96 protein-coding genes, 1 pseudogene and 1 riboswitch (2 of these 98 cut by a window edge) are annotated in these 115,343 nt (G+C 57.0%); of the genes and pseudogenes, 59 read left to right on the top strand and 38 right to left on the bottom strand.

The features are described 5' to 3' along the window. On the top strand, positions 1 to 1,157 hold the 3' portion of the coding sequence (gene cirA, locus ACWHWP_RS15715) for a catecholate siderophore receptor CirA (protein ID WP_059311497.1). It extends 814 nt beyond the left edge of the window; only the last 1,157 of its 1,971 coding nucleotides appear in the window; its start codon lies beyond the left edge, outside the window; the stop codon is at positions 1,155 to 1,157. Positions 1,158 to 1,256: 99 nt separating this feature from the next. On the opposite strand, the gene fghA is transcribed toward cirA, so the two are convergent. After that, positions 1,257 to 2,084, bottom strand: a complete 828-nt coding sequence (gene fghA / locus ACWHWP_RS15710; protein WP_447855974.1) for an S-formylglutathione hydrolase — start codon at positions 2,082 to 2,084, stop codon at positions 1,257 to 1,259. Positions 2,085 to 2,222: 138 nt separating this feature from the next. Between fghA and ACWHWP_RS15705 the strand changes: the two genes are divergently transcribed. The 7 genes from ACWHWP_RS15705 to mglC all read left to right on the top strand — a co-directional run bounded on the left by ACWHWP_RS15705 (position 2,223) and on the right by mglC (position 10,417). Further along, complete coding sequence (locus tag ACWHWP_RS15705) at positions 2,223 to 3,371, top strand: YbfB/YjiJ family MFS transporter (protein ID WP_063428784.1); 1,149 nt, start codon at positions 2,223 to 2,225, stop codon at positions 3,369 to 3,371. A gap of 102 nt (positions 3,372 to 3,473) precedes the next feature. Continuing rightward, positions 3,474 to 4,142 (top strand): GTP cyclohydrolase I FolE, encoded by a 669-nt coding sequence (gene folE, locus ACWHWP_RS15700; protein ID WP_023312471.1) that lies wholly within the window; start codon positions 3,474 to 3,476, stop codon positions 4,140 to 4,142. 19 nt (positions 4,143 to 4,161) lie between these two features. Next, positions 4,162 to 5,319, top strand: coding sequence for a DUF418 domain-containing protein YeiB (gene yeiB, locus ACWHWP_RS15695; RefSeq protein ID WP_447855973.1), 1,158 nt, complete (start codon positions 4,162 to 4,164; stop codon positions 5,317 to 5,319). A gap of 155 nt (positions 5,320 to 5,474) precedes the next feature. Next, positions 5,475 to 6,497, top strand: a complete 1,023-nt coding sequence (gene galS, locus ACWHWP_RS15690) for an HTH-type transcriptional regulator GalS (RefSeq protein WP_063957675.1) — start codon at positions 5,475 to 5,477, stop codon at positions 6,495 to 6,497. Positions 6,498 to 6,792: 295 nt separating this feature from the next. After that, positions 6,793 to 7,791, top strand: coding sequence for a galactose/glucose ABC transporter substrate-binding protein MglB (gene mglB / locus ACWHWP_RS15685; protein ID WP_023312468.1), 999 nt, complete (start codon positions 6,793 to 6,795; stop codon positions 7,789 to 7,791). A 79-nt stretch (positions 7,792 to 7,870) separates the two neighbouring features. Beyond that, a complete protein-coding gene (gene mglA, locus ACWHWP_RS15680; RefSeq protein WP_047174129.1) occupies positions 7,871 to 9,391 on the top strand; it encodes a galactose/methyl galactoside ABC transporter ATP-binding protein MglA in 1,521 nt (506 codons plus the stop codon). A 15-nt stretch (positions 9,392 to 9,406) separates the two neighbouring features. Then, entirely contained in the window at positions 9,407 to 10,417 is a 1,011-nt protein-coding gene (gene mglC / locus ACWHWP_RS15675) for a galactose/methyl galactoside ABC transporter permease MglC (protein ID WP_029740401.1), read from the top strand. A gap of 50 nt (positions 10,418 to 10,467) precedes the next feature. Here mglC and ACWHWP_RS15670 read toward each other — a convergent pair whose 3' ends face one another. From ACWHWP_RS15670 to ACWHWP_RS15645, 6 genes are all read right to left on the bottom strand, one after another. Continuing rightward, the gene (locus tag ACWHWP_RS15670) at positions 10,468 to 11,856 is read right to left on the bottom strand and encodes a glutamine synthetase family protein (RefSeq protein WP_447856695.1); all 1,389 of its coding nucleotides are present in this window, start codon (positions 11,854 to 11,856) and stop codon (positions 10,468 to 10,470) included. A 121-nt stretch (positions 11,857 to 11,977) separates the two neighbouring features. After that, entirely contained in the window at positions 11,978 to 12,697 is a 720-nt protein-coding gene (gene sanA / locus ACWHWP_RS15665; protein WP_047346560.1) for an outer membrane permeability protein SanA, read from the bottom strand. Between the two features lie 127 nt (positions 12,698 to 12,824). Next, positions 12,825 to 13,709 (bottom strand): cytidine deaminase, encoded by an 885-nt coding sequence (gene cdd, locus ACWHWP_RS15660; RefSeq protein WP_059311492.1) that lies wholly within the window; start codon positions 13,707 to 13,709, stop codon positions 12,825 to 12,827. 129 nt (positions 13,710 to 13,838) lie between these two features. Beyond that, positions 13,839 to 14,534 carry a CidB/LrgB family autolysis modulator gene (locus ACWHWP_RS15655; protein ID WP_063428779.1) on the bottom strand — a complete coding sequence of 232 codons (696 nt, stop codon included), beginning with the start codon at positions 14,532 to 14,534 and terminating at the stop codon, positions 13,839 to 13,841. Then, positions 14,531 to 14,926: a CidA/LrgA family protein gene (locus tag ACWHWP_RS15650; RefSeq protein WP_014884558.1), complete on the bottom strand. Its 396-nt coding sequence runs from the start codon at positions 14,924 to 14,926 to the stop codon at positions 14,531 to 14,533. The genes ACWHWP_RS15655 and ACWHWP_RS15650 overlap by 4 nt, the downstream gene beginning before the upstream one ends. Before the next feature lie 184 nt (positions 14,927 to 15,110). After that, a complete protein-coding gene (locus ACWHWP_RS15645) occupies positions 15,111 to 15,821 on the bottom strand; it encodes a type 1 glutamine amidotransferase (RefSeq protein WP_059311491.1) in 711 nt (236 codons plus the stop codon). 59 nt (positions 15,822 to 15,880) lie between these two features. On the opposite strand from ACWHWP_RS15645, the gene ACWHWP_RS15640 reads away from it, so the two are divergent. The 6 genes and pseudogenes from ACWHWP_RS15640 (at position 15,881) to ACWHWP_RS15615 (ending at position 23,698) form a co-directional block, all read left to right on the top strand. Next, positions 15,881 to 16,678: an AraC family transcriptional regulator gene (locus ACWHWP_RS15640; protein WP_063957672.1), complete on the top strand. Its 798-nt coding sequence runs from the start codon at positions 15,881 to 15,883 to the stop codon at positions 16,676 to 16,678. Positions 16,679 to 16,719: 41 nt separating this feature from the next. Further along, positions 16,720 to 17,652 (top strand): tRNA dihydrouridine(16) synthase DusC, encoded by a 933-nt coding sequence (dusC, locus tag ACWHWP_RS15635; protein ID WP_447855972.1) that lies wholly within the window; start codon positions 16,720 to 16,722, stop codon positions 17,650 to 17,652. A 359-nt stretch (positions 17,653 to 18,011) separates the two neighbouring features. After that, positions 18,012 to 19,301 (top strand): carbohydrate porin, encoded by a 1,290-nt coding sequence (locus ACWHWP_RS15630; RefSeq protein WP_447856694.1) that lies wholly within the window; start codon positions 18,012 to 18,014, stop codon positions 19,299 to 19,301. A 166-nt stretch (positions 19,302 to 19,467) separates the two neighbouring features. Beyond that, positions 19,468 to 20,301, top strand: a complete 834-nt coding sequence (gene licT / locus ACWHWP_RS15625; RefSeq protein ID WP_447855971.1) for a BglG family transcription antiterminator LicT — start codon at positions 19,468 to 19,470, stop codon at positions 20,299 to 20,301. Between the two features lie 24 nt (positions 20,302 to 20,325). Continuing rightward, positions 20,326 to 22,291: pseudogene (gene bglF / locus ACWHWP_RS15620) on the top strand (PTS beta-glucoside transporter subunit IIABC). 12 nt (positions 22,292 to 22,303) lie between these two features. Beyond that, the gene (locus ACWHWP_RS15615) at positions 22,304 to 23,698 is read left to right on the top strand and encodes a glycoside hydrolase family 1 protein (RefSeq protein WP_447855970.1); all 1,395 of its coding nucleotides are present in this window, start codon (positions 22,304 to 22,306) and stop codon (positions 23,696 to 23,698) included. A gap of 38 nt (positions 23,699 to 23,736) precedes the next feature. Here the strand turns inward: ACWHWP_RS15615 and yohP are convergent, their stop codons facing one another. Next, positions 23,737 to 23,820 carry a small membrane protein YohP gene (gene yohP / locus ACWHWP_RS15610; protein WP_015572324.1) on the bottom strand — a complete coding sequence of 28 codons (84 nt, stop codon included), beginning with the start codon at positions 23,818 to 23,820 and terminating at the stop codon, positions 23,737 to 23,739. A gap of 203 nt (positions 23,821 to 24,023) precedes the next feature. On the opposite strand from yohP, the gene mdtQ reads away from it, so the two are divergent. After that, positions 24,024 to 25,442: a multidrug resistance outer membrane protein MdtQ gene (gene mdtQ / locus ACWHWP_RS15605; protein WP_447855969.1), complete on the top strand. Its 1,419-nt coding sequence runs from the start codon at positions 24,024 to 24,026 to the stop codon at positions 25,440 to 25,442. A gap of 50 nt (positions 25,443 to 25,492) precedes the next feature. Then, positions 25,493 to 26,257 (top strand): SDR family oxidoreductase, encoded by a 765-nt coding sequence (locus tag ACWHWP_RS15600; RefSeq protein WP_023615867.1) that lies wholly within the window; start codon positions 25,493 to 25,495, stop codon positions 26,255 to 26,257. A 94-nt stretch (positions 26,258 to 26,351) separates the two neighbouring features. Here the strand turns inward: ACWHWP_RS15600 and ACWHWP_RS15595 are convergent, their stop codons facing one another. After that, positions 26,352 to 26,924 carry a DedA family protein gene (locus ACWHWP_RS15595; protein ID WP_447855968.1) on the bottom strand — a complete coding sequence of 191 codons (573 nt, stop codon included), beginning with the start codon at positions 26,922 to 26,924 and terminating at the stop codon, positions 26,352 to 26,354. 157 nt (positions 26,925 to 27,081) lie between these two features. Between ACWHWP_RS15595 and ACWHWP_RS15590 the strand changes: the two genes are divergently transcribed. Both ACWHWP_RS15590 and pbpG read left to right on the top strand, forming a co-directional pair. Further along, positions 27,082 to 27,669: a Yip1 family protein gene (locus ACWHWP_RS15590; protein WP_047346547.1), complete on the top strand. Its 588-nt coding sequence runs from the start codon at positions 27,082 to 27,084 to the stop codon at positions 27,667 to 27,669. Positions 27,670 to 27,836: 167 nt separating this feature from the next. Continuing rightward, on the top strand, positions 27,837 to 28,760 hold the full coding sequence (pbpG, locus tag ACWHWP_RS15585) for a D-alanyl-D-alanine endopeptidase (RefSeq protein ID WP_447855967.1): 924 nt from the start codon (positions 27,837 to 27,839) through the stop codon (positions 28,758 to 28,760). Positions 28,761 to 28,856: 96 nt separating this feature from the next. Here the strand turns inward: pbpG and ACWHWP_RS15580 are convergent, their stop codons facing one another. Then, on the bottom strand, positions 28,857 to 29,411 hold the full coding sequence (locus tag ACWHWP_RS15580; protein WP_063432222.1) for a GNAT family N-acetyltransferase: 555 nt from the start codon (positions 29,409 to 29,411) through the stop codon (positions 28,857 to 28,859). A gap of 112 nt (positions 29,412 to 29,523) precedes the next feature. Beyond that, entirely contained in the window at positions 29,524 to 31,272 is a 1,749-nt protein-coding gene (dld, locus tag ACWHWP_RS15575) for a D-lactate dehydrogenase (RefSeq protein WP_059311482.1), read from the bottom strand. 189 nt (positions 31,273 to 31,461) lie between these two features. Between dld and bglX the strand changes: the two genes are divergently transcribed. The 5 genes from bglX (at position 31,462) to ACWHWP_RS15550 (ending at position 37,656) form a co-directional block, all read left to right on the top strand. Next, complete coding sequence (gene bglX, locus ACWHWP_RS15570; RefSeq protein ID WP_059311481.1) at positions 31,462 to 33,759, top strand: beta-glucosidase BglX; 2,298 nt, start codon at positions 31,462 to 31,464, stop codon at positions 33,757 to 33,759. Between the two features lie 145 nt (positions 33,760 to 33,904). Next, entirely contained in the window at positions 33,905 to 34,822 is a 918-nt protein-coding gene (gene osmF / locus ACWHWP_RS15565; protein WP_447855966.1) for a glycine betaine ABC transporter substrate-binding protein OsmF, read from the top strand. Between the two features lie 12 nt (positions 34,823 to 34,834). Next, the gene (locus tag ACWHWP_RS15560; protein WP_447855965.1) at positions 34,835 to 35,992 is read left to right on the top strand and encodes an ABC transporter permease; all 1,158 of its coding nucleotides are present in this window, start codon (positions 34,835 to 34,837) and stop codon (positions 35,990 to 35,992) included. Continuing rightward, the gene (locus ACWHWP_RS15555) at positions 35,985 to 36,935 is read left to right on the top strand and encodes an ABC transporter ATP-binding protein (RefSeq protein WP_447855964.1); all 951 of its coding nucleotides are present in this window, start codon (positions 35,985 to 35,987) and stop codon (positions 36,933 to 36,935) included. The genes ACWHWP_RS15560 and ACWHWP_RS15555 overlap by 8 nt, the downstream gene beginning before the upstream one ends. Beyond that, entirely contained in the window at positions 36,919 to 37,656 is a 738-nt protein-coding gene (locus ACWHWP_RS15550; RefSeq protein ID WP_063431416.1) for an ABC transporter permease, read from the top strand. Before ACWHWP_RS15555 ends, ACWHWP_RS15550 begins: the two co-directional genes overlap by 17 nt. Here ACWHWP_RS15550 and ACWHWP_RS15545 read toward each other — a convergent pair. Together ACWHWP_RS15545 and mlrA are read right to left on the bottom strand one after the other, a co-directional pair. Further along, on the bottom strand, positions 37,631 to 37,744 hold the full coding sequence (locus ACWHWP_RS15545) for a protein YohO (RefSeq protein ID WP_008500895.1): 114 nt from the start codon (positions 37,742 to 37,744) through the stop codon (positions 37,631 to 37,633). The two genes, ACWHWP_RS15550 and ACWHWP_RS15545, sit on opposite strands and share 26 nt — an antisense overlap. 69 nt (positions 37,745 to 37,813) lie before the next feature. After that, positions 37,814 to 38,554 (bottom strand): HTH-type transcriptional regulator MlrA, encoded by a 741-nt coding sequence (mlrA, locus tag ACWHWP_RS15540; protein ID WP_063431414.1) that lies wholly within the window; start codon positions 38,552 to 38,554, stop codon positions 37,814 to 37,816. A gap of 217 nt (positions 38,555 to 38,771) precedes the next feature. On the opposite strand from mlrA, the gene ACWHWP_RS15535 reads away from it, so the two are divergent. Genes ACWHWP_RS15535 through ACWHWP_RS15525 form a run of 3 tightly spaced genes read left to right on the top strand, consistent with a single transcriptional unit; the run spans position 38,772 to position 41,687 of the window. After that, positions 38,772 to 40,457 (top strand): sensor histidine kinase, encoded by a 1,686-nt coding sequence (locus tag ACWHWP_RS15535; protein ID WP_047346538.1) that lies wholly within the window; start codon positions 38,772 to 38,774, stop codon positions 40,455 to 40,457. Continuing rightward, the gene (gene btsR, locus ACWHWP_RS15530; RefSeq protein WP_447855963.1) at positions 40,451 to 41,170 is read left to right on the top strand and encodes a two-component system response regulator BtsR; all 720 of its coding nucleotides are present in this window, start codon (positions 40,451 to 40,453) and stop codon (positions 41,168 to 41,170) included. The genes ACWHWP_RS15535 and btsR overlap by 7 nt, the downstream gene beginning before the upstream one ends. 46 nt (positions 41,171 to 41,216) lie before the next feature. Continuing rightward, positions 41,217 to 41,687, top strand: a complete 471-nt coding sequence (locus tag ACWHWP_RS15525; RefSeq protein ID WP_047346536.1) for a YehS family protein — start codon at positions 41,217 to 41,219, stop codon at positions 41,685 to 41,687. A gap of 110 nt (positions 41,688 to 41,797) precedes the next feature. On the opposite strand, the gene metG is transcribed toward ACWHWP_RS15525, so the two are convergent. Next, positions 41,798 to 43,831, bottom strand: a complete 2,034-nt coding sequence (gene metG, locus ACWHWP_RS15520; protein WP_447855962.1) for a methionine--tRNA ligase — start codon at positions 43,829 to 43,831, stop codon at positions 41,798 to 41,800. A 137-nt stretch (positions 43,832 to 43,968) separates the two neighbouring features. Here metG and apbC point away from each other — a divergent pair, with 137 nt between their 5' ends. Beyond that, positions 43,969 to 45,078 (top strand): iron-sulfur cluster carrier protein ApbC, encoded by a 1,110-nt coding sequence (apbC, locus tag ACWHWP_RS15515; RefSeq protein WP_447855961.1) that lies wholly within the window; start codon positions 43,969 to 43,971, stop codon positions 45,076 to 45,078. A gap of 93 nt (positions 45,079 to 45,171) precedes the next feature. Here the strand turns inward: apbC and ACWHWP_RS15510 are convergent, their stop codons facing one another. Then, positions 45,172 to 45,627 carry a GNAT family N-acetyltransferase gene (locus tag ACWHWP_RS15510; RefSeq protein WP_063431407.1) on the bottom strand — a complete coding sequence of 152 codons (456 nt, stop codon included), beginning with the start codon at positions 45,625 to 45,627 and terminating at the stop codon, positions 45,172 to 45,174. Further along, the gene (locus tag ACWHWP_RS15505; protein ID WP_023336316.1) at positions 45,602 to 45,934 is read right to left on the bottom strand and encodes an RcnB family protein; all 333 of its coding nucleotides are present in this window, start codon (positions 45,932 to 45,934) and stop codon (positions 45,602 to 45,604) included. The genes ACWHWP_RS15510 and ACWHWP_RS15505 overlap by 26 nt, the downstream gene beginning before the upstream one ends. A 468-nt stretch (positions 45,935 to 46,402) precedes the next feature. Between ACWHWP_RS15505 and ACWHWP_RS15500 the strand changes: the two genes are divergently transcribed. From ACWHWP_RS15500 to etk, 3 genes are read left to right on the top strand one after another with little or no spacing between them, the layout of a single operon-like run. Further along, positions 46,403 to 47,542, top strand: a complete 1,140-nt coding sequence (locus ACWHWP_RS15500; protein WP_447855960.1) for a polysaccharide export protein — start codon at positions 46,403 to 46,405, stop codon at positions 47,540 to 47,542. Next, positions 47,542 to 47,991, top strand: coding sequence for an arsenate reductase/protein-tyrosine-phosphatase family protein (locus tag ACWHWP_RS15495; protein ID WP_047346532.1), 450 nt, complete (start codon positions 47,542 to 47,544; stop codon positions 47,989 to 47,991). The genes ACWHWP_RS15500 and ACWHWP_RS15495 overlap by 1 nt, the downstream gene beginning before the upstream one ends. After that, complete coding sequence (gene etk / locus ACWHWP_RS15490; RefSeq protein ID WP_447855959.1) at positions 47,991 to 50,189, top strand: tyrosine-protein kinase; 2,199 nt, start codon at positions 47,991 to 47,993, stop codon at positions 50,187 to 50,189. The genes ACWHWP_RS15495 and etk overlap by 1 nt, the downstream gene beginning before the upstream one ends. Here the strand turns inward: etk and ACWHWP_RS15485 are convergent. Beyond that, positions 50,186 to 51,529 (bottom strand): NCS2 family permease, encoded by a 1,344-nt coding sequence (locus ACWHWP_RS15485; protein WP_047346530.1) that lies wholly within the window; start codon positions 51,527 to 51,529, stop codon positions 50,186 to 50,188. The two genes, etk and ACWHWP_RS15485, sit on opposite strands and share 4 nt — an antisense overlap. A gap of 20 nt (positions 51,530 to 51,549) precedes the next feature. After that, on the bottom strand, positions 51,550 to 53,328 hold the full coding sequence (locus ACWHWP_RS15480; protein ID WP_447855958.1) for an adenine deaminase: 1,779 nt from the start codon (positions 53,326 to 53,328) through the stop codon (positions 51,550 to 51,552). 122 nt (positions 53,329 to 53,450) lie between these two features. On the opposite strand from ACWHWP_RS15480, the gene ACWHWP_RS15475 reads away from it, so the two are divergent. Next, positions 53,451 to 54,371, top strand: coding sequence for a LysR family transcriptional regulator (locus tag ACWHWP_RS15475; RefSeq protein ID WP_165587279.1), 921 nt, complete (start codon positions 53,451 to 53,453; stop codon positions 54,369 to 54,371). 70 nt (positions 54,372 to 54,441) lie between these two features. Next, complete coding sequence (locus tag ACWHWP_RS15470; protein WP_072250658.1) at positions 54,442 to 54,957, top strand: protein disulfide oxidoreductase; 516 nt, start codon at positions 54,442 to 54,444, stop codon at positions 54,955 to 54,957. A 36-nt stretch (positions 54,958 to 54,993) separates the two neighbouring features. Here the strand turns inward: ACWHWP_RS15470 and ACWHWP_RS15465 are convergent, their stop codons facing one another. From ACWHWP_RS15465 to ACWHWP_RS15455, 3 genes are all read right to left on the bottom strand, one after another. Further along, entirely contained in the window at positions 54,994 to 56,460 is a 1,467-nt protein-coding gene (locus ACWHWP_RS15465; protein WP_447855957.1) for a pyridoxal phosphate-dependent decarboxylase family protein, read from the bottom strand. An 18-nt stretch (positions 56,461 to 56,478) separates the two neighbouring features. After that, positions 56,479 to 57,855: a diaminobutyrate--2-oxoglutarate transaminase gene (locus ACWHWP_RS15460; protein ID WP_014884533.1), complete on the bottom strand. Its 1,377-nt coding sequence runs from the start codon at positions 57,853 to 57,855 to the stop codon at positions 56,479 to 56,481. A 345-nt stretch (positions 57,856 to 58,200) separates the two neighbouring features. Further along, positions 58,201 to 59,208, bottom strand: coding sequence for a LacI family DNA-binding transcriptional regulator (locus tag ACWHWP_RS15455; RefSeq protein ID WP_429054342.1), 1,008 nt, complete (start codon positions 59,206 to 59,208; stop codon positions 58,201 to 58,203). Positions 59,209 to 59,446: 238 nt separating this feature from the next. Between ACWHWP_RS15455 and ACWHWP_RS15450 the strand changes: the two genes are divergently transcribed. Together ACWHWP_RS15450 and ACWHWP_RS15445 are read left to right on the top strand one after the other, a co-directional pair. After that, positions 59,447 to 60,688 (top strand): oligosaccharide MFS transporter, encoded by a 1,242-nt coding sequence (locus ACWHWP_RS15450; RefSeq protein ID WP_447855956.1) that lies wholly within the window; start codon positions 59,447 to 59,449, stop codon positions 60,686 to 60,688. Positions 60,689 to 60,704: 16 nt separating this feature from the next. Beyond that, positions 60,705 to 62,138 carry a glycoside hydrolase family 32 protein gene (locus ACWHWP_RS15445; protein ID WP_447855955.1) on the top strand — a complete coding sequence of 478 codons (1,434 nt, stop codon included), beginning with the start codon at positions 60,705 to 60,707 and terminating at the stop codon, positions 62,136 to 62,138. A gap of 187 nt (positions 62,139 to 62,325) precedes the next feature. On the opposite strand, the gene ACWHWP_RS15440 is transcribed toward ACWHWP_RS15445, so the two are convergent. Together ACWHWP_RS15440 and ACWHWP_RS15435 are read right to left on the bottom strand one after the other, a co-directional pair. Further along, positions 62,326 to 62,853, bottom strand: a complete 528-nt coding sequence (locus tag ACWHWP_RS15440; RefSeq protein WP_186437541.1) for a hypothetical protein — start codon at positions 62,851 to 62,853, stop codon at positions 62,326 to 62,328. Between the two features lie 355 nt (positions 62,854 to 63,208). After that, entirely contained in the window at positions 63,209 to 64,327 is a 1,119-nt protein-coding gene (locus ACWHWP_RS15435) for a YadA-like family protein (protein WP_447855954.1), read from the bottom strand. A gap of 817 nt (positions 64,328 to 65,144) precedes the next feature. Then, positions 65,145 to 65,241, top strand: a riboswitch (TPP riboswitch). Positions 65,242 to 65,276: 35 nt separating this feature from the next. On the opposite strand from ACWHWP_RS15435, the gene thiM reads away from it, so the two are divergent. Genes thiM through ACWHWP_RS15420 form a run of 3 tightly spaced genes read left to right on the top strand, consistent with a single transcriptional unit; the run spans position 65,277 to position 67,633 of the window. Continuing rightward, the gene (gene thiM, locus ACWHWP_RS15430; RefSeq protein WP_447855953.1) at positions 65,277 to 66,047 is read left to right on the top strand and encodes a hydroxyethylthiazole kinase; all 771 of its coding nucleotides are present in this window, start codon (positions 65,277 to 65,279) and stop codon (positions 66,045 to 66,047) included. Further along, the gene (gene thiD / locus ACWHWP_RS15425) at positions 66,044 to 66,844 is read left to right on the top strand and encodes a bifunctional hydroxymethylpyrimidine kinase/phosphomethylpyrimidine kinase (protein WP_063431391.1); all 801 of its coding nucleotides are present in this window, start codon (positions 66,044 to 66,046) and stop codon (positions 66,842 to 66,844) included. Before thiM ends, thiD begins: the two co-directional genes overlap by 4 nt. A 42-nt stretch (positions 66,845 to 66,886) precedes the next feature. Further along, positions 66,887 to 67,633: a GntR family transcriptional regulator gene (locus ACWHWP_RS15420; RefSeq protein ID WP_047346520.1), complete on the top strand. Its 747-nt coding sequence runs from the start codon at positions 66,887 to 66,889 to the stop codon at positions 67,631 to 67,633. Here the strand turns inward: ACWHWP_RS15420 and ACWHWP_RS15415 are convergent. Genes ACWHWP_RS15415 through ACWHWP_RS15405 form a run of 3 tightly spaced genes read right to left on the bottom strand, consistent with a single transcriptional unit; the run spans position 67,607 to position 70,835 of the window. Continuing rightward, entirely contained in the window at positions 67,607 to 68,560 is a 954-nt protein-coding gene (locus tag ACWHWP_RS15415; RefSeq protein WP_059311460.1) for a PfkB family carbohydrate kinase, read from the bottom strand. The genes ACWHWP_RS15420 and ACWHWP_RS15415 overlap by 27 nt on opposite strands. Continuing rightward, on the bottom strand, positions 68,557 to 69,561 hold the full coding sequence (locus ACWHWP_RS15410; RefSeq protein WP_059311130.1) for an ADP-ribosylglycohydrolase family protein: 1,005 nt from the start codon (positions 69,559 to 69,561) through the stop codon (positions 68,557 to 68,559). The genes ACWHWP_RS15415 and ACWHWP_RS15410 overlap by 4 nt, the downstream gene beginning before the upstream one ends. Further along, on the bottom strand, positions 69,558 to 70,835 hold the full coding sequence (locus tag ACWHWP_RS15405; protein WP_047346517.1) for a nucleoside permease: 1,278 nt from the start codon (positions 70,833 to 70,835) through the stop codon (positions 69,558 to 69,560). The genes ACWHWP_RS15410 and ACWHWP_RS15405 overlap by 4 nt, the downstream gene beginning before the upstream one ends. Before the next feature lie 250 nt (positions 70,836 to 71,085). Between ACWHWP_RS15405 and fbaB the strand changes: the two genes are divergently transcribed. Continuing rightward, on the top strand, positions 71,086 to 72,138 hold the full coding sequence (fbaB, locus tag ACWHWP_RS15400) for a class I fructose-bisphosphate aldolase (RefSeq protein WP_023312424.1): 1,053 nt from the start codon (positions 71,086 to 71,088) through the stop codon (positions 72,136 to 72,138). Positions 72,139 to 72,617: 479 nt separating this feature from the next. Here fbaB and yegS read toward each other — a convergent pair whose 3' ends face one another. Beyond that, a complete protein-coding gene (gene yegS / locus ACWHWP_RS15395) occupies positions 72,618 to 73,517 on the bottom strand; it encodes a lipid kinase YegS (RefSeq protein ID WP_447855952.1) in 900 nt (299 codons plus the stop codon). A 141-nt stretch (positions 73,518 to 73,658) separates the two neighbouring features. Between yegS and ACWHWP_RS15390 the strand changes: the two genes are divergently transcribed. Further along, positions 73,659 to 74,159: a DUF523 domain-containing protein gene (locus ACWHWP_RS15390; protein WP_447855951.1), complete on the top strand. Its 501-nt coding sequence runs from the start codon at positions 73,659 to 73,661 to the stop codon at positions 74,157 to 74,159. A gap of 161 nt (positions 74,160 to 74,320) precedes the next feature. On the opposite strand, the gene trhP is transcribed toward ACWHWP_RS15390, so the two are convergent. From trhP to yegD, 9 genes are all read right to left on the bottom strand, one after another. Beyond that, on the bottom strand, positions 74,321 to 75,682 hold the full coding sequence (gene trhP, locus ACWHWP_RS15385; protein ID WP_024908121.1) for a prephenate-dependent tRNA uridine(34) hydroxylase TrhP: 1,362 nt from the start codon (positions 75,680 to 75,682) through the stop codon (positions 74,321 to 74,323). 154 nt (positions 75,683 to 75,836) lie between these two features. After that, positions 75,837 to 76,169 carry a YegP family protein gene (locus ACWHWP_RS15380; protein ID WP_047346508.1) on the bottom strand — a complete coding sequence of 111 codons (333 nt, stop codon included), beginning with the start codon at positions 76,167 to 76,169 and terminating at the stop codon, positions 75,837 to 75,839. A 134-nt stretch (positions 76,170 to 76,303) separates the two neighbouring features. Beyond that, positions 76,304 to 77,026 carry an envelope stress response regulator BaeR gene (gene baeR / locus ACWHWP_RS15375; RefSeq protein ID WP_063430477.1) on the bottom strand — a complete coding sequence of 241 codons (723 nt, stop codon included), beginning with the start codon at positions 77,024 to 77,026 and terminating at the stop codon, positions 76,304 to 76,306. Then, positions 77,023 to 78,426 (bottom strand): envelope stress sensor histidine kinase BaeS, encoded by a 1,404-nt coding sequence (gene baeS, locus ACWHWP_RS15370; RefSeq protein ID WP_047346506.1) that lies wholly within the window; start codon positions 78,424 to 78,426, stop codon positions 77,023 to 77,025. The genes baeR and baeS overlap by 4 nt, the downstream gene beginning before the upstream one ends. Further along, entirely contained in the window at positions 78,423 to 79,838 is a 1,416-nt protein-coding gene (gene mdtD, locus ACWHWP_RS15365) for a multidrug transporter subunit MdtD (protein WP_447855950.1), read from the bottom strand. Before mdtD ends, baeS begins: the two co-directional genes overlap by 4 nt. Then, positions 79,839 to 82,916 carry a multidrug efflux RND transporter permease subunit MdtC gene (gene mdtC / locus ACWHWP_RS15360; RefSeq protein ID WP_447855949.1) on the bottom strand — a complete coding sequence of 1,026 codons (3,078 nt, stop codon included), beginning with the start codon at positions 82,914 to 82,916 and terminating at the stop codon, positions 79,839 to 79,841. After that, positions 82,917 to 86,039 carry an MdtB/MuxB family multidrug efflux RND transporter permease subunit gene (locus tag ACWHWP_RS15355; RefSeq protein ID WP_447855948.1) on the bottom strand — a complete coding sequence of 1,041 codons (3,123 nt, stop codon included), beginning with the start codon at positions 86,037 to 86,039 and terminating at the stop codon, positions 82,917 to 82,919. Then, positions 86,039 to 87,241: an MdtA/MuxA family multidrug efflux RND transporter periplasmic adaptor subunit gene (locus ACWHWP_RS15350; protein WP_447855947.1), complete on the bottom strand. Its 1,203-nt coding sequence runs from the start codon at positions 87,239 to 87,241 to the stop codon at positions 86,039 to 86,041. Before ACWHWP_RS15350 ends, ACWHWP_RS15355 begins: the two co-directional genes overlap by 1 nt. A gap of 206 nt (positions 87,242 to 87,447) precedes the next feature. After that, a complete protein-coding gene (gene yegD, locus ACWHWP_RS15345; RefSeq protein ID WP_063430489.1) occupies positions 87,448 to 88,800 on the bottom strand; it encodes a molecular chaperone in 1,353 nt (450 codons plus the stop codon). A 130-nt stretch (positions 88,801 to 88,930) separates the two neighbouring features. Here yegD and alkA point away from each other — a divergent pair, with 130 nt between their 5' ends. Then, a complete protein-coding gene (gene alkA, locus ACWHWP_RS15340) occupies positions 88,931 to 89,803 on the top strand; it encodes a DNA-3-methyladenine glycosylase 2 (protein WP_447855946.1) in 873 nt (290 codons plus the stop codon). Here the strand turns inward: alkA and ACWHWP_RS15335 are convergent. After that, positions 89,768 to 93,097, bottom strand: coding sequence for a diguanylate cyclase (locus tag ACWHWP_RS15335; protein WP_063957641.1), 3,330 nt, complete (start codon positions 93,095 to 93,097; stop codon positions 89,768 to 89,770). The two genes, alkA and ACWHWP_RS15335, sit on opposite strands and share 36 nt — an antisense overlap. Before the next feature lie 343 nt (positions 93,098 to 93,440). On the opposite strand from ACWHWP_RS15335, the gene udk reads away from it, so the two are divergent. From udk to asmA, 3 genes are all read left to right on the top strand, one after another. Then, a complete protein-coding gene (udk, locus tag ACWHWP_RS15330; protein ID WP_008500855.1) occupies positions 93,441 to 94,082 on the top strand; it encodes a uridine kinase in 642 nt (213 codons plus the stop codon). Positions 94,083 to 94,173: 91 nt separating this feature from the next. Next, on the top strand, positions 94,174 to 94,755 hold the full coding sequence (gene dcd / locus ACWHWP_RS15325) for a dCTP deaminase (protein WP_447856691.1): 582 nt from the start codon (positions 94,174 to 94,176) through the stop codon (positions 94,753 to 94,755). A gap of 22 nt (positions 94,756 to 94,777) precedes the next feature. Continuing rightward, positions 94,778 to 96,628 (top strand): outer membrane assembly protein AsmA, encoded by a 1,851-nt coding sequence (gene asmA, locus ACWHWP_RS15320; protein WP_059311140.1) that lies wholly within the window; start codon positions 94,778 to 94,780, stop codon positions 96,626 to 96,628. A gap of 129 nt (positions 96,629 to 96,757) precedes the next feature. On the opposite strand, the gene ACWHWP_RS15315 is transcribed toward asmA, so the two are convergent. After that, complete coding sequence (locus ACWHWP_RS15315) at positions 96,758 to 98,341, bottom strand: TerC family protein (RefSeq protein WP_059311141.1); 1,584 nt, start codon at positions 98,339 to 98,341, stop codon at positions 96,758 to 96,760. Between the two features lie 692 nt (positions 98,342 to 99,033). Here ACWHWP_RS15315 and ACWHWP_RS15310 point away from each other — a divergent pair. The 16 genes from ACWHWP_RS15310 to wcaJ form a co-directional block, all read left to right on the top strand. After that, positions 99,034 to 100,170 (top strand): polysaccharide export protein, encoded by a 1,137-nt coding sequence (locus tag ACWHWP_RS15310; RefSeq protein ID WP_042719349.1) that lies wholly within the window; start codon positions 99,034 to 99,036, stop codon positions 100,168 to 100,170. A gap of 6 nt (positions 100,171 to 100,176) precedes the next feature. Next, a complete protein-coding gene (gene wzb, locus ACWHWP_RS15305) occupies positions 100,177 to 100,620 on the top strand; it encodes a low molecular weight protein-tyrosine-phosphatase Wzb (protein WP_047346496.1) in 444 nt (147 codons plus the stop codon). Positions 100,621 to 100,622: 2 nt separating this feature from the next. Continuing rightward, a complete protein-coding gene (gene wzc / locus ACWHWP_RS15300; protein WP_264438620.1) occupies positions 100,623 to 102,785 on the top strand; it encodes a tyrosine-protein kinase Wzc in 2,163 nt (720 codons plus the stop codon). A 96-nt stretch (positions 102,786 to 102,881) separates the two neighbouring features. After that, entirely contained in the window at positions 102,882 to 103,724 is an 843-nt protein-coding gene (wcaA, locus tag ACWHWP_RS15295; protein ID WP_023312403.1) for a colanic acid biosynthesis glycosyltransferase WcaA, read from the top strand. After that, the gene (wcaB, locus tag ACWHWP_RS15290; RefSeq protein WP_063957639.1) at positions 103,724 to 104,215 is read left to right on the top strand and encodes a colanic acid biosynthesis acetyltransferase WcaB; all 492 of its coding nucleotides are present in this window, start codon (positions 103,724 to 103,726) and stop codon (positions 104,213 to 104,215) included. The genes wcaA and wcaB overlap by 1 nt, the downstream gene beginning before the upstream one ends. Continuing rightward, complete coding sequence (gene wcaC, locus ACWHWP_RS15285; protein ID WP_447855945.1) at positions 104,212 to 105,429, top strand: colanic acid biosynthesis glycosyltransferase WcaC; 1,218 nt, start codon at positions 104,212 to 104,214, stop codon at positions 105,427 to 105,429. Before wcaB ends, wcaC begins: the two co-directional genes overlap by 4 nt. Further along, a complete protein-coding gene (wcaD, locus tag ACWHWP_RS15280) occupies positions 105,404 to 106,624 on the top strand; it encodes a colanic acid polymerase WcaD (RefSeq protein WP_047346492.1) in 1,221 nt (406 codons plus the stop codon). Before wcaC ends, wcaD begins: the two co-directional genes overlap by 26 nt. Before the next feature lie 16 nt (positions 106,625 to 106,640). Further along, positions 106,641 to 107,387: a colanic acid biosynthesis glycosyltransferase WcaE gene (gene wcaE / locus ACWHWP_RS15275; RefSeq protein WP_047346491.1), complete on the top strand. Its 747-nt coding sequence runs from the start codon at positions 106,641 to 106,643 to the stop codon at positions 107,385 to 107,387. A 15-nt stretch (positions 107,388 to 107,402) separates the two neighbouring features. After that, positions 107,403 to 107,951 (top strand): colanic acid biosynthesis acetyltransferase WcaF, encoded by a 549-nt coding sequence (gene wcaF / locus ACWHWP_RS15270; protein ID WP_045908623.1) that lies wholly within the window; start codon positions 107,403 to 107,405, stop codon positions 107,949 to 107,951. Positions 107,952 to 107,975: 24 nt separating this feature from the next. Next, positions 107,976 to 109,097, top strand: a complete 1,122-nt coding sequence (gene gmd / locus ACWHWP_RS15265; protein ID WP_014884502.1) for a GDP-mannose 4,6-dehydratase — start codon at positions 107,976 to 107,978, stop codon at positions 109,095 to 109,097. 2 nt (positions 109,098 to 109,099) lie between these two features. Next, on the top strand, positions 109,100 to 110,065 hold the full coding sequence (gene fcl, locus ACWHWP_RS15260) for a GDP-L-fucose synthase (protein WP_024908102.1): 966 nt from the start codon (positions 109,100 to 109,102) through the stop codon (positions 110,063 to 110,065). A 2-nt stretch (positions 110,066 to 110,067) separates the two neighbouring features. After that, positions 110,068 to 110,547, top strand: coding sequence for a GDP-mannose mannosyl hydrolase (locus ACWHWP_RS15255; RefSeq protein ID WP_072250627.1), 480 nt, complete (start codon positions 110,068 to 110,070; stop codon positions 110,545 to 110,547). Then, complete coding sequence (gene wcaI / locus ACWHWP_RS15250) at positions 110,544 to 111,767, top strand: colanic acid biosynthesis fucosyltransferase WcaI (RefSeq protein WP_063430497.1); 1,224 nt, start codon at positions 110,544 to 110,546, stop codon at positions 111,765 to 111,767. The genes ACWHWP_RS15255 and wcaI overlap by 4 nt, the downstream gene beginning before the upstream one ends. 3 nt (positions 111,768 to 111,770) lie before the next feature. Then, entirely contained in the window at positions 111,771 to 113,207 is a 1,437-nt protein-coding gene (gene cpsB, locus ACWHWP_RS15245) for a mannose-1-phosphate guanyltransferase (protein WP_047346489.1), read from the top strand. A gap of 111 nt (positions 113,208 to 113,318) precedes the next feature. Next, positions 113,319 to 114,689 (top strand): colanic acid biosynthesis phosphomannomutase CpsG, encoded by a 1,371-nt coding sequence (cpsG, locus tag ACWHWP_RS15240; RefSeq protein ID WP_063430499.1) that lies wholly within the window; start codon positions 113,319 to 113,321, stop codon positions 114,687 to 114,689. Positions 114,690 to 114,735: 46 nt separating this feature from the next. After that, on the top strand, positions 114,736 to 115,343 hold the 5' portion of the coding sequence (wcaJ, locus tag ACWHWP_RS15235) for an undecaprenyl-phosphate glucose phosphotransferase (protein ID WP_047346487.1). Its footprint extends 787 nt past the window's final position; 608 of the gene's 1,395 nt are visible here — the first part of the coding sequence; it begins with the start codon at positions 114,736 to 114,738; its stop codon lies beyond the right edge, outside the window.

Genomic DNA, 115,343 nt, shown 5'->3' with positions numbered 1-115,343 from the left:
AACGTCAGAACTACTCTCTCAGCCACAACGGTCGCTGGGGCGTCGGCAACAGCGAGCTGAAGGTTTACGGCGAAAAGGTGGATAACAAAAACCCGGGCAACAGCAATCCGATCACCTCAGAGAGCAACGCGGTGGACGGAAAATACGTGCTGCCGATGGGCGAAATCAACCAGCTGCTGACCTTCGGCGGCGAATGGCGTCACGATAAGCTGAAAGATCCGGTCAACCTGACGGGCGGTTCCAGCAGCAGTACCTCGACAAGCCAGTATGCTCTGTTCCTGGAAGATGAGTGGCGTATCTTTGAACCTCTGGCGCTGACCACCGGCATCCGTATGGACGACCATGATACCTACGGTGACCACTGGAGTCCGCGAGCCTATCTGGTCTACAACGCGACCGATACCGTAACGGTGAAAGGGGGCTGGGCTACCGCGTTTAAAGCGCCGTCACTGCTGCAGCTGAGTCCGGACTGGGTCACCGGCTCGTGCCGCGGTGCCTGTGAGATTGTTGGTAACCCGGACCTGAAGCCGGAAACCAGCGAGAGCTTTGAATTCGGTCTCTACTACAGCGGAGAAGAGGGCTGGTTAGAGGGCGTGCAGGCCAGCGTCACCACCTTCCAGAATAATGTGGATGACCGCATCAGCATCAGCCGTACGGCCAATGTGAATCAGGCGCAGGATTACCCTAACTACGTTGGCCTGAATGCGGACGGCGAACCGATTTTTCGCTACTACAACGTCAACAAGGCGCGCATCCGTGGGGTGGAGACCGAGCTGAAATTCCCGCTGGCGGAAGACTGGAAAGTGACGCTGAACTACACCTATAACGACGGTCGCGATATCAGCAACGGCGGCAATAAGCCGCTGTCCGATCTGCCGTTCCACACGGCCAACGGTACCGTTGACTGGAAGGCGACGCAGGACTGGTCGTTCTATGTTCAGGGCAACTACACCGGTGAGAAACGCGCGCTGACCAGCAGTGCACCAACGCCGGGTGGCTACGTCATCTGGAATACCGGCGCCGCGTGGCAGGCGACGAAAAGCGTGAAGCTGCGTGCGGGCGTGCAGAACCTGCTGGATAAAGATCTGAGCCGTGACGATTACAGCTATACGGAAGATGGCCGTCGTTACTTTGTCGGCGTGGATTATAAGTTCTGATGTAACCTTTATGCCCGGTGGCGCTTCGCTTACCGGGCCTACAAAACCCGCGAATGTAGGCCGGGTAAGGCGAAGCCGCCACCCGGCAATCATCAGCACTTATGCGAACAAATGCTCCGCATGGAAGCGGAGATGGTCCTCAATAAAGGACGCAATGAAGTAATAGCTGTGATCGTATCCCGGCTGAATGCGCAGCGTCAGCGGCCAGTCTTTCTGGCGCGCCGCCTCTGCCAGTACCGCAGGCTGTAGCTGACCGGCGAGGAACTGATCCGCATCACCCTGATCGATAAGGGTGGGAATGGCCTCTTCAGCGTTGCTGTTCAGCATCAGCGCGCAGCTGTCCCATGCCAGCCATTTTTCCGCATCCTCACCCAGATAGTGGGTAAAGGCTTTTTGCCCCCACGGCACCTGAGAAGGATTCACGATAGGGGCAAATGCCGACACGCTGGTGTATTTACCCGGGTTTTTCAGCGCCATTATCAGCGCCCCGTGACCGCCCATCGAGTGGCCGCTAATCGCGCAGCGGTGACCTACCGCAAACTGAGCCTGCACCAGGGCAGGAAGCTCATCGCGAATGTAATCATACATACGGTAGTGGCGCGCCCAGGGCTGTTCGGTCGCATTCAGATAAAACCCGGCGCCTTTGCCCAGGTCGTATCCTGCATTGTCGGCCACATCATCGCCGCGCGGGCTCGTGTCTGGCATCACCAGCGCAATGCCCAGCTCGGCGGCAATACGCTGCGCGCCCGCTTTGGTGGTGAAGTTTTCGTCGTTGCAGGTCAAGCCTGAAAGCCAGAACAGAACCGGTGGGTTTTCCGTCGGGGGCAGGAAGATACTGAACGTCATCGCACAGTTCAGAACGGTGGAGTCGTGCCGCCAGCGCTGCTGTCGACCTTCAAAACAACGGTGCTCTTCGAGCAGTTCCATGCAGGGCTCCTTAATGAGAATGCGCATTCATAACATCCATAATACAGCGTTTTCATTGACCTGTGAGCAACTTTCACTTTCACCGGACGGCGAGATGCTGCATCATAAATTTACTTTTCTTTAACATTTGGAGCGGTCATGGCGCTGCGTATTGCGCTCAGTGGGTTCGTCGTTCTGGTGGTGGCAATGGGGATCGGGCGCTTTGCCTTTACGCCCCAGGTGCCGCTGATGATTGCTGCCGGGCAGCTTACGCTGACCAGCGCGGGCCTGGTGGCGGCGATGAATTATCTGGGCTATCTGGTGGGCGCATGGGATGCGATGCGCGCGCACCGCTTTGTTGAAGCGCGCCTCTGGCTGGGCATTGCGGGTGCGGTGGCGTTGACGCTGCTCTCTGCCGCGGCGGATAACGCCGTTGTACACGGTCTGCTGCGCTTTGTGATTGGCTGCATGAGCGGCTGGTCGATGGTGCTGATTGCCGCCTGGACTAACGAGCGGCTGGGGCAGCTGGGTAAACCGGGCCTGAGCGCGGCCGTGTTTGCCGGCCCGGGGGCTGGTATTGCTCTGAGCGGGCTGCTCGCCGTCTATATCCAGGCGAAATCCCTCTCGGCCGGGGCGGCATGGCAAATCTACGGCGTGCTGGCGCTGGTGCTGATTGCCCTGGTGGCGCGCTACCTGCCGCGTTCCGGTCAACTACATCGACCGGGAACCGCGCCGGAGCCGCTGGTGCTGACGGCAGATTTAAAGCGTCTGGTCTGGAGCTACAGCCTGGCCGGGTTTGGCTATATCCTTCCGGCGACCTTCCTGTCGCAGATGGCGGCGGTGCGTTTTCCCGGCAGCCTGTTCGCCCAGTTCGTGTGGCCGATTTTTGGTATCGCCGCCGTGGTGGGGATTGCGCTCAGCATTCTGTTGCGCCATACCTCAACGGCTAACCGCAGGCTGGCTATCGTGCTGTGGTTACAGGGGGCTGGCGTGCTGGCGGCCTGGCTGCTGCCGGGAATAGGTGGATTGCTGACGGGTGGGCTGCTGGTGGGTGGCGGGTTCCTCTGCGCCGTTCAGCTCTCGCTTTTATACGGCCGCGAGCTGGCACCGAACCACACGCGGTATATGGCGGGTCTGCTTACTACCGGGTATGCCATAGGGCAGCTGGTAGGGCCGGTGACCTCGGCGTTATCGACCTGGCTTACCCACCGGCTGGAGCCTGCGCTGGGGCTGGCGGGCGTTGCGCTGTTCGTCGGCGGGGCTCTGGTCTGGAATCGTCACGCTGAAAGGCAGCAGCAATTGCAATAATTATCGTCGTGAATACTGGATTATGTGCGCGGCCTCACGCACAATGAGCGCATACTTTTGCCACAACGAGGGCAAAAGACGCCACACCTGCAGGAGAACAAAATGTCATCACTCAGTAAAGAAGCTGCCCTGGTCCACGAAGCCCTGGTTGCGCGCGGTCTTGAAACGCCACTGCGTCCGCCCGTACAGGATCTGGACAATGAAACCCGCAAGCGTCTGATTGCCGGTCATATGACCGAGATCATGGAGCTGCTGAATCTCGATCTGAGTGACGACAGTCTGATGGAGACGCCGCACCGCATCGCAAAAATGTACGTCGACGAAATTTTCTCGGGCCTGGATTACGCCAACTTCCCGAAAATTACCGTCATCGAAAACAAGATGAAAGTGGACGAGATGGTCACGGTACGCGATATCACGCTGACCAGCACCTGCGAACACCATTTCGTCACCATCGACGGTAAAGCGACCGTGGCGTATATCCCAAAAGATACGGTGATCGGCCTGTCGAAGATCAACCGCATCGTGCAGTTCTTTGCACAGCGTCCGCAGGTGCAGGAGCGTCTGACGCAGCAGATCCTGACCGCGCTGCAAACGCTGCTGGGCACCAATAACGTGGCCGTCTCTATCGACGCGGTTCACTACTGCGTGAAAGCGCGCGGCGTGCGTGATGCGACCAGTGCAACCACCACAACCTCTCTGGGTGGTCTGTTTAAATCAAGTCAGAATACCCGCCAGGAGTTCCTGCGCGCCGTTCGTCACCACAACTAAGTCTTACAGGGCAGGGACCATGGAGCGAAACGTCACGCTCGATTTTGTTCGCGGCGTCGCCATTCTCGGTATCCTGCTGCTTAATATCAGCGCCTTCGGTCTCCCGAAGGCGGCTTATCTCAATCCTGCATGGTATGGCGACATCACGCGCAGTGATGCCTGGACGTGGGCGATCCTCGATCTTTTCGCCCAGGTCAAATTCCTCACGCTCTTTGCCCTGCTGTTTGGCGCAGGCCTGCAGCTCCTCCTCAAACGCGGTACGCGCTGGATACAGTCGCGCCTGACGCTGCTGGTGCTTCTCGGGTTTATCCACGGTCTGTTCTTCTGGGACGGCGATATTCTTCTCGCGTATGGGTTAGTCGGGCTCATCTGCTGGCGCCTTATTCGCGACGCGCACAGCGTAAAAAGCCTGTTTAACACTGGCGTGATGCTCTACGTCATGGGGCTTGGGGTACTGCTGCTGCTGGGGATGATCTCCGGTGAGGCGACAAACCGTGCCTGGGTCCCGGATGCCGCTAACCTGCAGTACGAGCAGTTCTGGAAGCTGAAGGGCGGGTCGGAAGCGATAAGCAACCGTGCGGATATGCTGGGGGATAACCTCCTTGCGCTGGGCGCGCAATACGGCTGGCAGCTGGCGGGAATGATGCTGATGGGCGCGTCGCTGATGCGCACCGGCTGGCTGAAAGGCGAATTTAGCCTGCGCCACTATCGCCGCATGGGCGCCGGGCTGGTCCTGCTCGGCGTGCTGATTAACCTTCCGGCGGTGATTACGCAGTGGCACCTCCACTGGGATTACCGCTGGTGCGCTTTCCTGCTCCAGATGCCGCGTGAACTGAGCGCGCCGTTCCAGACCATCGGCTATGCGGCGCTGATCTATGGCTTTTGGCCAACGCTTTCTCGCCTGTGGATTGTCAGCGCTATCGCCTGCGTGGGCCGCATGGCGTTAAGCAATTACCTCCTGCAAACGCTGATATGCACCACGCTTTTCTATCGCTTTGGCCTGTTTATGAAATTCGACCGCCTCGCGCTGCTGGCGTTTGTTATCCCGGTCTGGGTAGTAAACCTGGCGTTTTCTGTTCTCTGGCTACGCTATTTCCGCCAGGGACCGCTGGAGTGGGTGTGGCGTCAGTTAACCGCACATGCTTCAGGGATATCATTGAAAAATACATCCAGATAACGATCTGGATCACAATCATTAACAAAACGGATGTAAGCGTTTTCATGAGTGTGAGCTTCTTCACGTAGTCCCCTTTCTCTCGCTGCCAAAATAGCCACCTTGCTAAACACAGGGGGTGTCTGTGAGTTGCTGCAATCCTTTGAAGGATGGTGAATATGATCACCATTCGTGACGTCGCCCGTCAGGCGGGCGTTTCCGTGGCTACCGTTTCGCGCGTGCTGAACAACAGCGCGCTGGTCAGCCCTGAAACCCGTGAAACCGTAATGAAAGCCGTGACCCAGCTCGGGTACCGGCCAAATGCTAATGCTCAGGCGCTTGCGACGCAGGTTAGCGACACTATCGGCGTGGTGGTGATGGATGTATCGGATGCCTTTTTCGGCGCGCTGGTGAAAGCGGTGGATGTGGTCGCCCAGCAGCATCAGAAATACGTCCTGATCGGCAATAGCTATCATGAGGCGGAAAAAGAACGCTACGCCATTGAAGTGCTGATTCGCCAGCGCTGTAACGCCCTGATTGTCCACTCAAAAGCCCTGAGCGACGAAGAGTTAATCGGGTTTATGGATCAGATCCCGGGCATGGTGCTCATCAACCGCATCGTCCCGGGCTATGCCCACCGCTGCGTCGGGCTGGATAACGTCAGCGGCGCAATGATGGCCACCAAAATGCTCATCAACAACGGGCATCAGCGGATCGGTTATCTGGCCTCCAGCCACCAGATTGAAGATGACGAACTGCGGCGCGAGGGGTGGCAAAACGCCCTGAAAGAGCACGGCATTACGCCATCAGACAGCTGGACTGGAACCGGGACGCCTGACATGCAGGGCGGTGAGGCGGCCATGGTGGAGCTGCTGGGGCGCAATCTGCAGCTTACTGCGGTGTTTGCCTATAACGACAGCATGGCGGCAGGGGCCCTGACGGCGCTGAAGGATAACGGCATTGCGGTGCCACAGCATTTATCACTCATCGGCTTTGACGATATTCCGATTGCCCGTTACACCGACCCACAGCTGACAACGGTGCGTTACCCCATTGCCTCTATGGCGAAACTGGCGACTGAGCTGGCGTTACAGGGGGCGGCAGGGCTGCTGGATCCGGGGGCAACACATTGTTTCATGCCGACTTTAGTGCGTCGTCACTCGGTCGCGCCCCGGCAAATTGTGGTTCCGATCACTAACTGATTACATGATGTGATGTAACCGTTTTCAATCTGTGAGTAAATTCACAGTATCTTAACAAGGCGCTGACTATGATGTCAGCGTTTTAGGGGCTGAAACGCTATGTAACGGTGATTATTCACTTTCACTATAGCCAATGTGCCGCAAACAACGAATAAAACGCATTTCTGGATCGTTACCGAACACGGAAGATAGAAATTTTATAAGTGAACTTCGGCTGTCAGTAACGTTTTATTAACACCTGCCCGCCGATCGTTATTCACAAGAACTACCCTGCATAAAAAAAACCGGAGATACCATGAATAAGAAGGTGTTGACCCTGTCTGCTGTAATGGCAAGCATGCTTTTTGGTGCAGCAGCGCACGCTGCGGATACCCGTATTGGTGTGACCATCTATAAATACGACGACAACTTCATGTCTGTTGTGCGTAAAGCAATTGAGAAAGATGCTAAAGCAGCGCCAGACGTTCAGCTGCTGATGAATGACTCCCAGAACGACCAGTCCAAACAGAACGACCAGATCGACGTTCTGCTGGCGAAAGGCGTGAAAGCCCTGGCCATCAACCTGGTTGACCCGGCTGCAGCAGGCACGGTGATTGAAAAAGCGCGCGGCCAGAACGTGCCAATCGTCTTCTTCAACAAAGAACCTTCCCGTAAAGCGCTGGATAGCTACGACAAAGCGTATTACGTCGGTACCGACTCTAAAGAGTCCGGTATTATTCAGGGCGATCTGATTGCCAAACACTGGGCGGCGAACCCGAACTGGGACCTGAACAAAGACGGACAAATTCAGTTCGTTCTGCTGAAAGGCGAGCCAGGCCACCCGGATGCTGAAGCCCGTACCACCTACGTTATCAAAGAGCTGAACGACAAGGGCCTGAAAACCCAGCAGCTGGCGTTAGATACCGCGATGTGGGATACCGCTCAGGCGAAAGATAAGATGGACGCGTGGCTGTCCGGCCCTAATGCGAACAAAATCGAAGTGGTTATTGCCAACAACGACGCGATGGCAATGGGCGCGGTAGAAGCGCTGAAAGCACACAATAAATCGTCCATCCCGGTATTCGGCGTGGATGCGCTGCCAGAAGCGCTGGCGCTGGTTAAATCCGGCGCGATGGCCGGTACCGTGCTGAACGATGCCAACAACCAGGCGAAAGCGACCTTCGATCTGGCGAAAAACCTGGCCGATGGCAAGGGCGCGGCAGATGGCACCAGCTGGAAAATTGAAAACAAAATCGTTCGCGTACCTTACGTGGGCGTAGACCAGTCCAACCTGGCTGAGTTTATCGGTAAATAAGTTATTCGTACTGTCTTCACTGGGCGCAATTCGTTGCGCCCTTTTATAACGCGATATGCGAGGCCAACAAGGTATAATTATGGTCAGCACAACTACTCAGTCATCCGGTGAATACCTGTTGGAAATGAGCGGTATCAACAAGTCATTTCCCGGCGTTAAGGCACTCGATAATGTTAATTTAAAAGTTCGTCCTCACTCTATTCATGCATTGATGGGTGAGAACGGTGCGGGTAAATCAACATTATTAAAATGCCTTTTTGGGATCTATCAAAAAGATTCTGGCAGCATTCTTTTTCAGGGGAAAGAGATCGATTTCCATTCAGCGAAAGAAGCGCTGGAAAACGGTATCTCAATGGTTCACCAGGAATTAAACCTGGTACTGCAGCGTTCGGTCATGGATAACATGTGGTTGGGGCGTTATCCAACCAAAGGTGTCTTTGTCGATCAGGACAAAATGTATCGCGACACCAAAGCGATTTTCGATGAGCTGGATATTGATATCGATCCGCGCGCCCGCGTGGGAACTTTATCCGTATCCCAGATGCAAATGATCGAAATTGCAAAAGCGTTCTCCTATGATGCGAAAATCGTCATCATGGACGAACCGACATCGTCATTAACGGAAAAAGAGGTTAATCACCTTTTTACCATTATTCGTAAGCTAAAAGATCGCGGCTGCGGCATTGTGTATATCTCGCACAAAATGGAAGAGATCTTCCAGCTGTGCGATGAGATAACCATCCTGCGCGACGGCCAGTGGATTGCCACGCAGCCGCTGGAAGGGCTGGACATGGACAAGATCATCGCCATGATGGTCGGCCGTTCCCTGAACCAGCGCTTCCCGGACAAAGAGAACAAGCCGGGTGAAGTGATCCTGGAAGTGCGCAACCTGACCTCGTTACGTCAGCCGTCTATCCGCGACGTCTCCTTCGACCTGCACAAGGGTGAAATCCTTGGGATTGCCGGCCTGGTAGGCGCAAAACGTACCGACATCGTGGAAACCCTGTTTGGCATCCGTGAGAAGGCTCAAGGCACCATTACGCTGCACGGAAAGAAAATCAATAACCACAACGCTAACGAAGCCATTAATAATGGTTTTGCGCTGGTCACGGAAGAGCGTCGTTCGACCGGTATTTACGCCTATCTGGATATTAACTTTAACTCGTTAATTTCTAATATTCGCAATTACAAAAACAAAGTCGGTCTGCTGGATAACTCCCGCATGAAGAGCGATACCCAGTGGGTTATTGACTCCATGCGCGTGAAAACGCCAGGGCACCGCACCCAGATTGGTTCGCTTTCGGGCGGTAACCAGCAGAAAGTCATTATCGGCCGTTGGTTATTAACTCAGCCAGAAATTCTGATGCTGGATGAACCGACCCGCGGTATTGACGTCGGCGCGAAGTTTGAAATTTATCAGCTGATTGCCGAGCTGGCGAAAAAGAATAAAGGGATCATTATTATTTCTTCCGAAATGCCGGAATTGTTAGGGATCACAGACCGTATTCTGGTTATGAGCAATGGTCTCGTTGCCGGTATTGTTGACACCAAAACGACAACGCAAAACGAAATTTTGCGTCTTGCGTCTTTGCACCTTTAAGATCAGGGGCTCCTCATGAGTGCGTTAAATAAAAAAAGTTTTCTCACTTACCTGAAAGAAGGCGGTATTTACGTTGTTCTTTTAGTACTGCTGGCTATCATCATTTTCCAGGACCCTACGTTCTTAAGCCTGCTGAACCTGAGTAACATTCTGACCCAGTCCTCCGTGCGTATTATCATTGCGCTGGGCGTGGCGGGCCTGATCGTGACCCAGGGGACGGACCTTTCCGCGGGGCGTCAGGTTGGTCTGGCGGCGGTTATCGCGGCAACCCTGCTGCAGTCGATGGAAAACGCCAACAAGGTGTTCCCGGAAATGGCCACCATGCCGATTTTCGTGGTGATCCTGATTGTCTGCGCTATCGGCGCGGTAATTGGTCTGATCAACGGCATTATCATCGCTTACCTGAACGTGACGCCGTTCATCACCACGCTGGGTACGATGATCATTGTTTACGGCATCAACTCCCTGTACTACGACTTTGTCGGTGCATCTCCTATCTCGGGCTTTGACAGCGGCTTCTCGACCTTTACGCAAGGGTTTATCGCGCTGGGCAGCTTCCGCCTGTCGTACATCACCTTCTATGCGCTGATTGCGGTGGCCTTCGTCTGGATCCTGTGGAACAAAACGCGCTTTGGTAAAAACATCTTCGCTATCGGCGGTAACCCGGAAGCGGCGAAAGTCTCCGGCGTCAACGTTGCCCTGAACCTGCTCTTCATCTACGCGCTGTCCGGCGTGTTCTACGCCTTCGGCGGGATGCTGGAAGCGGGCCGTATCGGCTCTGCCACGAACAACCTTGGCTTCATGTACGAGCTGGATGCGATCGCAGCCTGCGTGGTGGGTGGCGTCTCCTTCAGCGGCGGCGTGGGTACCGTACTCGGTGTTGTGACCGGTGTGATCATCTTTACCGTCATCAACTACGGGTTGACCTACATCGGCGTGAACCCGTACTGGCAGTACATCATCAAGGGCGCCATCATTATCTTCGCGGTCGCGCTGGATTCCCTGAAATACGCCCGTAAGAAGTAAGCGTCTCTCGCTATACCCGGCCCGCTCACCGAGCGGGCTTTTTTTATGCCCTACGCCAGATTTGACTCCTCCCGGGTCACAATGCGCTCAAACCAGTCGAGTTCCGAGAGCTTGCAGGCGACCCACTGGGCGGAAAAGGCTTCACCCAGGCTGTCGGTGAGATACTGACAGCGGGCAAATGTTTCAATCGCCTCCTGCTGAAACAGCGGCAGAGCGGGGTGATCCTGCTGCGGCTGCGGTAACTCCTCCTCGTCGATATTTTCCAGCCCGTACAGCATGCCGGTCAGGATGGTCGCGGCGACCAGATACGGATTCGCATCGGCCCCGGCCAGCCGGTACTCGATACGACGGTTGCTGTCATCCGAGCAGGGAATACGCAGGGCGGCGGCGCGGGTGTTATAGCCCCAGGAGTTAAACACGGGCTCCGTCAGGTTTTTACGCAAGCGACGAAACGCGTTGACGCCCGGCGCGAGAATGGCGACGGAGGCGGGCATCAGCGCCAGCTGGCCCGCGATGCACAAGCGCACCATGCTGTTGAGCGCGTTCACCGGTGAGGCAAAGACGTTGTCGCCGCGGCTGTCGTTGAGGCTGAAATGAAAGTGCAAACCGCTGCCGGAAAGCTCGCCGAAGGGCTTGGCCATAAAGTTGGCCTGCAGGCCGTGCTTTTCGGCAACGTATCGGGTCAGGCGGCGCAGCGCCAGCACGTTATCACAGACCTCAACAACGCGGTGGCTGTGCTTGAGGTTTAATTCGTACTGGCCGGACTCGGCTTCCGCCACGATCCCGGTCAGCGGGATGCGCTGAAGGTTTGCCAGCTGTTCCAGCTCGTCAAACAGCGCCGCGTGGGCTGCCGTGGTATCCATATGAAAACAGCCCTGATTTTGCGCATCATGGCGTTCATGCCCCGTCAGATAAAATTCGATTTCCGGGGCAATGACCGGGAAAAGGCCATGCTGGTGGAAGCGGGACAGGACGTTCTGCAGGATCGCGCGCGGCTCAAGCGGGCAGGGTTTATCGTCGGTGTCTCTCATGGTCAACAGGATCTGCGCGTTGTGCTGCGGATCCTGCGGACAGGGGCGCAGGGTGCCGGCAACGGGGAGGCAGAGCCGGTCGGGTTCATCATGAAGCGGGGTCGCAATTTTTCCTTTCTGGTCCATTGAGTAGACGGAAAGGGGAAAATAACAGCCGTTTTCCAGCGTCAGCATGCTCTCCACCGAGAGGCGCTTGCCGCGCATCGTGCCGTTGATATCGTTCAGGTAAACGTCAACGTGTTTCGTCTGCGGATAGCGTTCCAGGTAATCGGCCACTTCTACTGAAATGTTGTGCTGCAGGGCGTCAATTTTTTCATCAAGCCAGAGGCCAGAATTGAGTGTGCCGGGGAGTGATAAACCGGGGAAGTTAAAATACGGGCGGAGACTTTTCAGGAAAAACGCATTCATTATCGAGTTCATAGTCATTCTTCAATGAAGCCGTAGCGGCAGTGAACTCAGGTTAAAAGAGCCGGCGTAAAGGGGGGATAAAAAGCGTCAGGACCGGCGTAAAGAAAGTATAAAGGCAGGCCTATTTTTTCTCTTTTTTCTGCATATCCAGCAGCTGCTCCGGCGTCACCGCCGGATAACCCTGCGCGTCTTCCGGCACTTCATGCATCGCCGGGATCGGCACCAGCGGGCCTAAAAAGCGCGGTTCGCGTTTGAAAATATAGAGGTCGGCCAGGGCACCAAAACGGGCGCCAAACTCGCGGACGCGCACGCTCAGCATATCTTTTGGCGACGGCACCGCGTAGCACTGCGCCTGAATGCCCATGTGCAGGGCGATAAACAGCGCGCGCTCGCAGTGGAAGCGCTGGGTTATGATGATGAAGTCGTTGGTATCGAAGACTTTGCGGGTGCGTACGATGGAGTCCAGGGTGCGGAACCCGGCGTAGTCGAGCACGATATCGGCAGGGTCCACGCCCCCGGCAATCAAGTCCTTACGCATCGTCACCGGTTCGTTATAGCTTTGCAGGGCGTTATCCCCGCTCAGCAGCAGGTAGTTCACCTTGCCGCTGTTGTAGGCGTTCAGCGCGCCCTGAATGCGGTAACGGTAATACTGGTTAATGACGCCGGTGCGGTAGTACTTGGCGGTGCCGAGCACCACGCCAACCTGACGATAGGGCAGGTCCTGCAGGTCATCAAAAATGTAGGGGGCGGTTTTCCAGCTCATCCAGCGATCGAGACCCAGCACGATCAACAGCAGTATGCCGACCAGGACAGACAGGCTGTAAAAAACGCGCTTTAACATGCAGATGGCTCGTACCGAAGGTGAAATTTAACTCAGGCTACTTTACCCGCCTGGTTAGCGCAAGAAACAGAGACTCAACTGAGGGGTTTTTCAGCAAACGGGCGGGCATTTCTGCCCGCCGGAAGGATTACGCAAGCAGCACGCGGTCAATCGTCGTACAGCCGAGCGCCTTAAGCGTTGCGGCGGTCGCATCCCATTGAATCAGCGGCGCATCGGCAATTTCTGCCAGAATAGCGCGCTGTATGTCCGGGTAGTCATAGCCGTTCAGGCTCAGCAGGTTAAGTGCGCCCTGCAGCGGCGGCAGCGTTGGGTTAAACGCGGCGTTTTCCGCATAGCTGCCGCTAAAGATACGGCCATCGCGGCACTGCAGCGCCACGCCGCTCGGGGACTTGCTGTACGGCGTATGGCTCTTGTTGGCAGCGGCAATGGCCGCCTGGTTCAGGTCATCGCCAGACAGGGCGAAACCGTGGTCCTGCTCGTCCATCAGCAGCGTTTTGATCTCCAGATCTTTCGGGCCAAACGCGTCCGGCAGGTAATCCGCCAGCGTGTGCGGCGCGCGACCCGGCAGGTTGATGCGCAGCTGCAGCCCGCTGTTCAGCTCGTTCATGAACTGACGGCAGTGGCCGCACGGGGTGTAGTTTACGGTAATGGCGCTCAGCGCTTTTTCACCGCGCAGCCAGGCGTGACTGATGGCGCTCTGCTCGGCGTGAACGGTTTGCTGCATGGTTGCGCCCAGGAACTCCATATTGCCGCCGAAGTACCAGGTGCCGCTGACGCCCCGCGCAATGGCCCCGACGTTGAAGTGGGAGAGATCGGCCCGCGCGCAGGCGGCGGCCAGGGGGAGCAGTGCGAAAGCCAGCGCGTCTTCGTCCAGTCCCGTTGCCTGTTTCAGCATCGTGACCTGCTCAGCCGTCAGCAGGGCGGGGAAGTGTGCATCTGCCAGAACGGGAGCCAGGGCTGACTGCAAATTCTCTGCAAGCTGGGCGAAAGCAGCTTGAAAACGTGGGTGCATGGCGTTTGCCTCATAAAGGTTAATGGATCGGTAGTTTACGGAGCCGTCAGGGCTTTATATGTGATCCACTTCTCATTATGTATGCAACTTATGAAATCAAAATGAAATTTGCGCGACGCATCGCAAATTTTAGCCCATTGCCGCCAGGATCAGCGGGAAAATGAACGGGGCCAGCAGGGAGGTGATAATCCCGCAGATCACCAGCGCCAGGGAGCTAAATGCCCCTTCCTGATAATCCAGCTCCGCGCAGCGGGCGGTGCCCAGCGCGTGCGAGGCGGTGCCCATCGACAGCCCACGTGCAGCCTTAGTATGAATACGCATCGCGTTCAGCAGGGTGTGGCCAAACACCGCGCCGAGAATCCCGACGAAAATAACGCACATCGCGCTGATGGCCGGAATACCGCCGAGGCTGCCGCCGACCGCCATCGCGATAGGCGTAGTCACCGATTTCGGCAGGATAGAGGCCGCAATCTGCGGAGAAGCCCCCATCAGCAGCGCCACCGACGTCCCGGTGATCATCGCCACAAGGCTGCCCACAAAACAGATGGTAATGATGGATTTCCAGCGAGCGCGGATCTGGTGCAGCTGCTCATAAAGCGGAAAGGCAAGCGCGACAACGGCGGGCTGCAGCAGGTCGTTTAAAATTTTGCTGCCGGCAAAGTAGCGTTCATAAGGAATGCCGGTGAGCAGCAGGAACGGAATAATCACCACCATCGCCACCAGCAGCGGGTTCAGCAAGGGCATTTTGAAACGTGCGGCAAGCTTACGCGCGGCGAAGAACACCGCCAGGGTTAACGGCAGCGACCACCAGATATTGGCCATCATTTTTTTGTTTTCTCCCCAATCACGTTACGTTCGCCATGCACTAGATGCGAACTCCAGCTCACTACCAGGAAAACCACCAGCGTACTGACCGCGCAGGAGACCACAATCGGGCCGAACTGGGCCTTGAGCAAATCAAAATACTGCATGACCCCGACGCCGATAGGCACGAAAAGCAGCGCCATATAGCGAATGAGAACGAAGCAGCCGGGGTTGACCCACTTTGCGGGCAAGATTTGTAATGCCAGCAAAACAAAGAGGATCAGCATACCGATAATGCTGCCGGGAATGGTGATAGGCAGCAGCGACGCGATGAAAATCCCGGCATACAGGCAGGCGTAAATCAGGACGAATGCGCGCAGATATTGCCAGATAATGTTCAATGATTTACTCATGGTGATAGTCCTTGCTGAAACGCATTCATCATACAATTAAACCTAAAAATGTGCCATGGATCACATCATGAATTTTGAGCATACCAGACATTCCAGAATGGAACGTCCGGTATCACCTTATGGAGACAGGCTACAGTTTAGAGGAAAGGGATTGCGCTGGCGAAGTGACGCGCCAGAGATTGCATCAGCGCGAGGCGGTCAGTTTATCGAGAAAGGAATACAGCGCCTGGTTCATTTCGCCATAATCATGGGAGCGGATTTTTTCCGCCGTTTCGACAAAACGGAATTCACCCGCACGGCGGAGGTCGTTCTGCGAATGCTCAATCAGCAGCTCTACCACCTCCGGCGTCAGTTCCATATGGCACTGAAAACCGTAAACCCGTTCGCCGTATTGCACGATCTGGCGGGGACAGCCCTCGCTGTAAGCGAGAACCTTAGCCTGCGGCGTCAACCCCGGCATGTCGTTATGCCAGTGACCGACGTTCAGCACGCTGCCAAAGTCCTTAAACAGCGGGTTCGCCTTGCCTGCATCCGTGAGCCTGACGGGAAATTTGCCGATCTCTTTTTCCGGGCTATGACAAAACGCTGCGCCCAGCGCCTCACCGATAAGCTGTGAGCCCAGACAAACGCCTATCACCGTTTTACCTGCCTCTATCGCGCGGCTGATGAGTGCCTTTTCCGCCTGCGCATCAAACCAGGGGCATTCCTCAAGCGTAGTGGCGGGTGACTGCGGGCCTCCCATGATGATAAGCAGGTCTGTGCGCCCCAGCTCCTCGGGTAAAGGATCGCCCTCATAAACTCTGGTGTAGCTCAGACGACAGCCGCGATTTTTCCCCCAGATCTCATAGGCGCCTGGCGCTTCGAAATGTTCATGAATGATAAAATGGATGTGCATTGCGTCTCTCTCTGGTTACGTGTACAAGCAGCATCATAAGAGGAAGGGGGGAATGTGAAATGCCAACCGTTATCGATAAAACGCCAATTCACGACGATGCCATCGGATGGTCAAGAGGGGCCATTAGCTATACGCGCGGCGAAGTGGATCCGCCTCACCAGCATTCGCAGGGGCAGCTACTGTTTGCCATCAAAGGGGTCATGCTGGTCGAAACCGGCAGCAAACGCTGGGTCATACCGCCGCAGCGCGCGCTGTGGATCCCTCCCTTTCAGGAACACACCTACAGCGTGCTATCCACAACGGAGCTCCGCGCTGTCTGGTTTAGCCCGGCGCTGATATCGCAATGCGAGCCTTTTAAGCGGAAAGAAGAGGTTCACGTGATTATGGCGACAGCGTTGTTCAAAGAGCTGATTGCCGGGCTGTTCAGCGCGGAATACCGCCCGGCAAGCCAGCGCAGCATGGCCGTTTTGCTGCTCGATATCCTCAGCGAGACGCAGCAGATTTCGGCCGAACTGCCGATGCCCGTGGATGAGCGCTTACATCGCGTTGCCTGTGACATCATTGCCAACAATCTCTGGGATCTTTCTCTGGAAAGGCTGGCGGAACGGGCCGCGATGTCTGAACGCACATTTTCGCGCGCGTTTATCAAAGATACCGGCTTTAGCTTCCGGGCCTGGCGACAGCGTGCAAGAATTTGTGCCTCGCTGGATCTGCTCGCAAACGGATACCCGGTTAAGCAGGTAGCCTGGATGCTGGGGTTTTCCGGCCCGGCGGCATTTGCGGCGGCGTTTCGCGCCATTGTTGGGGCAACGCCGGGTGACTTTCTCCCTGAACAGAAGCGCTTCCCAGCGATATAGAGAGCGGCTACTATAGCGCGTCTTTTTTCACAGGTACTGCTATGCGTGTTTTACTGGCCCCAATGGAAGGCGTGCTCGACTCCCTCGTGCGCGAGCTTCTGACCGAGGTGAACGATTACGATCTCTGCGTGACGGAATTTTTGCGCGTGGTCGATATGTTGTTGCCGGTAAAATCCTTCTTCCGCCTGTGCCCCGAGCTGCACAACAACAGCCGCACCTCTTCCGGCACGCTGGTGCGTATTCAGCTGCTCGGCCAGTATCCGGAATGGCTGGCGGAAAACGCCGCCCGCGCGGTTGATCTGGGCTCTTACGGCGTGGATCTCAACTGCGGCTGTCCGTCGAAGCTGGTGAACGGCAGCGGCGGTGGGGCGACGCTGCTGAAAGATCCTGAGCTGATTTACCGCGGTGCGAAAGCGATGCGTGAGGCCGTGCCCTCGCACTTGCCGGTAACGGTTAAGGTGCGCCTGGGGTGGGACAGCGACGCGCGGCAGTTTGAAATCGCCGATGCGGTGCAGCAGGCCGGGGCTACCGAACTGGTGGTGCATGGTCGCACCAAAGACGATGGCTACAAGGCCGATCGCATAAACTGGCAGGCGATCGGTGAGATCCGCAAGCGCCTCACCATTCCGGTGATCGCCAACGGCGAAATCTGGGATTACGAGAGCGCGCAGGCCTGCCTGAACGCCACCGGCTGCGATGCGGTAATGATCGGTCGCGGCGCGCTTAACGTGCCTAACCTTAGCCGGGTGGTAAAATATAACGAGCCGCGTATGCCGTGGCCAGACGTCGTCACGCTGCTGCAAAAATACAGCCGTCTGGAAAAGCAGGGCGACACCGGTTTGTATCACGTGGCGCGAATTAAGCAGTGGCTGAGCTATTTACGCAAAGAGTACGATGAAGCGCTGGGTTTATTTCAGGAGATCCGGACATTACAGACTTCTGCTGATATTGCCCGGGTGATCCAGTCAAAATAATAAGCGTTAAATTGCTCACACTTTTTTAAACCGGAAAACAGTTCAGGTTTTCAACGTGGCGCGACGGTGTTAAGGTGCCACTGTTTTCAACGCAGGATTGTTACTGGTTAACAGGCAAAACCTAAGCGTTTCACAGCATTCTCGCTGTGGAGCGCTTAGGTTTTTTTTTGCCTGTCGTTTACGCAGGAGAGACATTTGGCTTAGCGCTTTTTACTGATTTTAAAAAAATGAAATATCGACAGGAAATAGAAAAATTTCCTGCGGCCGGTTACGCACTAAATACTCACTCACAGGTTGTTATAATGGCATATAAAAATAAACTCTACGCGTTCGCCTTATTGACGATATCCCCGCTGTCGATGGCGCAAGACTGGAACGGAACGGTATTAGGCTTCGAGTCTCCGCCGGCTCCCCTTTTCGGCGAAATGCTCGGCGTTCGAAAAATCCTCAACGATAACGGCTTTACGTACAATCTCGGCTATTTGAATGAAATCGGCTGGAACGGCGGCGGGGGCTATAACCACGATTCCCACGTGGCGTATATCGATCAGTTTGCGCTGACCTTTAACCAGGATCTGGAGCGCTGGACCGGCATCCCGGATGCGCGTATCGAAGGGAACATCGTCAACCGCAACCACAACGACGATCTCACCACCAAACGCGTTCAGGACCCGCGCGTCAACTTCAACGATCTGACCCAGGAGAGCTGGGGCGGACAGTCCATTACCCGTCTGGGCTGGCTGACCTTTGCCCGCAGCTTTGACGACCGGCGTCTGACCTGGCGCATCGGGATGATGAACAAGGTGCAGACCTTTGACCAGATCATCCCCTGTGATTTCCAGCTGCTGTCGCAGTGCGGCGGGAAGTCAGCCAACTCGCTGACCTGGAACAACTGGAACGTGCACACCTGGGGCACCACGCTTGCCTATAAACTCACGCCAACCGTCACCTTAAAAGGCGGCGTGATGGAGCAAAACCCGGACGCCTCCAGCCGCAGCCACGCGTGGAGCTGGTCGACGAAGGGCAGTAAAGGGGTCTTGCTGCCGGTTGAAATCGAAGCGCGTCCGCTGATTAACGGCCTGCCGGGCGCGTACAACCTGGGCGTGGTGTTTACCAACGCGCCGCAAACCGATCTCTATCGCGGCAAATCCGGCGGGGCAGGCGCGACGGACCCGGACGGGTTTGAAACGCACAACCGGACCTGGTTTATGTACGCCGGGCTGAACCAGCAGCTTACGCAGCATCAGGACGATCCGAATCGCGGGTTGAGCACCTCGTTCAGTATGAGCCTTGCGGATCAAAGCACTAACTATATGCACCAGGTTTACGCCGCCTCGCTGCGCTACCGCGGGCTGTTTGATGCGCGGCCGGAAGACTGGATTGGCTTCGGCTTAACCTGGGTGGATATGAGCAGCCAGTACGCGCGCAACCAGCGTTACCTGAACAGCCTGAGCGGCGTTGCCGATTATAACAATCCGGCTTATCACCCGGTGCCGGGCCATTCCCTGAACGGCGAGTTTTACTATCGTTTCCGCCCGGTGTCCTGGCTGGAGCTGCAGCCGGGCATTCAGTACTGGCACCATCCGGGAGGGGTTTCCCGCACGCAGGACGCCTGGGTAACCGAGCTGAAAACGGTGGTGAGCTTCTGATATCACCGTAGCAAGTTCGATCCGCGTCACGTTTCTGATGCGTGAGGCATTGAGGCTACGAATGAAACTGATAGAGTGCCAGAACTGGATTGTTACTGCTTAGGCAGGCAAAACCTGATTTTCTGGCATCTGCCGGAGGTCAGGTTTTTTTGTTTCTGGGGTTCCGATGAAAATCGCCAAAATTCTTAATAACAATGTGGTGGTTGTTCAGGATGAGCGCGGGCGCGAACAGGTGGTGATGGGCCGTGGGCTGGCCTTTCAGAAGCGCGTCGGTGAAGCGCTGGATACCGCTCTGATTGAAAAGGTGTTTGCGCTGCAAAGCGATGAGCTGGTGCGGCGTCTCGGGGAGCTGCTGAGCCAGATCCCGCTGGAGGTCATGACCACCAGCGATCGCATCATTGAGCTGGCGGCGCAGCGGCTCGGGAAATTGCAGGAAAGTCTGTACATCACCTTAACAGACCACTGCTACTTTGCGATTGAACGCCAGAAGAAAGGGCTGGCGATCAAAAACGTGCTGCTGTGGGACATCAAGCGGCTGTATCCGAAGGAGTTCGAGTTAGGGCAGGAGGCGCGGGCCATTATCGCCAGACGCCTGAACGTCGAACTGGAGGAGGATGAGGCCGGGTTCATTGCCCTGCACCTGGTGACCGCGCAGCTGAACAGCGAAATGCCGGAAGTGATGCACGTGACGCGGGTGATGCAGGAGATCCTGCAGCTGGTGAAGTATCAGCTGCAGCTTGAATATGACGAAGAGTCGCTCAGCTATCAGCGTTTTGTCACCCACCTGAAGTTTTTTGCCCAGCGGATGCTCACCCGCACCGTGGTGGAGGATGACGATGTCTCGCTGCATACGGCGGTAAAGGACAACTACGCGAAAGCGTGGAAATGCGCCGAGAAAATCGCGCAGCATCTGCATAAAAGCTATCAGCGCGAGCTGACAACTGAAGAAATTATGTTCCTCGCCATTCATATTGAACGGGTGAGAAAAGAGGGGCGTTAAGCCTCTAATCTGGATTGTTACTGCATAACGCAGGCAAAACCTGAGTGCGGCCTTCGAAAGGAGGACGTTCTCGGGTTTTTTTATTTTTATACTCAGTCAACAGGTGCCTGCGGGCATCGGATGTAAGGAAATCGAGATGGAATACCAGGCTTTAGCGACGGATATTCTCGGCCACGTTGGCGGAAAAGAGAACATTGTTAGCCTTGTCCACTGCGCGACCCGGCTTCGCTTTAAACTGAAAGATACCCAGAAAGCGGACGCGGAAGGGCTGAAGAAAAAACCGGGCGTGATCATGGTGGTTGAAAGCGGCGGCCAGTTTCAGGTGGTGATTGGCAACCACGTGCATGACGTCTGGCAGGCGGTGCGCAAAGAGGCCGGGCTCACTGACGATGCGCCAGCCGTAGAAGAGAAGGGCGACAAGGGCAACCTGCTGGGCCGCCTGATTGACATCGTCTCCGGGATCTTCACCCCGTTTATCGGCATTCTGGCGGCGTCCGGTATTCTGAAGGGGCTGCTGGCGCTGGCCGTGGTGTGCGGCTGGCTTACTCCCGAAAGCGGTACCTATAAAATCTGGTTTGCCGCCAGCGACGCGCTGTTCTTCTTCTTCCCGCTGGTGCTGGGCTATACCGCGGGCAAGAAATTCGGCGGCAACCCGTTTATTACCATGGTGATCGGCGGGGCGCTTACCCATCCGATGATGATTGCGGCATTTAACGCCAGCCAGCAGCCGGGCGCGGTTGCCGAGGCATTTCTCGGCATCCCGGTGACCTGGTTTAACTACAGCTCGTCGGTGATCCCGATTATTCTCGCCTCGTGGGTGAGCTGCTGGCTGGAAAAACAGAGCACCAGGCTGCTGCCTTCCTCGATGAAAAACTTCTTCGCGCCGCTGATCTGTCTGGGCGTGACCGTGCCGCTGACTTTCCTGGTTATCGGGCCGCTGGCGACCTGGCTGAGCCAGATGCTGGCGAACGGCTATCAGGGCATCTACGTTCTGGCGCCGTGGCTGGCGGGGGCGGCGATGGGCGCGCTGTGGCAGGTCTGCGTCATATTTGGCCTGCACTGGGGGCTGGTGCCGCTGATGATTAACAACCTCGCGGTGCTGGGACAAGATTCCATGCTGCCAATGTTACTGCCCGCGGTATTTGGCCAGGTGGGGGCGGCGCTCGGGATCTTTATTCGTACCCGCGATGCCCGCCAGAAGATGCTGGCAGGCTCATCGGTCACGGCCGGAATATTTGGTATCACCGAACCGGCGGTCTATGGCGTCAACCTGCCGCTGCGCCGTCCGTTTATCTTTGGCTGCGTGGCGGGGGCTATCGGCGGGGCGATTGTCGGCTTCAGCGATACCCACGTTTACTCCTTCGGCTTCGCCAATATCTTTACCATCGCCCAGATGATCCCGCCGGGTGGGATAGATGCCACGCTGTGGGGCGGCCTTATCGGTACCGCGGTGGCGCTGGTGCTGAGCTGCGTCCTGACGCTGGCGGCAGGCATGCCGGGCCGCACAGCGCCGCAGCCTGTGGTTTCGGCAGGGGAAAACGATGTCTTATCCCCGATGACCGGGACCGTGCTGGCGCTCGACCAGGTGCCGGATACCACGTTTGCCAGCGGCCTGCTGGGCAGCGGTGCCGCCATTATTCCTTCCGATAACAAGGTGGTTGCCCCGTTTGCCGGCGTGGTGGCCTCGCTGTTCCAGACCAAACACGCCATTGGCCTGCTCAGCGACAGCGGGATTGAAGTGTTGATCCACGTGGGCATCGATACCGTGAAGCTCGACGGCAGGCCGTTTACCGCCCACGTGAAGGTGGGCGACAGGGTACAGCCCGGCGACCTGCTGCTGGAGTTTGACCGACAGGCGATTATCGATGCCGGATACGACCTGGCGACCCCGATTATTATCAGTAACAGCGATGAGTATCGTGACGTGGTGACCGTGGCGGCAACGTCCGTCAGCGCCGGTGCGCCGCTGCTCAGCGTAAGCCATCAATAACAGGAGAACGTGATGAAAACTTTCCAGGACGATTTTTTATGGGGCGGCGCGGTAGCCGCAAATCAGGTAGAAGGCGCGTATCTGGAGGAGGGTAAAGGGCTGTCCACCTCAGACGTTCAGCCGCAGGGGGTCTTCGGCCCGGTAGTTGAGCGCGTCCCAGGGGACAGCGGCATCAAGGATGTCGCCATCGACTTCTATCACCGCTATCCGGAAGACATCAAGCTGTTCGCCGAGATGGGCTTTAGCTGCCTGCGCGTCTCCATTGCCTGGACGCGAATTTTCCCGAACGGTGACGAGCAGCAGCCTAACGAGGCGGGGCTGGCGTTTTACGACAGGCTGTTTGACGAGCTGGCCGCGCATAACATCACGCCGCTGGTGACGCTGTCCCACTACGAAATGCCGTGGGGCCTGGTGAAGCAGTACGGCGGCTGGGGCAGCCGTCAGACTATCGGATTCTTTGAGCGCTACGCCCGCACCGTGTTTGCGCGCTACAGGGAGAAGGTGAAGCTCTGGCTGACCTTCAACGAGATCAATATGTCCCTGCACGCGCCGATGACCGGCGTGGGCCTGCCGGAAACCAGCAGCAAAGGCGAGGTGTACCAGGCAATCCACCACCAGCTGGTGGCCAGCGCGCTAGCGGTGAAGGCCTGCCACGAGATTATCCCGGATGCCAGAGTCGGCAACATGCTGCTGGGCGGCCTAATGTATCCGCTGACCTGCAAGCCGGAAGATGTTCTGGAGACGCTGCAGGAAAACCGCACGTGGCAATTCTTTGGCGACGTTCAGTGCCGCGGCGCCTACCCGGGGTATATGCAGCGCTTCTTCCGCGACAGCGGGATCCAGCTGGAGGTAACGGATGCCGACCGCGAGGCGCTAAAATCGACCGTCGATTTTATCTCGTTCAGCTACTACATGACGGGCTGCGTTACCGCGGATGAAGCCCTCAACCAGCAGGCGCGCGGCAACATCCTGAGCATGGTGCCCAACCCGCATCTGGCCAGCTCCGAATGGGGCTGGCAGATTGACCCGATAGGCCTGCGTACCCTGTTAAACGTCCTCTGGGATCGCTATCAAAAGCCGTTGTTTATCGTGGAAAATGGCCTGGGTGCGAAGGATAAACCGGACGCTGACGGCGTGGTGCAGGACGACTACCGCATCAGCTATCTCAACGATCACCTGGTACAGGTGCGGGAAGCCATTGACGACGGCGTTGAGGTGATGGGCTATACCAGCTGGGGGCCAATCGACCTGGTGAGCGCGTCTAAAGCTGAACTCTCTAAGCGCTACGGCTTTATTTACGTCGATCGCGACGACAGCGGAAAAGGCACGCTGGCGCGCAGCCGCAAGAAAAGCTTCTACTGGTATAAAGAGGTCATTGCGACGAAAGGCGCTTCGCTGAAAGCCTAATACAGGTAATTTGCCCGGCGACGCGCCGGGCAAATGAATCAGAAAATCATCTTGAATACGCCGGTGACCACCAGCAGTCCTATCAGAAATATAATTAAAATAACCCACAGTAATATTTTCATTCGCTTCTCCTGCGTATGTATGTCGACTGTAAGTGTAGCAGTCAATTCATAAGTAAGATGAATTCTCGAATTTAATTTATTTGCAGGGCGTATAATTTGCTGAATATGAAAATGTATGACTAATTGCGCATTGCCACGCATTACTAAAAAAAAGAACGGCATCAGGCGTAATTTGCGCCTTTATTTTTTGCGTGAATGGCGTAATGAAACGTTTTCTTATTTTATCTCTGAGTGCTCCCCTGACATTTATTCTCTTCGGCTGTGCGCCGCAGCATGCCACGGTATCCGCTATTCAAACCCAGCCGGTCACGGCGTCGGTGAATACGGTTCTTAATCATCAGGACTGGCCGAAAAATGAGTGGTGGAAGGAATATAACGATCCTCAGCTTACCGGGCTTATTGCGAAAGCACTGAACGATGCGCCGGATATGCAGATTGCCCGTCAGCGCATTACGCTTGCCGAAGCGCAGGCGAAAGCCGCTATGGCAGCCGACGGTCTGCAGATTGATTTTTCAGCGGATGCCGAACGTCAGAAAATGTCCGCCGAAGGGCTGATGGGGCCCTTTGCCATTACCGACCCGGCGGCAGGCACTACCGGGCCGTGGTACACCAATGGCACCTTTGGCCTGACGGCAGGCTGGGATCTCGATCTGTGGGGAAAAAACCGCGCGCAGGTCGAGGCCCGAATCGGCAAAGTGAATGCGCAAAAAGCGGAGCTTGAGCAGACCCGGCAGCTTCTGGCCAGCAGCGTGGCGCGGCTCTACTGGGAGTGGCAAACTCAGGCCGCTGCGGGGGAGGTCCTCTCGCAGATTAAACGCGAGCAGGAAAACATTATTGGCGCCGACAGCGAGCTGTATCAGCACGGGATCACCTCCTCCGTGGAAGGGGTCGAAACCGATATCAACGCCAGCAAAACCGAAGAGCAGCTGACAGAAGTCAACGGGAAGATGAAGGTCGTAGAGGCGCGCCTGGTGGCGCTGACGAATTCCTCCTCCGTGGCGCTTACGCGGCACGCGCTGCCTACGGTAGACGCCGCCTTACCGGCGACGCTGGGATATGAACTGCTGGCACGCCGCCCGGATCTTCAGGAAGCACACTGGTATATCGAAGCCTCCATGAGCGAGGTGGAGGCCGCCAGAGCGGCTTTCTATCCAGACGTGAACCTGATGGCCTTCTTACAGCAGGATGCGCTTCACCTCAGCGATCTGTTCCGCGCGTCAGCGCAGCAGATGGGCGTGACCGCCGGGCTGACGCTGCCGATCTTCGACAGCGGCAGGCTGAACGCCAGCCTTGATATCGCTCAGGCGCAGAGCAATCTCTCGGTGGCGAACTACAACAAAGCGGTGGTGGAGGCTGTCAATCAGGTGGCGCGTACGGCCAGTGAGGTCGAAACGCTGACGGCGAAGAACCGCCAGCAGCAGCAGGTTGAAAAAGATTCGGCACGGGTGGTGGCGCTGGCGCAGGCGCGTTTTAGCTCGGGTATCATTGCGGGTTCCCGGGTCAGTGAAGCCAGAATACCAGCTCTCAAAGAGCATCTAGCCGGCGTGATGCTGCAAGGCCAGTATGTCGACGCCACGCTGCAGCTGACGTCCGCGCTGGGCGGTGGCTATCATCATGGCTAAAAATGGCCGTTATCTATACTTACCTCTTTGCAGTTTTTCAGGAGGTGAGTATGACCAGAGTAGCGATTGTGACCGCATCGGATTCCGGGATTGGTAAAACCACGGCCCTGATGCTGGCCGAACGCGGGTTTGATATCGGCGTCACCTGGCACTCGGATGAAAAAGGGGCGCTGGAAACCTGCCGGGAAGTCGAAGCGCAGGGGCAGCGCGCAGAGGCGATCCATCTAGATTTAAGCACGCTGCCGGAAGGCGCAGAAGCCATTGAAACGCTGATTGCGCGCTTCGGTCGGCTGGACGTGCTGGTTAATAATGCGGGGGCGATGACCAAAGCGCCCTTCCTTGAGATGCCGTTTGACGACTGGCGGAACATTTTCACTGTCGACGTGGACGGCGCGTTTCTCTGTTCGCAGATTGCCGCACGGCAGATGGTGAAGCAGGGGGAAGGGGGGCGGATCGTGAATATCACCTCGGTACATGAGCACACGCCGCTGCCGGAGGCCAGCGCCTACACGGCGGCCAAACATGCCCTCGGCGGGTTAACCAAGTCCATGGCGATGGAGCTGGTTAAGCACAATATTCTGGTGAACGCCGTCGCGCCGGGCGCCATTGCCACACCGATGAACGATATGGACGACAGCGAAGTGAAGGAAGGCTCAATGCCGGAAATCCCGCTGGCAAGGCCGGGCCACACGAAAGAGATTGCCAGCCTGGTGGCGTGGCTGTGCGACAGCGACGCCAGCTACACGACGGGGCAATCGTTTATTGTCGACGGGGGTTTTATGCTGGCGAACCCGCAGTTTAAGCCGGAAGGGTAGGTTCCCCTCACCCTAACCCTCTCCCACAGGGAGAGGGAACTAAAAACACCCTCTCCCTGTGGGAGAGGGCCGGGGTGAGGGCATCAGACCGCACTCACTCCTCATCCCGCGTCTTTTCCCGATGCTTCAGCCACAGCCTGACCCCAATCACCGCCACGACCACCAGAATCAGCCACGCCCAGTGCTTCAGGTGCTGGTCGAGATTATGCAGCCACGGGCTAATCACTTCGCCACCCACGTAACCGAGCGTCGTAAAGATCAGCGCCCATGCAATCGCGCCAACAACATTGAGCGGCAGGAAAATTTTTGGCGGCAGACGGCTGGCGCCTATCAGTATTGGCCCGATAATCCTGAAGCCGTACATAAAGCGGGTACCAATCACGAACAGGTAAGGATGGCGCTGAATCAGGCGCTGGGCGCGATTGATTTTCTTTTTGTGTTTAGCAAAACGCTTAAGCAGCGTTGGACCAAAGCGAAGCCCGAGAAAATAGAGCAGCTGATCGCCAATCATGCCCCCCAGCGCGACCGCGGCAACAACCAGCGGGAATTTCAGCAACCCCTGATGCGCGGCGACGCCGCCCAACAGCGTGATGGTTTCACCTTCTGCCACGCTGCCGATGACCAGCGCGGCGTATCCGTATTGTTCAATAAGACTGTTGATATCCATTACGTGGACGTTATCTCCCTCAGCGTTTCCTTGTTAATCATATACCCCATGAATCAACAGCGGGGAAATCAACGGAAATTTCCCACTGTACAGAAAATAATCTAAAGCCTGCATTATACTTAAGGTATCGATGACGGGCCGACAACAAGGGGGCGCTATGAACCATGTCTGGGGACTTTTCTCCCATCCCGATCGTGAGATGCATGTCATTAAAAGTGAGAACGAAACGGTCTCGCATCATTACACGCACCACGTGCTGCTGATGGCGGCGGTGCCGGTAATATGCGCCTTTATTGGAACAACACAAATCGGCTGGAACTTCGGTGATGGCACTGTGGTTCAGCTTTCATGGTTTACCGGACTTTATCTGGCCATCGTTTTTTATGGCCTGATGCTGGCGGGTGTGGCGGTCATGGGGCGCGTTATACACTGGATGGCGCGTAACTATCCGCAGCGTCCATCGCTTACGCACTGTATGGTCTTCGCCGGGTATGTCGCGACCCCGCTGTTCTTAAGCGGTATTGTTGCGCTCTATCCACTGGTCTGGCTGTGCGCGCTGATCGGTACTATTGCCCTCTTTTACACCGGCTATCTGCTGTATCTGGGGGTCCCTACCTTCCTCAATATCAATAAAGAAGAAGGCCTGAGCTTCTCCAGCTCAACGCTCGCCATCGGCGTGCTGGTCCTGGAGGCGCTACTGGCGCTGACGGTCATCCTTTGGGGTTACGGATACCGTCTCTTCTAAGCTCACTGCATTGCTGGCGTAAATGCCAGCAATGCAGCATCTGTTCACGATTATCCGCTGGCGACAACGCCTTGTGACCGCTATGATGCCGAAGCCAGCCTGTGTTTATCCGTCAACACAGGCGGTGTACGTCATAACGTGCGTGAATAATTATCAGAAGTCTCACCATGCTGAAATTCCGAGTTTCTTTACTTAGCCTGGCGCTGCTGCTGGGTGTGTCCGCTGCCGTGCCGGCCGTCGCTAAAACGCCCGCGGTGACCGCCGCCGCTGCCCAGCCGCAAATTGCGTCCGGCAGCGCGATGATTGTCGATCTCAACACCAATAAGGTGATTTACGCCAGCCACCCGGACCTGGTGCGCCCGATCGCCTCGATTACCAAATTAATGACCGCGATGGTGGTGCTTGATGCCCATCTGCCGCTGGACGAAAAGCTGAAAGTGGATATCAGCCACACGCCGGAGATGAAAGGGATCTACTCCCGCGTGCGTCTGAACAGTGAGATCAGCCGAAAAAACATGCTGCTGCTGGCGCTGATGTCGTCTGAAAACCGCGCTGCGGCGAGCCTGGCGCACCACTATCCGGGCGGCTACGACGCCTTTATCCGTGCGATGAACGCGAAAGCCAAAGCGCTGGGGATGAGCAACACGCATTACGTTGAGCCGACGGGTCTGTCGATCAACAACGTCTCCACGGCCCGCGACCTGACGAAACTGCTGATAGCCAGCAAGCAGTACCCGCTGATTGGACAGCTCAGCACCACCCGTGAAGAGATGGCGACCTTTGCGAACCCGGCCTACACGCTGCCGTTCCGCAATACTAACCATCTGGTTTACCGGGATAACTGGAATATTCAGTTAACGAAAACGGGCTTTACCAACGCGGCAGGACACTGTCTGGTGATGCGCACCGTGTTTAACGGTAAGCCGGTGGCGCTGGTGGTGATGGATGCCTTTGGCAAATACACGCACTTTGCCGATGCCAGCCGTCTGCGTACCTGGATTGAGACCGGGAAAGTGCAGCCCGTTCCGGCCGCGGCATTGACGTATAAAAAGCAGAAAGCGGAACAGATGGCGACGGCGCAGAACGATTGAGTCTCCTCTGCGCGCTGATGCCCTCACCCCGACCCTCTCCCACAGGGAGAGGGAGAAAAGACTAAAAAAACGGTAACCCAGGTTACCGTTTTGCTTTTATTCCGGCAGCGTCCAGTCCCCGTCGTTGAGCGGGCGCTGCATAATCACCGTATCCCGCCAGTCGCCTTTCTTATATCCCACGCTGCGCAGCTGGCCGACAATCTCGAAGCCATGTTTTTTATGCAGCCGCAACGAGCCGGAATTATTATTGCCATCACCCACCACGGCAACCATCTGCCGCCACGGGCCTTGTTCGCAGCGTTCAATCAGCGCGGACATTAACGCTGAGCCAAAACCGCGCCCGGTTATGCTGGCATCCACGTAAATTGACTCTTCTAAGGTATAGCGGTAGGCGTGTCGCGGACGGTAAGGGGTGGCGTAGCAATAGCCCACCACGATGCCGCGATACAGCGCGATAAGCCACGGTAAACCGTTCTCAGCCACACTTTTCATACGATGACGCATTTCATCGACGGTGGGGGGGACTTCTTCAAATGACGCGCGTCCGTGAAGCACATGCCAGGCATAGATGGCGGCGATGGCGTGCACATCATCGGGAAGGGCATCGCGCACTTCCAGTTCGGTCTCGGATAAAACGTCAATAGCCGACATGATGTGCCCGCTCCTCGTTATAGAAAGCCGGAGAAACGTTTCTCCGGCGACAGGCAGTTACTCTATAATGATTAAGGAGCGCTAAACAATCTCTCAAATTTGGCTGTAGGAATTAATCAGACGCTTGCGTAATCTGCTGCTCCGTACCAGCACTTTCTTTCCAGTATTTATTCCGCGTTGTTTTACCAATGCCGGGATTCATGCTGTTTGTAGGGTCATTCTCGCGATAAAACTGCTTAAGTGCGTCTGGGGCTTTATAAAGATGCCCGACGTTGTGTTCTGCAGGATATTGTGCGCCACGCTCGTGCAGCAGCGCGAGCATCTGCTCCTTCAGCGCGTGCGCGTCGACCCCTTTTTTGACAATGTAGTCCTGATGGAAGACGTAGCACATAAAGTGGCCGTAATAGAGTTTGTGCACCAGCTTGCTGTCGATTTCCGGCGGCAGGTGTTCAAACCACTCGGTGTCGTTGCGTCGCAGGGCGATATCCAGCGCCAGAATATCTTCTACCTCTTCGGAATGCACCGCCTGATAACGGATGGCGGCGCCCGCGGCGGCAAAGCGGTGCAGGAACGCTTTGCTGCCCTCTTCAGGCGTACAGGCAAAGAAATCCCCTTCGGCGGTTTTAAAGAATTCGCTCAGCCAGGTCTGCGCTTCGGCGATCCCGTCCCCGGCCATTTTCAGCAGCAGATGGTGCTCGTACTTGTCGCGCCAGGTTTTCATCCTCTCCGGTAAATGCGCCGGGAAAACGTTGCCCAGCTTCTGCATAAAGCGGTCGGTGAAGTGGGGTTTAAACAGCGACACTTTCTCCAGCATCGCGTCGGTGCGGCCCTTCATGGTGAAGAAGAACGGCATTTTGTCGGTGCCGAGCTTGTCGATCATCAGGAAGGTATCTTTGCCGTAGCGCTCGGCGATGTCGTAAATGTCCCGGTGCATATACTCGCCGGCCACCGGCAGGTGGGTGAATTCACCCAGAATATGACGGCGGATCTCCGTCAGAACCTCAGGCTGGTTGGTACCGATGTAAAACACCTGCTGCTTTTTCTCTGCCGGGAAGGTGTCGAGACGCACCGCAAAAACGGCCAGCTTGCCCGCACAGCCGGAGGATTCAAACAGGCGATCCGGGTCGGCGTTATAGCGCGCCGGCGTATCGGCTTCGATATCCCGCACGCGGGTCACGTAGTCATGATCGTGCGCATGACGCCCGTCGTGCTGAACGTCTTCGTCCTTCACGCGATCGTCGTCGAGCTTGCTGAGGATCTGCTCCGGCGTCACGCCCAGATCGATACCGAGATGGTTAACCAGCGTCAGCTTGCCGTTTTCGTCAATGCGGGCAAACAGGGACATCTCGGTGTAGGCGGGACCGCGCTGCACCAGCGAGCCGCCGGAGTTATTGCAGATCCCACCGACCACCGAGGCGCCAATGCAGGAGGAACCGATCACCGAATGCGGCTCACGGCCCAGCGGCTTAAGCGCTTTTTCCAGGGAGTAGAGCGTCGTGCCGGGGAACGCCAGCACCTGCTCGCCTTTATCCAGCAGGTGCAGCTTGTCGAGGCGCAGGGTGCTGATAATGACGATGTCGCGATCGTAATCGTTGCCGTTCGGCGTTGAACCTTCGGTCAGGCCGGTATTGGCCGCCTGCATTAAAATAATCTTGTCGGCGGCGACGCAGGCGCTCAGCACGCGCCACAGTTCAAGCAGCGTGCCGGGGAAAACCACCGCCAGCGCTTCGCCCTGGCCGGAGCGGAAACCCTTACGGTAGCGGGCGGTTTTGGCCGGGTCGGTAAGCAGGTGAGAGGAGCCAACCAGGCGCGACAGTTCGTTAATAAAAGTTGTGTTATCGTTTGTTCGAACAGAAGACATCTTCCACTCCTTGTGGTGGGGCAAATTTCTCGCTGTAAAGCATAGCGCGATTAACTGTTAAGCGGTCGAGTATTCACGAGAAAAATCAGAGAATAACCCTGCAACGTTCAGAGGGTTTGTGGCACACTGCGCTTTTCGCACGGTTTGGCCGAGATCTTCCGGCGGTTATTGATGAGAGAGTAAAACGACATGAAATGGCTATGTTCTGTAGGTGTCGCCGTCAGCCTGGCGCTGCAACCTGCGCTGGCAGAGGATTTGTTTGGTAATCACCCGCTCACGCCTGAAGCCCGCGACGCGTTTGTCACGGAATTGCTCAAAAAGATGACGGTTGATGAGAAAATCGGTCAGCTGCGTCTTATCAGCGTCGGCCCGGATAACCCGAAAGAGGCCATCCGCGAGATGATCAAAGACGGGCAGGTGGGCGCCATCTTTAATACCGTCACCCGCCAGGATATCCGCAAGATGCAGGATCAGGTGATGGATCTCAGCCGCCTGAAAATTCCCCTGTTCTTCGCCTATGACGTGGTGCACGGCCAGCGTACCGTTTTCCCGATTAGCCTCGGCTTAGCCTCCTCCTTTAACCTCGACGCGGTGAAAACCGTCGGGCGCGTGTCGGCTTATGAAGCCGCGGACGATGGCCTGAACATGACCTGGGCGCCAATGGTGGACGTCTCGCGCGATCCGCGCTGGGGCCGCGGCTCGGAAGGCTTTGGTGAAGATACCTATTTAACCTCCACGATGGGCAAAACTATGGTGGAAGCGATGCAGGGCAAAAGCCCGGCGGATCGCTACTCGGTGATGACCAGCGTCAAGCACTTCGCGGCCTATGGCGCAGTGGAGGGCGGGAAAGAGTACAACACCGTCGACATGAGCCCGCAGCGCCTGTTTAACGACTACATGCCGCCGTACAAGGCTGGGCTGGATGCGGGCAGCGGCGCGGTGATGGTGGCGCTGAACTCGCTGAACGGCACGCCAGCGACGTCCGATTCCTGGCTGCTGAAAGACGTGCTGCGCGACCAGTGGGGCTTCAAGGGCATTACCGTTTCTGACCACGGGGCGATTAAAGAGCTGATCAAACACGGCACCGCCTCCGACCCGGAAGACGCGGTGCGCGTGGCGCTCAAGTCCGGCATCAACATGAGCATGAGCGACGAGTACTACAGCAAATACCTGCCGGGGCTGGTGAAGAGCGGCAAGGTCACGATGGCGGAGCTGGACGATGCCGCGCGCCACGTGCTGAACGTGAAATACGATATGGGGCTGTTTAACGATCCTTACAGCCACCTGGGTCCGAAAGATTCTGACCCGGCGGACACCAACGCCGAGAGCCGTCTGCACCGCAAAGAAGCGCGTGACGTGGCGCGCGAAAGCCTGGTGCTGCTGAAAAACCGCCTCGACACGCTGCCGCTGAAAAAATCCGGCACCATTGCCGTGGTGGGCCCGCTGGCCGACAGCAAGCGCGACGTGATGGGCAGCTGGTCTGCCGCAGGCGTGGCCGACCAGTCTGTGACCGTGCTGACCGGGATTAAGAGCGCCGTGGGTGATAACGCGAAGGTGGTGTACGCCAAAGGGGCGAACGTTACCAACGATAAAGACATCGTCGCCTTCCTCAACCAGTACGAGGAAGCGGTGAAGGTCGATCCGCGCACGCCGAAGGAGATGATCGACGAGGCGGTGAATACCGCGAAGCAGTCTGACGTCGTTGTCGCCGTCGTGGGCGAAGCGCAGGGGATGGCGCATGAAGCCTCCAGCCGTACCGATATCACCATTCCGCAGAGCCAGCGCGATCTGATCGCCGCCCTGAAGGCCACCGGCAAGCCGCTGGTGCTGGTGCTGATGAACGGTCGTCCACTGGCGCTGGTGAAAGAAGATCAGCAGGCTGACGCTATTCTGGAAACCTGGTTTGCCGGTACCGAAGGCGGTAACGCCATCGCCGACGTGCTGTTTGGTGATTACAACCCGTCTGGCAAGCTGCCGATGTCCTTCCCGCGCTCCGTCGGGCAGATCCCGGTCTACTACAGCCACCTGAACACCGGTCGTCCGTACAACGCCGACAAGCCGAACAAGTACACCTCGCGCTACTTCGACGAAGCCAACGGCCCGCTGTATCCGTTTGGTTACGGCCTGAGCTACACCACCTTCAAGGTCTCCGACGTGAAAATGTCTGCACCGACCCTGAAGCGTGACGGCAACGTCACCGCCAGCGTTGAGGTGACCAACACCGGCAAGCGCGAAGGGGCGACGGTTATCCAGATGTACGTTCAGGACGTGACGGCCTCCATGAGCCGTCCGGTGAAACAGCTGCGCGGCTTTGAGAAAGTCACTCTGAAACCTGGCGAAACCAAAACCATCAGCTTCCCGATTGATGTGGATGCGCTGAAGTTCTGGAACCAGCAGATGAAATACGATGCGGAACCGGGCAAGTTTAACGTCTTTATCGGCGTGGATTCCGCCCGGGTGAATAAAGGCGAGTTCGAGCTGCTGTAACCCTTCCTTCCTTTGCCTCCCCCGTCCTGCGGGGAGGCGTCTTACCTTATGCTAAAAAGGCATTTTGACGGTTAATCCCGCCGTTTTAAGCTACGCTTTTCTCTCAAGCCTCTGAAAAAGGCAGCAAAAAAATGAGGATAGTAGAATGACGATTGCAAAGGGGATGTTGGGATCGGCGGTGCTGCTGGCGGCGCTGAGTCTGCCGCTACAGGCGGCGGAGCCGGTAAAAGTAGGCTCAAAGATTGATACCGAAGGCGCGCTGCTCGGCAATATTATTTTGCAGGTGCTGGAAAGCCACGGCGTGAAAACCGTCAATAAAGTCCAGCTCGGCACTACGCCCGTCGTGCGCGGCGCGATTACCTCCGGTGAGCTGGATATCTACCCGGAATACACCGGCAACGGCGCGTTTTTCTTTAAACAGGAAAACGATCCGGCATGGAAAAATGCCAACGCCGGGTATGAGAAAGTCAAAAAGCTGGACGCGGAGCAGAACAAGCTGGTCTGGCTGACCCCGGCCCCGGCCAACAATACCTGGACTATCGCGGTGCGCAAGGACGTGGCGGAGAAAGGTAAGCTGACCTCGCTTGCGGATCTCAGCCGCTATCTGAAAGAGAAGGGCGACTTTAAGCTTGCGGCATCCGCGGAGTTTATCGAGCGTCCTGACGCGCTGCCCGCGTTTGAAAAAGCCTACGGCTTCAAGCTCGACCAGCCGCAGCTGCTTTCGCTCGCAGGCGGGGATACCGCGGTGACCATCAAGGCGGCGGCGCAGCAAACCTCTGGCGTTAACGCGGCCATGGCCTACGGTACCGACGGTCCGGTGGCGGCGCTTGGCCTGCAAACCCTGACCGATCCGAAGGGCGTACAGCCGATTTATGCCCCGACCCCGGTCGTGCGTGAGGCGGTGCTGAAAGCGTATCCGGAGATTGCCGACTGGCTTAAGCCGGTCTTCGAAAAGCTGGATGAAAAAACGCTGCAACAGCTGAATGCCAGCATTGCCGTCGAGGGGCTGGATGCCAAAAAAGTGGCCGCCGACTTCCTGAAACAACAAGGGCTTGTGAAGTAACGGGAAAGGGCTGTGCCAATAAAATGTCATAACCGCGTACTGCTGCTGTTGGCCTGCGTGGCCATCGCGGCAGTCGCGCTGCCGTTTGTGAATGTTGCCCCTAACCGCCTGATGTCAGGGGAAGGGCGCTATCTCTGGGAAGTGTGGTCGTTCACGCCGTGGTGGCTGACGGCGGCGCTGGGCGCGTGGGTTGCGCTATCGCTCTGGCAAGGGCGCACGGCGCAGTGGCTGACGCTGCTCCTCGCTGAAGGGCTGTTTATCATCCTGTTCTGGGGGGCCGGGCAGGCGGCGACGCACATGGCGTCTGCGGAAAGCCCGCTGGCGAGAACCACGGTGGGCAGCGGCCTCTGGCTGTGGCTGGCGCTGTGTCTGCTGGCCTGCAGCGATGCTATTCGTCGACTCATCTCCAGCGCCGTCTGGCGCTGGGTGCTCAACGCACAGATATGGTGTATTCCGCTATTCCTGCTGTTCAGCGGTGAGCTGAACAATCTCTCGCTGTTAAAAGAGTATGCCAACCGTCAGGAGGTGTTTGATGATGCCCTGGCGCAGCATCTGACGATCCTCTTCGGCACGCTCTTTCCGGCGCTTCTGCTCGGGATCCCCCTGGGCATGTGGTGCTATCGCCATCCTTCACGTCAGGGCGGGGTCTTTGCCGTGCTCAACGTTATCCAGACCATTCCCTCCGTCGCGCTGTTTGGTCTGCTGATTGCGCCTCTGGCCGGGCTGGTGAAGTCGTTTCCGGTGCTGGGAACGCTCGGGATAGCCGGAACGGGGTTAACGCCCGCCCTGATCGCGCTGGTGCTGTACGCGCTGTTGCCGCTGGTGCGCGGCGTGGTCGCGGGCTTAAGCCAGGTCGCGCCGGATGTGCTGGAAAGCGCCCATGCGATGGGCATGAGCGCGCGGCAGTGTTTCTGGAAGATTCAGCTGCCGCTGGCGCTGCCCCTGCTGCTGCGAAGCCTAAGGGTGGTGGCGGTACAAACCGTCGGCATGGCGGTGATTGCGGCGCTGATTGGCGCGGGCGGCTTTGGCGCGCTGGTGTTTCAGGGGCTGCTGAGCAGCGCCCTGGATCTGGTGTTATTGGGCGTGGTTCCCACGATTGCACTGGCGGTTGTCGTCGACGCGCTGTTTGCCTTATGGCTCGCGCTGATCAGGAGAAGAGCCAATGATTGAATTTCATGATGTCAGTAAAACCTTTACCGGCCGTCCAGCGGCGAGCCATCTGAACCTGAACTTTGCCGAGGGCGCGTTTTCCGTGCTGATTGGCACCTCCGGCTCGGGAAAATCCACCACGCTGAAGATGATCAACCGGCTGGTTGAGCACGACAGCGGGGCGATCCGCTTTGCCGGAGAAGAGATCCGCAGCCTGCCGGTGCTGGAGCTGCGTCGCCGGATGGGGTATGCCATTCAGTCTATCGGCCTGTTTCCGCACTGGACGGTGGCGGAGAACATTGCCACCGTGCTGCAGCTGGAGAAATGGTCGCGGGCTAAAATCGCTGACCGCGTTGATGAACTGATGTCTCTGCTGGGGCTCGAGCCCGCGCTGCGTGACCGCTATCCGCACCAGCTATCCGGGGGCCAGCAGCAGCGCGTCGGCGTGGCGCGCGCGCTGGCGGCCAATCCGCAGGTGCTGCTGATGGATGAACCCTTTGGCGCGCTGGATCCGGTAACGCGCGGGGCGCTACAGGCGGAGATGACCCGCATTCACCGCATTCTCGGACGCACGATCGTTCTCGTGACGCACGATATTGATGAAGCTCTGCGCCTGGCCGACCATCTGGTGCTGATGGATCACGGCGAGGTGGTGCAGCAGGGCTCGCCGCTTGAGCTATTAACATGGCCGAAAAACGACTTTGTGCGCGAGTTTTTCGGCCGCAGCGAGCTGGGCGTCAGGCTGCTCTCCCTGCGGACGGTCAGCGACTATATGCGTCGCGAAGAGGTGCCGGCGAGCGGCGAACCGTTGCAGGAGCAGATGAGCCTGCGGGATGCTCTCTCCGCGTTCGTCGCGCGCCAGTGCGAGGTATTGCCCGTTTCGGACGCCCGCGGGGCGCCGTGCGGAACCTTACACTTTCGCGATCTGCTGGCAGGGGAGGTGACGCGTGAAGGCGCTGCGTGATCCGCTCCTCTGGCTGGTAGCGCTCTTTGTTGCCTTACTGGTTCTGATGCCGCACAGCGCGCCGCTGTTTAACGCCCTTTTTCCGGGGCTGCCGCGGCCGGTGTATCAGCAGGAGAGCTTTGTTAATCTCGCCCTGGCGCATCTCTGGCTGGTGGCGCTCTCAAGCGTCATTGCGGTTGTGCTGGGCACAGGCGCTGGCATCGCGGTCACGCGGCCTGCGGGGCGGGAGTTTCGTCCGCTGGTAGAGACGATTGCGGCCATTGGACAGACGTTTCCGCCGGTGGCGGTGCTGGCGATAGCGGTTCCGGTGATGGGCTTTGGCCAGCAGCCCGCCATTATTGCGCTGATTCTGTACGGCGTATTGCCGGTGCTGCAGGGCACGCTTGCGGGCCTCGCGGCGGTACCGGCGTCAGTGCTGAGCGTGGCAGAAGGGATGGGGATGAGTCGCGGCCAGCGGCTGCGCAAGGTTGAACTGCCGCTTGCGGCACCGGTTATCATTGCCGGGATCCGCACGTCGGTCATTATTAACATCGGGACGGCGACCATTGCGTCTACGGTCGGCGCCAGTACGCTGGGAACGCCGATTATTATCGGCCTGAGCGGGTTTAATACGGCTTACATCGTGCAGGGAGCGGTGCTGGTCGCGCTGGCGGCAATCGTCGTCGATCGCGTTTTTGAGCGGCTGGCACAGTACCTCAGCCGACACCGCCGCGAACAATAAACGAGTATCCTGCCAGCATCACGCCGCCGATACCGCTCACGGCCATCAGGACAAAAAGGGTAATAATGGCCAGTTTGGTTGCCTTCATCATGTGCTCCTGTTGTTAACGGAGCAATTATACGGTGAAGCGCAGGTGTTAATGAACCATTAAATGCCGTTATGGTTCATCCGGGCCAAGGGAATAAACCGGATAACCATTCTCTCGCCATTGTGACAGCAGCTGCTGCTGAGAGGCGGACGGCACTTCACCACACCAGACCAGCAGGGTCTGGCCGTCGAAAAACTCAGGCTTAAGCTGCGCCAGGGAGTGCGCAAGGACATCCACGCGCCAGCCCTTTTGGGTCGCGATCCACGCTTCCAGCCACAGGCGAGTGGTATCGTGCACGTTCCAGCCGACCACCAGCGCATCTTTACCGGCCTTGTTCTTTGCCGAGGCAAGGCAGACGGCGATGTAGTTGATCAGCACCCCGTCGAGCAGGCTGAGCAGCGCCTGCAGGGTGGACTGCTGGCACTGCAGGCGTCGACGGAGCGGAATAAAAAGATGGCTAATCAGGGTCTGTGCCGGATACTCGCGGCCCTGCTCTTTTATCCACGCGCGCAGGCGCTGCAGGTTGCCCGCCTGCAGGAGCCGCAGCAGGGTTTCCTGCTGTTCGCGCCAGCGGTGCTGCGTGTCAGGGTCGTCGTGGCTGAGCAGGGACTTTACTTTACCGACCTGCACCCCGTTGTCGATCCAGCTTTTGATCTCGCGGATCCGGTCGATATCGGCATCGTTAAAAAGGCGATGCCCGCCGTCCGTTCTCTGCGGTTTAAGCAATCCGTACCGTCGCTGCCACGCCCGTAGGGTAACGGGATTGATATCACAAAGGAGTGCCACTTCACCTATCGTGTAAAGCGCCATATTCGCCCCCTGGCTTACGCGTCCCCAGCTTAACTGTAGACCCACTTTGCTGAACCAGGAAGAATTGATTGTTTTTTGCACAAATAATGCGAAGCGTATGCGATGTTCTGAAAAAGGTGTGATAACGGACACGATTTTGCGCTTTTTTGGGATGCTTCAAAGAAAGTTGAGCCGCATCGGTGTATGTTACGCGTTTTTAGCGTGTGCGGTTTTGAGTATGTACGAGTTTAATCTGGTGCTGCTGTTGCTTCAGCAGATGTGCGTGTTTCTTGTCATTGCCTGGCTGATGAGTAAAACGCGCCTGTTTATCCCGCTGATGCAGGTCACCGTACGTCTGCCGCATAAGCTGCTCTGCTACGTCACCTTCTCCATTTTCTGCATCATGGGGACCTATTTTGGTCTCCATATCGAAGACTCTATTGCCAATACGCGCGCTATCGGCGCGGTGATGGGCGGGCTGCTCGGCGGTCCCGTCGTCGGTGGCCTCGTCGGCTTAACCGGAGGACTGCATCGCTATTCCATGGGCGGGATGACGGCGCTGAGCTGTATGATCTCGACGATCGTGGAAGGGCTGCTCGGCGGGCTGGTGCACAGCTACATGATTAAGCGCGGCCGGCCGGATAAAGTCTTTAGCCCGATTACCGCCGGGGCGATCACCTTTGTGGCCGAAATGGCGCAGATGGCCATCATTCTGCTGATCGCCCGTCCGTTTGAAGATGCGCTGCACCTCGTCAGCAGTATTGCCGCCCCGATGATGGTGACCAACACGGTGGGCGCGGCGCTGTTTATGCGTATTCTGCTCGACAAGCGCGCCATGTTTGAGAAGTACACCTCGGCCTTTTCCGCCACGGCGCTGAAGGTCGCCGCGTCGACCGAAGGGATCCTGCGCCAGGGGTTTAACGAAGAGAACAGCATGAAGGTCGCGCAGGTGCTCTACAAGGAGCTGGACATCGGCGCGGTGGCAATAACCGACCGCGAGCGGCTGCTGGCCTTTACCGGCACCGGGGACGATCACCATCTGCCGGGTAAACCCATCTCTTCAGCCTATACGCTGCGCGCCATTGAAACCGGTGAGGTGGTGTATGCCGACGGTAACGAAGTGCCTTACCGCTGTTCGTTGCATCCGCAGTGCAAGCTGGGCTCTACGCTTGTGATTCCGCTGCGCGGGGAAAATCAGCGGGTGATGGGCACTATCAAGCTGTATGAGGCGAAAAACCGTCTGTTCAGCTCGATCAACCGCACGCTGGGGGAGGGGATCGCCCAGCTGCTGTCAGCGCAAATCCTCGCCGGGCAGTATGAACGGCAGAAAGCGCTGCTGACGCAGTCGGAGATTAAGCTGCTGCATGCCCAGGTTAACCCGCATTTCCTGTTTAATGCCCTCAACACGCTCAAAGCGGTGATCCGCCGCGACAGCGATCAGGCCGCGCAGCTGGTGCAGTTTCTGTCGACCTTTTTCCGCAAAAACCTGAAGCGGCCGTCGGAGATCGTCACCCTCGCCGATGAGATTGAGCACGTGAATGCCTATCTTCAAATTGAGCAGGCGCGTTTCCAGTCGCGCCTGCAGGTCTCGCTCTCCGTTCCGGACGAGCTGGCGTATCAGCATCTCCCGGCCTTTACCCTGCAGCCTATTGTGGAAAACGCCATTAAGCACGGCACGTCACAGCTTCTCGGAACAGGAGAGATAACCATTGCCGCCAGCCGTTTCAACCACCATCTGGTGCTGGACATTGAAGATAATGCCGGGCTATATCAGCCTTCCGCCTCCGGCGGTTTGGGTATGAGCCTGGTGGATAAACGCCTGCGCGCCCATTTTGGCGATGACTGCGGCATTACCGTCGCCTGTGAGCCAGACCGATTTACCCGTATTACCGTACGACTGCCGCTGGAGGAAAACGCATGTTAAGAGTGCTGATTGTGGATGACGAGCCGCTGGCACGGGAAAACCTGCGCGTTCTGCTGCAGGAGCAGCCTGATATAGAGATTGTGGGAGAGTGTGCGAACGCCATTGAGGCCATCGGCGCGGTTCACAAGCTGCGCCCGGACGTGCTGTTCCTCGATATTCAGATGCCCCGAATTAGCGGGCTGGAGATGGTCGGCATGCTCGACCCGGAGCATCGCCCCTACATCGTGTTTCTGACGGCGTTTGATGAATATGCCGTTAAGGCCTTTGAGGAGCACGCGTTTGACTATTTACTCAAGCCGATTGAAGAGAAGCGTCTGGAAAAAACGCTCGCCCGCTTGCGCCAGGAGCGAAACGCACAGGACGTTACGCTGCTCCCGGAAAACCAGCAGCCGCTGAAGTTTATTCCGTGTACCGGGCACAGCCGGATTTACCTCCTGCAGATGGATGACGTGGCGTTTGTCAGCAGCCGCCTGAGCGGCGTATTTGTCACCAGCGCGGAAGGGAACGAAGGGTTTACCGAGCTGACATTGCGCACGTTGGAGAGCCGCACGCCGCTGATCCGCTGTCATCGTCAGTATCTGGTCAATATGGCGCACCTGAAGGAGATCCGCCTGGAAGATAACGGCCAGGCCGAGCTGGTGCTGCGCGCGGGGCAAACCGTACCGGTCAGCCGCCGCTACCTGAAGAGTTTGAAAGAGGCGATTGGGCTGTAAAACTGGTACACTGCGCGCCATTGCATCATCGACATTCGAAGGCTCTATGCTAAGTAACGATATTCTTCGTAGCCTGCGCTACACCCTGAAAGCAAACAATAACGACATGGTGCGCATTCTTGCGCTGTCGGACATGGAATCCACGTCTGCCGGTTTCGACACCTGGATGACCAAAGAAGATGAAGAGGGCTTTGTTCGCTGCCCTGACATCATTCTGTCGGGTTTCCTGAACGGCCTGATTTACGATAAGCGCGGCAAAGATCCGGAAGCGCCAGAGCTGGCGCTGGAGCGTCGGGTGAATAACAACACGGTGCTGAAAAAGCTGCGCATTGCGTTCTCGCTGAAAACGGACGATATCGTGGCGATTATGACGGAGCAAAAATACCGCGTATCCGTGCCGGAAGTGACCGCCATGATGCGCGCGCCGGACCACAAAAATTACCGCGAGTGCGGCGACCAGTTCCTGCGTAATTTCCTGCGCGGGCTGACCCACCGGGTGCATCATCCGAAGGGGTGATTTTTAGCCGGGTAGCGGCTTCGCCTTACCCGGCCTAAAAAACCGTAGGCCCGTGCAAGCGTAGCGCCGCCGGGCAAAAAAAAAGCCGGAGACACTCTCCGGCTTTTTTGTTATTTCACCTGCTGGCCAGGCTTCGCGCCTTCGTCAGGGCTTAACAGGAAGATATCTTTCCCGCCAGGGCCCGCGGCCATCACCATCCCCTCAGAGATGCCGAAGCGCATTTTGCGCGGTGCCAGGTTGGCGACCATCACGGTCTGACGACCAATCAGCACCTGCGGGTCCGGATACGCAGAACGGATGCCGGAGAAGACGTTACGCTTCTCGCCGCCCAGATCCAGCGTCAGGCGCAGCAGTTTGTCAGAACCCTCCACGAATTCCGCGTTTTCGATCAGCGCAACGCGCAGGTCGACTTTGGCGAAATCGTCAAAGGTAATGGTTTCCTGAATCGGATCGTCTGCCAGCGGGCCGGTAACCGGTGCCGCAGCCGCCTTCACCTCTTCTTTAGAGGCTTCCACCAGGGCTTCAACCTGCTTCATCTCGATGCGGTTGTACAGCGCTTTAAAGGTGTTCACCTTGTGGCCGAGTAGCGGCTGCGCCATTGCATCCCAGGTCAGTTCGGTGTTCAGGAACGCTTCAGCACGGGCTGCCAGCTGCGGCAGAACCGGCTTCAGGTACGTCATCAGCACGCGGAACAGGTTGATGCCCATAGAGCAGATTGCCTGCAGATCGGCATCGCGACCTTCCTGTTTAGCGACAACCCACGGTGCCTGCTCGTCCACGTAGCGGTTTGCCAGGTCGGCCAGCGCCATGATTTCGCGCACCGCTTTGCCGAACTCGCGGGTTTCCCAGGCTTCGCCAATGGTCGTTGCCGCGTCGGTAAAGGTTTTGTACAGGGCTGGGTCAGCCAGTTCAGCCGCCATCACGCCGTCAAAACGCTTGGCAATAAAGCCCGCGTTACGGGAGGCCAGGTTCACCACCTTGTTGACGATGTCCGCGTTCACGCGCTGCACGAAATCTTCCAGGTTCAGGTCGATATCGTCGATGCGGGAAGAGAGCTTGGCGGTGTAGTAGTAGCGCAGGCTGTCCGCGTCGAAGTGGTTCAGCCAGGTGCTGGCCTTAATGAACGTCCCGCGAGACTTGGACATCTTCGCGCCGTTGACCGTCACGTAACCGTGCACGAACAGGTTGGTAGGCTTGCGGAAGTTGCTGCCTTCCAGCATGGCCGGCCAGAACAGGCTGTGGAAGTAAACGATGTCTTTACCGATGAAGTGATACAGCTCGGCCGTGGAATCTTTCTTCCAGTATTCGTCGAAGCTGACGGTGTCGCCACGCTTGTCGCACAGGTTCTTGAAGGAGCCCATGTAGCCGATTGGCGCGTCCAGCCAGACGTAGAAATATTTGCCCGGTGCGTTCGGGATTTCAAAGCCGAAGTACGGCGCATCGCGGGAGATATCCCACTGCTGCAGACCCGATTCGAACCACTCCTGCATTTTGTTCGCCACCTGCTCCTGCAGCGCGCCGCTGCGGGTCCACGCCTGCAGCATTTCGCTAAACGACGGCAGATCGAAGAAGAAGTGCTCGGAGTCACGCATCACAGGCGTTGCGCCAGAAACCACGGACTTCGGCTCGATAAGCTCGGTCGGGCTGTAGGTCGCGCCGCACACTTCGCAGTTATCGCCGTACTGGTCCGGGGATTTACATTTCGGGCAGGTGCCTTTGACGAAACGGTCCGGCAGGAACATGCCTTTTTCCGGATCGTACAGCTGTGAGATGGTGCGGTTTTTAATAAAACCATTCTCTTTCAGACGGGTGTAGATCAGCTCCGACAGCTCGCGGTTTTCGTCGCTGTGCGTGGAGTGATAGTTGTCATAGCTGATGTCAAAGCCAGCAAAATCGGTCTGATGCTCCTGACTCATTTCGGCAATCATCTGCTCCGGGGAAATCCCCAGCTGCTGCGCTTTCAGCATGATCGGCGTGCCGTGGGCATCGTCCGCACAGATGAAGTTAACCTCGTGGCCGCGCATTCGCTGGTAACGGACCCAGACATCAGCCTGGATATGCTCCAGCATGTGGCCGAGGTGGATTGAGCCGTTGGCGTACGGCAGTGCGCACGTTACCAGAATTTTCTTCGCGACTTGAGTCATAGTAGGCATTACTTCTTTTAACTGTGAAAAGGGTTTTTGATATTACCAAAAGGGGCATTATTAAGTAAGCACAAACCACGGCCTTTCAGGTAAACTTGTTCTTCTAAGGTCTTATTCACAAGAACAAAGGAGTCGGGATGAGTTCTCAATCCCAGGCCAAATCACCGGAAGCCTTACGAGCAATGGTCGCCGGGACGCTGGCTAACTTTCAGCATCCAACCCTGAAGCACAATCTCACTACGCTGAAAGCGTTACACCACGTCGCATGGCTGGACGATACGCTGCACGTTGAGCTGCAGATGCCGTTCGTCTGGACCAGCGCATTTGACGCGCTGAAAGAGCAAACCAGCTCTGAGCTGCTGCGCATTACCGGTGCGAAGGCGATTGACTGGAAGCTGAGCCACAGCATTGCCACGCTGAAGCGTGTGAAAAACCAGCCGGGCATTAACGGCGTGAAAAACATTATCGCCGTCAGTTCGGGCAAGGGTGGGGTAGGTAAATCCTCCACGGCCGTCAACCTGGCGTTGGCGCTGGCGGCGGAAGGGGCAAAGGTCGGTATTCTTGATGCCGATATCTACGGCCCGTCTATTCCGAACATGCTGGGCGCGGAAAACCAGCGTCCAACCTCGCCGGACGGCACCCACATGGCGCCGATTATGGCCCACGGTCTGGCCACTAACTCCATCGGTTATCTGGTGACTGACGATAACGCCATGGTCTGGCGCGGCCCAATGGCCAGCAAAGCGCTGCTGCAGATGCTGCAGGAGACGATGTGGCCGGATCTGGATTATCTGGTGCTGGATATGCCGCCGGGTACCGGTGATATTCAGCTGACGCTGGCGCAAAACATCCCGGTCACGGGCGCGGTTGTCGTGACGACCCCGCAGGATATCGCGCTGATCGACGCCAAAAAAGGCATCGTGATGTTCGAGAAGGTGGAAGTGCCGGTGCTCGGTATCGTCGAGAACATGAGCATGCACATCTGCAGCAACTGTGGTCACCACGAGCCTATCTTCGGTACCGGTGGGGCAGAAAAACTGGCCGCGAAGTATCACACCCAGCTGCTGGGTCAGATGCCGCTGCACATTACTCTGCGTGAAGATCTGGACAGTGGAAAGCCGACGGTTGTCAGCCGTCCGGACAGCGAATTTGCCGAGATGTATCGTCAGCTGGCGGGTCGCGTTGCGGCGCAGCTTTACTGGCAGGGCGAAATCATCCCAGGGGAAATCGCGTTCCGCGCGGTGTAAATCCCCAATGCTGGATTGCCGGGTGGCGGCTTCGCCTTACCCGGCCTTCGGAATACGGTTTCGTAGGTCAGGTAAGCGAAGCGCCACCTGACTTTACCCAAGCCGGTAATGCATCAGGTAGTACTCTCCCTCCGGAGAATCCCCCGTCGCCTCAATGTGCCAGCCATGCCGCTGGTAAAACGCGATAGCCCGCGCATTCTTCACCAGACACTTAAGCGACCCCGTACTGGTAAACGTCTTCTGCACCTGTTCCAGGAGCACATGCCCGACTCCGTGGCTTTGATACTGCGGGTCAACAAACAGGTTGTGCAGAAAATTATCGTTCGCCCAGACGGAGGCAAAACCCAGACGATGGCCGTTCTGAACAGCAACCCAAATCACTTCGTCACGGGTTGCCGCATCAAAATCTTCAAGCTGCCAGTCTGAGCTGTCCAGCCAGGGCCAGGCTTCGCGCCGGGCGTGGAGGAAGAGCGTGCGCAGGAAAGGGCGGTCACTTTCCTGCCAGGGACGAACCAGGAGGGTATCAGCGATGATAGAAGATATCTCCATTATAGGCTTTGTAGATTTTGCCGTCTGCATCGCCAATCAGGACGTAGTTTTCGCCCATATAGGTCCAGTGTGTTCCCGCATCCGGGGCCGGAAGGTTACGCAACTGGTACTGTTTGATGGTGTACTCAGGCGTTTGATACTGTGCTGGCGCTGTGTCGCCAATTTTAAACTTCGTAAAATCCGCGATGAACTCTTGTTCCTCATAGGCCTTGATGCCGGACGGCGCCGCAGCCGTTTGCGGGGCAGCAAATGCGGATCCCGCCAGAGACAGTAATACACCCAGTAGCAGCAATTTACGCTTAGCCATTTTTTCTCCAGTGATATCGTTACAGATACTCTCAGCCTGCTGTTGTGTTGATGATAGGGCAGACGGTCTATTTTAAGTATCACAGCAGAGTCTGTTCGAAAAAAAATGTAACAAAAGTGGACGGTTTTGGGTAGTGCAAACGGTTAATACTATTTTATTTATGAATGTTTTTTACTAAGACTAATTCAGCGCGGTAATGTTTTTTTTAATTAAATCTGAAAATACAGCTTAACTATAATTTTTTGAGCTGAAATACATGCATTTTATTAAAAGCCGATTTAAACTTAAAAAGCGGGGCGGCTTAATTCTTATTCTACACCGTTTCGGTCCTTCAGTTATTTCCATACATCATTCGATGATGTGTATTTTTATATAATTGCTTTAAAAACAGTACATTGAAAAAGTGGGTGATTCTTATGGATTGCCTGTTACGCGTTTGTTGCGACCATGAATGATAAATTTATTCTAATGAAAAACACAACGGCATTATCTGTAATATTCCTGGCGATAAGTCAGTTAACGGGCTGTGTATTTTCTCCTGGGCAAACATTAAGCTCATCGGGGAAAAATATTATCGCGTCCGGAGATGACAATACTAATTTAGATAAGCGCGTGGATCTTTATCCTCTTACCCCTTCACTGATAGAGAAACTGCGCCCTGCCATCGCGAAATCTCAGCCAAATCCTAAGCTGGATGAGCAGGTCAGAAACTGGGAATACCGTATCGGAAGTGGGGATATTTTAACCGTCACCGTCTGGGATCACCCTGAACTGACGACCCCGGCCGGGCAATATCGCAGCGCCAGCGACACCGGTAACTGGGTGAACGCGGACGGTACGCTCTTTTATCCCTATATCGGCAAACTCCCTGTTGCAGGAAAAACGGTCTCTGAAGTCAGGGAAGAGATTGCCGCGCGCCTGGATAGCGTCATCGAAAGCCCGCAGGTGGATGTCAGCGTGGCCGCTTTCCGTTCCCAAAAAGCCTATGTCACCGGAGAGGTCGCCAAATCCGGCCAGCAGGCGATTACCAATATCCCTCTGACGGTAATGGACGCCGTCAACGCGGCGGGTGGACTGTCCGCCGACGCTGACTGGCGCAATGTGGTACTCACTCACGAGGGGAAAGATTCGCGCCTCTCCCTCTACGCGCTGATGCAGCACGGCGACCTGACGCAGAATAAGCTGCTCTATCCCGGTGACATCCTGTTTGTTCCGCGTAATGACGCGCTGAAAGTCTTTGTGATGGGCGAAGTGATCAAGCAGAGCACGCTGAAGATGGACAGGAGCGGGATGACCCTTGCAGAAGCGCTGAGCAACGCGGGCGGCTTAAATCAGGACATGGCCGATGCGACGGGCATTTTCGTCATTCGCTCTGTCAGAAAAGACAAGGATGCGGGAAAAATCGCCAACATTTATCAGCTTAATGCCCGGGATGCCTCCGCGATGGTGCTGGGCACCGAATTTCAGCTTGAACCCTACGACATTGTCTATGTCACCACGGCACCGCTGTCGCGCTGGAATCGCGTCATCACTCAGCTTGTGCCGACCATCACTGGCGTTCATGACCTGACCGAAACGGTTCGTTACATCAGACAGTGGCCGCAATAATGTTCGACTCCATCTTAGTGGTATGCACAGGAAATATTTGCCGCTCACCGATAGGAGAGCGGCTGCTGCGCCAGCGGATACCGGGAAAGCGGATAACGTCGGCAGGCATATTTGGGCTGGAAGGAAGCCCGGCGGATGTGGTTGCCCGGGAGGTGGCCTGGCGACACGGGATCTCACTCGAAGGGCATCGCGCGCGCAAGCTCACCCCGCAGCTGATGCGGGAATCGGATCTTATTCTGGTGATGGAGCCTGCCCATCTTCGCTTTATCTCCGCCATGGCCCCGGAAATTCGCGGCAAATCACTGCTCTTTGGACAATGGCTTGAGCCGCAGGATATTCCCGATCCCTATCGTAAGAGCCGTGAAGCATTTGACTATGTTTTTGGGCTGTTGGGAAAAGCCAGTCAGGAATGGGCGCATCGGTTGAGTCAAAAAGGAATGAAGCGTTAATGTCGTCATACACCACAGACAGTTACGGTGCAGCAGCACCCGAAAATCACGAAATTGATCTCGTCCGTCTCCTCGGCGAGATGCTCGATCACCGCGCAGTTATTTTAACGATGACGCTCGTTTTCACTCTGCTTGCGGGGCTGTATGCCTTTTTGGCCACGCCCGTTTACCGCGCTGATGCCTTAATCCAGGTAGAAGGAAAACAGGATAACAGCCTGCTCAAAAACTTAAGCCAGTTCAGCAGTGAACTGTCTCCCGATGTTGAGCCCGAAATTCTCCTGCTGAAATCGCGCATGATCCTGGGCGCCACGGTAGACGCACTGGGCTTAACCCAGCATGTGACTGAGCGCACTCTCCCTGTTGTGGGACGCCTGTGGGCGCGTTTGCAGGGCCAAAAGCCCGCCACCTTAACCTTGAGCTGGCTTCAGATCTCTCCGGTTGAGGGAAAACCACGCACTCTTGTGCTTACCGTGCTGGGAAAAGGCGCGTACCGGCTGGAGGGGGACAATTTTTACGCCGAGGGCAGGGAAGGAATAGCGCTTGAAAAGGAGGGGGGTTCCCTGCTGGTCAAGACGCTTAATGCCTCACCAGGCACGCGGTTTACGCTCCAGACCAGGACCCGTCTGGAGGCAATTAACGACCTGAGTACACAATTCAACGTGGCTGAGTCTGCCCGGCAGAGCGGCGTGCTGACGTTATCCCTGACCGGTCGCGATCCTGAGCATATTGCGAATGTCCTCAATCGAATAGCCCACATTTATCTGCAGCAGAACATTGCCCGCCAGGAAGCGCAGGATTCCCGCAGCCTTGCCTTTTTGCAGCAGCAGTTACCCAAAATCAGAAGCGACCTGGATTTGGCCGAAGAGCGGCTGAACCAGTATCGCAAACAGCGGGATTCGGTCGACCTCTCGCTTGAAGCGAAATCGGCTCTCGAGCAGATCGTGAATATTGAAAACCAGCTTAATGAGCTGACGTTTCGTGAAGCGGAAATCTCGCAGCTGTTTAAGAAAGAGCACCCGAACTATCGCGCACTGCGTGAAAAACGTCAGACGCTGGAGCAGGAAAAGGTCCGCCTGAATCAGCGTATTTCAGCCATGCCCTCCACCCAACAGGATATCTTGCGCCTCAGTCGGGACGTGGAGTCCGGGCGCACCATCTACCTGCAGCTTCTCACCCGCCAGCAGGAGCTGAACATTTCTCGCTCCAGCGCCATCGGCAACGTGCGCATTATCGACAGCGCGGTCACGCAGCCCGATCCCATTAAACCGCGAAAGCCGTTGATTATCGTCGCTGGCATCCTGCTGGGGCTGATGTGCTCGATGGGTCTGGTACTGGTCCGCATTGCGCTACGACGCGGCATCAATACCTCTGAGGAGCTTGAAGCGCTGGGCGTGCAGGTGATGGCTACCTTGCCGCGTTCGGTGTGGCTGTGGAAAAAAACGAACCTGCGCAGAAGACGAGCGTTTGGCACGCGCTGGAAACACAGGATCACCGATGTACCCTTTCTGCCCGTTGACCGGCCTGCGGATATTTTCGTCGAGGCCGTACGGGGGCTGCGCACCAGCCTGCATTTCACGCTGCAGGAAGCCGCTAACCGAATCGTCATGATTTCAGGCCCCACGCAGGACTGCGGAAAAACGCTTGTCAGCACCTCGCTGGCCGCGATTGAGGCACAGGCCGGGCTCAGGGTGTTATTCATTGATGCGGATATGCGCGAAGGGTATGTCCACAACGTGTTTGGCCTGAAAAACCACACTGGACTGTCCGGCGTACTTGGCGGGCAGTGCGAGTGTCTGGAGGCGATTCAGCGCTATGAAAAAGGCAATATTGACGTACTGACCTGCGGGCCGGTTCCGCTGCGGCCTGCAGAACTGCTGATGAGCGAACGCTTCAGGGCGGTAATGGCGTGGGCGGATGAACATTATGATCTTGTGATCCTTGATACGCCGCCGGTGCTCGCCGTTACCGATGCCGCAGTGGCCGCCCCGGTGGCGGCAACCTCAATACTGGTCGCCCGCTTTGGCAAGACCAGCCTGAAAGAGATGGAAAACAGCATTAAGCGTCTGCAACAAACGGGCGCGCGTATCAACGGTACCGTGCTGAATGACGTGGTGAAATCGGCTGCGCTTTATTACCGCGCGGGCTATGGCCATTACGAATATGGTCAAAGCCCGACACGGCAACAGCGCAAGGATTAATGCTTCACCAGCGTGGCAAAGTAATAGACCAGCGGGATGGCGAGGATCCAAAGTCCAACAGGGATTTCTCGCCATTTTCCTGCAATCGCTTTAATCACAACGTAAAACAGCAGACCCCCTGCAATGCCTGTCCCGAAGCTGTTGGCAATAAGCGTAATCATCACCATCATCAGCACCGGCAGCCCGTCGGTGAAGTTCGCCAGATCCACCTTCCGCAGGCCGCTGAACATGTTCAGACCGATCAGGATCAGGGCGGGCGCAGTGGCTTCTTTCGGGATCATCAGCGCAACGGGGGTAAACAGCAGCATCAGCAGGAACATGAACGCGGCAGCCAGCGCCGTCATGCCGGTTTTCCCGCCCGCTTCCGCGGCCGCCGAGGATTCAATCAGCGCCGTGGCGGCAGGAATGCCCACCCACGGGCCGAGCGCGGCGGCAATGGAGTCCACCATAAACGGACGATTGATATTGGCCATATTGCCCTCTTCATCCAGCAGCCCGGCTTCGCCGCCAACCGCCAGCGTGGTGCCCATGGTGGAGAAAAACTCCGAGGCAAAGAAGACAAACAGGAACGGCAGGAAGGCAATGTTCAGTGCGCCCAGCATGTCGATGTGGCCCAGCACCGGCGTGAGCGAATGGGGCATATCGATGAAGCTGGCGGGAAGTTTTGTGACTCCCATCGGAATGCCCACGAGGGTGGCAAACAAAATGGCCCACAAAATGGCACCGGGAATACGACGCGCCTGCAGGGCAATGGCCAGGAACAGGCCGGCGAGCGCCACCAGCGCACCGGGTGACAGAAAATCCCCCAGCATCAGCGCGTTGGTTTTCGCGTTGGCCAGCACCAGCCCGGCATTGCGGAAGCCGAGTATGGCGACAAAAAGACCGATAGAGGCCGTTAGCCCAAGCTTGATGGACTGCGGTACGGAGCGGGTCACGACTTCACGCAGGCCAAAGCGGGTGAGAAGAAAGAACAAAATCCCCGACCAGCAGGCAATGCCCAGGCCAATTTGCCAGCCGATGCCTTCACTCCCCGCCAGCGTTACCCCGACCAGCACCGAACCACCAATGCCCGGCCCGACAATAAACGGCAGGTTGGCGTAAAACGCCATCAGCAGCGTACCGGCCACAAACACTAAAATCGTGCCCGTGGTCGCCGCGCCTTTATCCATCCCGCCCACGGCCAGCAGCCCCGGGATGACCACCAGCAAATAGGCAGCGGCGAGAAAACCGGTAAGACCTGCCAGACACTCGGTACGCACGGTACTGCCGCGCGTATGCAGTGCAAAACGACGTTCAATCCAGCTCCCTGGTGCTGGCGAATTCACGGTGTTGTCGGCCATTATCCGGCTCTCCTTCGGTATCATTGTGTGGTGTCCGGGGTTTCCCGGTAAGAAATCAGCGGATTGACAATCTGACGCGTGCTGCCGTCGGTCAGTCCAAGATCGGTCAGATGCGGCCCGGCGTTACACGCAAGGCAGGTTCCTTCAATAGCTTTAAAGACCCGGTACGGCGGCTCCCAGTCGGCAACCTGGCTGCTGCGATCGCGTAATTCGCTGAACTGGCGGGCCAGCTCGGCAGGGGGAAGCTCTGACAGCATGCCTGCGATCGGCATTGCAACATGCGCGATGACGCGACCGTTTTGGACCAGCGCCATGCCGCCGCCGCTCTCGATTAGCGTGTTGGCGGCCAGCGCCATATCGTCGGGATCGCGGCCCAGCACTACCAGATTATGCGAGTCGTGGGAGTAGCTGGTGGCAATGGCTCCCCGCAGCTCTCCCCAGCCTTCCAGCAGCGCGATTTGCGGCGTTGCCGCATGGCGCGCGTGGCGGTGCTGAACCCAGATCAGGCTAAAGCCAGCCGGTATTTCAACGCGTCCGTGACGAACCCGGGCGTCAGTTTCGCCCCAGCGGGTAAAACGCGCGCCGCTGATATGGCGCAGGCGCGCAACGCCGTGTTTCGCGTTATCGATGCGCATGGAAAAATCACTGGCGGCCAGGGACGTCAGGCGCACGGTATCACGCGGCAGCGCCAGCGGCGTGTCAGCGATAGGCTCGACCATCTCCCCGTCGCGGGCAATGCATTTTCCGGCGACGTACACCCGGCGAGCCGTCAGTTTTTCCAGGGAGTCGAACACCACCAGGTCCGCGCGTCGACCGGCGGCAATCAGTCCGAGGTCGTTGCGCTGCAGGCGAAGGGAGGCATTCAGGGTGGCAAACCGCAGCGCGTCTGTCGCCGGAAGACCGTGTTCAATCAGCAGGTTGAGCAGGGCGATAATACCGCCTTTTTCCAGCAGCACGTCAGGCGGAACGTCATCGGTGCAGACCGTGATTTGTGACGAGAGATGCGGCAGCGTTTTCAGGGCGCTGACAATCTCGGGCAGCAGATAGGGATGCGAACCGCGGATCTCCAGCGTCAGCCCGGCGCGCAACTTTTCCAGCGCGTCCTCGGCGGAGGTGAGCTCATGGTCAGAGGTGACGCCCGCCGCCAGATACGCCTGTAAATCGGCGCCGCTGAGTCCACGCGCGTGGCCTTCAATGAGCTTCCCGCTTTCCAGGCCGGCCTGCAGGATCTCCAGCATACGCTGGCTGCCGTTCAGCACCCCGTGCATATCCATCACCTCCGCCACGCCGCGCACCTCCGGCCAGCCGAGCAGGGTATTCATCTCTTCGCCCGCAAAGTCCGCGCCGGACATCTCCAGCCCCGGCGTGGAAGGCACGCTTGAGGGCGCCGCGACCATCACCTGCAGCGGCAGGTTACGGCTGGCCTCAATCGCGAAACGGACGCCATTCATCCCGAGCACGTTTGCCAGCTCGTGTGGATCCCAGAAGACCGCCGTGGTGCCCTGGGCCAGCACGATCTCCGCGTAGCGCGCGGGCAGCAGGTGCGAGCTTTCAAGGTGAACATGCGTATCCATAAGGCCCGGCGAGAGGAACTGGTTGTTCAGCTCGTGTGTCTCGAGCGCATCGTCACGGCTGCCGCGCGGGTGGACGCTGGCGATAAGCGAGCCGACAATACCCACGTCCGCCTCGCGGATCTCACCGGTTGCCATATCGACAATTCGGGTATGGGTAAGCAGCAGGTCAAATGGCGTTTCGCCTCGTGCGGCCTGAACGGCGCGGCGTCGGGTTTCGGCAGTCATGCAATTAACAGTTCCAGCATTGAAATATTGACGTTACTCTATGCACCCGGCAAACGTTTGCCCAGCTGATAAAATTTATCGCCCGATAACCCCGGGTTATTCTTTGACGCGTGTAATGGATAATCATGACGGAACCCTGGCAGCGCTTGCCTGCGCTCTCCCTTCGGCAGTTACAGTATTTTGTCACCCTGGCGCAGCTGCGTCATTTTACGGATACCGCCAGTAAACTGGCCATCAGCCAGCCTGCGCTCAGCAGCGCCCTGCGGCAAATCGAAACGGTGCTCGGCGGCAAGCTGGTCAACCGTACCGCGTCGTCAGTCACGCTGACCGAGCTGGGCAACGCCATTTTACCGCACGCGCAGCGGGTGCTCAGCGTGGCGCAGCTTGCGTTTGATGATATGCAGCAGATTGTGCAGGCCGGCGGCGACGGCACGGTGCGTATCGGCCTGGTGCCTTCCGTCAGCTCGCTGCTGTTTCCGCTGCTGCCGCAGACGCTTGCCCAGGCTTTTCCACGCCTCCGGGTGGAGTTTCACGATCAAACCAACGATGCGCTGGTGGCGCAGCTCCTGAAAGGGCAGATTGATTTTGGCATCGGGGCGCTGGACAGTTCGGTACCCGAAGAGCTGGACGTGTTCCCGCTGCAGGAGGATCCGTTTGTGGCGGTGTTCCACTGCGACGATCCGCTGGCCGCGTCGGCGCACGTGCCCTGGAAACAGCTGGTGGGCCGGGATATTGCCGTCTTCTCCAAAGGCAACATCCAGCGGCTGGTCAATGCGCTTGCCGAAAGCCATCGTCTTTCGCTGCAGACGCGCTATCAGCTGGACTATATCGAGACGCTCTACGGCCTGGTGCGTTCGAAACTGGCTGTGGCGATCTTACCGCAGCTTTATACCACCCATCTGCAGGATCCGCAGCTTAAGGTGGTTCATCTCCAGCAGCCGGCCCTGTCCCGCACGGTGGCGCTGATGCGTGCCCCGCAGGCGCTTCCCCCGCTCATTGAATCCTGCTTTACGCTGATGGTCGACACCTTACGCACGAAGTAGCGCGACACTTCTTTACAGCGCGGCGGCGCGCAGCCCGCTAAGATGACCTTCGTTAAATCAAGAGGTCACAATGGACAACCGCAAAATGAGTCGACTGCGCCGCTGGGCGCGGGAAGGGATCATTCTCGTTCTGCTGACGCTGGTCGTGGTGTGGGGCGTGGATCGGTACCGCAAGCCGACGTTGCCCGCCAGCTTTAGCGCAACCCCAATGCAGAGCATTGACGGCAAGATGCACGACATCGCGGCGCTCAGCCAGGATCGCCCGCTGCTGATTTATGTCTGGGCCACCTGGTGCAGCATTTGCCGCTACACGACGCCTGCGGTTAATCAGCTGGCAGAAGAGGGCGGGAACGTGGTGAGTATTGCCATGCGTTCCGGTGATAACGCGAAGCTTGAGCGCTGGGTTGAAAAGAAACAGCTGAAAATGCCGGTGATAAACGATGAAAACGGCACGCTGTCGCAGGAATGGCAGGTAAGCGTGACGCCGACGCTGGTCATTGTATCGAAGGGGAACGTTGTCAGCACCACGACGGGCTGGACGAGCTACTGGGGATTAAAAATCAGGATGTGGTGGGCAGGCGTATAAAGATAACCCCTCTTCCGGCGGAAGAGGGGTTTTGCATTACTTAGCCAGAATTTCCTGCGCGGTACGCTCAACCAGCGACAGCAGGATTTTAATATCCTCCAGCGTCACGGTTGGGTTCAGCAGCGTCAGCTTCAGGCAGGTTACGCCGTTATGCTCGGTCACGCCGACGTTTGCACGGCCGGATTCCAGCAGCGCATCACCAATTTTCTGGTTCAGCAGGGCGATACCCGCGTCGTCCATCTGGACCTGTCCGCGGAAGCGGAACAGAACGCTTGCCAGCTGTGGCTGCATTACCAGTTCCAGAGCAGGCTGCTCCTTCACGTAAGCCGCAACCTGCTGTGCCAGCGTTACGCCGCAATCGATGATCGCCGCGTACTGCTCCTGACCCAGCGCTTCCAGGCTCATCCACAGCTTCAGAGCGTCGAAACGACGGGTGGTCTGCAGAGATTTGGACACCAGGTTTGGCACGCCTGCCTCTTCGTCGAACTCGGAGTTCAGGTAGGCCGCCTGGTAGCGCATCAGCTCATAGTGGCGCGCTTCTTTCAGCAGGAACGCGCCGCAGCTGATGGTCTGGAAGAACTGCTTGTGGAAGTCCAGGGTAACGGAATCCACCAGCTCAATGCCGTCCAGGTAGTGACGATACTGCTCAGACATCAGCAGCGCGCCGCCCCAGGCCGCATCAACGTGTACCCAGATGTTCTGCTTCGCCGCCAGTTCTGCAATGGCACGCAGCGGGTCGATAGCACCGGCATCGGTGGTACCTGCCGTCGCGACAATCGCCAGAATCTGTTCGCCGTTCGCGTTGCACTGCGCAATTTTCGCCGCCAGATCGGTCAGATCCATACGGGAGAATTCGTCCGTTTTCACCTGCACGACGGACTGGTAGCCCAGACCCATCAGCGCCATGTTCTTCTGCACGGAGAAGTGCGCGTTCTCGGAGCACAGCACGCGGATTTTACGCAGATCGCCAACCAGGCCGTCCTGCTGAACGGAGTGACCCTGACGCGCAAAGAACGCATCGCGGGCCAGCATCAGGCCCATCAGGTTGCTCTGGGTGCCGCCGCTGGTGAAGACACCGGCGTCGCCAGCCTGATAACCCACGCGGGTACGCAGCCATTCGATCAGTTTGATCTCGATGATGGTTGCGGACGGGCTTTGATCCCAGGAGTCCATACTCTGGTTAGTGGCGTTGATCAGCACTTCCGCCGCCTGGCTTACCACCAGGCTTGGGCAGTGCAGGTGCGCCACGCACTGCGGGTGATGAACAGACAGGCTGTCTTTCAGGAAGAACTCCACGGCGCGTTCAATCGCCGCTTCGTTGCCCAGCCCTTTCGGGTTGAAATCCAGCTTAATGCGGTCGCGCAGTTCCGCGACCGTTTTGCCCTGGTACATCTCAGGCTGTTTCAGCCACTGCATCACAGCCTGAGTGCTTTGTTCAATCGCCTGCTGGTAAGCTTCAATGCTCTGCGCAGAGGAGAACAAAATTGGGTTTGAATCAGACATCGTAATCAACAACTCCGGTTACGCCGGGCGAACGCCCGCAGCAAGCAGCGCCTGCTCGAATTTATCCAGGAAGATCTTCAGCTCTTCATCGCTGATCAGCAGAGAAGGCAGCAGACGCAGAACGATACCGTTACGGCCACCGCGCTCCAGAATCAGACCGGCTTCGAAGCACTTCTTCTGAATCAGTGCAGACAGCTCGCCGTCGCCCGGGAAGCAGCCCATGTGGTCAGCGGCTTCGTGCGGCTTAACGATCTCGATACCGATCATCATGCCCAGACCGCGAACGTGGCCGATAACCGGATAACGTTTCGCCATCTCTTTCAGCTGGCCTTTCAGCCATTCGCCTTGCGCAGCCACTTTGCCTGCGATGTTCTGGTCTTTCAGGATTTTCAACGTCGTCAGACCGGTTGCCATCGCCAGCTGGTTGCCGCGGAAGGTACCGGTGTGGTGACCTGGCGCCCATGCATCGAACTGCTTTTTGATACCGAGCACGGCCAGCGGCAGACCGCCACCGACAGCTTTAGACATCACGATGATGTCTGGCTCAATGCCAGCGTGTTCGAAGGCGAAGAATTTACCGGTACGGGCAAAGCCAGCCTGAACTTCGTCGAGGATCAGCAGAATGCCGTGTTCCTGAGTGACTTTACGGATGCGCTGCAGCCACTCAGCCGGAGCCGGGTTCACGCCGCCTTCGCCCTGAACCGCTTCCAGGATGACGGCAGCAGGTTTGCGCACGCCGCTTTCAACGTCGTTGATCAGGTTATCGAAGTAGTAGGTCAGCGCTTTCACGCCCGCTTCACCACCGATACCCAGCGGGCAGCGGTACTCGTGCGGGTAAGGCATGAACTGCACTTCTGGCATCATACCGTCAACCGCTTCTTTCGGAGACAGGTTGCCGGTCACGGACAGCGCGCCGTGAGTCATGCCGTGGTAACCACCAGAGAAGCTGATGATACCGCTACGGCCGGTTACTTTTTTCGCCAGCTTCAGCGCCGCTTCAACGGCGTCAGCACCGGATGGACCGGTGAACTGCAGGCAGTACTCTTTGCCCTGACCAGGCAGCAGAGAGAGCAGGTATTCAGAAAACGCGTCTTTCAGAGGCGTTGTCAGATCCAGGGTATGTAACGGCAAGCCGCTGGTAATGACATTTTGGATGCTTTTCAGCACATCAGGATGGTTATGGCCAAGCGCAAGGGTGCCTGCGCCTGCTAAACAGTCAAGGTATTCTTTATTATCTGCATCGGTGATCCACACGCCTTCTGCTTTAGTGATTGCTAAAGGCAGTTTGCGCGGATAACTCCTGACGTTAGATTCAAACTCGGCCTGACGGGCCAGATAGGTTTCGTTGCTTTTGTGGGCATCTACGGTGTCAATACGGACTTTATCCGTCATCATATCACTCCTACAACCGCCGCTTCGTTATGAGCCACGATTGAATAAAAAGTTAAAAAACAGATGGGGGGCCTGAAAAAAACGCCGCCAATATAGAGCCTTTTGCCACGGGGCTCAATGGTTAATTTGTTTACTGTTTTGTGACACGAGGCGCAGGGGAAGGATTATCCCCGTTTTCAGAAAGGAAGTTGCACTTTATGGCAAATAAAAACAGCCTGTTACGTGCTTTCTGCTATGACGGTAAAAACATAAAAAAGAGTGTGACAAATCGTGCCATTCGCTCACTGAAAAGGAGGGTGACCGCCTCGTTAGCACGCTTATTTCTGCGACAGGTGCAAAAAGTTGTGGTCATGATGGATGCGCAACGGAATTACGCATTAAAAATGGGCTCTCAACGCGCGTGGTTTCGCGATGGGTTTCACCGTTAATAATATGCAGGGCGCTCAGGCGGCCAATTTCATAATGCGGCAGCTGAACCGTTGAAAGAGGCGGGAGAAAGAGCTCTCCGATGCCCACCATATTGTCATAGCCGATAACCGCGATATCTTCAGGGATGCGAAGCCCTTGCGCCAGCAGGGTCTGGTACACCATCAATGCAATACGATCGTTACCGCAGATAACGGAGTCGAACCGGGGAATGCCTTTCTGAATGCGCGCCCGCACGGCTGACGGAATGTCGCGATAGTGCTCGTCGCCAAACGCCATGTAGCTATGTTCCAGGCTGTCCGGGTCGAGCCCCGCTTCACGGCATGCGCGCTCCAGCCCCCGGCGGCGCCGGGTTGTGGCCAGATGGTCCGCCGGTAAATGCAGGCACAGGGGCTGTCGATAGCCCTCGGCGAGTAACGCCTGCACGGCGGCGTACTGCCCCTGTTCATCATCAGGGATATAGCTGGCGACCTGTTCACCGACGCTTTCGCAGTTGGCCAGCACGCAGGGAAGGGTGAGGAGCTTGGCAGGGAGAGGAACCTGGCGTAATCCCATTGTGGTGTAAATAATCCCGTCCGGGCGGTGGGAGAGCAGCAGATCGACGATCGCATCCGGGTTGTCATCGGTAAACATATTCATGACGAAGCTGTTCCAGCCGTGCATTCTGGCCGTCTCTTCTATGGACAGCGTAATCTCCACCGAGAAAGGCGTCGTCACCGTATCGAGCGCCAGCACGCCGATGGTTTTCGGCGAGGCATGCGCGCCGCGAATTTTCTTGGCGGAGAGGTCTGGCACGTAGCTGGTCTGCTCGATAGCCTGCTGTACGCGCGCCAGCGTTTCCGGCTTAAGGCGCTCCGGGCTGTTAAGCGCGCGTGAGACGGTCATCAGCGATACGTTAGCCAGCTTTGCGACGTCCTTCAGGGAAGCCATTTTCTTACTCCGTTAATGCCACATGTTAAAGAGTATACAACTAAGTGACTGATGTAAAAGGAAAGGGTATGCAGTAGTGGTGTCAGACAGACATCATTGATGAATAGTCGATCGCGATCTCACTTCTTTAATGTTAACGTTAACTTTCGTGATTAACATCATGAATCTGATCTAAATCGCATGAGGAGTGTTTAATGTTAACGTTACCATTGCGTCATTACTCCAACATGAGAATGTCATGATGAAAACGCATCACTCTCACAGCTACCCCTTATTGAGCGCATTACTGTTTTTCTTTTTTGTCACCTGGTCTTCTTCCGGCTCTTTGCTGTCCATCTGGCTTCATCAGGAGGTGGGCCTAAAGGCGGGCGATACCGGCATTATCTATGCCGTGCTTTCTGTCTCCGCGCTTTTCGCTCAAATCTGCTATGGATTCATTCAGGACAAACTCGGTCTGCGCAAGAATCTGCTCTGGTTTCTGACCAGCCTGCTCATTCTTTCTGGTCCGGCCTTTTTGCTGTTTGGCTATCTGCTGCAGATTAACGTTTTACTCGGCAGTATTTTCGGCGGGATTTACATCGGCCTGACGTTTAACGGCGGGATAGGGGTACTGGAGTCCTATACCGAGCGCGTGGCCCGCCAGAGCCAGTTTGAGTTCGGCAAGGCGAGGATGTGGGGATCGCTTGGCTGGGCGGTAGCAACCTTTTTCGCGGGGCTCCTGTTTAACATTAACCCGAAGCTTAACTTCGCCGTCGCGAGCTGCGCAGGGCTGGTGTTTTTTGTTTTGCTGGCGCGTCTCAGGGTCTCTTCCGCTCCGCACGCCATGCAGGAAGCGGTGTCCGGCGGTAAGGTCACGCTGGAAGATGCCTTGCGCCTGCTGACGCTGCCGCGGTTCTGGGCGCTGGTGTTTTTCGTTATCGGCACCTGTATTTATGGCGTTTACGACCAGCAGTTCCCGGTCTATTTCTCCTCCCAGTTCCCGACGTTACAGGAAGGGAACGCCATGTACGGCTATCTCAACTCCTTCCAGGTTTTCCTTGAGGCAGCGGGCATGTTCTGCGCGCCATGGCTGGTGAATCGTCTTGGCGCGAAGAATGGCCTGATTTTCGCGGGCATGGTGATGGCGATGCGCATGGTGGCATCGGGGCTGGTTGAAGGGCCGGTCCTTATCTCCATTACCAAGCTACTGCACGCGGTTGAACTGCCCGTATTGCTGGTCTCCATCTTTAAATACAACAGCTTACATTTTGATAAACGGCTTTCTTCCACCCTCTATCTGGTGGGCTTTGCCTGTACAAGCTCGGTAATTGCCTCGGTCCTGTCGCCGCTGGCCGGTTACAGCTATGAGAAATACGGCTTTGCCCAGTCCTATCTCATTATGGGGCTATTAGTGTTCAGCACCACGTTTATCTCCATCTTCCTGTTGCGCTCGGGTAAGTCCTCTTCTGACCCGCTCATGACGCAACCTTCCACCATCTGATTGAAAGAGTAGAGAAATGACGTATTCCATTACAAAAGCAGAGCAGGAACTTCAGTCCAGACGCGAAGGGCTTAACCTGCGCTGGTATCCGCGTTACCACCTCGCTGCGCGCGCTGGCTGGATGAACGACCCAAATGGCCTGGTCTGGTTTGACGGCTGGTACCACGCTTTTTACCAGCATCATCCGTACTCCACCCAGTGGGGGCCCATGCACTGGGGCCATGCGCGCAGCAAGGATTTGGTTCACTGGGAACACCTTCCGGTTGCGCTGGCGCCGGAAGGGCCAGAAGACAAGGACGGCTGTTTTTCCGGATCGGCGGTGGTGGATGGCGATACGCTGGCGCTGATATACACCGGACATAAATTCCACGGCGATCCGGATGATGAGGCGAATCTCTACCAGGTGCAGTGCCTGGCGACCAGCCGCGACGGCATTCATTTTGACCGGCAGGGAATGATTGTTGACACGCCGCCTGGCCTGCATCACTTCCGCGACCCGAAGGTGTGGCGTGAAGGGGAGAGCTGGTACATGGTTGTCGGCGCGCGAGACGGTGATACAGGCCAGGTGCGCGTTTATCGTTCTGCGGATCTGCACGCCTGGCAGGATATGGGCGTGCTTGCGGTGGCAGAAAAAGAGATGGGCTACATGTGGGAATGCCCGGACTTTTTCACCCTCAACGGTAAACGCGTGCTGATGTTTTCACCTCAGGGGATGGCGGCAGAAGGATTCGAAAACCGCAATCTTTTCCAGAGCGGCTATCTGGTGGGCGAGTGGCAGCCCGGTCAGCCTTTTGTGCGTGAAGGTGAGTTTGTGGAGATGGATCGCGGGCATGATTTCTACGCGCCACAGAGTTTCCTCACGCCTGATGGTCGCCGCATCGTTATCGGCTGGCTGGACATGTGGGAATCCCCGCTGCCCGAACAGGAGGACGGCTGGGCAGGCATGCTCTCTTTACCGCGCGAACTGACGCTTGGCGCGGATAACCGTCTGCAAATGCGGCCGGCCAGAGAGGTCGAAGGTCTTCGGGGCGCGTGGTTCCCCTGGCCGGTTAGCACGCTTAACCATCAGCAGATGACTCTGCTGGAACGCTGCGACGCGATGGAGGTTATTCTGCAGTGGGACTGCGCAAACAGCACTGCGGAACAATACGGCATCCGACTTGGAGCGGGGCTACGCGTCTATGTTGATGCGCAGATGCAGCGCCTGGTGCTGGAGCGCCACTACCCGCAGTATGGCCTGTGCGGGACCCGTAGCGTCGCGCTGGATATGAACGACACGCTAAACCTGCGCCTGTTCTTTGACAGCTCTTCCGTAGAGGTGTTTGTGAATGACGGAGACGCCTGCCTTAGCAGCCGTATTTACCCTGATGAAGATTGCCGCGAGCTGGCGCTGTTTGCCTGGACCGGGACGGCGGCGCTTATCGATGCCGGGGCCTGGCAATTAGGCTGACACGGGTTACATCTGGATAAGAGCATGCGGCGTTTCAGCTATCCCAGAAATTACAAAAGGCGACCGGAGTCGCCTTTTTTTAGCGATGACTTACTTTTGCTCTTAAGTTATGTAATTGAAAACGTCCATCGGTTAAGGACAGCTTTTGCAATATACGAAAGGCTTAATTAATGTGAGGCCCTGGGAATTATTTTGAAAGTTGTGCATTCAATACTTTCTCATTTTCAACTACAAGCGTTAATGTGTAGTCTGATTTCCTCCATACTCCGTTATTAGGCTTCCAGCTTTTAGAAAGAAGATATTCAGCAGCATCAGAGATAGGCATATTCATGACATGATCTGCTTCACTGGAAAACTGCTTAAAGCTATTGCTTGTCTTCGCTGGCTTAACATCACATTGTCCGTTTGCATCCATAACCTGGGTGCAGCCTTTAGCAAGGTGTTTATGTGCTGATTGTGCATGTTGTAGAGCATCTTTCTTAGCCCAAATACCAGTCCCAGCAGTAGCGTCACGTGCATTAACCCATGCTGCATTTTGAGCAGCTTCATTATAAGATTGTTGGCGGTTTTGCTCTACCAGGTAGCATGTATCTTTACTAATACCCTTGCTTTCACACTCATTCATTCTTTGTTGTGCCATTTGAGCAGGAGTAGAACATCCGGTAAGAAGAGAAAAGGCACTGACTATCATTGCTAACATCATTAATTTTTTCATTGACCTAATACCTCAAATTTAATGAAATCTGCTATAGCTATTACAACTAAAGAGAGCAGGTAAACTAAAAACTTTTTCATGTCTTTTAAATTCCACAATGGAAGTAAGATTGATACATAATCCCCATCCATGCACCAACAATTAAAAGAATAATATACAGAATAACAGAAATAAAAATGTACTTTGTCATGTTCGCTATCATTGGTACTATCATATATAGTTAGTTAACTAAACAATCATGGCCGAGTTTTTTGCTTAACGTCGGTTAACTGGCAATTTATTTTAATGCGGGATTTTCCGTATTAAAACGCTTAATCAGAGCCCCCAGTAAAGTGACTGGAATTAAGAGCTTTACTTAGAATCCGAAACCTACGCCAGCCCCAAGCGCGAAATCGTTATTAGTGCTTGATGATACACCCGCTTTCACCGTAGCCGCTCCAGCATGAAAAGAGGCGCCAACACTTACGGCTTGCTCGTCTTTAAAACTACCAGCGCCAGCAGAGAACATAACTTTTTGGCCTGCTTCAACTTGTGGCATAGAGGCAATCGCAATTGCGCTTGCAGCACCAGAGCGGGCTTCTTTCTTGTTACCGTCCACTTCATCACGTAATGATTTGAATTGTGCGTTAGTGTTAGCTTGTTGCTGGCTAAACACTTTTTTAGCGTCTTGCAGATCTTGAGCAACGCTAGCAGTCTGGGTCGAAGTGGATGCGATGGCAGCAGCATTAGCTGCTACTTTAATTTGTGTCGCCATGTCCACTTTGTTAATGGTGGTGGTTACACCGTCTTTACCATTGTTACCATCTTTACCGTTAATCCCGTCTCTACCGTTCTTACCATCAAGACCATCTTTACCTGTAGCACCCGTTGCACCGGTGTCACCCTTAGCGCCATCTTTACCATCCACGCCGTTAGTAGGCTTGGGCGCATTTTCTAAAGAGGTAATACGTTGGTCATGATTAGCTAATACAGAACCTTGCAACTTGCTTTGATTTTGCAAGTCGATAATATCAGTGCCATTCTTAACAACACCTTGTAAAGCCGTGTTTGCTTTATTTCCGGTTTCATTGATTAATATATCTTGCTTACTGTCGGTGATACTTTGACCTGCTTTGTTGTCGTCAACTTTCTGATTCAGAGTCGTAATAAATAGTGTATTGGCATCAACCCCAGCTTGAGCTGCATCAGCTTTATTCACAGCCGTGTTAGCTGTATCTTGTGCGTTATTAATGGCAATATTTGCTTTAGCAATATCGCCTTGCAGGTTGTAGATTTGCCCGTCTTGCTGAACGTTGCTAGCCTTGATGTTATCAAGGTTATATGCGGTGTTGTCAGTCCCCTGAATCTGAATGAAAGTACCCGGGTTGTTAACGTTATCGTTAAGGTTTACGTTTACATCAGCAGCATTAGCCATACTAGCAAACACATTACCCATTACAAAAACAGCAATAACTGATTTATTTAAAGACTTCATTTATAAACTCTCATCATCAATGTAAGCAAAAAAATTAAAGTAAATGCGCTATCCTGGTGCAAGGGTATAACTTATTGTTATATCTCGATAATCTCGATATTTTGGTTTAATAACTTATTTCGTAACGTGTAGTAACTATCTATGAATGTGTAGTTTTAATTGTTGATCTAAATCAAGGGTGGCACCTGTGGCTCATCTGGCTAGTTGGGAAGGAAATGATATTTTCTCAATAAATACAGGTGTATAGCTTTTTATGAGAATGAGGTGTGAAAAAAACATAAAACACCATTATATAAAGTATTCTTAAGTGTTTTGGCGGGAAATGATGCTAAATCTCTAAAACAGTTAATGTAAATTTATGGATTTTTCTATATTCTTTTTTATCGAATTCTTCTTATGTTTTGAATGAAGGTCATATTGAGCCTGGCAGTCTTTCGGTTGTTGCTTGTAAAAAATATTTATATTGAAAATTTAGTAAAAATGTATCTCGCTTGAATTGCTATGGCTGAGTAATAAAGATGTTACAGGCAATGATAATTAAATTCGTAAATATAAATGTAAACATTAACTTAAGATGATAAAGAGGAACCGGGAAAGGTATATAGGCTAACGGTGAAATCTTATAAGTGAATCATCCGCTCTGTGCACGCTAAGCAGCGTACAAGTGGGTGAGCAACTTCCTGTGAGTCTTTACGTGATTAAGATATCCTCAAGGTGATCACTGCTGTGATAAATCGAAAAATCTTGCACCCTACCAGCGGCCCCGGTTACACTAAACGCTCACATATAGTTAATGTGTAAACGATTGTTTTAAAAGTATTTTGACTCGGGGTGCCCTTCTTTGTGAAGGCTGAGAAATACCCGTATTACCTGATCTGGATAATGCCAGCGTAGGGAAGTCAGATGCCTTCCCGGTCATCGCTTCTTCACGCAAGGCAGGAGCGAACCCATGCAGCCTGACCTGCTCGATTTACACGTTTTACACCACTTCCGAACCCGTTCTCCGCTTACCCATTGTATGACCAACGATGTCGTGCAGACTTTTACGGCCAACGTTTTGCTGGCGCTTGGCGCATCCCCCGCGATGGTGATTGAGGCCGAAGAGGCCGAACAGTTTGCCGGGATGGCCGATGCGCTGCTGATTAACGTTGGCACGCTGACGTCGCCGCGCGCCCAGTCGATGCGCCGTGCGATTGAGGGCGCGGTGGCGGCAGGAAAACCCTGGACGCTGGACCCGGTTGCAGTGGGCGCCCTGGCGTTCCGCACCCGTTTTTGCCATCAAATTCTCGCCCTGAAACCGGCGGCCATTCGCGGCAATACCTCCGAAATTCTGGCCCTTGCCGGCATGAGCGCGGGCGGGCGCGGTGTCGATACCACCGACACCGCCGCCAGCGCGGTGCCTGCTGCCGAGGCGCTGGCCCGCCAGATTAATGCCATTGTGGTTGTCACCGGAGAGGTGGATTATATCACGGACGGACAGCGAACCCGCACGGTCACGGGCGGTGACCCGCTGATGACGCGCGTGGTGGGTACCGGGTGTGCGCTCTCTGCCGTTGTGGCGGCGAGCTGCTCGCTGCCGGGCGATCGGCTGGATAACGTTACCGCCGCCTGCGGATGGATGAAGCGGGCCGGAACGGTCGCCGTTGCGCAGTCTGGTGGCCCGGGCAGTTTTGCCAGTGCGTTCCTGGATGCGCTCTACACGCTGGAGGAGCAGGCATGAAGCGAATTAACGCACTGACCATCGCCGGCACCGATCCCAGCGGCGGCGCAGGCATTCAGGCCGACCTGAAAACGTTCTCCGCGCTTGGCGCGTACGGCTGCTCGGTCATTACCGCGCTGGTGGCGCAAAACACGCGCGGCGTGCAGTCGGTCTACCGTATCGAGCCTGATTTTGTCGCCGCGCAGCTGGATTCGGTGTTCAGCGACGTGCGCATCGATACCACCAAAATCGGCATGCTGGCCGAGACGGATATTGTTGAAGCGGTGGCGGAACGGCTTCAACGCTATCAGGTGCAAAACGTGGTGCTGGATACCGTCATGCTGGCAAAAAGCGGTGACCCGCTGCTCTCCGCTTCCGCCGTTGAGACGCTGCGCAAAAAGCTGCTGCCGCAGGTGGCGCTCATTACGCCAAATCTGCCCGAAGCCGCCGCGCTGTTAGGTGCGCCGCACGCGCAAACTGAACGCGAGATGAAAGAGCAGGGAAATGCGCTGCTGGCAATGGGCTGCGGGGCAGTGCTGATGAAGGGCGGACATCTGGATGACGCTGAAAGCCCGGACTGGCTCTTCACCCGCGATGGCGAGCTGCGCTTCACCGCGCCGCGCGTGCAGACCAAAAATACCCACGGCACCGGGTGCACGCTCTCAGCCGCGCTGGCGGCGCTGCGCCCACGGCATGAAAGCTGGGCCGATACGGTGCAGGAAGCGAAAGCCTGGCTCTCGGCGGCGCTGGCAAAAGCGGATAGTCTGGAGGTCGGTCACGGTATTGGGCCGGTTCACCATTTTCATGCATGGTGGTAGGCCTTATACTGGCAGGACACACCACGCCTGAGAAAAACAGAGATGGAACAAGCGCATACCCGGTTAATCGCTCAACTGAATGAACGGATCGCCGCGCCCGATAACACGCCGCTGTACCTGAAGTTTGCCGAAACGGTAAAAAACGCGGTGCGCAGCGGGGTGCTGGAGCACGGGAATATTTTGCCCGGCGAGCGCGATCTGAGTCAGTTAACCGGCGTGTCGCGCATCACCGTGCGTAAAGCGATGCAGGCGCTTGAGGAAGAGGGCGTGGTGACCCGCGCCCGCGGCTATGGCACGCAAATTAACAACATCTTTGAATACTCGCTCAAAGAGGCGCGCGGCTTTTCCCAGCAGGTGGTGCTGCGCGGCCAGAAGCCAAATACCCTGTGGGTCAACAAGCGGGTGGTGAAGTGTCCGGAAGAGGTGGCGAATCACCTTTCAATTCCCCCGGAGAGCGAGGTGTTCCTGCTCAAGCGTATTCGCTACGTTGACGAGGACGCGGTCTCTATTGAGGAGTCCTGGGTGCCGGTCGGGTTAATTCCCGATCCGGATGCGATCGGTATCTCGCTCTACGATTACTTCCGCAGCCAGAATATCTTCCCGCAGCGCACCCGCTCGCGCGTCAGCGCCCGCATGCCGGATAGCGAGTTTCAGGCGCACATCAGGATGGATGAAAAAATACCGGTGCTGGTGATCAAGCAGGTCGCGCTCGATCAGCAACACCGGCCGATTGAGTACAGCATCAGCTACTGCCGCAGCGATCTATACGTCTTTGTGTGCGAGGAGTAATGCCTCGCGAGTGGGGGCGCAATCGCCGCCGCGGTGGCTGACCACCCAGGCGGCGACCGCGTTGCCGAGCTGCACCGCTTCCGCCAGCGACCATCCTGCCGCCAGCCCGGCAAGCGTGCCGCCCGCATGGCTATCGCCTGCGCCAATGGTGTCCACGACCGTAGCCGGGAATGCCGGAATAACGCCCGAGGCGTCGCCGTCATACCAGGCGGCACCGTCTTTATCATGCCGCACAATCAGTGCGGCGCCGAAGCGCTGCTGCCACTGTGTTCCTAGCGTTTCGACCTCCACGCCGAGCCGTTCAGCGGCAAGTTGCGCCTCCTGGCGGTTGAGCGACACGATCGGCCTGCAGGCCATGATCCGCGCCATCAGCGCGTCGGGGATATCCGCGATGCGAGGGCCGAAATCGATAAACGCCGTCACGTCCCGCAACCCTTCCAGCCAGCCCGTCAGCAGCTCGCCGCACGGCGAGGCCAGCTGGTAGCCGGACAAATAGACCAGGCTGTTTTGCGGAACGTGAAGCGCATCAAGCCAGCGCTGCTGCCACTGGTTCTCCACGCCGCTAAACGACATAAAGGTGCGCTCGCCGTCTGGCTCCACCAGCGCCAGGCACCAGCCGTTGTCGCCGGTTTCGGCCTCCACCGCGCTGTGCAGATCCTGCTTTGCCATCGCGTTACGGATAATATCCGCCCACACGCCGTGGCCGACGGGCAGGGCGTTTTGCGCGGCGATCCCGAGCCGCTTCAGGGCGATGGCAATGTTCAGCGCGCAGCCGCCAATATTCACCCCCTGCTGTTTTAACTCGATATCACACCCGCGCCAGGGCAGGGCGTAGGCGTCGGCGATGACGTCAATCACCGCCGCGCCCAGCACCGTCACCGGGCGCGCGGCGTTCAGGGCATCGAGACGTTGGGCAAATGAATTCATACGCCCTCCTTTTGCTCCCGGTAGTGCAGGAGTTTCTCGCAGTAATGGCCGAAATCGAGCTTGTTAACCGCGTCGAGCTCGGCTTTGAGGGCCGGATCAATGGCCTGCACGCCGTGGAGCGCCCCGCAGATGGCCGTCGCCATTGCGCCAATGGTGTCGGTGTCGCCGCCGAGATTGGCGCATAACACCGCGCAGCGGTTCGGATCGGTTCCCGCCAGTTCGACCATCGCGATGGCCGCCGGAACGGACTCAACGGTACTGGTTCCCGCGCCAATAAGCTGATAAATCTGCTCGCTGGCGGAGTCGATGCCGTTGGCTTCCCGCACGGTCTTCAGCGCCAGCTCAATCCGTGCCGCCAGCGACGCGCTGAAGGTGGTGGTTTTCGCTTCCTGCGCGTAGCGGGCGATACCCGGCAGGGCATCGACGATGTTCTGCCAGCTTTCCCCGTCGATAGCGCGTGACACCGCCCAGGCAATCACCACCGCGCCGGCAATCGCGAGGTCCGATTTATGGGTCGGGCTGGAGGCCAGCGCCACCTGCGCCACAAAGTGTTCCAGCCGCGTCGCCGGGAGCAGGCAGCCCAGCGGGGAGGCACGCATCGCCGCCCCGTTGGTCACACCGTTGTTTTCCAGCTCGCTGACCGGCTTTCCGTCACGAATCGCGTTAAGCGCGATTTTTGACGTCGGGCCGAGCACGTTCTTGTTAAAGGCGTCGAAATCGAGCGCCCAGCGCAGAATATGTTTGCCTATAACATCCGCGTTAATTTCCCCCTCGCACTCAATAATCGCATCCGCCAGGCACAGCGCCATTGAGGTATCGTCGGTGAACTCTGCCTGCCTGAAATAGCAGGCCGCGTTATTCTCAGCCGGGCCGGGTAAGAAGCGGTCTATCCAGCCGAAGTGCGCTTTGACGCGCTTTCTCGGCCACAGCTCCGACGGCATGCCCATCGCATCCCCTAACGCCTGCCCGTAAAGGGCACCGAGAACACGTTCTTGTTTCATTTAACTTCCCCTTGTGTCAGCGCAGCATCGCCATCAACCACCTCAATTGCAGTGATCTCTTTGTCCGATTCGCGGAAAAACAGCATAAACAGCACGGCAATCACGGCAATCATGATCCCGCCGAATGCCCACATTCCGGCCCAGTTGAAGGTCAACCCATTCACCGGCTCTTTGTATGCGAACATTTTTTCCATCATTACGCCGCCGAGGCGGTAACCCAGCAGGCTACCAAACCCCTGACAGCACAGCGTAATCAGGCCTTGCGCGGCGGTGCGCATATGCACCGGCGCTTTTTTGTCCACGTAGATATACGCGGTTACGTAGTAGAAGTCGTAGCTCACCCCGTGTAGCAGAATGCCGAGGAACAGCAGGGCATAGGTAAAGTACTGCTCTGCACCGCCGTAAACGAAGAAACCGTAGCGGATAGCGGCGGTGATCAGGCCCAGCAGTAAGACCTTCTTAATACCAAAGCGTTTGGTGAAGAACGGCAGCGCCAGCATAAAGAAGATTTCGGAGAACTGGCCGAGCGTCATCCAGCCGGTGGCATTTTTCATCCCCACTTCGGTGAGATAGCCGTTGGCGAAGATGTAATAGAAGGCCAGCGGCATGGCGAACAGGAACGAGCAGAAGAAGAACACCAGGAAGTTTTTGTCGCGCAGCAGGATCAGCGCATCCAGGCCCAGCATCACTTTGATATCCAGCTTGCCGGTGCTTTTCGGCGGGGTGTTCGGCAGGAACAGGGCAAATACGCCGAGCAGGGCGGAGCTGGCGGCGGTCATCAGCAGCGGAATATTGGTATCAGAAATATCGCTATAGCCCAGCATCTGCGGCAGGAAGCCGCACGCCAGCCCGGAGGCGATCCAGCCGATCGTGCCCATCACGCGGATGCGCGGGAAATCGGCCTCGACGTCGTCCACGTTGGCGAAGGCAATACTGTTGGTCAGCGCGATGGTGGGCATATAGGTCAGGGAGTAAACCAGCAGCAGCGGGAAGAAGGTGCTGAACTGGGTTTGCTGTGCGGCGAAGTACATCAGAATCGCGCCGGCAAACATCAGCACCGCCAGCACTTTCTGCGCGGCAAAGAAGCGGTCCGTCAGCGAGCCGACAAGAATAGGGGAGAGGATTGCGGCAATCGCGGTACAGGCGTAGGACCAGCCGATTTCCCCGGCGGTAAACCCGCTTTTGCTCAGCCACAGCCACAGCGGCACGAACCAGGCTCCCCAGATAAACCATTCAACAAACATCATGAATGACAGTTGGACTTTCGTTTTCATTTTTTAATCCTGCATGTCAGAGAGGGTACGCCTTTAACATACCACTGAATAATACCTTTTAAATACCTTTGTGGCGATTGTTTGATCAATGTAACAGTTTTGTTGTACACGAATCGAGCCAGCAGATTGTGCTGAAAAAAAATGCAAATGGTGGAAAATCTGTTAAGTCGGTACCAGGCTTAGTCTGCCCATAAATAATGGGACTGGATAAACACACACCGACACGACGTCGGACTTACGGGAGTATCACATGACTGATATTGCGCAGTTGCTTGGCAAAGACGCCGACAGCCTTTTACAGCATCGTTGTATGACCATTCCAGCCGACCAGCTGTATCTGCCTGGTCACGACTACGTTGACCGCGTGATGATCGATAACAACCGTCCGCCTGCGGTTCTGCGAAACATGCAGACCCTCTACAACACCGGGCGGCTCGGCGGCACGGGGTATCTCTCTATTCTGCCGGTAGACCAGGGCGTTGAGCACTCGGCGGGCGCGTCTTTCGCGGCGAATCCACTTTATTTCGATCCGAAGAACATCGTTGAGCTGGCGATTGAAGCGGGCTGTAACTGCGTGGCGTCCACCTACGGCGTGCTGGCCTCCGTCTCGCGTCGCTATGCCCACCGCATTCCGTTCCTCGTGAAGCTGAACCACAATGAAACCCTCAGCTACCCCACCGAATATGACCAGACGCTCTACGCCAGCGTCGAGCAGGCTTTCAATATGGGGGCGGTGGCCGTCGGGGCGACGATTTACTTCGGCTCTGAACAGTCTCGCCGTCAGATTGAAGAGATCTCTGCGGCGTTTGAGCGCGCGCACGAGCTGGGCATGGTGACCGTGCTGTGGGCGTACCTGCGTAACAATGCGTTCAAAAAAGACGGCGTGGATTACCACGTGTCCGCGGACCTGACCGGGCAGGCAAACCACCTGGCGGCCACCATCGGCGCGGATATCGTGAAGCAGAAAATGGCCGAGAATAACGGCGGGTACAAAGCGGTGAACTTCGGTTACACCGATGACCGCGTTTACAGCAAGCTGACCAGCGATAACCCGATCGACCTCGTGCGCTACCAGCTGGCGAACTGCTATATGGGCCGCGCCGGGCTGATTAACTCCGGCGGGGCGGCGGGCGGGGATACTGACCTGTCAGACGCGGTTCGTACGGCGGTTATCAACAAACGCGCTGGCGGCATGGGGCTGATCCTTGGCCGTAAGGCGTTTAAGAAATCGATGGCCGACGGCGTGAAGTTGATTAATGCGGTTCAGGACGTCTATCTGGATAGTAAAGTGACGATTGCCTGACGCCTCCATTTGGGCTGAGGATTTCCCACAAAATAATGCCTGCACGGACGACGCCCTCTCCCTTGAGGGAGAGGGCTGGGGTGAGGGGGAACATACGGCTCTGGTGGTCATTCCGTTCACTTCATGTTCCTTGCTACTCTGTAACGACATGACCGGTGAACGTGCCAGGGTGGCTCAGTCGCCACCACCCTGGCGACCCGGGCTCCCGGCGGTAAATCGCCGCTTCGCGGTACCCTCGGCTTATTCCTTCAGGCTATCGGGTCGGGCATGAGCCTGCATCCCTGCAGGCCACGCCCTCTCGGCGCATCCCTGCGCCTCGCCCCGGCCTTACGGAAACGCCTCGGCGATTTACAGCCGGACCAGGGCATCGCTGTACACCATTCATTTTCCTGAAGCAACATTCACCGCTTCCGGTTAAAAAATTACCGGGGATCCCTCAGCCTGGTGGGAGAGGGCACCATTGCGCACTTTGCTGAATATCAGCGCAGAAGCGCACAGTCCGGCGGCAGCCGGCACTGCAGCGCGCCGGGCAAGACCTCAATGCGGAACTGCGTCCCGCTCAGCGGTTCTCCGTCGAGGTTAAACGTCATCCCGTGCGGAGCATTCACTTCAAACCATGCCGATTTTCCGGCGATGATATTCGGGCTCTCTTCCGGCTGCGTCAGCGTGGTAAACAGCGCGGGCAGCAGGCCGTCGCCCGTGAAAATACGCAGCTGTAGCTGACCGTCATTGATCAGCGCTTCCGGGCATAGCTGCTGTCCGCCGCCTGCCTGACGGCCATTGCCAATGCCAATCACCAGCGCGTCACCCTGCCACTGAAAATCCTCGCCGCGAATTTCGCAGCGGTCAGGCTTGAGGGTGTCCATGCGCATCAGGCCGTGGATCAGATATGACACGCCGCCCAGCGCCGCCTTCAGTTTTTCGGGTGTCTCACTGGTGATGCGCGTGCCGAACCCGCCGGTTGCCATATTGATAAAGCAGGTTTTGTCATTCACCTGAGCAATATCCACGGCGGTGGCTTTGCCGAGGATCGCCAGCTGGAGCGCTTTTTCTAACTCCTCCGGGATCCCGGCGCTGGTGGCAAAATCATTGGCGGTGCCGAGCGGTAAAATACCCATTACCGGGCGGTTTGTCGTGGGCAGGTCGATAAGCGCAGAGGCGATCTCATTGATCGTGCCATCGCCGCCGCCGGAAATAATGGTTTTGACGCCCAGCCGGATGCCTTCATCGATGTACCGTGCCGCGTCGCCTTTTTCAAACGTCACCCGCACGTGAATGCGCGCACCGTCTTCACGTAGTTCGGTAATTGCCTGACGCAACACATCGTTGCCGGCACTTTTGCCATTGAGAATCAATAAACTGTCTGGATAGGTTGCCATCCTCGCTGCTCCCTTTTTTAGCGTTAGTAAGAGTGTATAGCAGAGAAGAAAAAAGCGGGTAAGAACAGGATGAAAGGAACAGACCAGGCACGAAAGCACGTTACAATTCAGCGATGAGATTTATGTAATCACAGAAAAGCGATGATAAATAAAATTCTGGTAAGCGCATGCCTGATGGGCTTCAAAGTCCGCTATAACGGTAGTGAAAAATCCCGAATGAACGAGCAACTCGCTCGCTGGGAACAGGAACAACGTCTGGTAATTCACTGCCCTGAACTTGCTGCCGGGCTGTCTGTACCGCGTCCCCCGGCAGAGATTATCTCTGCTGACGGTAAAGACGTCATGCACGGGCAAGCAAGAATAATTGAAAATACAGGGCAGGATGTGACCGAGCAATACCGGCTTGCAGCGTGGCTCGCGCTGCAAGCCGCACAGGAATCTGGCTGCAGCGCCGCGTTGTTAACGGACGGCAGCCCAACGTGTGGCAGCGTGGTGATTTATGACGGTTCTTTTCGCGGTATACGCAAGACGGGAATGGGGGTTGCGGCATCGCTGCTCGCAGAGCATGGGATAGCGGTGTTTTCAGAGAAGCAAATCGACGCGCTTATTGCCTGGATTGCGGAAAGAGAAGGCAAAAAATAAGCCCGCGTAAGGGAGATTACGCAGGCTAAGGAGGTGGTTCCTGGTACAGCTAGCATTTATGGGTTATGTTTTTCAGCGGGGGGATAATACCCGTATTGAACGAAGCGGTATGTGATCCGATTCTAAGAATTATCCCAGAGTGAAAAAATTTCCCTGATTGACTATTTGCCGTGTGGATTACGCGTGCTTTCACCGTTGAAATTACGCATCAGCAGCGCGAACTTCAGTTCCACCTCTTCCGGAACCGGCAGCCAGACGGTATGGCCGTCACCCGGTGCTACTTCAATCATTTCGCCTTTGCCGTTTTCCAGATGCTCCAGCGTAAAGTTCATGTTGCCCTGCGGGGTCATAAGCTCCAGGCTGTCGCCTTTGGTGAACTTGTTTTTCACCGCCACAGCCGCCAGCGCGCCCTTGCGCTCGCCGGTGAAGTCACCGACAAACTGCTGGCGTTCCGAGACGGAGTAGCCGTGCTCGTAGTTCTGGTAATCGTCATGGGTATGACGACGCAGGAAGCCTTCGGTGTAGCCGCGGTGCGCCAGGCCTTCCAGGGTTTCCAGCAGGCTGGTATCGAACGGTTTACCGGCGGCGGCATCGTCGATGGCTTTGCGGTACACCTGCGCGGTGCGCGCGCAGTAGTAATAGGATTTGGTGCGGCCTTCGATTTTCAGGGAGTGCACGCCCATCTGGGTCAGACGCTCGACGTGGGCGATGGCGCGCAGATCTTTTGAGTTCATGATGTAAGTACCGTGCTCGTCTTCAAAGGCGGTCATGTACTCGCCCGGACGTTTGGCTTCTTCAATCATAAACACGCTGTCGGTTGGCGCGCCGATGCCCAGCGTAGGCTCAACGTTGGTCACCGGGATCGGCTCATGCTTGTGGACGATGTTGCCGATGTCATCCTCTTTGCCTTCCTGGACGTTATATTCCCAGCGGCAGGCGTTGGTGCAGGTGCCCTGGTTCGGGTCGCGCTTGTTGATATAGCCGGAGAGCAGGCAGCGGCCAGAGTAGGCCATGCACAGCGCGCCGTGAACGAAGATTTCGATTTCCATATCCGGCACCTGGGTGCGGATCTCTTCAATCTCTTCCAGGGAAAGCTCGCGGGACAGAATGACGCGGGTCAGTCCCATCTGCTTCCAGAATTTGACCGTCGCCCAGTTGACGGCGTTAGCCTGTACGGAGAGGTGAATATCCATCTCCGGGAAGTTCTCCCGAACCAGCATGATTAAACCCGGATCCGACATGATCAGCGCGTCCGGCCCCATATCCACCACCGGCTTCAGGTCACGGATGAACGTCTTCAGCTTGGCGTTGTGCGGCGCGATGTTGACCACCACGTAGAATTTTTTGCCCAGAGCATGCGCTTCGTTGATACCGAGCTGCAGGTTCTCGTGGTTGAATTCATTGTTACGCACGCGCAGCGAGTAGCGAGGCTGGCCCGCGTAGACGGCGTCGGCACCATAGGCGAAAGCGTAACGCATATTTTGCAGCGTTCCCGCCGGGGAAAGGAGTTCCGGTTTAAACATGTTTGTTCTCGTTCTGATGACAGGTCAGATCCGCGTGCACCTGGTGCAGCGGTAAGGGGAGATCCCCCACTTTAAGGGCGGGTATTGTAGCGCTGCGGGGCTGGGAGGTAAAGCGCCGGGTCGCGTCACCGCTCTCCCGGCGCGCGTCGTGCTGTCAGGTGTTGTCTTTTACCGTCTGGGCAGAACCGTTGGTTTTGACCGAGGCGATGCCCTTATCACGCGACTGTTCCGTCGCATAAAGCTGGCTGCTGCCAATGACCTGATGATTGCCCGCCTTGAGATTGAAATGGAACTTACCGTTAGAGGCCGTTTTCTTCTCATAGCGCTCGTCCAGGGGGCTGTTCGTGCGTACGGAAGCAATGCCGTTTTCGGCGGCACTTTTGCTGGTGTAAAGCTCGCTGGTCAGAACGATCTCTCCGTTTCCAGCCTTCAGCACAAACCTGAACTGACCATCACTGCTTTTACTTAATTCGAACCAACCAGACATAGGAACTCCTTGATCGAAAGTAAAATTATCAGCACCAGTTATAAGTAAGCGAACCGGTAAAAAGAGTATGGTTGATTCCTGGATGGATTCCAGAGAAGAAAAACCCGCCAGGGGCGGGTTTCAAAGGTGAAGTCTCACACTATCCTGCACGCATCCGCTTCCCATCGATATCCCACGCCATACACCGCGCGAATAAAAGACTGCTCGGCGTCCAGCGCCTCCAGCTTGCGGCGCAGGTTTTTGATATGGCTGTCGATGGTGCGGTCGGTCACGACGCGGTAATCGTCATACAGGCGGTTCAGTAGCTGCTCGCGGGAGAACACTTTCCCCGGCTCGTGGGAGAGGGTTTTCAGCAGGCGAAACTCGGCGGGAGTGAGGTCCAGCAGTTTGCTGCGCCAGCTTGCCTGGAAACGGCTTTCATCGACGATCAGCGGGCTTTCCGCATCCAGCACCTGAAGCTCGCGCTGCGGTTTGCAGCGGCGCAAAATGGTTTTCACGCGGGCAACCACTTCACGCGGGCTGTAGGGTTTGCAGATGTAATCGTCCGCGCCAATTTCGAGCCCCAGCAGGCGGTCAATCTCTTCAATTTTGGCGGTCACCATGACGATCGGCACGTCGGAGAAGCGACGAATTTCCCGGCACAGGGTCAGGCCGTCGGTACCGGGCAGCATCAGATCCAGCAGGATCAGGTCCGGCGGCGTCTGGCGCACGTAGGGCAGCACCTGGTCGCCGTGGTTTATCAGTGACGGGGCATAGCTGGCCGCGCGCAAATAGTCGATAAGCAGCTGTCCAAGCTTGGGTTCGTCTTCGACAATCAAAATGCGCGGTGTGTTTTCGTCAATCGGTAGCTCAGTCATACTTCTCTCGATAAATCCCGTTCCAGCGGTAACTCTACTGTAATGCTAACCCCGCCAAAAGGCGAATGGGCGGCGCGGAGGGTGCCATTATGCGCCTCGACGATGTTAACGCAAATCGCCAGCCCCAGGCCGGAACCGCCGCTGGCGCGGTTTCGGGAGCCTTCGGTACGGTAAAACCGTTCAAACAGTTTTTCCAGCTGCGCATCCTGCACCCCGGGGGCGGAATCCGCGAAGGTGAGGGCGAAACGTCCGTTTTCCTGTTTGCCGGAGATATGCAGCCCGCCGCCGCTGTCGGTATAGCGCAGGCTGTTTTCCAGCAGGTTGTTGAAGAGCTGCATCAGACGGTCCTTATCGCCAAACACTACCGCGCTGTCCGGCAGGGAGAGATCGATTTTCAGGTTACGGCTGGCAAAACGTTCCCGGAAGGCGCCGCTGGCGACCTCAAGCACGTTAATCACGTCGATGGGCGCTTTCTGGTAAGCCAGCGCGCCTTCATCCGACATGGAGAGCTGGTGGAGATCGTCCACCAGCTTGGTGAGCGTGCCCACCTCCGCCTGCAGGGAAGCGACCGATTCGGGCGTAAACTGGCGCACGCCGTCCTGAATGGCCTCCAGCTCGCCGCGCAGCACCGCCAGCGGGGTGCGCAGCTCGTGGGAGATATCGGCCATAAAGTCGCGGCGCATCTGCTGGTTCTTCTCCAGCGTGCTGGCGAGCTGGTTAAAGTCCTGCGCCAGCTTGCCCAGCTCGTCCTGGCTGCGGGTATCGACGCGGGTGGTGAAATCCCCGGCGGCCAGCTTGTGCGTGCCTTCTACCAGCCGTTTTACCGGCGCGAGCAGGCCGCGCGCCAGCGGGAAGGTGGCGAGCGCGGCGAGCAGGGTGGAGAGGGCGACAATCAGCCAGCTTGTCCGGCGCTGCTGGCGGTCAAAGTTAATGTCGGTGTTGCGCGTCAGGCGCTCCACCGGAGAGGCGATAACCCAGCCGACGGTCGCGTTGTTGACCTTGATCGCGCGGCGGGTGCCGTCCGGCGGTATCGGCGCTCGCGGGCCAACCAGCGTGCGCATGTCCTGGTCGATCACCCAGAACTGGGTGCGCCAGCCGTGCGGCGGCATACCCGGGCCCGGACGATCGTCACCCGCGTCGTGCTCCAGCGAGCGCAGGATCTGGAAAACAAACCGGTCATTGTTGCGCAGAAAACGCCAGTTGCCGTGCTGGGCGTACTGTTCACTCAGCGCATCGCTCAGCCCCTGCAGGCGCTGCTCGTTGCCGTGCTTGATGTAATCAATAAACCCGCGCTCAAAGCTGATCCGCACCGCCCAGTGCATGGTAACCAGCAGAACGATACAGGTGGCAAATATCGCCACAAAGAGCTTGCCGGTAATCCCCGGACGCCAGAATTTCATGAGCCACTCCTTTTGCCGCGCCTAATCACGACGTTCTTGCTGGTATCATCCGGCACTCTGGCGAAGATGAAAGCGGGCAGGGCGATAATGACCGCCATGCTGAGATAGGTATATAAAAAGACCTGATGCGCCACCGGCGTGTCGACGCTGAGGTGGTGCTGACCGTACATGCCGAGCAGCAGGCCGGCAATTGTGACGCCCACTCTCATGGAGAGCTGCATAATCATCGACAGCAGGCTGTTGCCGCTGCTCGCCAGCTCGTCCGGCAGGTCTTTCAGCGTCAGGGTATTCATCGACGAGAAGCGCATGGAGTTGACGATCCCCTGGCAGAACAGCACTAGCGGCAGGGCGTAGTACCAGCCCATCAGCGCCACGGCCATAAACAGCAGGCTGACCAGCGCCAGCCCCAGCGTGGCGGCCACCAGCACGTGACGATAGCCAAAGCGGTTAACGACCTGCACCACGATGCGCTTCATGCCCATGCTGCCGAGCACCATCGGGATCATCATCAGGCCCGCGTGAAACGGCGAGAAGCCCATGCCAATTTGCAGGAATACGGGCGTCATAAACGGCAGCATACCGCTGCCGACGCGTCCGGCGAAGCTGCCGAACAGGCCGAGACGGTAGGTGGGGTTGTTAAACAAACTCAGGCTGAACAGCGCCTTGTCGTTTCCTCTGGCGTGCCAGAGGTACCACAAAATGGCGGCGAGGCCGAGGGCGACCAGGATACCCAGCGTCAGGGACGAAATCCCCAGCCCTTTTTGCCCGTCGAGCACGAGGGTGAGCGTTGCCATCCCCGCCGCCAGCAGGATAAAGCCAAAGAGATCGAAGCGACGCGTCTGCATTTTGTAGTTTGGCATCAGGGTCAGCGTGGCAATCGCGCCGATGATGCCCACCGGCAGGTTGATTAAGAAAATCCAGTGCCAGGAGGCGTACTCCACCAGCACCCCGCCCAGCGCCGGGCCCAGCAGCGGCCCCACCTGGCCGGGCAGGGTCACAAAGGTCATCGCCGCCATGTACTGCTCGCGCGGGACAATCTTCATTACCGTTAACCGCCCGACGGGCACCATCATCGCCCCGCCAACGCCCTGCAGCACGCGCGCCATCACCAGCTGGTCGAGGGTATTGGCCTGGGCGCAAAACAGCGAGCCGGTGGTAAACAGCACGATGGCGGTGAAGAAGATATTCCGCACCCCGACTTTGTCGGCCAGCCAGCCGCTGGCTGGCAGCATCACGGCCACCGTCAGCACGTAGGAGACAATCACCATATGCATATGCAGCGGACTCTCCCCCAGGCTTTTCGCCATCGAGGGGAGGGCGGTGTTAACGATGGTCGTATCCAGCGACTGCATAAAAAAGCCGAAGGCGACTATCCATAATTGCCAGCGAACGCTGCTGGGAAGCTCAGTCATTTACCCGGTCACCGTGGTTCTGTTTTTACGCGAAAAGCGCAGCCGCAGGCGGTCAAAGAACAGATAGACCACCGGCGTGGTGTATAGCGTCAGCAGCTGGCTCATCACCAGGCCGCCGACAATGGTGATCCCCAGCGGCTGGCGCAGCTCAGAGCCGTCGCCGCCCGAAATCACCAGCGGCAGCGCGCCAAACAGCGCCGCCAGGGTGGTCATCATGATCGGACGAAAACGCAGCAGGCAGGCCTGGAAGATCGCCTCTTCCGGCGACAGGTTGCCGTTGCGCTGGGCGTCCAGCGCGAAGTCGACCATCATGATGGCGTTTTTCTTCACAATGCCGATCAATAGCATGATCCCGATAAGCGCGATAAGGCTGAACGGCGCGCCGAACAGCTCCAGCGCCAGCAGCGCTCCCACGCCTGCCGACGGCAACGTCGAGAGGATGGTCAGCGGATGCACGTAGCTCTCGTACAGGACGCCAAGCACAATATAGACCGTGGCAATGGCGGCCAGAATCAAAATCACCTGCGAGTTCATCGTCTCCTGGAACACCTGCGCGGTGCCGGCAAAGCTGCCGCGCACGGTGGACGGCACGCCAAGCTGCGTCATCGCACGGTTGATGGCGTCGCTGGCCTCCGAAAGTGACGAACCGGCGGGCAGGTTGAAGGAGATGGTCGACGCTGCCGACAGCCCCTGATGGTTCACCGAAAGCGGCGCGTTGGCCGGTTGCCAGCTGGCAAAGTAAGAGAGCGGTATCGCCTTGCCGTCATTGTTGATCACAAACATCTTGTCCAGGGCGCTGATGTCCTGGGTATAGCGCGGGTCAACCTCCATCACCACCTTATACTGGTTCATCGGCTGATAGATGGTAGAAATCTCGCGCTGGCCGAAGGCGTTGTTCAGCAGGCTGTTGGCGGCTTCAACGTTAATGCCCAGGCGTGACATGGTTTCGCGGTCGTAGGTCAGGGCCATCTCGGCGCCGTTGTCCTGCTGATCGGAGTTTACGTCCGCCAGCTCCGGCAGGGCGGCCAGCGCCTTGCGGATCTTCGGCTCCCACTCGCGCAGGGCGGCTAAATCATCAGAAAGCAGGGTGTACTGGTAGCTGGCGTTCGCCTGTCGCCCGCCGACGCGGATATCCTGAACGGCCATCAAAAACAGGTTGGCGCCCGGCTCTTTGGCGAGCTTCACCCGCAGGCGGTCAATCACCTGCTGCGCCGTTTCGTTGCGCTCTCCGCGCGATTTCAGGGTAATAAACATCATCCCGCTGTTAACGCGTGACCCGCCGGTAAAGCCGGTCACGTTATCCACGGCTTTGTCTTCACGAATGATCTTCATAAAGTCCTGCAGCTTGCCGCGCATCGCCTGGAAGGAAATGCTCTGATCCGCCTGAATACCGCCCATCAGCACGCCGGTATCCTGCTCCGGGAAGAAGGTTTTCGGGATGGTGATATACATCCAGACGTTGAGCACGATGGTGCCGATCAGCACCAGGCCGACAAGCCGGGTATGGTTCAGCACCCACTTCAGCGATTTCCCGTAGCCTTCCTGCATTGCCATCAGGAAACGGCCAAAGCCTTTACGGCGCGGCTGCGAGTGCGGCTTGCTGCGCTTGAGCATCCAGCCGCACATCATTGGCGTGAGCGTTAAGGAAATAACCAGCGAAATACCGATGGCAACCGACAGCGTGACGGCAAACTCCCGCAGCAGCCTGCCCGGCAGCCCGCCCATCAGCAGCAGCGGCAGGAACACCGCCACCAGCGACAGGCTCATCGAGAGCACCGTAAAGCCCACCTCGCGCGTGCCCTGAAGCGCGGCCTGCAGCGGCTTCACGCCGGCTTCCAGATGGCGGGAGATGTTTTCCAGCACCACGATGGCATCATCCACCACGAAGCCCGTCGCAATCGTCAGGGCCATCAGCGACAGGTTGTTGAGGCTGAACCCGCACAGGTACATGGCGGCAAAGGTACCGATCAGCGAGACCGGCACGGCCACCGCCGGGATCAGCGTCGCCCGGCCGGAGCGCAGGAACAGGAACACCACCAGGATCACCAGCGCGACGGAGATAATCAGCGTTTGCTCCACCTCTTCCAGCGAGGCGCGAATGGTCGGGGAGCGATCCTGGGCAATTTGCAGGTCGATCGCTGCCGGGATGGTCTGCTGCAGCTCCGGGAGGCGGGCGCGAATGCTGTTCACCGTCTCGATAATGTTGGCTTCCGGGAGCTTGCGGATCATCAGCAAAATCGCCGGCTTGGCGTTGGTCATCCCGGCGTTGCGCACGTCCTGCACCGAGTCGGTGACGCTGGCAACGTCGCTTAAGCGCACCGCCGCGCCGTTGTTGTAGTGAATAATGAGCGGCTGATATTCCGCCGCGGTTTTCAGCTCGTCGTTGGTGTGGATCTGCCAGCGGTGGCTGTTGTCTTCAATCGCCCCCTGCGGTTTGCGCACGTTGGCGTTGCTGATGGCGGAGCGCACGTCGTCCAGCGACACGCCCTGGTTGAACAGCGCCTGCGGGTTTAACCCCACGCGCACGGCGGGCAGGGAGCTCCCGCCGACGCTCACGTCACCGACGCCGTTAATTTGTGAAATGGTCTGCGCCAGCTGGGTGGACGCAAAGTCGTACAGCTGCCCCTGCGAGTAGGTGTCCGAGGTCAGCGTCAGGATCATGATCGGCGCATCGGACGGGTTAGCCTTGCGGTAGGTCGGGCGGCTCGGCATCCCGCTCGGAAGCAGGCTTTGCGCGGCGTTGATGGCGGCCTGCACGTCCCGCGCCGCGCCGTTAATATCCCGGTCGAAGCTGAACTCCAGAATGATGCGCGTGCTGCCGAGCGAGCTGCTGGAGGTCATCTCGTTGACCCCCGCAATTCGCCCGAGCGAGCGCTCCAGCGGTGTGGCAACGGACGAGGCCATGGTTTCCGGTGACGCACCCGGCAGCGAGGCGCTGACCATGATCACCGGGAAATCCACCTGCGGCAGGGGCGCTACCGGCAGCAGCCGGAAGCCCAGCACGCCGCAGAGGGTAATGGCGAGCGAAATTAATATCGTCGCCACCGGGCGATAAATGAAGAGGGCGAAAAACTTCACTTATGCCTCCTCTTCACGTTTCGGGAAGCGGCTTTTGGCCCACAGCGCCAGGCGGTCAAACAGCAGATAAATCACCGGCGTGGTGAACAGCGTCAGCACCTGGCTCACCAGCAGACCGCCGACCATGCCGATACCCAGCGGACGACGCAGCTCCGCGCCGACGCCGGTGCTGAGCATCAGCGGCAGCGCGCCCAGCAGGGCCGCCAGCGTGGTCATCAGGATCGGACGAAAACGCAGCAGGCAGGCCTGGAAGATGGCATCGCGCGGCGACATGCCCTGCTCGCGCTCGGCGGCCAGGGCGAAGTCGATCATCATGATGGCGTTTTTCTTCACGATCCCGATAAGCAGGATGATGCCGATAATGGCAATGACGTCCAGCTCGCTGCCCGCCAGCATCAGCGCCAGCAGCGCCCCGACGCCCGCCGTCGGCAGGGTGGAGAGGATGGTGATCGGGTGGATAAAGCTTTCGTACAGTACGCCGAGCACGATGTACATCGCTACGACGGCAGCGACAATCAGCCAGATGGTATTGCCCAGCGCGGCCTGAAACGCCAGCGTGCTGCCCTGGAACTGGGTCTGAATATCGGACGGGAAGCTTACCGCTTTTTCAGCGGCCTGAATGGCCTCCACCGCTTCGCCGAGAGAATAATTGTCCGGCACGTTAAAGGAGATGGTGGTGGACGGGAACTGATCCAGATGGTTTATCGACAGCGGGGTGTAGCGCTCCTCTACCGTCGCGATAGCGCTCAGCGGCACAATGCCGCCGTCTTTGCTGGTCAGGCGCACCGAGTCCAGCCCCGCCAGGCCGGGCGTGTTTTCCGTGTTGTGCTCCAGCACCACGCGATACTGGTTCGCCTGGGTGTAGATGGTGGAGATCAGACGCTGCCCGAAGGCGTTATACAGGGCGTTATCCACGTCCGCCATGGTAATGCCCAGACGGCTGGCGGCGTCGCGGTTGACGTTCACATACGCCGCCAGGCCTTTGTCCTGCCAGTCGCTGCTGACGTCGGAGAGCTGCGGCAGAGTGTTAAGCTTATCCACCAGCTGCGGCACCCAGGTGCTGAGCGCGTCCAGCGAGGTGGCCTGCAGCGTGAACTGGTACTGCGTGCGGCTGACCTGGGTATCGATGGTCAAATCCTGAATCGGCTGCAGGTATAGCTCAACGCCCGGCACGCGGGCGACGGCGCTTTGCAGACGTTCAATCACGGCGTTGACGCGATCGTCGCGCTCATCCAGCGGCTTGAGGTTGATCTGCAGGCGCGCGCTATTGAGCGACGGGTTAGTGCCATCCACGCCCACGTAGGAGGTGAGGCTCTCCACTGCCGGATCCTTCATGATGATTTCAGACACCTGCTGCTGGCGCTGCGCCATGTTGGCGAAGGAGACCGACTGCGGGGCCTGAAGCGTGCCCTGAATAATGCCGTTGTCCTGGATCGGGAAGAAGCCTTTCGGAATGAAAATCCACAGCATCACGCTGAGCGCCAGCGTGCCGAGCGCCACGCCGAGCGTCGCCCACGGATGGTTGAGGACTTTCGCCAATACGCGACCGTAGGCGGCAATAATCCGCTCGAACATGCGCTCGGAGGCGCGGGAGAAGCGGTTTTGCTTGCGCAGGGATTCATGGCTCAGCATGCGGGCACACATCATCGGCGTCAGGGTCAGCGACACCACGGCGGAGATCAAAATGGCGACGGCCAGCGTGACGGCAAACTCGCGGAAAAGACGCCCGACGATATCGCCCATGAACAGCAGCGGGATCAGCACCGCAATCAGCGAGAAGGTCAGCGAGATAATGGTAAAGCCGATCTCGCCCGCGCCTTTCAGCGCGGCCGCCAGCGGTTTTTCGCCTTTCTCGATATAGCGCGAGATGTTCTCGATAACGACGATGGCATCGTCCACCACGAACCCGGTGGCGATAGTGAGCGCCATCAGCGTCAGGTTGTTGATCGAGAAATCGAGGAACACCATGACGGCAAACGTGCCGACCAGCGAGAGAGGTACGGCGACGGCGGGAATAATGGTCGCCGGAACGTTGCGCAGGAACAGGTAAATGATCATGACCACCAGCGCAATCGCCAGCATCAGCTCAAACTGGGTATCGGTGACCGACGCGCGAATATTAGTGGTGCGGTCAGAAAGCACCTTCACGCTGACCGATTTCGGCAGGCTTTCAATCAGCTGCGGCAGCATGGTGCGGATGCTGTCGGCGGTTTCGATGATGTTGGCCCCCGGCTGGCGCTGGACGTTCATGACGATCGCCTGCTGCCTGTTGGCCCAGGCCCCCAGCCAGCTGTTTTCCGCGCCTTGCTCCACGGTCGCCACATCGCCCAGACGCACCGGAGCGCCGTTCTGATACGCGATAATCAGCTGGCGGTATTCATCGGCGGACTGCATCTGGTCGTTGGCGGAGAGTGTGACCGCGCGGGTTGGGCCGTCCAGCGAACCTTTCGCCGAGTTGACGTTGGCATTGCTGATGGCGCTGCGGATGGTTTCGCTGGTCAGACCCAGCGCGGCAATCGCCTGCGCGTTAAGCTTGACGCGAACGGCCGGGCGTTGTCCGCCCGCCAGCGTGACGAGACCGACGCCGGAGACCTGAGAAATCTTCTGCGCCACGCGCGTTTCGACCATGTCTTCGACCTGGGTCATCGGCATGGCGGAGGAGGTGACGGCAAGCGTCATGATCGGCGGATCCGCCGGGTTTACCTTGCTGTAGACCGGTGGGTTAGGCAGGTCCGACGGCAGCAGGTTGGTGGCGGCGTTAATCGCGGCCTGCACCTCCTGCTCGGCGACGTCCAGCGACAGCGTAAGCTGGAACTGCAGCGTCACGACGGATGCCCCGCCGGAACTCTGGGAGGACATCTGTTTTAGCCCCGACATCTGGCCGAACTGGCGCTCCAGCGGGGCGGTGATGGCGGAGGTCACTACGTCCGGGCTGGCGCCGGGATAAAGCGTCACCACCTGAATGGTTGGATAATCCACCTCAGGCAGCGCCGACACGGGCAGAAAGCGATAGCCGATAATCCCGGCGAGCAGGATCGCCACCATCAGCAGCGTGGTGGCGACAGGACGGAGGATAAACAGGCGTGACGGCCCACCTGTAGAGCCTGGCGGCATAACCTGCATCAGGAGGTCGCTCCCTGTTTCGCCGGCTCAACCACTTCCACTTTGGCCCCTTCGGTCAGACGGTCGATGCCGTCGGTGACCACGCGGTCGCCAGCGGAAAGCCCGGCGGCGATGACCACCGTCTGGCTGTCCTGAATCCCGGTTTTCACCAGATGTTTACTGACCTTATTGTCGCTGTTCAGTACCCAGACGAAGTTGCCTTCGTTACCCATCTGCAGCGCGGCGGTGGGGATCACCACCGCGTTCTCTTCGGTAGCGACCAGCATTCGCGCGTTGACGAACTGGTTCGGGAAGAGGGCATCGTCCTGGTTGTTAAAGCGCGCCTTCAGCTTGATGGTGCCGGTGGTGGTGTCGATCTGGTTATCCAGACTGAGCAGGGACCCTTCGCTCAGTTTCTGCTTGTTGGTGCGCTCCCAGGCTTCCACTACCAGGCCTTTGCCGGCTTTTTGCGCCTGCACTACCGTCGCAATGTCGCTCTCCGGTAGGGTAAAGACTAAATCAATCGGGTGGGTCTGGGTGATCACCACGATGCCCGTGGTGTCGCCGCTTGAGATCTGGTTGCCGATATCAACCTGCTTCAGGCCGACGCGGCCGTCAATCGGCGCGGTGATGCGGCTCCAGTCCAGCTGCAGCTGTGCGCTGGCGACGGCGGCTTCGTCGGCTTTGATGGTGCCCTGCGTTTCGCTGACCAGCGACTGCTGGGTGTCCAGCTCCTGACGAGAAACGAGGTTAGTTTTCACCAGCTGCTGGTAGCGCGCTAAATCGCGCCGGGCGTTGGCGAGCGTGGCTTTGTCTTTCGCGAGCTGGCCCTGCGCCTGGGCGAGAGCAACCTTAAACTGGCTTGGGTCGATTTCCGCCAGCAGATCGCCCGCTTTGACCTGCTGGCCTTCCTGGAAGTGAATAGCCATCAGCTGGCCGTCGACGCGGCTACGCACCGTCACGGTGTTGGCGGCGGTAATGGTTCCGAGACCGGTAAGGTAGCGTGGAACGGCCTTGTTCACCGCCGTCGCCGCCTGGACCGGGGCCAGCGCGCCGCCGCGCATCCCGTGACGCCCTCCACCTGCCGGGCGCTGTGGCTGGCTGTTGGCACCGGCGGGGGGGATGGAGTTCGCGGATTGACTGTGCCAGTACCAGGCGGCGGCAAGGACCACCACAATGATGCCAGCGGCGATTGCCCAGCGGGATTTATGATTGCCTTTCATCGTTATACGTTCTCATCCTGAATACTTCGGGGAATGATACTAGTTTAGTCAGGCAACACAGCGGAAAAATGGAGGAAATATGGAAGACTGTCAGGAATGGTCTGAGTATGGTGCTCTTTTTAGCCGGGTGGCGCTTCGCTTACCCGGCCTACAGCCGAGGGTTTTGTAGGCCGGGTAAGGCGAAGCCGCCACCCGGCGCAACGACATTAGCTAAACATCACCTGCGCCCAGCGCGCCAGGCCCGCGGTAACGGAGCCAAAGTCATCCCCACCTGCAATCGGGATCCCCGGCAGCTGTTCCGCCAGCGCTTTCTTGATCAGCGGTGAACGGGCGCTACCCCCGGTCAGGTAAATCACGTCAGGCTTCTCTTTGCCGTTCTCCAGCGCCAGCTGCACCTGTTCCAGAATACGCTGCAGCGGCTGAGCGAGCGCCGTCTCCAGCCCCTCCTGTGAAATCGCCGTGGCCAGTTCGTCGCTGATAAACGGCAAGGACACCGCATGTTCAGCGCGATCGGAGAGGGCGATTTTGCTCTCTTCCGCAGTACGCACCACGCGGTAGCTGAGGCGCTGACGCCACACTTTATACAGCAGGGCGACCTTATCGGCGTCCTGGGCATCGCGCACCAGATCGTTAAGGAAGCGGCCGTTAGCGGTGCTGTAAAAATCGCTCTGCGCAGGCACGTCGTTGATGGCGATAGCGTTCCACCATGGCAGGATCGGCAGAGCGATCCCTTTCTCCGTTTGCCCGCCCATGCCCAGCAGCGGCATCAGGCTCTTAAAGGCCAGCGCGATGTCGAGGTCGTTACCGCCTACGCGGCAGCCGCTGTGCCCCAGCAGGCTGTTTTCGCGGTCGCGACGGTTATGCCACTGCGGCCCCATCAGCAGCAGCGAGCAGTCTGTGGTGCCCCCGCCGATGTCGACCACCAGCACGCGCTTCTCTTCCGACAGCGTGGCTTCAAAGTCCAGCCCCGCCGCAACCGGCTCGTACTGGAATACCACGTCGCGGAAGCCTGCGCGGTGCGCCGCGCGCTCCAGGATCCCCTGCGCCTGCTGGTTGGCCTCATCGCCCCCCAGCCCCTGGAAGTTGATTGGCCGGCCAATCACCGCCTGGGTAATCGCATCTGACACCTGCGTCTGTGCCTGATTGCGGATGTGCAGCATCATCGCGCACACCAGGTCTTCAAACATCGCCACCTGCTGCGGCTTCAGGCCGCTGGCGCCGAGGAAGGACTTTGGCGACTTAACGAAGTAGACCTCTTCAGGATCTTCAATGTAGTGCCCGAGCGAAGAGAGGCCGAACTGCACGCTGGACGGCGTAACGTCGATATCTTCCTCGCGGTTGAAGCTGACAGCACGGCGCAACAGCGCCTGGGTTTCCGCCGCCGAAGCCGGAACCTGGTGGTGGCGGAACAGCCATTCGCTGACCGCTTCGCGGGTGGGCGCGCAGAGCATTGACGGCAGCAGCGTGCTCTCTTTTTCCATTTTCAGGAGCTGTGGTTGCCCGTTTTGCATAATCGCAACCGAGCAGTTTGCCGTACCGTAGTCGAATCCAATAAACACGATTGATCCCCATGCCAGTGAGAAGGGGCGAGACTTTAGCGGAATGCCCGTCCGGCGACAACAGGAATATGAAAGCAAGGCAAAACAAGACCTTTCCGTTTATGCTGTGGAGAACCTAAAAGGAGAGACGATGTACACCCTGACCTGGCTTCCCCCTTACGACTGGCAGTGGATGTTTGGCTTTCTTAGCGCGCGTGCGGTGGCGGGCATTGAAACCGTCACGAGCGACTACTATGAGCGCAGTTTTGCCTGCGAAGGACATCAGGGGATCTTTCGCGTTACGCCGGATATCGCCACCCACACGCTGAGCGTGACGCTCAGCCCAGGGTTAATCCCGGTTGCGCAGACGTGTCTTGAGCGCATCGCGCAGCTGTTCGATCTCGCCTGCAACCCGCAGCATATAGCGGAGACGCTGGGCGACCTCGGCGCTGCCCGGCCGGGCTTGCGCTTGCCGGGGGCGATGGATGCGTACGAGCAGGGCGTTCGGGCGATTCTCGGACAGCTGGTGAGCGTGGCGATGGCGGCGAAGCTGGCCTCGCGCGTGGTGGCGCTGTGCGGGGAACCCGTGGCGGATTGCCCTGGCTATCTCTGCTTCCCCACGCCGCAGGCGCTGGCGGCAGCGGACCCGCTGGCGCTGAAAGCGCTGGGCATGCCGGTAAAGCGTGCGGAGTCGTTGATTCATCTGGCGCAGTCGGTCATCGACGGGACGTTTCCGCTTTTCCCGCCCGCGAATATTGAGGAAGGGATGAAGGCGTTACAACAGCGGCCGGGAATTGGTCGCTGGACGGCAAACTACCTGGCCCTGCGCGGCTGGCAGGCGAAAGATGTGTTTCTGCCGGATGATTATCTGATTAAGCAGCGCTTCGCCGGGATGACGCCCGCGCAAATTCGCCGCTACGCCGAACGCTGGCAGCCCTGGCGCTCTTACGCGCTGCTTCACATCTGGTATACCGACGGATGGGCGCCGTCAGTTGATGGCGAAATAGCTGGTGTTAAGAAGTAGATCCAGCGGCTGCGGCTCGGCGATGGTATCGCCAAAGATAAAATCAATGCCGATGCCGGAGAGCGTATCCATCATGATGGGCTGATTGCAGGGGCCAGCTATGGTCTTCATGCCCAGACGCTGGGCATGGCCCTGAACGATGGTGACCATCATTTCATCCATCAGATTGCCGTAAACGTTGGTCACCACTTCCGCGTCCAGCATCAGATAGTCGGCCATGTTCGCGCTCAGGTGGCTAAAGACGTTCATGTCGCGGCCCACCTGGCTGAAAATGATGCGACAGCCCGCCTGGCGAAGCTTTTGCAGACCCCGCTGCAGGTTCTTGTCCGGATTGCAGACCACGTCGGCAGAGATAACCAGGTGCAGGAGACGGCCCGGCATCGGGCTTTTATCCAGCAGGTCGAGAAGTTCATCGACCAGCGTCACGCTGGCTAAACCGGCCTCAGAAAGGGGAAGCGCGATACCCATACCTTTACTGGCGATCTGTGCCGCAAAGGCGCGGAAAAACTCGCTAAAGATACGTCTGTCGAGGGCGTGAAAAAGCTCAGGCTCCGCCAGGCCCGAGCGGAAAGCGTGCTCTTCCTGAACTTCGCCCTGGCTGGTCCACAGGCGTAATGAAATCAGCCAGAAATTACTGCTTTCCGGAATGCGCGGGGAGGCGACGCTGCGGGCAATCATCATCAGGTGATTGTCTTTAATCATGTGCCACTGCTCGTCAAGCGACATCATGCTGCGCGTGCTGCGATCCCGCTCCTGCTGGGGTTCGTAAACCGTCACCATGCCGCGTCCGCCGTTTTTCGAGGCATAACAGGCAATGTCCGCCTGTGACATGATCTCCGACGCCTGATGGTTGTTTTCATCTATCAGCGTGATCCCGGCGCTGGCACCTATCCGGTGCAGACGGCCTTCCCACATAAAGTGGTAGTCATTGATGGTCTGGATCAGGCGGTTGGCGATATAGCGTGCGCTTTCAATATTGCAGTCCGGCAACAGTAACCCGAATTCGTCTCCGCCCAGGCGCGCCAGCACGTCGCTGGAGCGAAGCATGGTCAGCATTAAGGAAGAGAGTTCCCGCAGCAGCGCATCGCCGGCGGCATGGCCTGCCGTATCGTTGACGGCCTTAAAGCGATCGAGGTCGATAAAGACCAGGGCGTGACGCTGGCGCGTTTCGCGAACGGTCTGCAGGAGCCGCTTGAGATGGCTTTCGAAGCTGACCCGGTTGGCGAGGTGGGTCAGGGCATCGTGGGAGGCGCTGTAGCTCAGCTGGCGCAGCATTTTGCGCGACTCGGTGACGTCCTGAATTACGATAACGGAACCAATACTCTGCCCATCCAGCGTGCTGAGCGGCGTAATGCTGTAGTGAATATCGAAGTTTCCGCCGGTGCGGCAGTTCAGGACCACGTCCTGATCGATATCGGAACGGGACATATCGCCGCTGTGAATATTCTCCATCAGCGGCCCTTTTTCACCGAAGGTAATGTGTAACACCGTCAGGACCGGCTGGCCAATTGCCTCGGCCTGCAGCCAGCCGCTCATTTTCTCGGCGACCGGGTTCATAAAGGTAACATTCATGTTGATATCGGTACACAGCACCGCTTCACCGATGGAGTCGAGGGTAATGTGCAGGCGCTCTTTTTCCTGGAAGAGGGCCTCGTTGAGCTGCTTCACCTCGGTCATGTCCATGTTGATCCCGAGCAGACGCTCAACTTCACCCTGCTTATTCAGCACCCGGTTCGCCAGGGAGCGAATATGGCGCACGCCTTCCTTCACGCGGATGCGGAACTCCAGCTTAAACGGCAGGCGGGAAATCAGAGAGTCCCTCAGGACCTGCTCCGCGTGGGCGCGATCTTCCGGCAGCATCGTTTCATGCCAGAGCTGCCAGGTGGGCTTGATGTGCGGCGGAATTTCATACAGCTCAAACATCCGCTTATCCCAGCTAATAACGTCTGGCTCCAGATCCCACTCCCAGATGCCGATGCCGCCCGCTTCGTTAGCAAGCGTAATGCGCTCCATCAGGCGCTTATTGACCCACTCGGTCTGCTTCAGGTCGTTAATATCTTCAATCTGGGCGATAAAATAGAGCGGCGAGCCGTCGGCATGACGCACCACGGAGACGGCCAGCAGCGCCCAGACCACTTCTCCGTTGCGGGTGTAATAGCGCTTCTCAAGGGTGTAGGTATTGATCTCGCCGTTGACCAGCTGTTCAAGCTGTTCCAGGTCGGTATGGAGATCTTCCGGCCAGGTGAGCTGCTGGAAGGTCAGTGCCTGAAGCTCCGTCTGGCTGTAACCGAGGAAATTGCACAGCGCCTTGTTGGCCTGAAGCCAGTTGCCCTCAATGCTGACCAGCGCCATGCCGATGGCGGAATACTCCATCGCATTACGAAAACGCTCTTCGCTTTCGGTGATGTGTTTGCGCTCGGCGCGGAAGGCATACATCACCATGGTCATTACGTTGGCCGGCAGGAGCAGCATCAGGAACGGCAGCCACGGTGCGTTCATCATCGGCCCGGCGTGCTGGGTTGTCAGCGCCACCGGATTGCGGGCGATCATCAGCGAGACGACCATCACGGTGACCAGAAATACCATGAACGCTTCCATCCGCGGCAGGCGTACGGCGCTCCACATCAGCAGAACGATAACGCAGGTAAAGGGCCACGGCAGCCAGGTGATGGCGGCCCAGCTAAGGACTAACGTGACGGCCAGCGTAGTTAGCGTTTCCAGCAGCAGTCTCGGGTCACGGTGGCGCAGCAGATAATGCGGTTTAAACAGCAGTCCCAATGGCACCACCGCCAGCGCGCCAATGGCTTCTGACAGCACCCAGACGAAGAAATTACGCAGCGGCTCAGGGCCGGGCGCCACCAGAGTAACGAGAATGCCGCCCACCAGCGGCGGGACCAGCGCGCTGCCGATGGCTACGCGGATCCAGTCATTCAGATTCTGCAGCGGGTTGTACCACGGAAGTAATTTGCGCAGGAACACCGCGCCGATAACGGCCTCAATCACGTTGATTGAAGGGTAGATGAGGCTTACCGATCCCCACGAAAACAGCATCCACGAGGCCAGAATATTGCCGAAAGAACAGGCCAGGGCAATGCCCGGCCACATTTTTCCGGCATGGCGGTAAAACGCCACCATCATAATGGCGGTGGGAAACCAGAGCGGGGCCAGCAGCGTGCCGAAGCGGGTGAGTTCCAGCGAAAATAAGGTAAAGATAAAGGTGACCAGGCCCAGACAGACAAGTCGTAATAAAGGATGTGGGGTGGTAACCAAAACCCGCTGGTATTGTTTATTCATTACCGCTTTATCCAGAGACGCCATGCCGTCAGGGAAGATGTTCGAACGCGTGAATTTGATAATTTGGTTTATGCTAGTACAAACAATTTACAATTCATATGGCGACTGCTCAGAATTTGACACCATAGACTTATTAAATAGTTACTCCGCGAGAAAAAAAGGGTAAGCGCTGAAAAAACGTTCATTTAAATTTCACTCAGGGAGTAATGCGCCACTTTTCGGCCAGTCTCGCAGAACCTGTGCATTCGACTGGTATCACGCCCGCGAAATCCCTATAATTGCCGCGTTTGACGCTCCGGCGTCGTCCTTCCTTAACATCCAGGTTAATCAGGTCGCTAAATTTATGACTGATAAGTCTCATCAGTGCGTCATTATAGGCATCGCCGGCGCATCGGCTTCAGGTAAAAGTCTAATTGCCAGTACGCTTTATCGCGAACTGCGTGAACAAGTAGGTGATGAGCATATCGGCGTCATTCCCGAAGACAGCTATTACAAAGATCAATCCCATCTGTCGATGGAAGAGCGCGTCAAAACCAACTATGACCACCCCAATGCGATGGATCACAGCTTGCTGTTCCAGCATTTAGAAGCGCTTAAGAGCGGCCAGGCGATTGAACTGCCCGTTTACAGCTACGTAGAACACACCCGCACCCAGGAAACCATCCGCATCGAGCCGAAAAAGGTCATTATCCTTGAAGGTATCCTGCTGCTGACCGATGCCCGTCTGCGCGAGTCCATGAACTTCTCGATTTTCGTCGATACCCCGCTGGATATCTGCCTGATGCGCCGCATCAAGCGTGACGTTAATGAACGCGGCCGATCGATGGACTCCGTCATGGCGCAGTACCAGAAAACGGTCCGCCCGATGTTCCTGCAGTTTATTGAGCCCTCCAAACAATACGCCGATATCATCGTGCCGCGCGGCGGCAAAAACCGCATCGCCATTGATATCTTAAAAGCGAAAATCAGCCAGTTTTTTGAATAAGCCGCGTGAATTGTGTACCGTTCAGAGATAACCTGGTTTTACCCTGAGCGCTTACCGCCTCAGGGTACGATGCATGAAAGGAGAAAGTGCCGTGCGTCTTTGCGATCGCGATATTGAAGCCTGGCTGGATGAAGGCCGTTTGTCTATTACCCCGCGTCCACCCGTGGAGCGTATCAATGGGGTGACCGTTGATGTACGGTTGGGGAATAAATTCCGCACCTTTAGCGGCCATACTGCACCGTTTATTGACCTTAGCGGGCCGAAGGACGAAGTCAGCGCCGCGCTCGATCGCGTGATGAGTGATGAAATCGTTATCGACGAAGGCGAAGCTTTTTATCTGCATCCGGGTGAACTGGCGCTGGCGGTGACGTATGAATCCGTCACTCTGCCTTCGGACCTGGTCGGCTGGCTTGATGGCCGTTCTTCGCTGGCGCGACTGGGGCTGATGGTTCACGTAACCGCGCACCGTATCGATCCAGGCTGGTCGGGGCGTATCGTGCTGGAATTCTTCAATGCCGGTAAACTGCCTCTGGCGCTGCGTCCCGGCATGATGATCGGTGCGTTAAGCTTTGAGCCGCTGTCAGGCCCGGCAGACAGGCCTTATAACCGCCGGCAGGACGCAAAATATCGCGACCAGCAGGGTGCGGTTGCAAGCCGTATTGATAAAGACTGATCGTTAGTCCATTGAGGATGCCATGAGAAGAGTTCTGACAACGCTGATGATTTTGCTGGTGGTGCTGGTTGCTGGCCTTTCGGCGTTGGTTCTGCTGGTTAACCCTAACGATTTCCGCGCTTACATGGTGCGGCAGGTCGAAGCACGCAGCGGTTATCAACTGAAGCTTGATGGATCGCTGCGCTGGCACGTCTGGCCGCAGCTCAGCATTCTCTCTGGCCGCATGTCGCTCACGGCGCCGGGGGCTTCCCAGCCGCTGGTTTCCGCAGACAATATGCGCCTTGATGTGGCGCTGATCCCGCTCTTCTCTCATCAGCTGCAGGTTAAACAGGTGATGCTGAAAGATGCGGTCATTCAGCTCACTCCGCAAACCGAAGCCGTGCGCGATGCGAATGCGCCGGTTGCACCGCATGAAAATACCCTGCCTGATGAACCGTCTGATACAGGCTGGTCCTTTGATATTGGCAAGCTGAAAGTCGCCGACAGCGTGCTGGTTTTCCAGCATGAAGATGAGGAGCAGGTTACCGTTCGCAACATTAACCTGCAGATGGAACAGGACGCTCACCATCTTGCCACGGTGGACTTTAGCGGGCGCGTGACCCGCGATCAGCGCGATCTCACCCTGTCGTTGAATGCCAGCGTAAACGCCGCAGACTATCCGCATCAGCTTACCGCCGACGTTCAGCAGCTTAACTGGCAGCTAACGGGTGCCGATCTCCCTACACAGGGGATTACCGGGCAGGGGACGCTGCAGGCCGTGTGGCGCGAAGAACAAAAGCAGCTGGAGCTGGATAATCTCAACCTGCAGGCGAATGACAGCACTCTGAAGGGGCAGGCAAGCGTCTCGCTCGAAGAGAAACCGAAGTGGGTGCTGAACCTGCAGTTCGACAAGCTCAATCTGGAAAACCTGCTGCCGCCTCTGCCAGCAGGCGCAGCGGACGGCGATGCCGTGCAAACGGGGCAAAGCCAGGCACCGATATCACGTCCGGTTATCTCGTCGAATCTCGATCAGCCTGACTATAACGCCCTGCGCGGATTCACGGCGGATATTCTGCTGAAAGCCAATAGCCTGCGCTGGCGCGGCATTGATTTTACCGACGTGAGCAGCCAGATGTTTAACCATAACGGTTTGCTGGTGATCTCCGAGCTGAGCGGCAAGATGGGGGCAGGGCATCTCTCCCTGCCCGGCACGCTGGATGTCCGTAAAGACGTTGCCAGCGCCGAATTCCAGCCGCGTCTCGACAACGTTGAGATCGGTACCATCCTGAAGGCGTTTAACTATCCGATATCCCTGACGGGGCAGCTGACGCTGGCGGGCGACTTCTCGGGCACAAAAATCGATGCCGATGCCTTCCGCCGCGAGTGGCAGGGGCAGGCGCATATCGACTTAAAAGACTCCCGTATGGAAGGGCTTAACTTCCAGCAGCTGGTGCAGCAGGCGGTGGAGCGCAGCAGCGACGTGAAAGCCCAGGAGAACTACGACAGCGCCACGCGCCTCGACAGCTTCACCACAGACCTGACGCTGGATAACGGACTGCTTGCGCTTGCCGACATGCAGGGAACCTCTTCCATGCTCTCGCTGACGGGCGATGGCTCAATGGATCTGGTGAAAGAGACGGCGGACACGCGCTTTAATGTCCGGGTACTTTCCGGCTGGCAGGGCGAAAGCGCGCTCATCGACTTCCTGAAAGAGACGCCGATCCCGCTGCGCGTTTATGGCAAATGGCAGGCGCTGAATTACAGCCTTCAGGTGGATCAGATCCTGCGTAAGCATCTGCAGGATGAAGCCAAACGTCGGCTTAACAGCTGGGCGGATCGTAATAAAGATTCACAGACCGGGAAGGATGTGAAAAAGCTGCTCGATAAGCTTTGATACCTGTTGTGCCGGGTGGCGGCTTTGCCTTACCCGGCTGTCTGTGCGGCCTGATGCCCTCACCCCAGCCCTCTCCCACGGGAGAGGGAGCAAACCCTAAAACGGCAACCTGGTTGCCGTTTTTTTTACCTACACCTCAAAATCCAGTTCTTCCTCGTCCTGCAGCGGGATGAGCTGAACCTTTTGCACGCGATGGTTTTCAATCTGCAATGTTTTCAGCAGATAGTCGCCCACCTGAACCTCTTCCCCCGGCTGCGGAATACGCTGTAAATACTCCATCAGCAGGCCCGCAATGGTGTGATAGTCCCGTTTTTCATCCAGCGGCAGCGGCACATACTGCACCAGGTCTTCAAGCGGCATATGGCCGTTGGCCGTCCATGAGCCGTCTGCGTTTTTCTGGATGTCATGGCGGGCATCAATCTCATCCACCTCATTGGGTAAATTACCGGCGATGGTTTCCATCACGTCGCTGAGCGTGACCAGTCCTTCAACCGACCCAAACTCATCCACTACAAAGGCAAAGTGCGTGCGCGCGTTACGGAATTGCTCAAGGGCCGAAAGCAGCGGTAGCCCCTCCGGGAAAACCAGCGGCTGGCGGACCAGGGCGCGGAGATTGAGCGTCTCGCCGTGCAGCTGCTGTTGCAGCAGGTCGATGACGTGGACCACGCCCAGCAGCTCCTCTTCCTCTTCGCCGCCGGTGACCACCACGCGGGTGTGCTGGTTTTTGTCCAGCAGGGCGCGTATTTGCGCTTCCGGGGCCGTCAGGTCGATATGCTCAATGTCATGCCGCGACGTCATGATGCTGCTGACCGTGCGCTGATTAAGGTTGAGCACCCGCTCAATCATCAGCCGCTCCTGCGGGTTAAAGATCTGCCCGTCGCTGTGATCGGCCAGCATGGAGGAGGATTCAGCGTCCAGCTCCGCATCCTCTTTCTTGCCGCTTAACAGGCGCATGACCGTGTCGGCCGTGCGCTGGCGAAGGGTCTGATTCGCGGAAAGGAAGCGGCGGCGGTTAAATATCGCCAGCTGGTTAAGCGCTTCAATCATGACGGAGAAACCGATGGCGGCGTAGAGGTAGCCTTTTGGAATGTGGAACCCAAAGCCGTCGGCCACCAGGCTAAAGCCAATCATCAGCAGGAAGCTCAGACAGAGGATAACGATGGTCGGGTGACTGTTCACAAACCGTGTCAGCGCCTTGCTGGCCATCACCATCAGCGTGATGGCGATAATCACCGCCGCCATCATCACCGCAAGATGGTCCACCATCCCGACGGCGGTGATCACCGAGTCGAGGGAGAAGACCGCATCCAGCACCACAATTTGCGCCACCACCGGCCAGAACTTCGCCCCGCGGCGCTGGGTCGGGTTCTCGCTGTCTTTGCCTTCGAGCCGCTCGTTCAGCTCGACGGTGGCTTTGAACAGCAGGAACAACCCGCCGAAGAGCATGATCAGATCGCGGGCGCTAAAGCTCAGCCCGTGAAGGGAGAACAGAGGCTGAGTCAGCGTCACCAGCCAGGAGATAGAGGCCAGCAGCAGTAAGCGCATCACCATCGCCAGCAGCAGACCCGTCACGCGCGCGCGGTCGCGCTGGGAAGGGGGCAGTTTTTCGGCGAGGATGGCGATAAAGACCAGATTATCAATCCCGAGCACTAACTCGATGACGACCAGCGTAACCAGCCCGGCCCAGATTGAGGGATCGGCAATCCATTCCATAGTAATAGTAATACCTTCTGTTATATGACGAATGTCACACTTCGATCATGGATAAAGCCGGGGGAAAATGCAATGCCGGGCTGAGATTTCTCTTAATACGAAACGCTAAAAAGAGAGCAATCTGGTGACGCTGTAAATAAGGGGAATACGTATATTTAATTACAGGAATATCATTTTAGGATATATCGCAGTTAATGGTTTTTGCTCTCTCTTTGTCAATATAAAGAAAATCCTAAAAGGTCAAAAATTTGCTCTTAATATTAATCTTAAAAACCGATATTAGGACAGTTGTCTCCTTGCCTGCTATTAGGTTAGCTGCAACAATTCTCCCAGCATCAAATGTTAAATCTCGGTGTTGCTATTATTGTTCGGTCTTCAGGGATGGTTATTCATTATCCGCCGGGTATCTCAAGCGGCTGATATATTTCCAGAAGACCTTGCTCAAGAGGGTGTCTATCCATAACACATTGTTTAGTCAGTGGATTGGTAACTGAAAGCCAAGGGCGGTAGCGTGCCTGAAAGCGTGTGAATCAGCCTCGATTATTCTGTCAATAGCCAATGGATGAATAAGCTTTTTTTAGGACTGATGCCAGTTATATTTCTAATTGATTAACTGCATGCTGAAACCCAATACGACTCGAGCTTATTTAAATTGCACAGGATAATTACTCTGCCAAAGTGATAAATAATCAATGATGAAATCCAAAATGAAATTGATGCCATTATTGGTGTCTGTGACCTTGATGAGTGGTTGCACGGTCTTTCCCGGCAGCAATATGTCAACAATGGGTAAGGATGTGATCAAGCAACAGGATGCCGATTTTGATCTCGACAAAATGGTGAATGTTTATCCACTTACGCCACGTCTGGTCGAACAATTACGTCCACGTCCGAACGTTGCTCAGCCGAATATGTCGCTGGACCAGGAAATTGCCTCCTATCAGTACCGCGTGGGGCCGGGTGACGTGATTAACGTGACCGTCTGGGACCACCCTGAACTGACCACGCCAGCGGGCCAGTACCGCAGCTCAAGCGACACCGGTAACTGGGTGCAGTCAGATGGCACTATGTTCTATCCCTACATTGGTAAAGTCCATGTAGCCGGGAAAACGCTTGCCGAGATCCGTAGTGATATTACCGGCCGCTTAGCGCAGTACATCGCCGACCCGCAGGTGGACGTTAATATCGCCGCATTCCGCTCGCAAAAAGCCTATATCTCCGGCCAGGTGAACAAATCGGGCCAGCAGGCCATCACCAACGTTCCCCTGACCGTACTGGACGCCATTAACGCCGCGGGCGGCTTAACCGACGGCGCCGACTGGCGCAACGTCGTGCTGACCCACGAAGGCAAAGAGCAGCGCATTTCGCTGCAGGCGCTGATGCAAAACGGCGATCTGACCCAGAACCGCCTGCTCTATCCGGGCGACATTCTCTACGTACCGCGCAATGACGATCTGAAAGTCTTCGTTATGGGTGAAGTGAAGAAACAGAGCACCCTCAAAATGGACTTCAGCGGTATGACCCTGACCGAAGCGCTGGGCAACGCGGAAGGCATCGACCTGACCTCGTCGAACGCCAGCGGCATCTTCGTTATCCGTCCGCTTAAGGGCGAGGGTACGAAAGGCAAGATTGCCAACATTTATCAGCTGGATATGTCCGATGCGACGTCGCTGGTGATGGCAACGGAGTTCCGCCTCCAGCCATACGATGTGGTGTACGTCACCACCGCGCCGGTCGCCCGCTGGAACCGCCTGATCAACCAGTTGCTGCCAACCATCAGTGGCGTTCGCTACATGACGGATACGGCGCGCGACATTCATACCTGGTAATCCGCGATGTTTAACAAAATTCTGGTGGTATGCGTGGGGAACATCTGCCGTTCCCCCACGGCTGAGCGGCTGCTGAAGCAGTACCAGCCTGAGTTAACGGTCGACTCCGCTGGGCTTGGCGCACTGGTCGGCAAAGGGGCCGACGAGCGTGCGACGAGCGTGGCGCGGGATCATAACCTCTCTCTTGACGGGCACGTTGCCCGCCAGGTCACCGGCCGCATGTGCCGGGAGTATGACCTGATCCTGGCGATGGAAAAACGCCATATTCATGCGCTATGCGATATCGCACCGGAGATGCGCGGCAAGGTGATGCTGTTTGGTCACTGGGACAATGAGCGCGAAATCCCCGATCCGTATCGCAAAAGCCATGAGGCCTTCGAGGCGGTTTACACCTTACTTGACCAGTCTGCCCAACAGTGGGCGCAGGCACTGAAAGCTCAGCAGGGATAACAATGACAGAAAAAACAAGACCTTCTGCCGCCCCGACTTCGGGCAGTGATGAAATTGATATTGGGCGCCTGGTCGGCACGGTTGTAGAGGCAAAGTGGTGGGTTCTGGGTATTACCGCCGTCTTTGCCGCTGCGGCCGTCGTCTACACGCTGTTCGCCACCCCTATCTACAGCGCCGACGCGCTGGTGCAGATCGAGCAGAACACCGGCAACTCGCTGGTGCAGGACATTGGCTCTGCGCTGGCGAACAAGCCGCCGGCCTCCGACGCTGAAATTCAGCTTATCCAGTCACGTCTGGTGCTGGGTAAAACGGTTCACGACCTCGGGCTCGATATCTCCGTCACCAAAAATACCTTCCCGATCTTTGGTGCCGGCTGGGATCGGCTGATGGGCCGCAACAACGACACGGTGAAAGTCACTGACTTCGTGCTGCCGAAAGGGACCGCCGATCAGACCTTTACCTTGACGGTACTTGGCCCGAAACAGTACCAGCTGACCAGCGACGCGGGCTTTAGCGCGCGCGGTGAAGTCGGGCAGATGCTTACCAAAGACGGCGTCAGCATGATGGTCAGCGCGATCAACGCCCACGAGGGCGGAGAATTCACCGTTACCAAATTCTCCACGCTGGGGATGATCAACAATCTGCAAAACAACCTTACCGTTACCGAAAACGGTAAGGACACCGGCGTGCTGAGCATGACCTTTACCGGTGAAGATAAGGATCAGATCCGCGACATCCTGAACAGCATTACCCGCAACTACCTTGAGCAGAACGTCGAGCGTAAGTCGGCCGAAGCGGCGAAGAGCCTGGCCTTCCTCGCTAAGCAGCTCCCGGAAGTTCGTGCTCATCTGGATGACGCCGAGAACAAGCTGAACGCCTATCGTCAGGATAAAGACTCCGTCGACCTGCCGCTTGAGGCGAAATCGGTCCTTGATTCGATGGTCAACATTGACGCGCAGCTCAACGAGCTGACCTTCAAAGAGGCGGAAATTTCCAAGCTTTATACCAAACGTCACCCGGCCTACCGCACGCTGCTGGAAAAACGCCGTACGCTGGAAGAGGAAAAGGCGAAGCTCAATGACCGCGTGACCGCGATGCCGAAAACGCAGCAGGAAATCGTGCGTCTCACCCGCGACGTGGAGTCCGGACAGCAGGTTTATATGCAGCTGCTGAACAAACAGCAGGAGCTGAAAATCACCGAAGCCAGTACCGTCGGTGACGTGCGTATCGTCGACCCGGCCATTACCCAGCCTGGCGTGCTGAAGCCGAAGAAAGCGCTGATTATTCTCGGCAGCATTATTCTCGGCCTGATGCTCTCCATCGTGGGCGTGCTGCTGCGTTCACTGTTCAACCGCGGAATCGAAAGCCCGCAGGCGCTGGAAGAGAACGGTATCAACGTTTACGCCAGCATCCCGCTGTCTGAATGGCAAAAATCCCGCGACAGCGTCAAAACCATCAAAGGCGTTAAGCGTTACAAGCAGAGCCAGCTGCTGGCGGTGGGTAACCCAACCGACCTGGCGATTGAAGCGATACGCAGCCTGCGTACCAGTCTGCACTTCGCCATGATGCAGGCTAAAAACAACGTCCTGATGTTGACCGGCGTTAGCCCGTCAATCGGTAAAACCTTTGTCTGCGCCAACCTTGCGGCGGTGGTCAGCCAGACCAACAAGCGCGTGCTGCTGATCGACTGTGATATGCGCAAGGGCTACACCCACGAGCTGCTGGGCACCAACAACGTCAACGGTCTGTCGGAGATCCTCCTCGGTAAAGGTGAAATCAGCCAGAGCGCGAAGCCGACTACGGTGCCGAAATTTGACCTGATCCCGCGCGGCCAGGTACCGCCTAACCCGTCCGAACTGCTGATGAGCGAACGCTTTACCGAACTGGTGGAGTGGGCGAGCAAGAACTACGACCTGGTGCTGATCGATACGCCGCCAATTCTGGCCGTAACCGACGCGGCCGTAGTGGGTCGCCTGGCGGGTACCACCCTGATGGTGGCGCGCTACGCGGTGAACACGCTGAAGGAAGTGGAAACCAGCCTGAGCCGCTTCGAGCAGAACGGTATTGAGGTAAAAGGGGTGATTCTGAACTCCATCTTCCGCCGCGCTACCGGGTACCAGGATTACGGCTATTACGAGTACGAATATAAATCTGACAGTAAATAATAATCCCCCTCACCCTAACCCTCTCCTCTGAGGGGAGAGCAGCTTTTCTCCCTCTCCCTCCGGGAGAGGGTCGGGGTGAGGGATAAGGGGAAGACCATGACCACACAACGCCCTTTAGTATCAATCTATATGCCGACATGGAATCGTCAGCAGCTGGCGATCCGCGCAATTAAATCGGTTTTACGTCAGGATTACGATAACTGGGAACTGATCATCGTGGATGACTGTTCTTCCTCGTATGAACAGCTGCAAAAATTTGTCACTGACCTCAACGACCCGCGGGTGGTCTATACCCACAACGCAATAAACTCCGGCGCCTGTGCGGTGCGTAACCAGGCGATTATGCAGGCCAAAGGGCAGTATCTGACCGGCATTGACGACGATGACGAATGGACGCCGAACCGCCTGTCTATCTTCCTGTCGCACAAAGAGCAGCTGGTCACGCACGCTTTCCTGTATGCCAACGACTATGTCTGCCAGGGCGAGGTTTATTCGCAGCCTGCCAGCCTGCCGCTGTACCCGAAATCACCGTACTCCCGTCGCCTGTTCTACAAGCGCAACATCATTGGTAACCAGGTCTTTACCTGGGCATGGCGCTTTAAAGAGTGCCTGTTCGATACCGAACTGAAGGCCGCGCAGGATTACGACATCTTCCTGCGCATGGTTGTGGAGTACGGCGAGCCGTGGAAAGTGGAAGAGGCCACGCAGATCCTGCATATCAACCACGGGGAGATGCAAATCACCTCCTCGCCGAAGAAATTCTCCGGCTACTTCCATTTTTACCGCAAGCACAAGGACAAGTTTGACCGTGCCAGCCGTAAATATCAGCTCTTTACCCTCTATCAGATCCGCAATAAGCGCATGAACTGGCGCACGCTGCTGACGCTGCTGTCCGTGCGTAACGGCAAGCGCCTGGCTGATGGGCTTCGGGGGAAATAATGTTTCTGGAAGATTGCCGCGCTAACAGCTGGAGCCTGCGCCCGTGCTGCATGGTTCTGGCCTACCGCATCGCGCATTTTTGCTCGGTGTGGCGTAAGAAAAACGTGCTGAACAATATCTGGGCGGCACCGGTGCTGATCCTGTACCGCGTCATTACCGAATGCTTTTTTGGCTATGAGATTCAGGCCGCTGCCACCATTGGCCGCCGCTTCACCATCCACCACGGCTATGCGGTGGTGATCAACAAGTTCGTGGTCGCCGGAGATGATTTCACCATTCGTCATGCGGTCACCATTGGCAACCGCGGGCCTGACAGCCTGGCCTGCCCGGTCATCGGCAACAACGTCGAGCTGGGGGCGAACGTGGTGATTATTGGTGACATCACGATAGGTAACAACGTCACGATTGGTGCTGGCAGCGTGGTGCTGGACAGCATTCCGGATAACGCGCTGGTGGTGGGAGAAAAAGCCCGCGTGAAGGTGATTAAATGAACATTCTGCAATTTAACGTACGCCTCGCAGAAGGCGGAGCAGCAGGCGTGGCGCTGGATCTGCACCAGCGCGCGCTGCAAAAAGGTCTTCAGTCCCGGTTTATTTACGGCTACGGCAAAGGCGGCAAAAAAAGCGTCAGCCACGATAACTACCCGCAGGTGCACAAGCACACGCCGCGTCTGACTTCGATTGCCAACATTGCGTTGTTCCGCCTGTTTAACCGCGACCTGTTTGGCAACCTGAACACCCTTTATCGTACCGTGACGCGCACGCCTGGCCCGGTCGTACTGCATTTTCACGTGCTGCACAGCTACTGGCTGAATCTGGAAGAGGTGGTGGCGTTTTGTCAGAAGGTGCAGGCCCACAAGCCCGACACCCGCTTCGTCTGGACGCTTCACGATCACTGGAGCGTGACGGGCCGCTGCGCGTTTACCGACGGCTGCGAAGGCTGGAAAGATAATTGCCAGAAATGCCCGACCTTAAGCAACTATCCGCCGGTGAAGGTGGATCGCGCCCACCGGCTGGTGGACGGAAAGCGCCAGCTGTTCCGCGATATGCTCTCGCTCGGCTGTACGTTTATTTCCCCGAGCCAGCACGTGGCCGATGCCTTCAACAGCCTGTACGGAGCAGGGCGCTGCCAGATTATCAACAACGGCATCGACGTGGCGACGGAAGCCATCCTTGCGGAACTGACCCCGGTGGCGGAAACCGCAGGCAAACCGAAAATAGCCATCGTTGCGCACGACCTGCGTTACGACGGTAAAACCAACCAGCAGCTGGTGCGCGACATGATGGCGTTGGGAGACAAGATAGAGCTTCACACCTTCGGCAAGTTTTCGCCGTTCGAAGGGGCCAACGTGGTAAATCACGGGTTTGAAACCGACAAGCGCAAACTGATGAGCGCGCTGAACGCCATGGATGCGCTGGTGTTCAGCTCGCGCGTGGATAACTACCCCCTGATCCTCTGCGAAGCGCTCTCCATCGGCGTGCCGGTCATCGCCACCCACAGCGATGCTGCGCGTGAAGTGCTTGAAAAATCCGGCGGGAAAACCTTTGCGGAGCAGGAGGTCTTGCCTCTGGTCCAGCTGCCGAAGGCGCAGATCGCCGAGGCCGTTTTTGGCACTGACCTGGAATCGTTCCGCAACCGCAGCCGCAAGGCCTACAGTGGACAACAGATGCTGGAGGAGTATGTCTCGTTCTATCAGAATCTGTAGTTATCTGCTGCTGCCGCTGATCTACCTGCTGGTCAACGTCAAAATTGCCCAGCTCGGCGAAAGCTTCCCGATAACCATCGTTACCTTCTTGCCCGTTCTGCTTCTGCTGTATGTCGATAAAATCAACCTGAAGAAGCTGATGATTGCCCTGGGGCTGGGCACGGGCCTGACGCTGTTTAACTACATCTTTGGTCAGTCGCTGGATGCCAGTAAATACGTCACGTCGACCATGCTGTTTGTTTATATTGTCATTATTATCGGAATGGTCTGGAGTATTCGGTTTAAAACTATTTCTCCGCACAATTATCGGAAAATCCTTAGGTTCTTTTATATTGCCGTTGCGTTAATTGTCATGCTTGCTGCTATGGAGATGGCGCAAATTATTCTCACCGGCGGCAGTAGCCTGATGGAGATAATTTCGAAATATCTCATTTACAGTAATAGCTATGTATTGAACTTCATTAAGTTTGGCGGTAAGCGTACTACAGCCCTCTATTTTGAACCGGCGTTTTTCGCTCTGGCGTTAATCTCAATTTGGCTCAGCATCAAACAGTTTGGTATCAAAACGCCTAAGACCGATGCTATGATTCTTGCAGGAATCGTTCTGTCTGGGTCGTTCTCAGGGGTAATGACATTTATCCTGTTTTACCTGCTGGAGTGGGCGTTCCAGTACCTGAACAAAGATGCGATTAAGAAAAAACTGCCGCTGGCGATTATCTCCCTGACGGTATTTATGGTAGGCGTGATATTTGCTTTCCCGTACATCTCAGAACGTCTGGGTGATTTGGGAACGGAAGGGTCCTCGTCCTATTATCGCATCATTGGTCCGCTGGTTATGGTGGGTTATTCCTTAACCCATATTGATGGTGTAGTAAGATTCGGCTCACTTTACGAATATGTTGCATCATTCGGAATCTTTAACGGTGCGGATGTCGGTAAAACCATAGACAATGGTCTGTATCTGTTAATTATTTATTTTTCGTGGTTCGCCGTACTGTTGACGCTGTGGTATCTGTTTAAAGTTTTCAAAATGATGATTAACGCGTTTGGTGATAACCAGAACTTTCGCGTGCAGCTTTATCTGTTTACTCCGGTGTCGCTGTTTTTTACCGGGTCAATATTTAGCCCGGAATATGCTTTCTTGATTGTCTGTCCGTTTATTCTGCGCAAAGCGCTTAATATTACGAACGCATGACGAAATGAGGTGATTTATGTTTCTTAGCGTCATTACTGTCGCTTTTCGTAATTACGAAGGGGTGGTAAAAACCTGGCGCTCGCTGCGTAACCTGGCGCGCGATCCCAGCCTCACCTTTGAGTGGATTGTGGTCGACGGTGGTTCGAACGATGGCACGGCGGAGTTTCTGGAAAAACTCAACGGTGAGTTCAACTTACGCTACATCAGCGAGAAAGATAAAGGCATCTACGATGCAATGAACAAAGGCATTAGCATGGCGCAGGGGCGTTATGCCATTTTCCTGAATTCCGGCGATATCTTCCATGACGATGTGGCGCTGTTTGCCCGTCAGCTGGCGCGCCAGAAAGAGGACGCCATGTATATTGGCGATGCGCTGCTCGATTTTGGCGATGGACATAAAGTGTGCCGCAGCGCGAAGCCAGGCTGGTATATCTATCACAGTTTACCTGCCAGCCATCAGGCCATTTTCTTCCCGGTAAAAGGTCTGAAAAAACACCCTTACGATTTGCAGTATAAAGTGTCATCAGATTATGCGCTGGCCGCCAGCCTGTATAAATCAGGCTACCCGTTCCGTCGCATGAAAGGGCTGGTGTCCGAATTTTCGATGGGCGGCGTGTCAACGTCAAATAATCTCGAGCTGTGTAAGGATGCCAAAAACGTGCAGCGCAGAATATTACGTGTGCCGGCATTCTGGGCAGAATTATCTTATTTATTACGCGTGCGCACCACGGGTAAAACGAAAGCCTTATATAACAAAGCCTGAATATAAGGAAACGTAATGCAGGATCTGAACGGTTTCTCCGTACCGAAAGGTTTTCGGGGCGCGGGCGGTATTAAAGTGCAGCTGTGGTGGGCCGTTCAGGCCACCTTATTTGCCTGGTCACCGCAAATACTGTACCGCTGGCGAGCATTTTTATTGCGCCTGTTTGGCGCAAAAATAGGAAAAAACGTAGTCATCCGACCTTCGGTAAAAATTACCTACCCCTGGAAATTAACGCTTGGGGATTACGCCTGGGTAGGGGATGACGCGGTGTTATATACCCTTGGCGAGATTACGATTGGCGCAAATTCGGTGGTTTCACAGAAGTGTTATTTGTGCACCGGCAGCCACGACTTTATGAGTCAGCATTTTGATATTACCGCTTCGCCTATTGTGATTGGTGAAAAATGCTGGCTGGCAACGGATGTTTTTGTTGCACCGGGTGTTTCTGTTGGCGATGGCACGGTCGTTGGTGCCCGCAGCAGCGTTTTTAAATCGCTACCGGCAAATAAAGTTTGCCGTGGCAACCCCGCAGTGGTGATACGCGAACGCGTTGAAACTGATTAAATTCATAAGTAGAGGAATATAAACATGTCTAAAGTCGCTCTCATCACCGGCGTTACCGGGCAGGATGGTTCTTACCTGGCAGAGTTTCTGCTGGAAAAAGGATATGAAGTTCACGGTATTAAGCGTCGTGCGTCTTCTTTCAATACCGAACGTGTGGATCACATCTATCAGGATCCGCACGCGGCAAACCCGAAATTCCATCTGCACTACGGCGACCTGACCGATACCTCCAACCTGACCCGTATCCTGCAGGAAGTTCAGCCGGATGAAGTGTACAACCTGGGCGCGATGAGCCACGTAGCGGTTTCCTTCGAATCCCCGGAATACACCGCTGACGTTGACGCCATGGGTACCCTGCGTCTGCTGGAAGCCATTCGCTTCCTCGGCCTTGAGAAGAAAACCCGCTTCTACCAGGCATCCACCTCCGAGCTGTACGGCCTGGTGCAGGAAATTCCGCAGAAAGAGACCACGCCGTTCTACCCGCGTTCTCCGTATGCAGTCGCAAAACTGTACGCTTACTGGATCACCGTGAACTACCGTGAATCCTACGGCATGTACGCCTGTAACGGCATCCTGTTCAACCACGAATCTCCACGCCGCGGCGAAACCTTCGTGACCCGCAAAATCACCCGCGCTATCGCGAACATCGCGCAGGGTCTGGAATCGTGCCTGCACCTCGGTAACATGGACTCCCTGCGTGACTGGGGCCATGCCAAAGACTACGTGAAAATGCAGTGGATGATGCTGCAGCAGGAACAGCCAGAAGACTTCGTGATCGCGACAGGCGTGCAGTACTCCGTGCGTCAGTTCGTGGAAATGGCTGCCGCGCAGCTGGGCATCAAGCTGCGCTTCGAAGGCACCGGCGTGGAAGAGAAGGGCATTGTGGTGTCCGTGACCGGCCATGACGCACCGGGCGTGAAGCCGGGCGACGTTATCGTTCAGGTTGACCCGCGCTACTTCCGTCCTGCTGAGGTGGAAACCCTGCTGGGCGACCCAACCAAAGCGCACGAGAAGCTGGGCTGGAAACCAGAAATCACTCTGCAGGAGATGGTTTCTGAGATGGTGGCCAAAGATCTTGAAGCAGCGAAAAAACACTCCCTGCTCAAGTCTCATGGCTACGAGGTTGCCATCGCGCTGGAGTCCTGAGAATGACAAAACAACGTATTTTTGTCGCCGGTCATCGCGGAATGGTGGGTTCCGCGATTGTTCGCCAGCTGGAGCAGCGCGGTGACGTAGAGGTGATTGTCCGCACCCGCGACGAGCTGAACCTGCTCGACAGCCGTGCGGTACAGGACTTCTTTGCTAACGAACGCATTGACCAGGTGTATCTGGCGGCGGCAAAGGTGGGCGGCATTGTTGCCAACAACACCTACCCGGCAGATTTCATCTACGAAAACATGATGATTGAGAGCAACATCATTCACGCGGCGCATCTGCACAACGTGAATAAGCTGCTGTTCCTCGGATCGTCCTGTATTTACCCGAAAATGGCGAAGCAGCCGATCGCCGAAAGCGAGCTGCTGCAGGGCACGCTTGAAGCGACCAACGAGCCGTACGCGATTGCCAAGATTGCCGGGATCAAGCTGTGCGAGTCCTATAACCGTCAGTACAACCGCGACTATCGTTCGGTGATGCCGACCAACCTGTACGGACCGCACGACAACTTCCACCCGAGCAACTCGCACGTGATCCCGGCGCTGCTGCGTCGCTTCCACGAGGCGACCGCCGAGAACGCACCGGACGTGGTGGTGTGGGGCAGCGGCACGCCGATGCGCGAATTCCTGCACGTGGACGACATGGCTGCCGCCAGCATCCACGTGATGGAGCTGGATCGCGAAGTGTGGCAGGAGAACACCGAGCCGATGCTGTCGCACATCAACGTGGGCACCGGCGTGGACTGCACCATTCGCGAACTGGCGCAGACCATCGCGCAGGTGGTGGGCTACAAAGGCCGCGTGGTGTTTGACGCGACCAAGCCGGACGGCACGCCGCGCAAGCTGCTGGACGTGACCCGTCTGCATCAGCTGGGCTGGTACCACGAGGTGTCACTGGAGCAGGGGCTGGCCAGTACCTACCAGTGGTTCCTGGAAAACCAGCACCGCTTCCGGGGGTAATGATGTTTTTAAGTCAGGAAGATTTTGCCACGGTGGTGCGTTCCACTCCGCTCATCTCAATTGATTTGATCGTGGAGAACGAACGCGGCGAGTTCTTGCTGGGGAAACGAACCAACCGTCCTGCACAGGGATTCTGGTTCGTGCCCGGCGGGCGCGTGCAGAAGGATGAGACGCTGAGCGATGCGTTTGAGCGTCTCACTCTGGCAGAGCTGGGCCTGCAGCTGCCGATGGCAGCGGGCCAGTTTTACGGGGTCTGGCAGCACTTCTATGACGATAACTTTTCGGGCACCGGGTTCACCACGCACTACATCGTGCTGGGGTTCCGCCTGAAGGTGAGTGAGGCAGACCTGCGTCTGCCTGATTCTCAGCATGACGACTACCGCTGGCAGACGCCAGAGGCGTTGCTGGCTAGCGACAATGTGCACGACAACAGCCGTGCCTATTTCCTGGCCGATCGTCAGTCTGAGGTGCCGGGACTATGAAGATCCTCGTATACGGAATCAACTACTCGCCGGAGTTAACCGGTATCGGGAAATACACCGGCGAGATGGTCGAGTGGATGGCGAGCCAGGGACATGACGTGCGGGTCATTACCGCGCCGCCGTATTACCCGGAATGGAAAGTAGGGGAGCGCTACTCAAGCTGGCGCTACCGTCGCGAAGAGGGAGCGGCGACCGTCTGGCGCTGCCCGCTGTATGTGCCTAAGCAGCCCTCGACGCTGAAGCGGCTGATTCATCTCGGCAGCTTTGCGCTAAGCAGCTTCTTCCCGCTGATGGCGCAGCGTCGCTGGAAGCCGGATCGCATCATTGGCGTGGTGCCGACGCTGTTTTGCACGCCGGGCATGCGCCTGCTGGGCAAACTCTCCGGCGCGCGCACGCTGCTGCACATTCAGGATTATGAAGTTGACGCCATGCTGGGCCTGGGGATGGCAGGCAAAAGCAAAGGCGGCAAGGTGGCGAAGCTCGCCAGCGCGTTTGAGCGCAGTGGGTTACACAACGTGGATTACGTCTCAACGATCTCGCGCTCAATGATGAACAAGGCGCAGGAGAAGGGCGTCCCGGCGGAAAAGGTGATCTTCTTCCCGAACTGGTCTGAAGTCGCGCGTTTTCGCGACGTGACTGAGCAAGACGCTCAGGCGCTGCGCGCAGAGCTCGGTTTGCCTGATGACCAAAAAATCATTCTTTATTCAGGCAACATCGGCGAAAAGCAGGGGCTGGAGAGCGTGATCGAAGCGGCCCAGCAGCTAAGCCAGCATCCGTGGACGTTTGTGATTGTCGGGCAGGGCGGTGGGAAAGCGCGGCTGGAAAAAATGGTAAGCGAACGCGGCCTGACCAACGTGAAGTTCTTCCCGCTTCAGTCCTATGAGGCACTGCCTGCGCTGCTGAAGATGGGTGACTGCCATCTGGTGGTGCAAAAACGCGGCGCGGCGGATGCGGTGCTGCCGTCCAAGCTGACCAACATTCTGGCAGTGGGCGGTAACGCGGTGATTACGGCAGAAGCCGAAACAGAATTAGGCCAGCTGTGTGACAGCTACCCGGGGATTGCGGTGTGCGTGGAGCCGGAATCGGTCCCGGCGCTGGTCACCGGCATTGAACAGGCACTCGCCATGCCAAAACTGAACACGGTGGCACGTGAATATGCCGAACGCACGCTCGAGAAAGAGAACGTGCTGAGCCAATTTATTGCAGATATACGGGGATAAATCATGAGTCAAACCACTTTGTATCCGGTTGTGATGGCTGGTGGCTCTGGTAGCCGGTTGTGGCCGCTGTCCCGCGTGCTCTATCCAAAACAGTTCCTCTGCCTGAAAGGGGAGCTCACCATGCTGCAAACGACGGTTAACCGTCTGCACGGCGTGGAGTGTGAAAGCCCGGTGGTGATTTGTAACGAACAGCACCGCTTTATTGTTGCCGAGCAGCTGCGCCAGCTGAACAAACTCACAGAAAACATCATTCTGGAGCCTGCCGGTCGTAACACTGCCCCTGCGATCGCCCTGGCGGCGCTGGCGGCAAAACGCAGCAGCCCGAACTGTGACCCGCTGATGCTGGTGCTGGCGGCGGACCACGTTATCCAGCAGGAGGACGCGTTCCGCGACGCGGTTCGTGCGGCCATTCCTTATGCCGACAGCGGCAAGCTGGTGACCTTCGGCATCGTGCCGGATCTGCCGGAAACCGGCTATGGCTATATCCGCCGCGGCAGCGTGACGCCGGGTGAAGGCGACAGCGTGGCGTTTGACGTGGCGCAGTTTGTTGAAAAACCGAATCTGGAAACCGCGCAGGCGTACGTCGCCAGCGGGGAGTACTACTGGAACAGTGGGATGTTCCTGTTCCGTGCCGGACGCTATCTGGAAGAATTGCAGAAGTATCGCCCGGACATTCTCAGCGCCTGCGAGAAAGCGATGGCCACGGTTGATCCGGACCTCGATTTTATCCGCGTGAACGAAGAGGCATTCCTCGCCTGTCCGGAAGAGTCCATTGACTACGCGGTGATGGAACGCACGGCTGATGCCGTCGTGGTGCCGATGGATGCGGGCTGGAGCGACGTTGGCTCCTGGTCCTCCCTGTGGGAGATCAGCGCCCATACCCCGGAGGGTAACGTCCATCACGGTGATGTGATTAGCCACAAAACGGAAAACAGCTACGTCTATGCCGAGTCCGGCCTGGTTACCACGGTTGGCGTGAAAGACCTGGTGGTGGTTCAGACCAAAGACGCCGTGCTCATTGCCGACCGTAACGCCGTGCAGGACGTTAAAAAAGTGGTGGAAAAAATCAAGGCGGATGGTCGCCACGAGCACCACATTCACCGCGAAGTGTACCGTCCGTGGGGCAAATATGACTCCATTGACGCAGGCGAGCGTTACCAGGTGAAACGCATCACCGTGAAGCCGGGTGAGGGGCTTTCTGTACAGATGCATCACCACCGTGCCGAGCACTGGGTAGTGGTCGCGGGCACGGCGAAAGTCACCATCGACGGCGAAGTCAAGCTGCTGGGTGAAAACGAATCCATCTATATTCCGCTGGGGGCGACGCACTGTCTGGAGAACCCGGGGAAAATTCCTCTCGACTTAATTGAGGTGCGCTCCGGCTCGTATCTGGAAGAGGACGATATCGTGCGCTTCCAGGACCGCTACGGGCGGGTGTAGCACTCCGCAACATGCCCGGTGGCGCTGCGCTTGCCGGGCCTACGAATGACAAAAAAATCAATTTGGCCATTTAGTGGTCAGGGCCGACTGTTGCCTGAAAAAGGGGTCATCATGGAAAAATTAACCTGTTTTAAAGCCTACGATATTCGCGGCAAGCTGGGTGAAGAGCTGAACGAAGATATCGCGTGGCGCATCGGCCGCGCGTACGGCGAATATCTCAAGCCAAAAACCATCGTGCTGGGCGGCGACGTGCGCCTGACCAGCGAGTCCCTGAAGCTGGCGCTGGCGAAAGGGCTGCAGGACGCGGGCGTTGACGTGCTGGATATCGGCCTTTCCGGGACCGAAGAGATTTACTTTGCCACCTTCCACCTCGGCGTGGACGGCGGTATCGAAGTGACCGCCAGCCACAACCCGATGGACTACAACGGCATGAAGCTGGTGCGCAAGGGCGCTCGCCCTATCAGTGGCGACACCGGCCTGCGCGACGTGCAGCGCCTGGCGGAAGCCAACGATTTCCCGCCGGTTAACGACGCGAAGCGCGGCAGCTACAAGCAGATCAATTTGCAAAAAGAGTACATCGACCACCTGCTGGGCTACATCAACGTGGCGAACTTCAAGCCGCTGAAGCTGGTGATTAACTCCGGCAACGGCGCGGCCGGCCCGGTGGTGGACGCTCTCGAAGCCCGCTTTAAAGAACTGAACGTGCCGGTGACCTTCGTCAAAGTGCACAACACCCCGGACGGCAACTTCCCGAACGGTATTCCTAACCCGCTGCTGCCGGAGTGCCGCGACGATACCCGCAACGCGGTGATTGAGCACGGCGCGGATATGGGCATCGCCTTTGACGGCGACTTCGACCGCTGCTTCCTGTTCGACGAGAACGGGCAGTTCATTGAGGGCTACTACATTGTCGGCCTGCTGGCGGAAGCGTTCCTCGAGAAAAACCCGGGCGCGAAGATCATTCATGACCCGCGCCTTTCCTGGAACACCGTCGACGTGGTGTCCGCGGCAGGCGGCACGCCGGTAATGTCCAAAACCGGCCATGCCTTCATCAAAGAGCGCATGCGCGAAGAAGACGCCATCTACGGCGGCGAAATGAGCGCCCACCACTATTTCCGCGACTTTGCCTACTGCGACAGCGGGATGATCCCGTGGCTGCTGGTGACCGAACTGCTGTGCCTGAAGGGGAAAACGCTGAGCGAGCAGGTAGCGGACCGCATGGCGGCGTTCCCGGCGAGCGGGGAGATCAACAGCAAGCTGGCGCAGCCAGCCGAGGCCATTGCCCGCGTGGAGCAGCACTTTGCCATTCACGCGCTGGAAATTGACCGTACAGACGGTATCAGCATGGCGTTCCCGCAGTGGCGCTTTAACCTGCGCTCGTCCAACACCGAGCCGGTGGTGCGCCTGAACGTGGAATCCCGCGCTGACACCGCGCTGATGGAAGCCCGAACGAAGGACATTCTGGCGCTGTTGAATCAGTAATATTTGCCCCTCCCGGTGGGAGGGGGAACTGAATACAGGAACAACGATGACGAATCTAAAAAAACGCGAACGAGCGAGAACGAATGCATCGTTAATCTCTATGGTGCAGCGTTTTTCTGATATCACCATCATGGTCGGTGGATTGTGGGCGGTGTGTCGGATCAGCGGGCAATCGTTCTTATATATGCATCTGCTGATGGCGCTGATTGCGCTGGTCGTGTTTCAGATGATCGGCGGGATGACGGATTTCTATCGTTCGTGGCGCGGCGTCAAAATGACCACCGAACTGATGCTGCTGCTGCAGAACTGGACCCTGAGCCTGATCTTCAGCGCGGGCCTGGTGGCGTTCAGCCATGATTTTGACAATCGTCTGGTGACCTATCTCTGCTGGTATCTGCTGACCTGCGTCGGCATGGTGGTTTGCCGCTCTCTTATCCGCTTTGGCGCGGGCTGGCTGCGCAACCGGGGTTATAACCGTCGCTTCGTTGCCGTGGCAGGGGATTTGCCGGTCGGGCGGGTTCTGCTCGACAGCTTCCGCAAAGAGCCGTGGTTAGGTTTTGAAGTGGTGGGGATTTATCACGACGCGAAGCCTGGCGGCGTGCCTGCGGACTGGGCGGGCAATTACGAGCAGCTTATTGAAGACGCGAAAGCCGG

It is taken from the genome of Enterobacter sp. WI-ESBL-E8 (assembly GCF_053364895.1).
The sequence above is the reverse complement of the archived record's forward strand: the minus strand, read 5'-3'. Positions and strand labels throughout refer to the sequence as shown.

What these genes read in the sequence shown, in the direction of transcription:
- fghA (WP_447855974.1), bottom strand. Translation starts at nt 2,084, where the DNA reads ATGGAACTGCTCGAAGAGCACCGTTGTTTTGAAGGTCGACAGCAGCGC.
- ACWHWP_RS15705 (WP_063428784.1), top strand. Translation starts at nt 2,223, where the DNA reads ATGGCGCTGCGTATTGCGCTCAGTGGGTTCGTCGTTCTGGTGGTGGCA.
- folE (WP_023312471.1), top strand. Translation starts at nt 3,474, where the DNA reads ATGTCATCACTCAGTAAAGAAGCTGCCCTGGTCCACGAAGCCCTGGTT.
- yeiB (WP_447855973.1), top strand. Translation starts at nt 4,162, where the DNA reads ATGGAGCGAAACGTCACGCTCGATTTTGTTCGCGGCGTCGCCATTCTC.
- galS (WP_063957675.1), top strand. Translation starts at nt 5,475, where the DNA reads ATGATCACCATTCGTGACGTCGCCCGTCAGGCGGGCGTTTCCGTGGCT.
- mglB (WP_023312468.1), top strand. Translation starts at nt 6,793, where the DNA reads ATGAATAAGAAGGTGTTGACCCTGTCTGCTGTAATGGCAAGCATGCTT.
- mglA (WP_047174129.1), top strand. Translation starts at nt 7,871, where the DNA reads ATGGTCAGCACAACTACTCAGTCATCCGGTGAATACCTGTTGGAAATG.
- mglC (WP_029740401.1), top strand. Translation starts at nt 9,407, where the DNA reads ATGAGTGCGTTAAATAAAAAAAGTTTTCTCACTTACCTGAAAGAAGGC.
- ACWHWP_RS15670 (WP_447856695.1), bottom strand. Translation starts at nt 11,856, where the DNA reads ATGAATGCGTTTTTCCTGAAAAGTCTCCGCCCGTATTTTAACTTCCCC.
- sanA (WP_047346560.1), bottom strand. Translation starts at nt 12,697, where the DNA reads ATGTTAAAGCGCGTTTTTTACAGCCTGTCTGTCCTGGTCGGCATACTG.
- cdd (WP_059311492.1), bottom strand. Translation starts at nt 13,709, where the DNA reads ATGCACCCACGTTTTCAAGCTGCTTTCGCCCAGCTTGCAGAGAATTTG.
- ACWHWP_RS15655 (WP_063428779.1), bottom strand. Translation starts at nt 14,534, where the DNA reads ATGATGGCCAATATCTGGTGGTCGCTGCCGTTAACCCTGGCGGTGTTC.
- ACWHWP_RS15650 (WP_014884558.1), bottom strand. Translation starts at nt 14,926, where the DNA reads ATGAGTAAATCATTGAACATTATCTGGCAATATCTGCGCGCATTCGTC.
- ACWHWP_RS15645 (WP_059311491.1), bottom strand. Translation starts at nt 15,821, where the DNA reads ATGCACATCCATTTTATCATTCATGAACATTTCGAAGCGCCAGGCGCC.
- ACWHWP_RS15640 (WP_063957672.1), top strand. Translation starts at nt 15,881, where the DNA reads ATGCCAACCGTTATCGATAAAACGCCAATTCACGACGATGCCATCGGA.
- dusC (WP_447855972.1), top strand. Translation starts at nt 16,720, where the DNA reads ATGCGTGTTTTACTGGCCCCAATGGAAGGCGTGCTCGACTCCCTCGTG.
- ACWHWP_RS15630 (WP_447856694.1), top strand. Translation starts at nt 18,012, where the DNA reads ATGGCGCAAGACTGGAACGGAACGGTATTAGGCTTCGAGTCTCCGCCG.
- licT (WP_447855971.1), top strand. Translation starts at nt 19,468, where the DNA reads ATGAAAATCGCCAAAATTCTTAATAACAATGTGGTGGTTGTTCAGGAT.
- ACWHWP_RS15615 (WP_447855970.1), top strand. Translation starts at nt 22,304, where the DNA reads ATGAAAACTTTCCAGGACGATTTTTTATGGGGCGGCGCGGTAGCCGCA.
- yohP (WP_015572324.1), bottom strand. Translation starts at nt 23,820, where the DNA reads ATGAAAATATTACTGTGGGTTATTTTAATTATATTTCTGATAGGACTG.
- mdtQ (WP_447855969.1), top strand. Translation starts at nt 24,024, where the DNA reads ATGAAACGTTTTCTTATTTTATCTCTGAGTGCTCCCCTGACATTTATT.
- ACWHWP_RS15600 (WP_023615867.1), top strand. Translation starts at nt 25,493, where the DNA reads ATGACCAGAGTAGCGATTGTGACCGCATCGGATTCCGGGATTGGTAAA.
- ACWHWP_RS15595 (WP_447855968.1), bottom strand. Translation starts at nt 26,924, where the DNA reads ATGGATATCAACAGTCTTATTGAACAATACGGATACGCCGCGCTGGTC.
- ACWHWP_RS15590 (WP_047346547.1), top strand. Translation starts at nt 27,082, where the DNA reads ATGAACCATGTCTGGGGACTTTTCTCCCATCCCGATCGTGAGATGCAT.
- pbpG (WP_447855967.1), top strand. Translation starts at nt 27,837, where the DNA reads ATGCTGAAATTCCGAGTTTCTTTACTTAGCCTGGCGCTGCTGCTGGGT.
- ACWHWP_RS15580 (WP_063432222.1), bottom strand. Translation starts at nt 29,411, where the DNA reads ATGTCGGCTATTGACGTTTTATCCGAGACCGAACTGGAAGTGCGCGAT.
- dld (WP_059311482.1), bottom strand. Translation starts at nt 31,272, where the DNA reads ATGTCTTCTGTTCGAACAAACGATAACACAACTTTTATTAACGAACTG.
- bglX (WP_059311481.1), top strand. Translation starts at nt 31,462, where the DNA reads ATGAAATGGCTATGTTCTGTAGGTGTCGCCGTCAGCCTGGCGCTGCAA.
- osmF (WP_447855966.1), top strand. Translation starts at nt 33,905, where the DNA reads ATGACGATTGCAAAGGGGATGTTGGGATCGGCGGTGCTGCTGGCGGCG.
- ACWHWP_RS15555 (WP_447855964.1), top strand. Translation starts at nt 35,985, where the DNA reads ATGATTGAATTTCATGATGTCAGTAAAACCTTTACCGGCCGTCCAGCG.
- ACWHWP_RS15545 (WP_008500895.1), bottom strand. Translation starts at nt 37,744, where the DNA reads ATGAAGGCAACCAAACTGGCCATTATTACCCTTTTTGTCCTGATGGCC.
- mlrA (WP_063431414.1), bottom strand. Translation starts at nt 38,554, where the DNA reads ATGGCGCTTTACACGATAGGTGAAGTGGCACTCCTTTGTGATATCAAT.
- ACWHWP_RS15535 (WP_047346538.1), top strand. Translation starts at nt 38,772, where the DNA reads ATGTACGAGTTTAATCTGGTGCTGCTGTTGCTTCAGCAGATGTGCGTG.
- btsR (WP_447855963.1), top strand. Translation starts at nt 40,451, where the DNA reads ATGTTAAGAGTGCTGATTGTGGATGACGAGCCGCTGGCACGGGAAAAC.
- ACWHWP_RS15525 (WP_047346536.1), top strand. Translation starts at nt 41,217, where the DNA reads ATGCTAAGTAACGATATTCTTCGTAGCCTGCGCTACACCCTGAAAGCA.
- metG (WP_447855962.1), bottom strand. Translation starts at nt 43,831, where the DNA reads ATGACTCAAGTCGCGAAGAAAATTCTGGTAACGTGCGCACTGCCGTAC.
- apbC (WP_447855961.1), top strand. Translation starts at nt 43,969, where the DNA reads ATGAGTTCTCAATCCCAGGCCAAATCACCGGAAGCCTTACGAGCAATG.
- ACWHWP_RS15510 (WP_063431407.1), bottom strand. Translation starts at nt 45,627, where the DNA reads ATGGAGATATCTTCTATCATCGCTGATACCCTCCTGGTTCGTCCCTGG.
- ACWHWP_RS15505 (WP_023336316.1), bottom strand. Translation starts at nt 45,934, where the DNA reads ATGGCTAAGCGTAAATTGCTGCTACTGGGTGTATTACTGTCTCTGGCG.
- ACWHWP_RS15500 (WP_447855960.1), top strand. Translation starts at nt 46,403, where the DNA reads ATGAAAAACACAACGGCATTATCTGTAATATTCCTGGCGATAAGTCAG.
- ACWHWP_RS15495 (WP_047346532.1), top strand. Translation starts at nt 47,542, where the DNA reads ATGTTCGACTCCATCTTAGTGGTATGCACAGGAAATATTTGCCGCTCA.
- etk (WP_447855959.1), top strand. Translation starts at nt 47,991, where the DNA reads ATGTCGTCATACACCACAGACAGTTACGGTGCAGCAGCACCCGAAAAT.
- ACWHWP_RS15485 (WP_047346530.1), bottom strand. Translation starts at nt 51,529, where the DNA reads ATGGCCGACAACACCGTGAATTCGCCAGCACCAGGGAGCTGGATTGAA.
- ACWHWP_RS15480 (WP_447855958.1), bottom strand. Translation starts at nt 53,328, where the DNA reads ATGACTGCCGAAACCCGACGCCGCGCCGTTCAGGCCGCACGAGGCGAA.
- ACWHWP_RS15470 (WP_072250658.1), top strand. Translation starts at nt 54,442, where the DNA reads ATGGACAACCGCAAAATGAGTCGACTGCGCCGCTGGGCGCGGGAAGGG.
- ACWHWP_RS15465 (WP_447855957.1), bottom strand. Translation starts at nt 56,460, where the DNA reads ATGTCTGATTCAAACCCAATTTTGTTCTCCTCTGCGCAGAGCATTGAA.
- ACWHWP_RS15460 (WP_014884533.1), bottom strand. Translation starts at nt 57,855, where the DNA reads ATGATGACGGATAAAGTCCGTATTGACACCGTAGATGCCCACAAAAGC.
- ACWHWP_RS15455 (WP_429054342.1), bottom strand. Translation starts at nt 59,208, where the DNA reads ATGGCTTCCCTGAAGGACGTCGCAAAGCTGGCTAACGTATCGCTGATG.
- ACWHWP_RS15450 (WP_447855956.1), top strand. Translation starts at nt 59,447, where the DNA reads ATGATGAAAACGCATCACTCTCACAGCTACCCCTTATTGAGCGCATTA.
- ACWHWP_RS15445 (WP_447855955.1), top strand. Translation starts at nt 60,705, where the DNA reads ATGACGTATTCCATTACAAAAGCAGAGCAGGAACTTCAGTCCAGACGC.
- ACWHWP_RS15440 (WP_186437541.1), bottom strand. Translation starts at nt 62,853, where the DNA reads ATGAAAAAATTAATGATGTTAGCAATGATAGTCAGTGCCTTTTCTCTT.
- ACWHWP_RS15435 (WP_447855954.1), bottom strand. Translation starts at nt 64,327, where the DNA reads ATGAAGTCTTTAAATAAATCAGTTATTGCTGTTTTTGTAATGGGTAAT.
- thiM (WP_447855953.1), top strand. Translation starts at nt 65,277, where the DNA reads ATGCAGCCTGACCTGCTCGATTTACACGTTTTACACCACTTCCGAACC.
- thiD (WP_063431391.1), top strand. Translation starts at nt 66,044, where the DNA reads ATGAAGCGAATTAACGCACTGACCATCGCCGGCACCGATCCCAGCGGC.
- ACWHWP_RS15420 (WP_047346520.1), top strand. Translation starts at nt 66,887, where the DNA reads ATGGAACAAGCGCATACCCGGTTAATCGCTCAACTGAATGAACGGATC.
- ACWHWP_RS15415 (WP_059311460.1), bottom strand. Translation starts at nt 68,560, where the DNA reads ATGAATTCATTTGCCCAACGTCTCGATGCCCTGAACGCCGCGCGCCCG.
- ACWHWP_RS15410 (WP_059311130.1), bottom strand. Translation starts at nt 69,561, where the DNA reads ATGAAACAAGAACGTGTTCTCGGTGCCCTTTACGGGCAGGCGTTAGGG.
- ACWHWP_RS15405 (WP_047346517.1), bottom strand. Translation starts at nt 70,835, where the DNA reads ATGAAAACGAAAGTCCAACTGTCATTCATGATGTTTGTTGAATGGTTT.
- fbaB (WP_023312424.1), top strand. Translation starts at nt 71,086, where the DNA reads ATGACTGATATTGCGCAGTTGCTTGGCAAAGACGCCGACAGCCTTTTA.
- yegS (WP_447855952.1), bottom strand. Translation starts at nt 73,517, where the DNA reads ATGGCAACCTATCCAGACAGTTTATTGATTCTCAATGGCAAAAGTGCC.
- ACWHWP_RS15390 (WP_447855951.1), top strand. Translation starts at nt 73,659, where the DNA reads ATGATAAATAAAATTCTGGTAAGCGCATGCCTGATGGGCTTCAAAGTC.
- trhP (WP_024908121.1), bottom strand. Translation starts at nt 75,682, where the DNA reads ATGTTTAAACCGGAACTCCTTTCCCCGGCGGGAACGCTGCAAAATATG.
- ACWHWP_RS15380 (WP_047346508.1), bottom strand. Translation starts at nt 76,169, where the DNA reads ATGTCTGGTTGGTTCGAATTAAGTAAAAGCAGTGATGGTCAGTTCAGG.
- baeR (WP_063430477.1), bottom strand. Translation starts at nt 77,026, where the DNA reads ATGACTGAGCTACCGATTGACGAAAACACACCGCGCATTTTGATTGTC.
- baeS (WP_047346506.1), bottom strand. Translation starts at nt 78,426, where the DNA reads ATGAAATTCTGGCGTCCGGGGATTACCGGCAAGCTCTTTGTGGCGATA.
- mdtD (WP_447855950.1), bottom strand. Translation starts at nt 79,838, where the DNA reads ATGACTGAGCTTCCCAGCAGCGTTCGCTGGCAATTATGGATAGTCGCC.
- ACWHWP_RS15355 (WP_447855948.1), bottom strand. Translation starts at nt 86,039, where the DNA reads ATGCAGGTTATGCCGCCAGGCTCTACAGGTGGGCCGTCACGCCTGTTT.
- ACWHWP_RS15350 (WP_447855947.1), bottom strand. Translation starts at nt 87,241, where the DNA reads ATGAAAGGCAATCATAAATCCCGCTGGGCAATCGCCGCTGGCATCATT.
- alkA (WP_447855946.1), top strand. Translation starts at nt 88,931, where the DNA reads ATGTACACCCTGACCTGGCTTCCCCCTTACGACTGGCAGTGGATGTTT.
- ACWHWP_RS15335 (WP_063957641.1), bottom strand. Translation starts at nt 93,097, where the DNA reads ATGAATAAACAATACCAGCGGGTTTTGGTTACCACCCCACATCCTTTA.
- udk (WP_008500855.1), top strand. Translation starts at nt 93,441, where the DNA reads ATGACTGATAAGTCTCATCAGTGCGTCATTATAGGCATCGCCGGCGCA.
- asmA (WP_059311140.1), top strand. Translation starts at nt 94,778, where the DNA reads ATGAGAAGAGTTCTGACAACGCTGATGATTTTGCTGGTGGTGCTGGTT.
- ACWHWP_RS15315 (WP_059311141.1), bottom strand. Translation starts at nt 98,341, where the DNA reads ATGGAATGGATTGCCGATCCCTCAATCTGGGCCGGGCTGGTTACGCTG.
- ACWHWP_RS15310 (WP_042719349.1), top strand. Translation starts at nt 99,034, where the DNA reads ATGATGAAATCCAAAATGAAATTGATGCCATTATTGGTGTCTGTGACC.
- wzb (WP_047346496.1), top strand. Translation starts at nt 100,177, where the DNA reads ATGTTTAACAAAATTCTGGTGGTATGCGTGGGGAACATCTGCCGTTCC.
- wzc (WP_264438620.1), top strand. Translation starts at nt 100,623, where the DNA reads ATGACAGAAAAAACAAGACCTTCTGCCGCCCCGACTTCGGGCAGTGAT.
- wcaA (WP_023312403.1), top strand. Translation starts at nt 102,882, where the DNA reads ATGACCACACAACGCCCTTTAGTATCAATCTATATGCCGACATGGAAT.
- wcaB (WP_063957639.1), top strand. Translation starts at nt 103,724, where the DNA reads ATGTTTCTGGAAGATTGCCGCGCTAACAGCTGGAGCCTGCGCCCGTGC.
- wcaC (WP_447855945.1), top strand. Translation starts at nt 104,212, where the DNA reads ATGAACATTCTGCAATTTAACGTACGCCTCGCAGAAGGCGGAGCAGCA.
- wcaD (WP_047346492.1), top strand. Translation starts at nt 105,404, where the DNA reads ATGTCTCGTTCTATCAGAATCTGTAGTTATCTGCTGCTGCCGCTGATC.
- wcaE (WP_047346491.1), top strand. Translation starts at nt 106,641, where the DNA reads ATGTTTCTTAGCGTCATTACTGTCGCTTTTCGTAATTACGAAGGGGTG.
- wcaF (WP_045908623.1), top strand. Translation starts at nt 107,403, where the DNA reads ATGCAGGATCTGAACGGTTTCTCCGTACCGAAAGGTTTTCGGGGCGCG.
- gmd (WP_014884502.1), top strand. Translation starts at nt 107,976, where the DNA reads ATGTCTAAAGTCGCTCTCATCACCGGCGTTACCGGGCAGGATGGTTCT.
- fcl (WP_024908102.1), top strand. Translation starts at nt 109,100, where the DNA reads ATGACAAAACAACGTATTTTTGTCGCCGGTCATCGCGGAATGGTGGGT.
- ACWHWP_RS15255 (WP_072250627.1), top strand. Translation starts at nt 110,068, where the DNA reads ATGTTTTTAAGTCAGGAAGATTTTGCCACGGTGGTGCGTTCCACTCCG.
- wcaI (WP_063430497.1), top strand. Translation starts at nt 110,544, where the DNA reads ATGAAGATCCTCGTATACGGAATCAACTACTCGCCGGAGTTAACCGGT.
- cpsB (WP_047346489.1), top strand. Translation starts at nt 111,771, where the DNA reads ATGAGTCAAACCACTTTGTATCCGGTTGTGATGGCTGGTGGCTCTGGT.
- cpsG (WP_063430499.1), top strand. Translation starts at nt 113,319, where the DNA reads ATGGAAAAATTAACCTGTTTTAAAGCCTACGATATTCGCGGCAAGCTG.